Source organism: Mesorhizobium sp. M1348, from assembly GCF_040317925.1.
GTDB lineage: Bacteria > Pseudomonadota > Alphaproteobacteria > Rhizobiales > Rhizobiaceae > Mesorhizobium.
In genome coordinates this window covers 57,672-173,014 of record NZ_JAMYLH010000011.1, presented here as the reverse complement: position 1 = coordinate 173,014, position 115,343 = coordinate 57,672, and the positions used below count along the sequence as shown (strand labels likewise).

General features: G+C 62.5%; 99 protein-coding genes and 1 pseudogene (2 of these 100 cut by a window edge). 45 read left to right on the top strand and 55 right to left on the bottom strand.

Annotation, left to right across the window (positions count from 1 at the left end):
* On the top strand, positions 1-1,797 hold the 3' portion of the coding sequence (locus NKH13_RS19860) for a sensor histidine kinase (RefSeq protein WP_352913920.1). 63 nt of this gene lie to the left of the window's left edge; 1,797 of the gene's 1,860 nt are visible here — the last part of the coding sequence; its start codon lies off the left edge, out of view; the stop codon is at positions 1,795-1,797.
* A 6-nt stretch (positions 1,798-1,803) separates the two neighbouring features.
* Positions 1,804-3,159, top strand: a complete 1,356-nt coding sequence (locus NKH13_RS19855; protein WP_352913918.1) for a sigma-54-dependent transcriptional regulator — start codon at positions 1,804-1,806, stop codon at positions 3,157-3,159.
* Between the two features lie 30 nt (positions 3,160-3,189).
* Here the strand turns inward: NKH13_RS19855 and NKH13_RS19850 are convergent, their stop codons facing one another.
* Complete coding sequence (locus NKH13_RS19850) at positions 3,190-3,933, bottom strand: 2OG-Fe(II) oxygenase (protein ID WP_352913915.1); 744 nt, start codon at positions 3,931-3,933, stop codon at positions 3,190-3,192.
* A 136-nt stretch (positions 3,934-4,069) separates the two neighbouring features.
* Between NKH13_RS19850 and NKH13_RS19845 the strand changes: the two genes are divergently transcribed.
* The 10 genes from NKH13_RS19845 (at position 4,070) to NKH13_RS19800 (ending at position 16,679) form a co-directional block, all read left to right on the top strand.
* Entirely contained in the window at positions 4,070-6,160 is a 2,091-nt protein-coding gene (locus NKH13_RS19845) for a tetratricopeptide repeat protein (protein WP_352913912.1), read from the top strand.
* A 37-nt stretch (positions 6,161-6,197) separates the two neighbouring features.
* On the top strand, positions 6,198-9,398 hold the full coding sequence (locus NKH13_RS19840; protein WP_352913910.1) for a tetratricopeptide repeat protein: 3,201 nt from the start codon (positions 6,198-6,200) through the stop codon (positions 9,396-9,398).
* 175 nt (positions 9,399-9,573) lie between these two features.
* Positions 9,574-10,299, top strand: coding sequence for a 3-keto-5-aminohexanoate cleavage protein (locus NKH13_RS19835; RefSeq protein WP_352913908.1), 726 nt, complete (start codon positions 9,574-9,576; stop codon positions 10,297-10,299).
* Positions 10,300-10,507: 208 nt separating this feature from the next.
* Positions 10,508-11,551: an acyltransferase family protein gene (locus tag NKH13_RS19830; protein WP_352913906.1), complete on the top strand. Its 1,044-nt coding sequence runs from the start codon at positions 10,508-10,510 to the stop codon at positions 11,549-11,551.
* Positions 11,552-11,868: 317 nt separating this feature from the next.
* Complete coding sequence (locus NKH13_RS19825) at positions 11,869-12,372, top strand: Lrp/AsnC family transcriptional regulator (protein ID WP_352467630.1); 504 nt, start codon at positions 11,869-11,871, stop codon at positions 12,370-12,372.
* Positions 12,369-13,532: a saccharopine dehydrogenase family protein gene (locus tag NKH13_RS19820; RefSeq protein WP_352913904.1), complete on the top strand. Its 1,164-nt coding sequence runs from the start codon at positions 12,369-12,371 to the stop codon at positions 13,530-13,532. Before NKH13_RS19825 ends, NKH13_RS19820 begins: the two co-directional genes overlap by 4 nt.
* Positions 13,533-13,643: 111 nt before the next feature.
* Positions 13,644-14,432 (top strand): ABC transporter substrate-binding protein, encoded by a 789-nt coding sequence (locus NKH13_RS19815; RefSeq protein ID WP_023720608.1) that lies wholly within the window; start codon positions 13,644-13,646, stop codon positions 14,430-14,432.
* 135 nt (positions 14,433-14,567) lie between these two features.
* Positions 14,568-15,239: an amino acid ABC transporter permease gene (locus NKH13_RS19810; protein WP_352451492.1), complete on the top strand. Its 672-nt coding sequence runs from the start codon at positions 14,568-14,570 to the stop codon at positions 15,237-15,239.
* Complete coding sequence (locus NKH13_RS19805) at positions 15,236-15,910, top strand: amino acid ABC transporter permease (RefSeq protein ID WP_352913901.1); 675 nt, start codon at positions 15,236-15,238, stop codon at positions 15,908-15,910. The genes NKH13_RS19810 and NKH13_RS19805 overlap by 4 nt, the downstream gene beginning before the upstream one ends.
* A gap of 25 nt (positions 15,911-15,935) precedes the next feature.
* A complete protein-coding gene (locus tag NKH13_RS19800; protein ID WP_352913899.1) occupies positions 15,936-16,679 on the top strand; it encodes an amino acid ABC transporter ATP-binding protein in 744 nt (247 codons plus the stop codon).
* A 143-nt stretch (positions 16,680-16,822) separates the two neighbouring features.
* Here NKH13_RS19800 and NKH13_RS19795 read toward each other — a convergent pair whose 3' ends face one another.
* The 5 genes from NKH13_RS19795 to NKH13_RS19775 form a co-directional block, all read right to left on the bottom strand.
* Entirely contained in the window at positions 16,823-17,245 is a 423-nt protein-coding gene (locus NKH13_RS19795) for a hypothetical protein (protein WP_352475654.1), read from the bottom strand.
* 298 nt (positions 17,246-17,543) lie between these two features.
* Positions 17,544-18,602 carry a Gfo/Idh/MocA family protein gene (locus NKH13_RS19790; protein WP_352913896.1) on the bottom strand — a complete coding sequence of 353 codons (1,059 nt, stop codon included), beginning with the start codon at positions 18,600-18,602 and terminating at the stop codon, positions 17,544-17,546.
* A gap of 78 nt (positions 18,603-18,680) precedes the next feature.
* Positions 18,681-19,466: a ThuA domain-containing protein gene (locus NKH13_RS19785; protein WP_352913894.1), complete on the bottom strand. Its 786-nt coding sequence runs from the start codon at positions 19,464-19,466 to the stop codon at positions 18,681-18,683.
* Between the two features lie 363 nt (positions 19,467-19,829).
* Entirely contained in the window at positions 19,830-20,207 is a 378-nt protein-coding gene (locus NKH13_RS35665; protein ID WP_502908345.1) for a DUF2778 domain-containing protein, read from the bottom strand.
* 1,727 nt (positions 20,208-21,934) lie between these two features.
* Positions 21,935-22,747: a class I SAM-dependent methyltransferase gene (locus NKH13_RS19775; RefSeq protein ID WP_352718167.1), complete on the bottom strand. Its 813-nt coding sequence runs from the start codon at positions 22,745-22,747 to the stop codon at positions 21,935-21,937.
* 186 nt (positions 22,748-22,933) lie between these two features.
* Between NKH13_RS19775 and NKH13_RS19770 the strand changes: the two genes are divergently transcribed.
* The gene (locus NKH13_RS19770; RefSeq protein WP_352913888.1) at positions 22,934-23,356 is read left to right on the top strand and encodes a cupin domain-containing protein; all 423 of its coding nucleotides are present in this window, start codon (positions 22,934-22,936) and stop codon (positions 23,354-23,356) included.
* A 212-nt stretch (positions 23,357-23,568) separates the two neighbouring features.
* Here NKH13_RS19770 and NKH13_RS19765 read toward each other — a convergent pair whose 3' ends face one another.
* Both NKH13_RS19765 and NKH13_RS19760 read right to left on the bottom strand, forming a co-directional pair.
* Positions 23,569-24,165 carry a cation efflux transmembrane domain-containing protein gene (locus tag NKH13_RS19765; RefSeq protein WP_352913885.1) on the bottom strand — a complete coding sequence of 199 codons (597 nt, stop codon included), beginning with the start codon at positions 24,163-24,165 and terminating at the stop codon, positions 23,569-23,571.
* 31 nt (positions 24,166-24,196) lie between these two features.
* Complete coding sequence (locus tag NKH13_RS19760) at positions 24,197-26,395, bottom strand: heavy metal translocating P-type ATPase (RefSeq protein ID WP_352913882.1); 2,199 nt, start codon at positions 26,393-26,395, stop codon at positions 24,197-24,199.
* Between the two features lie 66 nt (positions 26,396-26,461).
* Between NKH13_RS19760 and NKH13_RS19755 the strand changes: the two genes are divergently transcribed.
* The 8 genes from NKH13_RS19755 (at position 26,462) to NKH13_RS19720 (ending at position 32,092) form a co-directional block, all read left to right on the top strand.
* On the top strand, positions 26,462-26,887 hold the full coding sequence (locus tag NKH13_RS19755; RefSeq protein ID WP_352718284.1) for a MerR family transcriptional regulator: 426 nt from the start codon (positions 26,462-26,464) through the stop codon (positions 26,885-26,887).
* Positions 26,888-26,974: 87 nt separating this feature from the next.
* Positions 26,975-27,382, top strand: a complete 408-nt coding sequence (locus NKH13_RS19750) for a hypothetical protein (protein WP_352913878.1) — start codon at positions 26,975-26,977, stop codon at positions 27,380-27,382.
* Positions 27,383-27,512: 130 nt separating this feature from the next.
* A complete protein-coding gene (locus NKH13_RS19745; RefSeq protein ID WP_352718159.1) occupies positions 27,513-28,943 on the top strand; it encodes a multicopper oxidase family protein in 1,431 nt (476 codons plus the stop codon).
* A gap of 28 nt (positions 28,944-28,971) precedes the next feature.
* Positions 28,972-29,412, top strand: a complete 441-nt coding sequence (locus NKH13_RS19740; RefSeq protein ID WP_023720628.1) for a DUF411 domain-containing protein — start codon at positions 28,972-28,974, stop codon at positions 29,410-29,412.
* Positions 29,413-29,434: 22 nt separating this feature from the next.
* Entirely contained in the window at positions 29,435-29,947 is a 513-nt protein-coding gene (locus NKH13_RS19735; protein WP_352913875.1) for a TlpA family protein disulfide reductase, read from the top strand.
* Between the two features lie 67 nt (positions 29,948-30,014).
* Positions 30,015-30,698 (top strand): SCO family protein, encoded by a 684-nt coding sequence (locus tag NKH13_RS19730; protein WP_352913873.1) that lies wholly within the window; start codon positions 30,015-30,017, stop codon positions 30,696-30,698.
* 51 nt (positions 30,699-30,749) lie between these two features.
* Positions 30,750-31,529, top strand: coding sequence for a DsbA family protein (locus tag NKH13_RS19725; protein WP_352913870.1), 780 nt, complete (start codon positions 30,750-30,752; stop codon positions 31,527-31,529).
* The gene (locus NKH13_RS19720) at positions 31,526-32,092 is read left to right on the top strand and encodes a hypothetical protein (protein WP_352913868.1); all 567 of its coding nucleotides are present in this window, start codon (positions 31,526-31,528) and stop codon (positions 32,090-32,092) included. The genes NKH13_RS19725 and NKH13_RS19720 overlap by 4 nt, the downstream gene beginning before the upstream one ends.
* Before the next feature lie 396 nt (positions 32,093-32,488).
* Here the strand turns inward: NKH13_RS19720 and NKH13_RS19715 are convergent, their stop codons facing one another.
* Genes NKH13_RS19715 through NKH13_RS19705 form a run of 3 tightly spaced genes read right to left on the bottom strand, consistent with a single transcriptional unit; the run spans position 32,489 to position 35,483 of the window.
* Complete coding sequence (locus NKH13_RS19715; RefSeq protein WP_352913866.1) at positions 32,489-33,709, bottom strand: NAD(P)/FAD-dependent oxidoreductase; 1,221 nt, start codon at positions 33,707-33,709, stop codon at positions 32,489-32,491.
* Entirely contained in the window at positions 33,706-34,419 is a 714-nt protein-coding gene (locus tag NKH13_RS19710) for a methyltransferase domain-containing protein (RefSeq protein WP_352913863.1), read from the bottom strand. Before NKH13_RS19710 ends, NKH13_RS19715 begins: the two co-directional genes overlap by 4 nt.
* Entirely contained in the window at positions 34,416-35,483 is a 1,068-nt protein-coding gene (locus NKH13_RS19705) for a type III polyketide synthase (protein WP_352913860.1), read from the bottom strand. The genes NKH13_RS19710 and NKH13_RS19705 overlap by 4 nt, the downstream gene beginning before the upstream one ends.
* A gap of 263 nt (positions 35,484-35,746) precedes the next feature.
* Here NKH13_RS19705 and cueR point away from each other — a divergent pair, with 263 nt between their 5' ends.
* Both cueR and NKH13_RS19695 read left to right on the top strand, forming a co-directional pair.
* The gene (gene cueR, locus NKH13_RS19700; protein ID WP_254819466.1) at positions 35,747-36,145 is read left to right on the top strand and encodes a Cu(I)-responsive transcriptional regulator; all 399 of its coding nucleotides are present in this window, start codon (positions 35,747-35,749) and stop codon (positions 36,143-36,145) included.
* Positions 36,142-36,699, top strand: a complete 558-nt coding sequence (locus NKH13_RS19695) for a cytochrome c (protein ID WP_352913858.1) — start codon at positions 36,142-36,144, stop codon at positions 36,697-36,699. Before cueR ends, NKH13_RS19695 begins: the two co-directional genes overlap by 4 nt.
* Before the next feature lie 5 nt (positions 36,700-36,704).
* On the opposite strand, the gene atzF is transcribed toward NKH13_RS19695, so the two are convergent.
* The 8 genes from atzF to NKH13_RS19655 are packed head-to-tail and all read right to left on the bottom strand — an operon-like array spanning position 36,705 to position 44,978.
* Positions 36,705-38,513: an allophanate hydrolase gene (gene atzF, locus NKH13_RS19690; RefSeq protein ID WP_352913855.1), complete on the bottom strand. Its 1,809-nt coding sequence runs from the start codon at positions 38,511-38,513 to the stop codon at positions 36,705-36,707.
* Complete coding sequence (locus tag NKH13_RS19685; protein ID WP_352913853.1) at positions 38,510-38,860, bottom strand: cupin domain-containing protein; 351 nt, start codon at positions 38,858-38,860, stop codon at positions 38,510-38,512. Before NKH13_RS19685 ends, atzF begins: the two co-directional genes overlap by 4 nt.
* The gene (locus NKH13_RS19680) at positions 38,853-39,521 is read right to left on the bottom strand and encodes a cysteine hydrolase family protein (protein ID WP_352913851.1); all 669 of its coding nucleotides are present in this window, start codon (positions 39,519-39,521) and stop codon (positions 38,853-38,855) included. The genes NKH13_RS19685 and NKH13_RS19680 overlap by 8 nt, the downstream gene beginning before the upstream one ends.
* Complete coding sequence (locus NKH13_RS19675; RefSeq protein WP_352913849.1) at positions 39,521-41,059, bottom strand: ABC transporter ATP-binding protein; 1,539 nt, start codon at positions 41,057-41,059, stop codon at positions 39,521-39,523. The genes NKH13_RS19680 and NKH13_RS19675 overlap by 1 nt, the downstream gene beginning before the upstream one ends.
* A 4-nt stretch (positions 41,060-41,063) precedes the next feature.
* Positions 41,064-41,765, bottom strand: coding sequence for a biuret amidohydrolase (biuH, locus tag NKH13_RS19670; RefSeq protein WP_352913847.1), 702 nt, complete (start codon positions 41,763-41,765; stop codon positions 41,064-41,066).
* Between the two features lie 14 nt (positions 41,766-41,779).
* Positions 41,780-42,706 (bottom strand): ABC transporter permease, encoded by a 927-nt coding sequence (locus tag NKH13_RS19665; RefSeq protein WP_352913845.1) that lies wholly within the window; start codon positions 42,704-42,706, stop codon positions 41,780-41,782.
* Positions 42,706-43,830, bottom strand: a complete 1,125-nt coding sequence (locus NKH13_RS19660) for an ABC transporter permease (RefSeq protein ID WP_352913842.1) — start codon at positions 43,828-43,830, stop codon at positions 42,706-42,708. Before NKH13_RS19660 ends, NKH13_RS19665 begins: the two co-directional genes overlap by 1 nt.
* A gap of 20 nt (positions 43,831-43,850) precedes the next feature.
* Positions 43,851-44,978: a BMP family ABC transporter substrate-binding protein gene (locus tag NKH13_RS19655; protein WP_352913840.1), complete on the bottom strand. Its 1,128-nt coding sequence runs from the start codon at positions 44,976-44,978 to the stop codon at positions 43,851-43,853.
* A gap of 322 nt (positions 44,979-45,300) precedes the next feature.
* Between NKH13_RS19655 and NKH13_RS19650 the strand changes: the two genes are divergently transcribed.
* A complete protein-coding gene (locus NKH13_RS19650) occupies positions 45,301-45,966 on the top strand; it encodes a GntR family transcriptional regulator (protein WP_352913981.1) in 666 nt (221 codons plus the stop codon).
* On the opposite strand, the gene doeB is transcribed toward NKH13_RS19650, so the two are convergent.
* The 10 genes from doeB to ehuR all read right to left on the bottom strand — a co-directional run bounded on the left by doeB (position 45,963) and on the right by ehuR (position 55,682).
* Positions 45,963-46,964, bottom strand: coding sequence for a N(2)-acetyl-L-2,4-diaminobutanoate deacetylase DoeB (doeB, locus tag NKH13_RS19645; protein ID WP_352913837.1), 1,002 nt, complete (start codon positions 46,962-46,964; stop codon positions 45,963-45,965). The genes NKH13_RS19650 and doeB overlap by 4 nt on opposite strands.
* A gap of 5 nt (positions 46,965-46,969) precedes the next feature.
* On the bottom strand, positions 46,970-48,148 hold the full coding sequence (gene doeA / locus NKH13_RS19640; protein WP_352913836.1) for an ectoine hydrolase DoeA: 1,179 nt from the start codon (positions 48,146-48,148) through the stop codon (positions 46,970-46,972).
* Positions 48,149-48,186: 38 nt separating this feature from the next.
* Positions 48,187-49,179: a cyclodeaminase gene (locus NKH13_RS19635; RefSeq protein WP_352913835.1), complete on the bottom strand. Its 993-nt coding sequence runs from the start codon at positions 49,177-49,179 to the stop codon at positions 48,187-48,189.
* Positions 49,176-50,168: a hydroxyectoine utilization dehydratase EutB gene (gene eutB / locus NKH13_RS19630; RefSeq protein ID WP_352913832.1), complete on the bottom strand. Its 993-nt coding sequence runs from the start codon at positions 50,166-50,168 to the stop codon at positions 49,176-49,178. Before eutB ends, NKH13_RS19635 begins: the two co-directional genes overlap by 4 nt.
* A gap of 10 nt (positions 50,169-50,178) precedes the next feature.
* Positions 50,179-50,952 carry an ectoine utilization protein EutA gene (gene eutA / locus NKH13_RS19625; protein WP_352913830.1) on the bottom strand — a complete coding sequence of 258 codons (774 nt, stop codon included), beginning with the start codon at positions 50,950-50,952 and terminating at the stop codon, positions 50,179-50,181.
* A complete protein-coding gene (gene ehuD, locus NKH13_RS19620) occupies positions 50,949-51,608 on the bottom strand; it encodes an ectoine/hydroxyectoine ABC transporter permease subunit EhuD (protein WP_352467665.1) in 660 nt (219 codons plus the stop codon). The genes eutA and ehuD overlap by 4 nt, the downstream gene beginning before the upstream one ends.
* Positions 51,609-51,624: 16 nt before the next feature.
* Positions 51,625-52,284 carry an ectoine/hydroxyectoine ABC transporter permease subunit EhuC gene (gene ehuC, locus NKH13_RS19615; RefSeq protein ID WP_292659914.1) on the bottom strand — a complete coding sequence of 220 codons (660 nt, stop codon included), beginning with the start codon at positions 52,282-52,284 and terminating at the stop codon, positions 51,625-51,627.
* 187 nt (positions 52,285-52,471) lie between these two features.
* Positions 52,472-53,323, bottom strand: coding sequence for an ectoine/hydroxyectoine ABC transporter substrate-binding protein EhuB (gene ehuB / locus NKH13_RS19610; RefSeq protein WP_352587308.1), 852 nt, complete (start codon positions 53,321-53,323; stop codon positions 52,472-52,474).
* 65 nt (positions 53,324-53,388) lie between these two features.
* Entirely contained in the window at positions 53,389-54,174 is a 786-nt protein-coding gene (ehuA, locus tag NKH13_RS19605; RefSeq protein ID WP_023677199.1) for an ectoine/hydroxyectoine ABC transporter ATP-binding protein EhuA, read from the bottom strand.
* 122 nt (positions 54,175-54,296) lie between these two features.
* The gene (gene ehuR, locus NKH13_RS19600; protein ID WP_352913825.1) at positions 54,297-55,682 is read right to left on the bottom strand and encodes a MocR-like ectoine utilization transcription factor EhuR; all 1,386 of its coding nucleotides are present in this window, start codon (positions 55,680-55,682) and stop codon (positions 54,297-54,299) included.
* Positions 55,683-55,764: 82 nt separating this feature from the next.
* Between ehuR and NKH13_RS19595 the strand changes: the two genes are divergently transcribed.
* The 4 genes from NKH13_RS19595 to NKH13_RS19580 all read left to right on the top strand — a co-directional run bounded on the left by NKH13_RS19595 (position 55,765) and on the right by NKH13_RS19580 (position 60,402).
* Positions 55,765-56,256 carry an Lrp/AsnC family transcriptional regulator gene (locus tag NKH13_RS19595; RefSeq protein ID WP_352467670.1) on the top strand — a complete coding sequence of 164 codons (492 nt, stop codon included), beginning with the start codon at positions 55,765-55,767 and terminating at the stop codon, positions 56,254-56,256.
* A 127-nt stretch (positions 56,257-56,383) separates the two neighbouring features.
* Positions 56,384-57,877 carry an NAD-dependent succinate-semialdehyde dehydrogenase gene (locus NKH13_RS19590; protein ID WP_352913823.1) on the top strand — a complete coding sequence of 498 codons (1,494 nt, stop codon included), beginning with the start codon at positions 56,384-56,386 and terminating at the stop codon, positions 57,875-57,877.
* Between the two features lie 35 nt (positions 57,878-57,912).
* On the top strand, positions 57,913-59,292 hold the full coding sequence (locus NKH13_RS19585) for an aspartate aminotransferase family protein (RefSeq protein WP_352913820.1): 1,380 nt from the start codon (positions 57,913-57,915) through the stop codon (positions 59,290-59,292).
* A gap of 9 nt (positions 59,293-59,301) precedes the next feature.
* A complete protein-coding gene (locus NKH13_RS19580; RefSeq protein ID WP_352913818.1) occupies positions 59,302-60,402 on the top strand; it encodes an alcohol dehydrogenase family protein in 1,101 nt (366 codons plus the stop codon).
* Between the two features lie 5 nt (positions 60,403-60,407).
* Here the strand turns inward: NKH13_RS19580 and NKH13_RS19575 are convergent, their stop codons facing one another.
* On the bottom strand, positions 60,408-61,784 hold the full coding sequence (locus NKH13_RS19575) for an aspartate aminotransferase family protein (RefSeq protein ID WP_352913816.1): 1,377 nt from the start codon (positions 61,782-61,784) through the stop codon (positions 60,408-60,410).
* Between the two features lie 167 nt (positions 61,785-61,951).
* Here NKH13_RS19575 and NKH13_RS19570 point away from each other — a divergent pair.
* Both NKH13_RS19570 and ftsZ read left to right on the top strand, forming a co-directional pair.
* Positions 61,952-63,069 (top strand): annotated as a pseudogene (locus tag NKH13_RS19570) (NAD(P)/FAD-dependent oxidoreductase).
* A gap of 221 nt (positions 63,070-63,290) precedes the next feature.
* On the top strand, positions 63,291-64,298 hold the full coding sequence (ftsZ, locus tag NKH13_RS19565; protein WP_023677189.1) for a cell division protein FtsZ: 1,008 nt from the start codon (positions 63,291-63,293) through the stop codon (positions 64,296-64,298).
* 43 nt (positions 64,299-64,341) lie between these two features.
* Here the strand turns inward: ftsZ and NKH13_RS19560 are convergent, their stop codons facing one another.
* The 7 genes from NKH13_RS19560 to NKH13_RS19530 form a co-directional block, all read right to left on the bottom strand.
* Complete coding sequence (locus NKH13_RS19560) at positions 64,342-65,358, bottom strand: phosphotransferase family protein (RefSeq protein ID WP_352913979.1); 1,017 nt, start codon at positions 65,356-65,358, stop codon at positions 64,342-64,344.
* 7 nt (positions 65,359-65,365) lie between these two features.
* Positions 65,366-66,607, bottom strand: coding sequence for an acyl-CoA dehydrogenase family protein (locus NKH13_RS19555; protein ID WP_352913976.1), 1,242 nt, complete (start codon positions 66,605-66,607; stop codon positions 65,366-65,368).
* A gap of 223 nt (positions 66,608-66,830) precedes the next feature.
* Complete coding sequence (locus tag NKH13_RS19550; protein WP_352913814.1) at positions 66,831-68,972, bottom strand: beta-galactosidase; 2,142 nt, start codon at positions 68,970-68,972, stop codon at positions 66,831-66,833.
* An 18-nt stretch (positions 68,973-68,990) separates the two neighbouring features.
* Complete coding sequence (locus NKH13_RS19545; RefSeq protein ID WP_352913812.1) at positions 68,991-70,130, bottom strand: ABC transporter ATP-binding protein; 1,140 nt, start codon at positions 70,128-70,130, stop codon at positions 68,991-68,993.
* A gap of 61 nt (positions 70,131-70,191) precedes the next feature.
* Positions 70,192-71,043 (bottom strand): carbohydrate ABC transporter permease, encoded by an 852-nt coding sequence (locus NKH13_RS19540; RefSeq protein WP_352913810.1) that lies wholly within the window; start codon positions 71,041-71,043, stop codon positions 70,192-70,194.
* Positions 71,043-71,927, bottom strand: coding sequence for a carbohydrate ABC transporter permease (locus tag NKH13_RS19535; protein ID WP_352913808.1), 885 nt, complete (start codon positions 71,925-71,927; stop codon positions 71,043-71,045). Before NKH13_RS19535 ends, NKH13_RS19540 begins: the two co-directional genes overlap by 1 nt.
* Before the next feature lie 70 nt (positions 71,928-71,997).
* Positions 71,998-73,269: an ABC transporter substrate-binding protein gene (locus tag NKH13_RS19530; RefSeq protein WP_352913806.1), complete on the bottom strand. Its 1,272-nt coding sequence runs from the start codon at positions 73,267-73,269 to the stop codon at positions 71,998-72,000.
* A 251-nt stretch (positions 73,270-73,520) separates the two neighbouring features.
* Between NKH13_RS19530 and NKH13_RS19525 the strand changes: the two genes are divergently transcribed.
* On the top strand, positions 73,521-74,723 hold the full coding sequence (locus NKH13_RS19525; protein WP_352913805.1) for an ROK family transcriptional regulator: 1,203 nt from the start codon (positions 73,521-73,523) through the stop codon (positions 74,721-74,723).
* Between the two features lie 60 nt (positions 74,724-74,783).
* Here NKH13_RS19525 and NKH13_RS19520 read toward each other — a convergent pair whose 3' ends face one another.
* The 6 genes from NKH13_RS19520 to NKH13_RS19495 form a co-directional block, all read right to left on the bottom strand.
* Positions 74,784-76,154 (bottom strand): alpha-glucosidase/alpha-galactosidase, encoded by a 1,371-nt coding sequence (locus NKH13_RS19520; RefSeq protein ID WP_352913803.1) that lies wholly within the window; start codon positions 76,152-76,154, stop codon positions 74,784-74,786.
* Positions 76,155-76,175: 21 nt separating this feature from the next.
* Positions 76,176-77,843, bottom strand: a complete 1,668-nt coding sequence (locus tag NKH13_RS19515) for an ABC transporter ATP-binding protein (protein ID WP_352913975.1) — start codon at positions 77,841-77,843, stop codon at positions 76,176-76,178.
* 9 nt (positions 77,844-77,852) lie between these two features.
* The gene (locus NKH13_RS19510) at positions 77,853-78,986 is read right to left on the bottom strand and encodes an ABC transporter permease (RefSeq protein ID WP_352718088.1); all 1,134 of its coding nucleotides are present in this window, start codon (positions 78,984-78,986) and stop codon (positions 77,853-77,855) included.
* A 1-nt stretch (position 78,987) separates the two neighbouring features.
* Positions 78,988-79,995: an ABC transporter permease gene (locus tag NKH13_RS19505; RefSeq protein WP_352661884.1), complete on the bottom strand. Its 1,008-nt coding sequence runs from the start codon at positions 79,993-79,995 to the stop codon at positions 78,988-78,990.
* Positions 79,996-80,100: 105 nt separating this feature from the next.
* Positions 80,101-82,185: an ABC transporter substrate-binding protein gene (locus tag NKH13_RS19500; protein ID WP_352913801.1), complete on the bottom strand. Its 2,085-nt coding sequence runs from the start codon at positions 82,183-82,185 to the stop codon at positions 80,101-80,103.
* A 122-nt stretch (positions 82,186-82,307) separates the two neighbouring features.
* Complete coding sequence (locus NKH13_RS19495) at positions 82,308-83,774, bottom strand: alpha-glucosidase/alpha-galactosidase (protein ID WP_352913800.1); 1,467 nt, start codon at positions 83,772-83,774, stop codon at positions 82,308-82,310.
* A 277-nt stretch (positions 83,775-84,051) separates the two neighbouring features.
* Between NKH13_RS19495 and NKH13_RS19490 the strand changes: the two genes are divergently transcribed.
* From NKH13_RS19490 to NKH13_RS19470, 5 genes are all read left to right on the top strand, one after another.
* Positions 84,052-84,849 (top strand): AraC family transcriptional regulator, encoded by a 798-nt coding sequence (locus tag NKH13_RS19490; RefSeq protein WP_352913972.1) that lies wholly within the window; start codon positions 84,052-84,054, stop codon positions 84,847-84,849.
* Between the two features lie 499 nt (positions 84,850-85,348).
* The gene (locus tag NKH13_RS19485) at positions 85,349-85,786 is read left to right on the top strand and encodes a CBS domain-containing protein (protein ID WP_352472517.1); all 438 of its coding nucleotides are present in this window, start codon (positions 85,349-85,351) and stop codon (positions 85,784-85,786) included.
* 114 nt (positions 85,787-85,900) lie between these two features.
* A complete protein-coding gene (locus NKH13_RS19480) occupies positions 85,901-86,827 on the top strand; it encodes an NADP-dependent oxidoreductase (RefSeq protein ID WP_352913799.1) in 927 nt (308 codons plus the stop codon).
* Positions 86,828-87,215: 388 nt separating this feature from the next.
* On the top strand, positions 87,216-88,907 hold the full coding sequence (locus NKH13_RS19475) for an FAD-dependent oxidoreductase (RefSeq protein ID WP_352913798.1): 1,692 nt from the start codon (positions 87,216-87,218) through the stop codon (positions 88,905-88,907).
* Positions 88,904-89,215 carry a UBP-type zinc finger domain-containing protein gene (locus NKH13_RS19470; protein ID WP_036238601.1) on the top strand — a complete coding sequence of 104 codons (312 nt, stop codon included), beginning with the start codon at positions 88,904-88,906 and terminating at the stop codon, positions 89,213-89,215. The genes NKH13_RS19475 and NKH13_RS19470 overlap by 4 nt, the downstream gene beginning before the upstream one ends.
* A gap of 222 nt (positions 89,216-89,437) precedes the next feature.
* Here the strand turns inward: NKH13_RS19470 and NKH13_RS19465 are convergent, their stop codons facing one another.
* From NKH13_RS19465 to NKH13_RS19455, 3 genes are all read right to left on the bottom strand, one after another.
* On the bottom strand, positions 89,438-90,376 hold the full coding sequence (locus NKH13_RS19465; protein WP_352913795.1) for a GNAT family N-acetyltransferase: 939 nt from the start codon (positions 90,374-90,376) through the stop codon (positions 89,438-89,440).
* A 227-nt stretch (positions 90,377-90,603) separates the two neighbouring features.
* The gene (locus NKH13_RS19460; protein WP_352913792.1) at positions 90,604-91,599 is read right to left on the bottom strand and encodes a sterol desaturase family protein; all 996 of its coding nucleotides are present in this window, start codon (positions 91,597-91,599) and stop codon (positions 90,604-90,606) included.
* A gap of 237 nt (positions 91,600-91,836) precedes the next feature.
* Positions 91,837-93,765, bottom strand: a complete 1,929-nt coding sequence (locus tag NKH13_RS19455; RefSeq protein WP_352913790.1) for a heparinase II/III family protein — start codon at positions 93,763-93,765, stop codon at positions 91,837-91,839.
* Between the two features lie 116 nt (positions 93,766-93,881).
* On the opposite strand from NKH13_RS19455, the gene NKH13_RS19450 reads away from it, so the two are divergent.
* Together NKH13_RS19450 and asnB are read left to right on the top strand one after the other, a co-directional pair.
* Entirely contained in the window at positions 93,882-95,123 is a 1,242-nt protein-coding gene (locus NKH13_RS19450) for a glycoside hydrolase family 5 protein (RefSeq protein ID WP_352913787.1), read from the top strand.
* Positions 95,124-95,291: 168 nt separating this feature from the next.
* Positions 95,292-97,217: an asparagine synthase (glutamine-hydrolyzing) gene (gene asnB, locus NKH13_RS19445; RefSeq protein ID WP_352913786.1), complete on the top strand. Its 1,926-nt coding sequence runs from the start codon at positions 95,292-95,294 to the stop codon at positions 97,215-97,217.
* Here the strand turns inward: asnB and NKH13_RS19440 are convergent.
* A complete protein-coding gene (locus NKH13_RS19440) occupies positions 97,191-98,309 on the bottom strand; it encodes a glycosyltransferase family 4 protein (protein WP_352913784.1) in 1,119 nt (372 codons plus the stop codon). The genes asnB and NKH13_RS19440 overlap by 27 nt on opposite strands.
* Positions 98,310-98,478: 169 nt before the next feature.
* Between NKH13_RS19440 and NKH13_RS19435 the strand changes: the two genes are divergently transcribed.
* Positions 98,479-99,918: a lipopolysaccharide biosynthesis protein gene (locus NKH13_RS19435; RefSeq protein ID WP_352913781.1), complete on the top strand. Its 1,440-nt coding sequence runs from the start codon at positions 98,479-98,481 to the stop codon at positions 99,916-99,918.
* 44 nt (positions 99,919-99,962) lie between these two features.
* On the opposite strand, the gene NKH13_RS19430 is transcribed toward NKH13_RS19435, so the two are convergent.
* The 3 genes from NKH13_RS19430 to wecB are packed head-to-tail and all read right to left on the bottom strand — an operon-like array spanning position 99,963 to position 103,241.
* Positions 99,963-100,766, bottom strand: coding sequence for a WecB/TagA/CpsF family glycosyltransferase (locus tag NKH13_RS19430; RefSeq protein ID WP_352913778.1), 804 nt, complete (start codon positions 100,764-100,766; stop codon positions 99,963-99,965).
* On the bottom strand, positions 100,763-102,094 hold the full coding sequence (gene wecC, locus NKH13_RS19425; protein WP_292653783.1) for a UDP-N-acetyl-D-mannosamine dehydrogenase: 1,332 nt from the start codon (positions 102,092-102,094) through the stop codon (positions 100,763-100,765). The genes NKH13_RS19430 and wecC overlap by 4 nt, the downstream gene beginning before the upstream one ends.
* Complete coding sequence (gene wecB, locus NKH13_RS19420; RefSeq protein WP_352467134.1) at positions 102,087-103,241, bottom strand: non-hydrolyzing UDP-N-acetylglucosamine 2-epimerase; 1,155 nt, start codon at positions 103,239-103,241, stop codon at positions 102,087-102,089. The genes wecC and wecB overlap by 8 nt, the downstream gene beginning before the upstream one ends.
* A gap of 345 nt (positions 103,242-103,586) precedes the next feature.
* Here wecB and NKH13_RS19415 point away from each other — a divergent pair, with 345 nt between their 5' ends.
* Positions 103,587-104,885, top strand: a complete 1,299-nt coding sequence (locus NKH13_RS19415) for a glucosamine inositolphosphorylceramide transferase family protein (RefSeq protein ID WP_502914257.1) — start codon at positions 103,587-103,589, stop codon at positions 104,883-104,885.
* A gap of 29 nt (positions 104,886-104,914) precedes the next feature.
* On the opposite strand, the gene NKH13_RS19410 is transcribed toward NKH13_RS19415, so the two are convergent.
* Positions 104,915-106,144, bottom strand: a complete 1,230-nt coding sequence (locus NKH13_RS19410; protein ID WP_352913968.1) for a VpsF family polysaccharide biosynthesis protein — start codon at positions 106,142-106,144, stop codon at positions 104,915-104,917.
* Positions 106,145-106,387: 243 nt separating this feature from the next.
* Between NKH13_RS19410 and NKH13_RS19405 the strand changes: the two genes are divergently transcribed.
* Entirely contained in the window at positions 106,388-107,938 is a 1,551-nt protein-coding gene (locus tag NKH13_RS19405) for a GumC family protein (protein ID WP_352913775.1), read from the top strand.
* Between the two features lie 8 nt (positions 107,939-107,946).
* On the top strand, positions 107,947-109,053 hold the full coding sequence (locus NKH13_RS19400; protein WP_352913773.1) for a glycosyltransferase: 1,107 nt from the start codon (positions 107,947-107,949) through the stop codon (positions 109,051-109,053).
* A gap of 93 nt (positions 109,054-109,146) precedes the next feature.
* On the opposite strand, the gene NKH13_RS19395 is transcribed toward NKH13_RS19400, so the two are convergent.
* Positions 109,147-110,007: an alpha/beta hydrolase gene (locus NKH13_RS19395; protein ID WP_352913771.1), complete on the bottom strand. Its 861-nt coding sequence runs from the start codon at positions 110,005-110,007 to the stop codon at positions 109,147-109,149.
* A gap of 239 nt (positions 110,008-110,246) precedes the next feature.
* On the opposite strand from NKH13_RS19395, the gene minC reads away from it, so the two are divergent.
* From minC to minE, 3 genes are read left to right on the top strand one after another with little or no spacing between them, the layout of a single operon-like run.
* Positions 110,247-110,966 (top strand): septum site-determining protein MinC, encoded by a 720-nt coding sequence (gene minC / locus NKH13_RS19390; protein WP_352718054.1) that lies wholly within the window; start codon positions 110,247-110,249, stop codon positions 110,964-110,966.
* Between the two features lie 19 nt (positions 110,967-110,985).
* On the top strand, positions 110,986-111,801 hold the full coding sequence (gene minD / locus NKH13_RS19385; protein ID WP_254819515.1) for a septum site-determining protein MinD: 816 nt from the start codon (positions 110,986-110,988) through the stop codon (positions 111,799-111,801).
* Complete coding sequence (gene minE / locus NKH13_RS19380; protein ID WP_023677151.1) at positions 111,798-112,070, top strand: cell division topological specificity factor MinE; 273 nt, start codon at positions 111,798-111,800, stop codon at positions 112,068-112,070. Before minD ends, minE begins: the two co-directional genes overlap by 4 nt.
* A gap of 181 nt (positions 112,071-112,251) precedes the next feature.
* Here the strand turns inward: minE and NKH13_RS19375 are convergent, their stop codons facing one another.
* The 3 genes from NKH13_RS19375 to NKH13_RS19365 all read right to left on the bottom strand — a co-directional run.
* Positions 112,252-113,571, bottom strand: coding sequence for an ABC transporter substrate-binding protein (locus NKH13_RS19375; protein WP_352913769.1), 1,320 nt, complete (start codon positions 113,569-113,571; stop codon positions 112,252-112,254).
* Positions 113,572-113,666: 95 nt separating this feature from the next.
* Positions 113,667-114,515: a carbohydrate ABC transporter permease gene (locus tag NKH13_RS19370; protein ID WP_352467126.1), complete on the bottom strand. Its 849-nt coding sequence runs from the start codon at positions 114,513-114,515 to the stop codon at positions 113,667-113,669.
* Positions 114,512-115,343, bottom strand: partial view of a carbohydrate ABC transporter permease gene (locus tag NKH13_RS19365; RefSeq protein ID WP_502908344.1) — the 3' portion only. The gene runs 86 nt beyond the window's last position; the window shows 832 of its 918 coding nt (coding positions 87-918); its start codon lies beyond the right edge, outside the window — the gene reads right to left on this strand; the stop codon is at positions 114,512-114,514. Before NKH13_RS19365 ends, NKH13_RS19370 begins: the two co-directional genes overlap by 4 nt.

The following is a 115,343-nucleotide window of genomic DNA, read 5'->3' as shown; positions in this document are numbered from 1 at the left end:
CGAGCCTGGCTGCTGTTTGCGGCCGTCGCCCTGCTGATCGTCACGGCAGCGCTCTACGGCGCCGGCCTTTACGGCCGCACCGCCGAGGTCGGCACCCTGGCGGCGCAGGGGCGTACCGACGCCAATCTCAAGGTCGCGCTGCTGCGCGCCGTGCTCGAAAGCCCGCGCGCCCTACCCCTGCTTTTGTCCGCAGACCAGCAAGTGCGTGATGCGCTGACGCAGAAAAACGCCGCGGCAATCGATGTGCTGAACCGCAAGCTCGAGGGGCTGGTCTCCGGCACCAAAGCGTCGGTGCTCTATGTTGTCGGCACCGACGGGCTGGCGATCGCCTCCAGCAACTGGCGCGAGCCGATCAGCTTCGTCGGCAATGACTACCGTTTTCGCGATTATTTCTCCGGCGCGATGCAGGCCGGAACCGCCGAATATTTTGCGCTCGGCAATGTCAGCAAGCGCCCCGGCCTCTACATTTCGCGTCGCGTCGGCGATGCAGGCGCACCGCTCGGCGTCGTCGTCGTCAAGATGGAGTTCGACCAGCTCGAAGCCGACTGGCGCGAGGCAAACCGCCCGGCCTATGTCAGCGACGAGAATGGCGTCGTACTGATCACCAGCGTGCCGTCCTGGCGCTTCATGACAACCGCGCCGCTGGCCGCACCTGAGCAAGCCGCGATCCGCGACAGCCAACAGTTCGGCGACGCGCCGCTTGTGCCGTTGCCGATCATGCACCCGCAGGCGCTCAGCCCGGATGTGTCCATCGTCCACGCGGTGACGCCGGGCGGCAGCGACGCAGAGTATCTCAGCCTTTCAACGCCGGTTCCTTCGACCCCATGGCGGCTCGACTATCTCGTCCCGGCTGAAGCGTCGATCGCCGCTGCCGTCCGCGAAATGCGTCTCCTTGCGCTCGGCGTCGTCGTCCCGCTGCTCGGCCTGGCCGCCTATCTGTTGTGGCGCCGGCAGTCGGCGCAGATGCGGATTGCCGCCGAACAGGCGGCGCGCACCGAGCTCGAACGCCGCGTCGTCGAACGCACCGAGGATCTGAGCCAAGCCCGCGACCGGCTGCAGGCCGAGATCACCGGCCACCGCAACACGGAGGCAAAACTCCAGGTGGTGCAGCAGGATCTGGTCCAGGCCAACCGCCTCGCCATCCTCGGCCAGGTCGCCGCCGGCGTCGCCCATGAGATCAACCAGCCGGTCGCCACCATCCGCGCCTATGCCGACAATGCCCGCACTTTCCTCGACCGCAAGCAGACCGGGCCGGCCGAGGAAAACCTCGGCGCCATCGCAGCCCTTACCGAACGCATCGGCTCAATCACCGAGGAGTTGAAGGCATTTGCCCGCAAGGGCCGCACCGCCGCCGAGCCTGTCGAATTACGTGGTGTCATCGAGGGCGCGGTCGTGCTCTTGAGGAGCCGCTTTGCCGGCCGGCTCGACGCATTGGCCATCGACCTGCCGCCGCCGAGCCTCAAGGTCATGGGCAATCGGGTGCGGCTCGAACAGGTGCTGATCAACCTCTTCCAGAACGCGCTGGAGGCGCTCGACGGCCGCGACGACGCTCATGTGCAGGTATCGGTCGAAGAGACCGCCGACGGCGTGACGGTCGCCGTGTCCGACAACGGACCGGGCATTCCGCCAGGGATCCTCAAATCGCTGTTCACGCCGTTCAACACCTCCAAGGAAAAAGGCCTTGGCCTTGGCCTCGTCATCTCGAAGGACATCGTCGCCGATTATGGCGGCCGCATCGAAGTTTCGAGCGACGACAGCGGCACCCGCTTCACCATTCATCTCCAGACAGCAGCGTAAGCCATTATGACGAACGACAATGCCGCGCCGGTGATCCTGATTGACGACGACCGCGATCTCCTCAAGGCCACCGCGCAGACGCTGGAGCTTGCCGGCTTCTCGGTCTCGGCCTTTGCGGTCGCGGCCGAGGCGCTGGCCGGGCTCGACGCCGGTTTTGCCGGCGTCGTGGTGTCCGATATCCGCATGCCTCAGATCGACGGCTTGCAGCTTTTCAACCGTGTCCTGCGGCTGGATGCGGACATTCCCGTCATCCTCGTCACCGGCCACGGCGACATCGCCATGGCCGTCAACGCGATCAAGGACGGCGCCTACGACTTCATCACAAAGCCCTTCGCCGCCGACCGGCTGGTGCAGAGCGTGCGTCGCGCGGCGGAAAAGCGCCGCCTGGTGATGGAGAACCGCGCCTTGCGCGAGGCGGCCGGAGAGGCGCAGGACGGCTTGCCGCTGATCGGCCAGACCCCGGCGATGGACAGGCTGCGCCGCACACTGCGTCAGATCGCCGACACCGATGTCGATGTGCTGGTGACCGGCGAGACCGGCTCCGGCAAGGAGGTGGTGGCAAGTCTTCTGCATCGCTGGAGCCGCCGCGCCAAGGGCAATTTCGTTGCGCTGAATTGCGGCACGCTGCCGGAGACGGTCATCGAGAGCGAGTTGTTCGGCCATGAGGCCGGCGCCTTCACCGGCGCGCAGAAGAAACGGATCGGCCGCATCGAGCATGCCAGCGGCGGCACGCTGTTCCTCGACGAGATCGAAAGCATGCCGGTCTCGACACAGGTGCAGATGCTGCGCGTGCTGGAGATGCGCGAGGTCACGCCGCTCGGCACCAATGAGGTGCGGCCAGTCGACCTGCGCGTCGTCGCCGCCGCCAAGGTCGATCTCGGCGATCCGTGCCAGCGCGGCGCTTTCCGTGAGGACCTTTACTACCGGCTCAACGTGGTGACGATCTCGATCCCGCCGCTGCGCGAGCGCCGCGAAGATGTCGCCCTGCTGTTCTTCTATTTCGCCGAGCGCGCCGCCGCCCGCTTCCACCGCCCAGTGCCGCCAGTTCCGGCCGCGGTCCATCGCCATCTCAGCGACCATGATTGGCCGGGCAATGTGCGCGAACTGGCGCATTTCGCCGAGCGGTTTGTGCTTGGATTGGAGGAAGGCGCCGAAGCACAACGCCCTGCCCCGACCCAGCCGAACACCGCAATGAAGCTGCCGGAGCGGCTGGAGCGCTACGAGGCCGACATCATCCGCGAGACGCTTGGCCGCAACGACGGCGACGTCAGGCGCACGATCGAAGCGTTGGGAATTCCGCGCAAGACCTTCTACGACAAGCTCCAGCGCCACGGCATCGTGCGCAGCGATTTTTCCAGGTAATCGCCGCCGGGCCTTGACCGGACGGCTCGGCTATTTGGCGTCGTGGAAGATGATGCCGACGGTGTGGCGCATGCCGGAGCGAAGCCGGCTGACGCCGTGCCTGAGATTGACGCGGTAATTGCCCTTGCTGCCCTGGACCGGTCGATTGTGGACCGCGAAGGCGACCGCATCGCCCTGGCGCAGCGGCACCACCTCGGCGCGGCTTTGCATGCGCGGACGTTGCTCGGTCAACACGAACTCGCCGCCGGTGAAATCCTTGCCGGGTTCGGACAACAGGATCGCCACCTGCAGCGGGAACGCCAGATCGCCATAGAGATCCTGATGCAGGCAATTGAAGTCGCCGGGAATGTATTGCAGCAGGAGCGGCGTCGGCCGCGTCTGGCCCTGCTCGTGGCATTGCTTGAGGAACGCGGCGTGTTCGTCGGGGTAGCGCTGCGCGATACCCATGCGCTCGTTCCAATCGTTGGCGACCGCAGCCAGGCGCGGATAGAGCGCGGTGCGCAAACCGCCGATCAGATGGGGCAAGGGATAGCGGAAATAGCGATACTCGCCCTTGCCGAAGCCATGCCGCGCCATGTGCACATGGCTGCGGAAATGGCTCTCGTCCGGATAGAGCCCGGCGATCTGCCGGCACTCCTGCGGCGTCAGCAGCTTTTCCATCACCGCGCAGCCATAGCCGCTCAGCTCATCGGTGAGCTTGCGCCAATCATAGGCGGCGACGCGCGCCTCCGCCGATTTCTCCGCCGCTTTCGCGCCTATCGAATGGATGGTCATGGCTTCGCCTCCTGTGGCTTCTCTGTCATTGAGATGGGTGAAACGACGCGCGCGGACCACCCGTTTCTTGCCGGGTGAACTCGTTAGCGATTGTCTCGGGGACTTCGTTGAATACAATGCAGCGGGGCTTGCCGCGATGGGGGGCGATTTGATCGGACGGGTTCGACAAAGGGACGGGGCAGTCCGGCAATTCCTCGTTTGCCTCGTCGTCATGCTGGTCTCGATGCTCCCGGCCTTGTCCGCCAGCAGCGACTGCGTCAGCGACGATGAGGTCGATCCGGCGGTGCGGATTCCCGCTTGTACGCGCATGATCGAGGATCCCACGGAGCCTGTGGCCAACCGCGCGACTGCCTACTACAAGCGCGGCGAGGCACGGGCGTCACAAGGCGACTACGACCGTGCGATCGCAGATTTGGGCCAGGCGATCGACCTCGATTCGAAATTCGCCGGCGCTTACTATGTCAGAGGCGCCACAATGGTCGAAGAGGGCGAGAATGATCGCGCCATCGCCGATTTTGGCCAGGTGATCAGCCTCGACCCGACAAACCCCGAGGCGTACAACAGCCGAGGTGTCGCCTGGGAGCACAAGGGCGACTACGACCGCGCCATTGCAGACTATGATCAGGCCATCAGCCTCGATCCGAAGCATTCCGATGCCCACAGCAACCGGGGCAACGCCTGGGCAGACAAGGGCAACTACGATCGTGCCATCGCCGACTACGACCAGGCAATCGGCCTCGATCCTAAAAATGCGGGGGCCTACAACAACCGTGGTGTTGCCTGGAAACAGAAGGGCGAATACGACCGAGCCATCGCCGACTACGAACAGGCGATCAGACTGAATGCGAAAGACGCCAAAGCCTACAGCAATCGTGGTGCTGTCTGGGTACTAAAAGGCGACTATGACCGCGCCATTGCAGACTATGATCGTGCGATCAGCCTCGACCCGAAACATGCCGACACGTATGGAGATCGTGGCATCGCTTGGGCACGCAAGGGCGACAATGACCGTGCCATTGCCGACTACGATCAGGCAATCGGCCTAGGTCTGAAAGAGGCCAGCACCTACTACAACAGAGGCCTGGCCTGGGCACGCAAGGGCGACTACGACCGCGCCATCGCGGATTATGACCAAGCGATCGGCCTCAATCCTCAGGACGCTAGTGCTTACAACAATCGAGGCGTTGCCTGGAAACACAAGGGCGATTACGACCGCGCCATCGCGGATTATGACCAAGCGATCGGCCTCGATTCCCAGGACGCCACCGCTTACAACAACCGTGGCATTGCCTGGAAGAAGAAGGGTGACGACGACCGCGCTGTCGCCGACTACACACAGGCAATCAGCCTCGACCCAAAAAACGTTGATGCCTGGTACAACCGGGGCCTCGTCTGGTCTGACAAGGGCGACTATGACGGCGCCATCGCCGACTTCAGCCAGGCGATCACGCTCGATCCTAAAGACCCAACTGCCTACGACAACAGAGGCAATGCCTGGGCACACAAGGGCGACGATGACCGTGCCATCGCCGACTACAGCCAGGCGATTATGCTCGATCCAGTACATGCCAAAGCCTTCAGGTACCGAGGCCGTATCTGGCACAAGAAGGGCGACGATGACCGCGCCCTTGCCGACTACGACAAGGCGATCAGCCTCGATCCGAAAGACGCCCGTGCTTACAATGGCCGGGGTGTTGTCTGGTCGGCAAAGGGCGACTACGCCCGCGCGACCGCCGACTACGATCGGGCAATCAGCCTCGATCCGAAATATGCCTATGCCTATTTTGGCCGCGGCATTCTCTCCTTCTATTCGAGCGCGCTGGCCAAGGCGCAAGCCGATTTCGAACACGCGGCCACGCTCAAGCCCGACGATGCCTATTTTGCGATCTGGCTGGAGGTGACCGAGCGGCGCAACGGTGCGGTGGGCCACCTGCAGGAAGCGACAGAAAAGCTCGATATGACCAAATGGCCGGCGCCAGCGGTTCGCATGCTGCTTGGAGAATTGACGCCGGCCGAGGTATCGGCGGCTGCCGACGACGCCGACCCAGCCAAGAAGCGTGGCAATTCGTGCGAGGCGAACCTGTTCATCGCCGAACTTGATCGGCTGCAACGCCATGACGACGAAGCCTTGCGGCTCTACCGGGTCGCCGCCAACGATTGCCCTGGGGACTATTACGAATACGCTGCGGCCAAGGCCGCTCTGCACGAGTTGGGCGCGGTTCCGTGAAGACAACTTCCGAGACTTTTGATGGCCGAGGAGCGAATTGACCGGACCGGTTAGAGAACGGCACAGGTTTTTCTGGCGCACGCTGGCTGGTCTCATCCTCCTGCTTGTCACGGGGCTTCCGGCGCTGGCTGCCAGCAGCGACTGCGTCAGCGATGACGAGGTCGAGGCAAGCACGCGGATCGCCGCCTGCACGCGCATGATCGAGGATGCGACAGAGCCCGTCGAAAACCGTGGTATTGCCTATTTCAAGCGCGGCAATACCCTAACGGAACGAGGCGACTATGACCGCGCCATTGCCGACTACAGCGCGTTCATCGGCATCGCCCCGACCGTCGCCAGCGGCTACTATAACCGGGGCATCAGCTGGGTCTTCAAGGGCGACTACGACAAGGGCATCGCCGATCTGGACAAGGCGATCAGCCTGGATCCGAAATATGGCGATGCCTACTACAACCGCGGCGTCGCCTGGACCTTCAAGGGCGAGAACGACCGGGCTTTGGCCGACTATGACAGGGCAATCAGCCTCAATCCCGGAGACGGCAGAAATTACCACAATCGCGGGCTGATATGGTCACGCAAAGGCGACGACGATCGCGCGATAGTCGACTTCGATCAGGCCATCAGGCTCAACCCGAATGACGTCGGTTCCCTGAATGGCCGCGCCGATGCGTTGACCAGCAAGGGCGAAGAGGAGCGCGCGCTGGCCGACTATGACAAGGTAATCAGCCTCGATCCGAAAAACGCGCATGCCTACTACCGGCGCGGCAACGCCCGGCTGACGGACGGCGATTTTAACGGCGCCATCACCGACTACGATAAGGTCGTCGCGATCGATCCGAAGGATGCTAGCGTCTACTACAACAGGGGCCTCGCCTGGTCGAACAAGGGCGACCATGACCAGGCGCTGGCCGACTTCGACATGTCCATCAGCCTCGATCCGACATTTGCACCAGCCTATTACAGCAGAGGCGTCACTTGGGCCAACCAGGGGGACCATGACCGCGCCATAGCCGATTATGGCAAGGCGATTGGCATCGATCCAAAACTCGCCGTCGCATACTACGCGCGAGGTGCGGCCCGATCCGACGCAGGTGACGCCGATGGCGGCATCGCCGACTATGGTCAGGCCATCGCGCTCGATCCGAAATATGTCGACGCCTACAACAACCGGGGAATAGCATGGTCGGCGAAGGGCGATTTCGACCGCGCCATCGCCGACTACGACCAGGCGATCAGACTCGATCCGAAACACGCCATCTCCTATTCAAACCGGGGTCTGGCCCGAGCAAACAAGGGCGACATCGATCGTGCCATCGCCGATTACAGCCAGGCGATCACCTTCGATCCGAACCTTGGCAATGCCTATTTCAACAGAGGCATCGCCTCGCTTGCAAGGGGCGATGCGGACAGTGCCATTGCCGATTACGCCCAGGCGATCAGGCTCGATCCGACAAATCCGAAAATCTACGTCAACCGTAGCGAGGCCTGGTCCAGGAAGGGGGAGGACGATCACGCCATTGAGGACTCCAACCGGGCCATCGGTCTCGATCCGAAAGGCGCGATGCCCTTCAACAACCGTGGCATGTCCTTGTGGCGAAAGGGCGAGGCCGACAAGGCCATCGCTGATTTTGACGAGGCGATCCGCCTCGATCCGAAATACGCCGCCGCATACGCCAATCGAGGTGCAGCCCTGGCGGACAGGGGCGATAGGGACCGTGCGCTGGCCGACCTCAACCAGGCGATCACCATCGACCCGGGTCGGACCGACGCCTATCTGCATCGGGGCATGATAGATACCGACAGGGGCGATTTCGACGAGGCGATGGCCAATCTCGACAAGGCGATCAGTCTTGACCCGAAAGATACCTATGCTTTCAGCGCTCGGGGTTTCGTGTGGTTCAAGAAAGGCGACAATGACCGCGCCATCGCCGACTACAACATAGCGATCGATCTCGATCCGAAGTGTGCCGAGACTTTCAACAACCGGGGGATGGCCTGGGCGCGCAAAGGCGACGTCAACCGCGCCTTCGAAGATTACGGACAAGCCATCAACCTCGATCCAAAATACTCAAGCGCCTATTACAATCGGGGCATAGCCTGGTTCGCCAAGGGGGACAATGACCGTGCCATGGCCGATTACGACCAGGCGATCAGCTCCGACCCCGGGAACATCGATGCCTACAACAACCGAGGACTGGTGTGGGCGGCAAAGGGCGAGTTCGACCGTGCCATCGCCGACTACGACCAGGCGATCGGCCTCAACGCGAAAAATACCTTTTCCTATTCCAATCGTGGAATCGCGCGTGCGGGAAGGAGCGACAATGACGGCGCCATTGCCGATTTCGACAAGGCCATCGGCCTCGATCCAAAAGATCCTTCTGCATTTTTCAACCGGGGCATAACGTGGGTTGCCAAGGGTGATGCCGAGAAGGCTATCGCCGATTTCGATAAGGCGATCAGCCTCGATCCGAAACTGACGCTCGCCTACTACAGGCGCGGCGAGGCATGGCTGGAAAAAGGCGACAACGACCGGGCGATCGCCGACTACAGCCGGACCGTCACGCTCGACCCGACAAAGGCGATCGCCTACAACGACCGAGGTTTCGCCTGGAGCAGGAAAGGCGAATACGACCTTGCCATCGCCGACTACGACCGCGCCGTCAGCCTCGATCCGAGACTTGTCAAGAGCTACCAAAACCGAGGCATCGCCTGGACGGCAAAGGACCAATACGACCGCGCTATCGCCGACTATGGCAAAGCAATCAACCTCGATCCGAAAGACGCCCCTACCTATGCCGGCCGGGGCATCCTGTATCTCTATTCCGGCGCGATGGCGAACGCGCAGGCGGATTTCGAACAGGCGGCCGCTCTCACGCCCGACAATGCCTATTTTGCCATCTGGCTTGATATTGCCGCGCGGCGCAACGGCGCGGCGAGCCATTTGAAGGAAGCGAAAAGCAAGCTCGACATGACGAAGTGGCCGGCACCGCTGGTCAGCATGCTGCTGGGTGAAAAGACGCCCGCCGAAGCGCTTTCGGATGCTGGTGCTGTGGGCCTGGCCCAGAGAACCGGACAAGTCTGCGAAACGAATTTCTACACGGCCGAGCTTAGCCGGCTCCAGGGGCATAGCGAGGAAGCCTTACGGCTTTACCGGCTCGCCGCTAGCGATTGTCCCAGGGATTTTGTCGAATACCGAGCCGCCATGAGTGCGCTGCACGATCTGGGCGTGCCGCCATAACTCTGCAAACGACCGTCTCTTTTGCCGAGAAGATCGTTGGCGAACAAGGCGATAGAGACGCACCCTGCCCGACTGATCCAGGCCGGCCATCCGTCATGAGCCTTCGCCACTGCCGATTCCAGTCTCCGCCGCCCCGCGCTAGACTGGCAGCAACCGCAACCGGACTGCCCCTAGCATGATCGTCCAGACCTGCATCAATGGTGCGCGCAGCGCCGATTTCCACCCGCGACTGCCGCTTGATCCCGAAGCCATGGCGCGCAACGGTGCGACCTGCGTCGCCGCCGGTGCCGCCGAACTGCATGTTCATGCCCGCGGGCTGGACGGCCGCGAAAGTCTTGCGCCGGTGACGATGGACCAGACTGTGCTAGCGCTTCGTCGCGCCTGCCCTGGAACGCTGATCGGCGTGTCGACCGGCGCCTGGATCGAAAATGACGACGAGCGGACGCTGGCCGCGATCGCCGGCTGGAGCGAGCTGCCCGACTATGCCTCGGTCAATCTCAGCGAAGACGCCGCGCCCGCCGTGATGGAGCGTCTGCGCCAGCGCGGCATTGGCATCGAGGCCGGGCTCGCCTCGGTCGCCGATGCCGAGCTTCTGGTGAGCCTCGACCATGGCAACCGCGTGCTGCGCATCCTGATCGAAATCTCCGAGCAGGAGCCGGACGCTGCACTGGAGATCAGCGATGATATCGCCGCCGTGCTCGACGGCGCCGGGATGCGCCGGGCGATCCTGCTGCACGGCGCCGACGCCACGGTCTGGCCTTTCGTGCACCGGGCGGCGGTGCGTGGCTGGTCGACGCGTGTCGGACTGGAAGACGGCAAGGAGCTTCCTGATGGAACGGTAGCATCCGGTAACGCCGCGCTGACAGCGGCAGCCGTCGCTATCTTCGAGACCCGTCGTTAGCGCGGGGAAACGGCCAATCTTCTCCTCTTCACAGGAAGATGCCAAATTTTGGCAACGAGGCAGGCCAAAGTCGGCGAACTCAAGTGTGGCGGCACGCTAACGTCAGTAAAACTTATATAAAACTTTATGTATTAATGAAACCAGCAATTAATCAGCACATCAACGATCGCATGTGTTAATGCTCCCCCGCACCGGGGACCATTTTTTGATGAACATCATCCCAGAGAATGATCGCGCTGCGCCGCGTCGGGTTCAACAATATACATCGATACAGGTCCTGCGCGGGCTAGCAGCCCTCATGGTTGTTATCTATCATCTTCCGGCCGCACTGGGCATGCTCGATCTGCGTATTCCCGTTCTAAACAGTGGCGTCGATCTGTTTTTCGTCATCAGTGGTTTTGTCATGGTTCTCTCGACGGAGAACAGACGTCGCGATCACCGTGCTTTTTTGATGCAGAGGTTCACGCGCGTCGTTCCGTTCTATTGGGTCATGACCTTCCTCATGGTCGCCGCACTTTGGTTGTTTGCCGGTCGTGCAGTGTCTCTTGAGCAGATCAGCAATAGCCTGCTTTTCATACCCTATCTCGATACGGTCACAGGCTATGTCCAACCGGTGCTTGGGGTGGGTTGGACGCTCAATCTAGAAATCCTGTTTTACATTCTGTTCGCGGCGACTATGCGTTTTGGCAGGTTGACGCAAATGGCCGCGGTCGGCGTTGTCTTTGCAATCGCCGTGGCGGCGCGCATCATCTTCAAACCCGCCGCCGACACTGTGCTGTTTTTCTATACCACGCCAATCCTGTTTGAGTTCCTTGCCGGCATGGCTCTCGGCCACCTGGTCGGCAGACTGGCGCGTTTGCCTGCCGTCCCGGGTGTCTCGGCAATCGTGTTCGCCATCGTGTCCATGCTGGTGATGGTACTTGGCTTCAACTTGCCGCGAACCCTCGCTCAGGGAATCCCGGCGTTGATCCTTGTCGCGGGTTGCATCAGCCTGGAAAGCTACTTCCGGCTTTTTGCTCCTCGCGTGCTGGCAAGGTTGGGTGATGCTTCCTACTCTCTCTATCTGACCCATCCTATCGTGCTGCTTGCGACCGCTCCTGTCGTTGCAAGCGTCAGCGTATCACCATGGCTTGCAGGCATGGTTATTGTCGCAGCCTGCATTGCCGTCTCCCTGGCCAGCTACGGTTTTGTTGAAAAGCCGCTTTTGGCCATTTCGCGGATGAGCCTTTCCGCCCGTCAGGTGAAGGCATGAATTGCGGCTGCGCCCCGCAGAACGACGCTGTCCCGCCAACCTTAAACCGGCGGCGCTGAACCTTCAAAAGATCCGGAAACAAAAAACCCGCCTCGGGCGGACGGGTCGTTGGAGCCAATTGGCACCATACCCAAATTAGTAGCATAGCTGCCGGCACAAAGCAAGAACAAAATGTGGCGCCTGCGACGAAACTGCCGACAGGCACAGAACCATGGCGGATGACATGGCTCTTGCCGTTGTTAAAAATCTCTCATAAGGTATTTTCATATTCGAAAGAAAATCCAATCGTTTCTTTCCCTTTATGAAAGCGTGAGCGTTTGCGGGAACATCTCGATCAGACCGACCGGCGACTGGTCAAGCTGCTGTCGCAGGATGCGCAGCTTGGCGTCAACCGCCTTGCCGAGAAGATGGCGATCTCGGTGCCGACGGTGCGCATGCGGCTGCGCAATCTGCTCGACCGCAACCTGCTCAAGATCGTCGGGCTGCTCAACCTGACCGAACGCCCCGAGCTGATCTCGGCGATCGTCGGTATCAACGCGCAAGGGCGCGGCCGGGCGCGAGAACTGGCGCAGCGCATCTCGGAATTGCCTTTCGTGAATTCGGCCGCCGTCGTCACCGGGCGCTTCGACATCATCGTCGACGTAACCGTGGCCGGCGATGTCGCCGATCTCTACCGCGTCACCAGCGAGCTGATCCCCGGCGCCGGCGAGCCGGGCGAAGTCGTGCGCAGCGAGACCTTCGTCGTCATGGCGTCCTGCAACAAATGGGTCAGCCTGCCGGAAGGCTGCTGGTCGGACGATACGCGGAAGGAAATGGCATGAAGATCGCGGTTCTCGGCGGCCTCGGCCTGCAAGGCCGGGCGGCGATCGCTGACCTCGTTGCCAGCGACGGCGTCGAGCAAGTGGTCTGCGTCGACACTGCAACCGACGGCGCTGCGCGGCTTGGCGGCCTTACCGACCTTGCCCGGGTGCGTTTTGTCGTGCCGGAGGGCGCGATCGGTCCGGTGCTGGCCGATGTGATGAAGGACATCGACGCGGTCATCGACCTGTTGCCGCAGCCGCTGATGCGCGAGGCGGTGCAGGCGGCGATCGCGACGCGCACGCCGCTGGTCACCACCAATTACGGCAAGACCATCGCCGATCTGGCGCTAGAGGCCGAAAAGGCTGGCGTGTCGATCGTGACCGAATGCGGGCTCGACCCCGGCATCGACCTTGTGCTCTACGCGCGCGCCGCAAGCCAGTTCGACACCATCACCGCGATCGATTCCTACTGCGGCGGCATTCCCGAGCCGAAGGCGGTGGTCGAGCCGCTGCGCTACAAGGTGAGCTGGAATTTCGACATGGTTCTGGTCAGCCAGAACCGCGACAGCGTGCTGGTCGAGGACGGCAAACGGGTCGATGTGCCGGCCGCCCGCCAGCACGACAATCGTTTCATCCACGACATCGAGATCGCCGGGCTGGGCAGGCTGGAAGCCTTCCCCAATGGCGACGCGCCGCATTATGCCGGCATGCTCGCCGCCGCCAAGGGGCTGCAGCGCTCCGGCCGCTATTCGCTGCGCTGGCCGGGCTGGTCGGCGTTCTGGGCGCCGCTGAAGCAGCTCGGCTTCCTGTCCGAGGACAAGGTGCCCGGCACCGGCGTCAGCCCACGCGAATTTCTCGGCCGGCTGCTTGGCCCGCAACTGCAATATGGCGCCGATGAGAAGGACCTTTGCGTCATGCGCAACGTCTTTGTCGGCAGCGAAGGCGGCCGCCGCAAGACGGTGACCTCGGAGCTGGTCATCGAACGCGACCTCGCCTCCGGCCTGTTCGGCATGAGCCTCGGCGTCGGCTATCCCGCCAGCATCGTGGCGCAGATGCTGGCACGGCGCGAGATCGCCGCGCCCGGCCTGCTCAATCCGCTGCTGCATGTGCCCGATGGCCGCTTCCTCGATGAACTGGCAAGGCGCGGCATCAAGGTCGCCGAAACGGTGAGCTGGGACTGAAGGATTTTCGAACGGTGGTCGCCGCCGGCAACGGCGCTGCCGCTCAAAAAGCACCTCGATGGGGTGAAACAACAAGTGGAACAACAAACGACAACAAGGAGGAATGCCCAAATGAAGATTGCCAAGCTTTTCATCGCCGGACTTGCGCTCGCCGGCCTCACCGCCGCCGCCAGTGCCGGAACCCTCGACGAGATCACCAAGCGCGGCGAGTTGCGCGTTGCGGTGCAGACGCAAGGACCGCCCTTCTCGCTGGTCGGCGCCGCCGGCGAGCGCACCGGCAGTTCGGTCGAACTCGCCGAACTGATGGCCAAGGAAATGGGCGTCAAGATCACCTTCCTCGACTTCGACTGGGATGGCCTGATCCCGGCGCTGCTGTCGGGCAAGGCCGATCTTCTGGTCGCCGACATGACGCCGACACTGGCGCGTGGCATGAAGGTCGCCTTCACCAAGCCTTACATGTACACGGGCAGCACCGTCTTCACCAAGGCTGGGACCGCCTTCAAATCCACCGAGGACTGCAAGGCCAAGGGCACCAAGATCGCGGTGCTGCTCGGCGCCACCGGCGAGAAGGAAGCCAAGGCCGCCTTCCCCGATGCCGACATCAAGAGCTACAAGGGCGGCGGCCCGCTGCTGCTCGACGCAGTCAACAACGGCCAGGCCGATTGCGGCGTCAACGACGTCTCGGCGGTCAAGGGCCAGTCGACCGCTTATCCGGCCGGCAGCTTCATCATCATGCCGGACATGCTGTCGAAGGAGCCGCTGGCCTTCGCCACGCGCTATGACGAGCAGGACCTGCTGACCTGGATGAACCTGTTCCTCGACCAGGTCAGCCTAGACGGCCGCCTGCAGAAGAACCTCGACTACTGGGTCAATTCCGACGCCTGGAAGAAGGATCACTGAGTAGAGGGAATAGTGAATAGTGAATAGTGAATAGTGAATAGTGAGTAGGGATCAGTAAGCGCTATTCGCTATTCGCTATTCGCTATTCGCTACTCACTACTCACCATTCACCATTCACCATTCACCGCCCCACCCATGCTCGAAAACTTCAGCTTCCGCACCATCGTCGAATATCTGCCCCTGTTCGGGCAGGGCCTCGTCACGACGGTGTGGCTGTCTGTCCTCTCCTTTGCCGGCGCGCTCGCCGTCGGCATCGTGCTCGCCGCAATGAACCTGCAGCGCGGCCGGCTGTTCCGCGTCCCGGCCAAGGCCTATATCGACGCGGTGCGCGCCACGCCGCTGCTGGCGCAGCTTTATTTCCTCTATTTCGGCCTGCCGCGGCTCGGCTTCGTCCTGCCCGAGTTCGTCGTCGGCATCCTGGCCCTGTCGCTGAACAGCGGCGCCTATGTCGCCGAGATCATCCGCGCCGGCATCCTGTCGATCCCGCGCGGCCAGGTCGAGGCCGGCGTCGCTTCGGGCATGACCTATGTCCAGCGCATGCGCCTAGTCATCCTGCCGCAGGCGTTCAAGGTGACGATCCCGCCGCTGCTCGGCCAGGCGATCGTGCTGGTCAAGGATTCCGCGCTGTTGTCGCTGATCTCGGTCGCCGAACTGACGCGCGCCGGACAATTGCTCGCCTCCGACCGCTTCATGCCGGCCGAAGGTTTCATCACCATCGCCGCCTTCTACCTGCTGCTCTATTACGGGCTGAAGGGGCTGGCGGCGCTCTCCGGGCGCTGGCTCGGCCTGGCGGGGGCACGGACATGATCTGGCAGCAGCTGCAAAGCATCGCCGGCAGCTATCCCCTCGCGCTGCGCGGCCTCGGCATGACCGTGGTGCTGTCGCTGATCAGCCTGGTGCTAGGCACGCTGCTCGGCTTCGGCCTCGGCATCCTGCGCACCGGCGGCAACCGGCTGATCAGCGGCGCGATCGGCGCCTGGGTCGACCTGATCCGCGGTACGCCGTTCCTGGTGCAGATCTTCCTGATCTTCTTCATCCTGCCGGAGCTCGGCATCGAGCTCGACGCCTTCACCGCCGGCATTATCGCGCTGACCAATCTGGCCGCCTGCTTCATCTGCGAGATCGTCGTCGCCGGCATCCGCTCGGTGCCGCATGGCCAGGTCGAGGCGGCGCTGGCGTCGGGCCTGTCGCGCTGGCAGCGCATGCGCCAGGTGGTGCTGCCGCAGGCGATGCGCATCGTGCTGCCGCCGCTGGTCGGGCAATATGTGCTGCTGATCAAGGATTCCTCGGTGGTCTCGGCGATCGGGCTCACCGACCTCACCCGCGTCGGCTGGCTGGTGGTGCAGCGTGTGCCGAACGGCCTGCTGGTCTTCTTCCTCGTCGGCCTCGGCTATTTCATCGTCTGCTACCCCCTGATCATGCTGGCCCGCCGGCTGGAGCAACGCATGGGCGCGGCGCATGGCGAGGTGCAGTTGTGACATCGAACCCCAAGGGTCCGGCAATATGACCAAAACCGGCATGATCGAATTTCGCGGCGTCAACAAATGGTTCGGCCAGCTCAACGTGCTCAGGGATATCACGCTGAGCGTCGAGCCGCGCGAAGTGGTCGTCGTCTGCGGCCCGAGCGGTTCGGGCAAGAGCACCCTGATCCGCTGCATCAACGGGCTGGAGACGATCCGCGACGGCGACCTTATGGTCGACGGCCAGCGCCTCGGCGACCCCGCCACCAACATGACACGGCTGCGCACCGAGATCGGCTTCGTCTTCCAGTCGTTCAACCTCTACCCGCACAAGACGGCGCTCGAGAACGTCACGCTGGCGCCGATCCATGTCCGCAAGATCCCACGCACCGAGGCCGAAAAGGCCGGGCGCGAGCTGCTCGCCAAGGTCGGCCTCGCCGACAAGGTCGATGCCTATCCGGCGCAACTCTCAGGCGGCCAACAGCAGCGCGTGGCGATCGCGCGCTGCCTCGGCATGCGCCCCAAGATCATGCTGTTCGACGAGCCGACCTCGGCGCTCGATCCCGAGATGATCTCGGAAGTCCTCGACGTCATGGTCGCGGTGGCCGAGGAAGGCATGACCATGATGGTGGTGACGCACGAGATGGGCTTTGCGCGCAAGGTCGCCCAGCGCGTCGTGTTCATGGACGCCGGCGCCATCGTCGAAAGCGGCACGCCGGACGAGTTCTTCTCCAACCCCAAGACCGATCGCAGCCGCGCCTTTCTCAGCAAGATCCTGCGGCATTAGGGCTCAAACTCAATCAGTTGGCTGCCGCCGATGGCCCGAGATGGGTGGAAAGCGGCCCTTCGCTGGACGTTCCCTAATACGACAGATGCGCGCCGGGCTTCCTCTTAGGGCGGCCATTGCCGCACTTCCACCAGCCGCTTCCCTTATGCGGGCATCAAATCGATGACCCGCATGATCGCGACCGCACTGCTCGTGTTCTGGGTGCCTTCTGTCGTAGCGCCATTAGCGCAGGCCCAAACATCGCCCTTCTTGACTGTGAACTTTTGTTTGTTGTGAACGACCGAAAGTTCTCCCTCAGTCATGTGGCAGAGCATGTCGTTCTTCATCATGTTGTCAGTCGTCTTCGCTCCGGGCTGAATGACAACATCGCGCAGCTTCACCGTTGCATAGGCTGGTATGACCGACTTGCGCTCACCAAGCGCTACAACTCTGACGCCGGGTGAGACCTCCTTGCCCTCATCGGGGCCGTAAGTCTGGGCGGCTGCTGGTGTCCCCCAAGCGATCAGAGGCGTTGCGGCCAGTGTAAGGCCGAGTGCAATTGTGGATCTACGATTGACGGCTTCCATTGTTTCCTCCCTGTTCAAAAGTTGGTCGGAAAGGTAGGCCAACAATCAACGATGGGCCGTTGCGGCGAAGAGTCAACTGACCTTCCGAGTTAGTTCAGTCTCGCTCGCGGCTAGCGAGTTTCACAAACCACTCGGGTCGCCGAGACGGAGAGGGGGAATTGCGCTGACCATGTCATTGCGTGCGACCTTGTCCCGACATCAAAGACATTTCGTTCTTGCGAAGGCCCTCGCTGCCAAAGACCCCTCTCCGGCCGCTTTGCGGCCACCTCTCCCTCGCCCCGCCGCGAGGAACCCAGGCCTATTGCGCATCCGCGTGCGTGCTCAATTCGGCCCGCTTCTCATCCGAGACGACGGCGAGGTCGAGGACCTTCTGCAATTCGGCCGCGTGGCGAAATGACGGTTCGGCCTGGACGCCGTTGCGCACTGCATCAACGAAGCGCCGGTAGTTGGTCGCCACCGTTCCGGCATCCAGAACCTGCCATTTGGCGTTCTCGACGTCTTCGCCGATGCAGGTTTTCAGCTCCGAGCCGGTCAGATTGTGCACGACTTCGATGCCGCCCTTGTCGCCGTAGATGCGCAGGCGGAGTTCGTTCAAATGGCCGGTCGCCCAGCGGCTGGCATGGACAACGCCGAAGGCGCCATTGCTGAAATCCAGCGACATGGTGAAACTGTCATTGGCGTCGAGCCCGTACTCGCCGATCCGGTTGCCGGGCGCCTTGTCGAAGGATCTCAGCCGGCAGAACACATGGTCGATGTCGAGCGCCGCGCCATAGCTGGCGAAATCGAGGATATGGAGGCCGACGTCGCCCAGCACGCCATTGGAGCCGTGGCCGCGCGACAGCCGCCACAGCCATTTCGGATCGGTGCGCCAGTCGCCCCAGAACTTGGACACCAGCCAGCTCTGCAGATAGGACGCCTCGACATGCCTGACCGTGCCGATCTCGCCGGCCAGCACCATGGCGCGCGCTCTCTGCAACGGCGCGACATTGCGATAGGTCAGGTTGACCATGTTGATGATGCCGGCCCGCTCGGCGGCATCGGCCATTTCACTGGCCCTCTGGTAATTTTCGGCCAGCGGTTTCTCGCACAGCACCGGCTTGCCCGCCGCGATCAGCATCATGGTGGTCGGATGGTGGATGCGATCGGGCGTCACGTTCGCCACCGCGTCGAACTTGCCCCATGCCAGCGCCTCGTCCAGCGACGCGAACCGGTTGGGGATACCGTAGATGTCCGAAAACTTGTCGACACGCGTACGGTCGAGATCGACGGCGCCGATCAGTTCGACGCCCTCGATCTTGCCGAACTGCCTGGCATGCTCCTCCGCCATCCAGCCGGTACCGAGTATCAACAGACGCATGATTCTTTATCCTTAGGACAGGGCTTTATCTTCTTGTTTGATCATGGATTTCCCGAACCAACGGTTCGGGATCGTAGCCTAGCGAAAGCCGGCTTCGCCCGCGGAATGAAGTTTTCCGCCGCGCTCGACGATCGGCTCGAGCGCCTTTTCCACCGGCACGTTCGGCGCATCGAGAATGGCCGGATTGGAGCCTTGCGGGTTATGCGCCCATTTCACCGCATTGCGCAGCACCTTCTGGACATTGGCGTCGTGATAGGTCGGATAGGTCTCGTGGCCGGGCCTGAAATAGAAGATGTTGCCGGCGCCGCGGCGATAGGTCAGCCCCGACCGGAACACTTCGCCGCCCTGGAACCAGGAGATGAAGACGGTTTCGAGCGGTTCCGGCACGGCGAACTGCTCGCCATACATCTCCTCGTTCTCGAGCTCGAAATACTCGCCGATCCCGGCAGCAATCGGATGGTTGGGACTGGTCACCCAGAGCCGTTCGCGCTCGCCCGCCTCGCGCCATTTCAGCGTGCAGGGCGTGCCCATCAGCTTCTTGAAAATCTTCGAGAAATGGCCGGAATGGAGAACGATCAGCCCCATGCCCTCCCAGACGCGGCGCGCCACGCGCTCGACCACTTCGTCGGCGACGGTGCCATGGTCCTTGTGCCCCCACCACAGCAAGACATCGGTCTCGGCCAGACGGTCGGCCGGCAGCCCATGCTCCTTCTGCTCCAGCGTCGCCCACGACACCGAAATCTCCGGGTCAAGCTTCAGCGCATTGGCAATCGTCGCATGCATGCCCTCGGGATAGATGCCCGCGACCACCTCGTTGGTCCGCTCATGAATATTCTCGCCCCAGACGACAGCGCGTATTGTCATGATGTCCTCTTGATTGTTTGAAGCTGGAGCCGCCCCCACGGGTCAGTCATAATATCCTCGGCCGGGAATGAAAACCGTCTCGCGGCCGGCTGCTGACAATCTGTTGGAAATCGGGCGGGAAAGTCCACGCGGCAAAACCAGCGATGCCGGCGGGACAGCGCCCCCCTCTGTCCTGCCGGACATCTCCCCCACTTGTGGGGAGATTGGCTGTTATCCGCGATTTCGCCAATCGCCAGCGTTGCAGGATGACGGCAGACAAACGCGAAGTCCGATCTCCCCCTTGTGGGGGAGATGTCCGGCAGGACAGAGGGGGGCGCGAAGGATCGCGACAAAACGGCTTTCGTAGTGCGTCGCCGCAACCGTCTAAGCGCCGCGGCCCTCTTGGGCGACGCGTGTCAGCGGCTTCGACAGCCGCGGCACCACGACGAGGCGCTTGATCTTGCCTTTCTTGTAGGCGGCGAGGAAGCGGGCATAGTCCTTGAAGACGACACAGCCATTGGATTCGGCGCGGCCGCCGCGCAGCATGTAGGTGTGGGCGAGCAGGCCGTCGCGGCCATATTTGTTGCTGCCGCTGGTAGGGGTGAGACGCAGTGCCTCGACGCCGTGGAAGCGCGATTCCCGCAGCGTCAGATTGTAGGTGTCGGGCGGCGTCGGACCGACATTCTTCTTATGAACGTAGCGCGGCTGGTCGACCATCGAACCGTATCCCGAATGTGCCTCCAGCCGCGAACCGTCGGGCATATAGACAGTCTTGGCCGAGATGTCGTAGACGGCGACGCCGCTGCCCATGCCGGGCGTGGTGAACAGGTTCCTGAAGGCCCCGCCGAGACTGCCGGAAGGCATGTCGGGCTTGGCATAGGCCAGCATGTCGCCGCCCTGCGTCTTCGACCGTTTGCCCGGCTTGCCCGACACCGCCGGCACTGCCGCTTGTGACGAATTGCGAGGCGACAGGCTGCCGGGTTGCGTCTCGGCCGGCGGAGCGTCGGCCGTCTGCACCTTGTTCGCCCTGGCTGCCTGGGTCTTGGATGCCTGGGCCTTGGATGCCTGGGGCGGCTCCGTTTTTGCTGCCTGGGCCTTTGAGGCCTGATCCTTGGGCGCCCGGTCTTTCGGCGCTTGGGCCTGCGGCGCCTCGGCCGGCTGATCGATGACCGCCCGCGGACGCAGCGTCGGCAGCGGAATGCTGTCGGGCATGTCGTCTTGCGGCGGCAGCGAGGCCAACTGGACCTCAGGTTCTTGCGGCTCTTGTGAAACTGCGGGCTCGCTTGCCGCGACGGCTGCCGGGAGCACGTCGATCATCTGCTCCGGCAATGTATTGGCCAACGCCAGCGCCAGGCGCGACGAACGTTCGATCTCCGCCACCGCCGGCCCGAAGCGCACCGATGCCGGGCCGTTCGGGTCGGGAATGCGTACCGGCTCGGCGAACCGGGCGCCGGCCGGCAGGCTTGCGAGCATGACGGGTGAGCCGGAGGAGGCACGGGCAAAGGCGGCGGCAAGCTTTTGCGGCGACAGCGCGGCTTTGGCCACCACGTCGTCGAAGCTTGGATGCCGCGATGCGTCGGCGATATGCGGCACGGTATTGCGCTTGAGACGCGCCGATTTTCCCCGGTGAACGAAGTTCGATGCCGACCGCAGGCAGTTCGCATCGCACCCATGCTGCAGCAGCTGGGCCGACAGCGCTGCGTTTGCCGCGGCCCATGTCGGGGCCTGCGCCTTTGCAAGGCTGCGGCGAGGATCGGCGAGCGCGATGGTGCGCGGCGCGAGCAGGCTTTGCGGAAGACCGTTGGAAGCGGCGGTGAGCGAGGTGCCCATCGAATAGAGGCCGGCCAAGGTCGCCACCGACCATAAAGCAATGGCTGCGCCGACGGCCGGAACCGCGACCCAGCGCAGGCCGGGCCTCATCGAAGTCAATCCAATTGCAGGACTGTCACCCCGGGTTTTCGCACTTACAAACGCCATTCAACCACTCTCAATCGGCCGATGCCGGCTAGCGGATTTCGCAGCCGTGACATTCACAGTTCGCCTGGTGCCCCCAGCACACTTCGCGTCTGTTGCCGATTGATTCAAAAGATGGACAAAGTTGGTTAACCAATCCCTCTACCGACCGCCGATTGGGCGACGGTCACACCGAAAACGCCCTCCAAAACCTGCATAGTTGGCAAAACTGCCCTCCAATGATGACTTTGCTGCCCGTTTTTGTCGGCCGAGTCAAGAAAGCGAAATGACTAGACCTTGCTGGGCGGAGTCGGCCGTGGCTGCCAAAGTGAAGCCAGGCCGACCAGAATCGCGTGGCCGGCAGCCGCCGCCATCAAGCCCCGGCGATCGGTCAAACCGGCGATTATCGACTTGGCATTTGTCGACCTGCCACTCGGGCGAATGAACGGTTAACGTCTGAGAATTCGGGACAGCGGCAAGATGTTTGCCGCACAGCAGCTGAATGTCGCCAAGTGCTGGAGCGGGATATCCAACACCTAGACCACAGCCACCACTATGTGAGCCTGGATTTTGGCAGCAACCTCGCCGCTGCCATGCCTGTCTGCAATGGCGGCTGCGGCATAGTCGGTTGCAGCGTCCAGTTTTCCCGCCTCTCTGGCCTCGATTTCGTTGCGAAGGAGAGTGCCCTGGCAATAAGCAACGGCTGGAAGGCGCGGCGAGGAGGCACGGCTTTGTTCGGCCCTCGTCTCGATCACCACACCGGAAAACCCTGCGTCCTCCAGCTCGCTACGGATCAGTGCCGTATCGTGGTAGCCATGCGGCGTGCGTGCCAGAAAGCGCGGCGGATCGTTCGGAAAAATCCTCGCCAGAGCATTCGTCACATCGTCCGCGAATACATTCTCTTCGATGCGATCCCATACGCTGAATAGAAAATGTCCTCCGGGTTTCAGGACTCGCCGGGCTTCGCGGTAGGCAGATGAGCGGTTGGGAAAGAACATCGCGCCGAACTGACAACAAACGAGATCGAAGGCCGCATTTTCGAACGGTAGCGCCAGAGCATCAGCCTGACGCCATTTGATGCGATCGTCGGGAGCTTGCCGCGAAGCGGCGTAGTCGAGCATCGGCTGGTTGAGGTCGGTTACGACATAGCTTGCATCGGGGGACAGCTTTGGCGCCAATGCGCGGGTGACAACCCCGGTGCCCGCGGCGGTTTCCAGAACGGCGCTTGGCGACAAGGACGCTGCTCGTTGTGCAAGATCAGCGGCGAACGGCTCGAAAATCAACGGCACCATATAGCGGTCGTAGTTTTCCGGAATCGAGCCAGCGAACACCTTGTCCGTTTCCAACATTGCTATCCCCCGTCGCCCGTTTGATGCTCGTTAGCATAGCATGGAATGTTTGTGTTTCGGTCGCATTCGACCGCGAGGCGGTTCGCTCCCGGAAGCTCCCAAACGCCGTGCTGCAATTAACTGCAAATGTGCTAATATATTGTGGCCATGCGCATTGGTGCGTGGCCAATATAATGGGAGGATGCGATGAAAACCATAAATCGCAGATCTGCGATTGCGCTCGGCGTGACAGCGGCCGCGGTAACGCCTTTGTTCACGCTGGCGGCTGCTGCAAAGGTCAAGAAATACGGCCCGAAGGAAGGCAAGGAAATAGCCCCCGGCGTCAGGGTGGTTGAGGTCGGCACCGGCAATTCCGACATCCCCGCCTACAAGAGCATCTCAATCGTCGATGTGGTCTTTCAGCCGGGAGCAGCCGCTCCTGCAATGGTAATGGACAACGACATGGTGTGCACCATTACCGCCGGTGAATTCACGATCAAGAAAGCCGACAAGGAATTCAAGCTCAAGGAAGGTGACATGTATACCTGCTCCAAGGGTAAGACCGAAGCGGCAGCCAACACGAGCAAGGTGGTCGGCATCCACCGTATCGCCGTCTTGATACCTGCCTAGCGCATGCCAACGAAAGCCGGCCCGCGTCCTCGTCGGAGACGCGGGCCTTTTTGATGATGTTCGTGGCGGTTTCTCCCTCGGTCCGCTTTGCAAGTGTGCGTTTATATTAGAGATCACGCAGTTTCTGGATCACTGCAGGCCGGTCTGCGCCCCTGCATTGGCGCCCCTGCATCGCCGCATTCGCAAGCCGGCAGCGCGCTGAGCGTTTGGATTCACGAAATGGCCCGGTGCTCTTCCCGAGCGGCCTCCCAGACCTCGCGCGCCGCATCTGCATTCAGTGCCGCGATTCCCAGGCCGACGATCAGATCCGGCCATGCCGAGCGCCATAGGAAGGCCGTCACCGACCCGGCCAGTATGATCGCGATGTTGGCGACGGCGTCGTTGCGGGCCGAGAGGAATGCCGCCCTGGTAAGACTGCCGCTGTGGTGGCGGTAGCGCGCCAGCATGTAGGCGCATGACAGGTTGACCGCCAAGGCGCCCAACCCCGCCAGCGTCAGGGCCGTTGGCTGCGGCGGCACCGGCATGTTGAACTTTTCCCACGCGGTCCACAGCGTCGCCAGGCCCGGCACCAGAAGGATAAGCGCCAGCGCCATGCCGACCCGCGAGCGGGCACGCAGCGACCATCCCATGGCGAGCAGTATGAGGAGATTGACCGAGGCATCTTCCAGAAAATCGACGCTATCGGCGAACAGCGACACCGAGCCGATCGCCAGCGCCACGGCGAATTCGATGCCGAAATAACCAAGGTTCAGCAGCGCGACGACAAGCACCACCCGGCGAAGGCCGTCCGACGTAATAGCTTGCTGCATGGCCTGTCCTGATGTGGTGGCGTTGACGCTCTTACCAGCTGCTCTTCCAGCGCAACAGCCGCATGGCATTGGCTGTCACCAGGACCGTCGCCCCGGTGTCGGCGAGAATGGCCGGCCACAGGCCGGTGATACCGGCGATCGTCGTCACCAGGAACACCGCCTTCAGCCCCAATGCCATTGTAATGTTCTGTTTGATGTTTGCTATGGTTGCTTGGGACAGCCTGATCATGGCGGCGACGTCGCCGACGCGTCCATGCAGCACCGCTGCGTCAGCCGTTTCAAGAGCCACATCGGTGCCGCCACCCATGGCGATGCCGAGATCGGCCGCCGCAAGTGCCGGCGCATCGTTGATGCCATCTCCGACCTTGGCGACCCTGAGCCCCTGCCCCTTCAACTCGACAACGATGCGCTGCTTGTCTTCCGGCAACAATCCGGCGAGCACCTCGATGCCGAGTTGCTTGCCGATGGCAGCGGCGGTGCGCTTGTTGTCACCGGTCAACATGACTGTTTTGATACCAGCGTCAGTCAGCGCCTTCAGCCCGGCGAACGCGTCCGGCCGGGGTTCGTCGCGCATGGCGATGAAGCCGGCAAGAGCGTCGTCGATTAGCAGCACCGACACCGATTTTCCTTCATCGTTCAGTGCCGTGATGCGTGCGGCCAGGTCGGCTGGCAGCGGCGCCTTTTCGCCGGCAGCGGCCGGCGAGCCCAGAAACAGGCTCTTGCCGCCGACGCGACCGACGACGCCCTTGCCGCCAATCGCCCTGGCCTCGACAGCAGGTGGCACCGGAACCTTGTCAGCATTGGCCCTTTGCAGAATGGCCTGGGCCATCGGATGGCTGGAACCGGTCTCGAGCGCTGCCGCCAGGGAAAGGATCTCGCGTTCACTGGCGCCGACTGTAACCACGTCGGTGACCTGCGGCTTGCCGAGCGTCAGCGTGCCGGTCTTGTCGAGCGCCACGGCAGTGATGGTGCCGAGCCCTTCCAGCACCGCGCCGCCCTTCATCAGCAGGCCGCGCCGGGCGCCCGCCGAAAGCGACGCCGCAATTGCCGCCGGCACAGAAATGACCAGCGCGCACGGACAGCCGATGAGCAGCAGCGCCAGACCTTTGTAAATCCATTCGTTCCAATCGCCGCCAACGAGCAGCGGTGGCGTGATCGCCACGAGCGCCGCGACGGCGACCACGCCGGGCATGTACCAGCGCGAGAAACGGTCGATGAAGCGCTCGGTGGGCGCCTTGCTTTCCTGCGCCTCCTCGACCAGCTTGACGACCCGTGCAATCGTGTTGTCGGCGGCGGCCGCCGTCACCTTGACGCGCAGCACGCCGTCGCCGTTGATAGTGCCGGCAAAAACCGTGTCGCCAACTACTTTACGAACCGGGACGCTTTCACCCGACACAGGCGATTCATCAATGGCGCTGTCACCCTCGGTGATCTCGCCATCAGCCGGAATCCGATCACCGGGCCGCACCAGAATGATGTCCCCTACGGACAGACTTTCGGCCGGCACCTCGCGGCTCGTCCCATCCACTTCGACTAGCGCCGTCTTGGGAACCAGTGTGGTGAGCGCCTGGATGCTAGAACGTGCCTTCCCAGCGGCCACCCCTTCCAGTAATTCGCCGATTAGGAACAGGAGGACCACCGTCGCCGCTTCCTCGCCGGCGCCGATGATTACGGCGCCGGCGGCCGCCACGGTCATCAGCATTTCGATTGTGAACGGAATGCCGGCGACTGCGGCCATGACCGCTCGGCGCGCGATCGGCACCAGGCCGAGCAGCATGGCGGCGATGAAGGCCCATGGGCCGGTCGCGGGCCAGGCGTCATGAACCGCGAAAGCCACCGCCAGTGCGACGCCGCTGGCGATGGTCAGGCGGCCCTTGGCGCTGTTCCACCATGGCCCCGACATCGGCGCATCATTGTTGCCATGCAATCCCGCTAATTTCTTGTCGTGACTGTGCGTTCTGTGGTCATGGTCGGCCAATTGATCGGAGGCCGGCGCTCCAGACTTGGCGGTCAGCGGAGCAACAGCGTAGCCGAGGCCGGTGACTTTCCTCGCGATCGCGTCAAGATTGCTTTCGGGAGTATGAATGACCGTCAGAGTGCCTACCGAAACGGATACGCTAACATCCTGCACACCAGGCATCCGCCGCACGAGGGTATCGATTTTGCTGGCACAGCTGGCGCAATCCATGCCTTCCACGCGGTAGCGGGTCTGTTGTTTGGTCGCAGCCATGGTGAACCTCTTGCGTCTTCGATCGCGACGCTACATCCTCTAGTGACTAGAGGAGCAAGCGAAAAAATGTCAGCAGGTGTGACCATCGGTGAAGCAGCCCGACGCAGCGGCGTGAAGGTTCCAACCATCCGCTACTATGAGCAGATCGATTTGCTTCCAGCGCCTGCCCGCAGCGAAGCCAATCGCCGGCATTATGAAGCGGCCGACTTGCGCCGGCTCGCCTTCATCAGACACGCGCGCGAGCTTGGGTTCGAGATCGAGGCTATCAGGACGCTGCTGACGTTGCAGGATAATCCCAATCAGCCATGTGGAACCGCCGACGCCATCGCCCAAGCCCGTCTGGCCGAGGTCGTCCAGCGAATACGCAGCCTTACCGCATTGAAGATTGAGCTGGAGCTGATGGTTGAGGGCTGCCGGCAAGGGAAAGTCTGCGAATGCCGTGTTATCGAGGTGCTGTCAGACCACGATCAATGGGAGGGTCCTCACCATTGATTTGCCGGACCAGAACTCGCACCAGCGCCGATGTCGCGGCATGCGGAGCTTGCAAAAGCCGCACTTTGCAGTCAACCTGAGCGGATGATGGCACGCCTGTCGCCAAAACGCCTCCTGGTCATGCTGCTCGCGTTCCTCGTGACCGCCGGGTTCAGCCTGTCCGCCGCTCAGGCTGCCGTCATGTCGGCGAGGATGGCGATCGACAGCCGCATGATCATGGCCACAGATACCGGCACCACCGACGCCGATATGGCCAAGATGGCCGATGCCAAGGGCGGCGACTGCAACGCGTGCCTCAAGAACTCGGCCGACAATGACAAATCGATGCAATGTGCGCCGACCTGCGTCGCACCGGTTCTGGCGGTGCTGCCGGAAGCTCTCCCCATGACGGGACTGCTGCGGCCCGAGCTGCCGCCGGCGCTTCCCGCCGCGTTCCTGCACGGGCGAAGTCTACTGCCCGAGCCATTCCCTCCAAGACCCAGCGCTCTCGTCTGACGCCGTTTCTGCCGTTCCGCGGCTGATTGGCGGCGTTTGATCGCCCGGTTGCGCGTACTGCGCAACGGGCGCGGCAGCAATGCAATCGATGTCGCGATGTTCGCCGTCGGTTACCGCAAGGGTCACAAGGGTGAATTCCGTTTCAAGTCCGTTCATAACGCGCCGCAAATTCCTGTTTGCGGCGGCGAGCATTGCCGCCTCCGCAGCGATCCGCCCTGCACTGGCGCTGGCTACCGGCGAACACCGGATCAGGGTGGCGCCAGGCCAGGCACGGCTCACCGGCCCCGATGGTCCGCGCACTCCGGTATGGGCCTATGATGGCACGGTCCCAGGCCCGACACTGCGCTTGCGCCAGGGGCAGCCCGCTCGCATCATCGTCGAGAACGGACTGGACGAGGACACCACGGTTCACTGGCATGGCATCCGCTTGGCAAACGCCATGGATGGCGTGCCGGGATTGACCCAACCGCCGATCAGGCCGGGCGAAAATTTCGTGTACGAGTTCACCCCGCCCGATGCCGGCACCTTCTGGTACCATCCGCATGCCGACAGCCTCGTGCAGCTCGGCCGCGGGCTGGCCGGCGTACTCATCGTCGAGGAAGCCGAACCGGTCGCGGTCGACCGCGAGCTTCTATGGCTGCTGCAGGACTGGCGGCTCACCAAGGATGGGCAAATCGCTGCCGGCTTCGGCAACATGATGGATGCGGCGATGTCGGGCCGTGTCGGCAATGTCGTCACCGTCAACGGTGCACCGCCGGCCGACCTGACCGTGAAGGCCGGCGAGCGCGTCAGGTTGCGGCTGGCCAATGCGTCACTCGCTCGCATCATGGCTTTGCGTTTCGAAGGCCACCGTCCGATCATCGTCGCCATCGACGGCCAGCCCTGCGACCCGCATGAGCCGGAGGGCGGACGCTTGGTGCTTGCGCCCGCCATGCGCATTGATGTCGTACTCGACCTGCAGGGCGACCCAGGCAGCCGGCATGCGGTGATCGACGATTACTACGATGGCCTCGCCTACACCCTGACCACGCTCGCCTATGACGCCGGAGCGCTGCGCGACCATCCTCTCGATGCGCCGCTTCGCCTGCCGGCCAATCCGCTGCCGGCCCCCGACCTGGCCAAGGCCGAACGGCATGAAATCGTCCTGCAGGGTGGCATGATGGGCGGCGGCAAGCTGGCCGGCGTCGGCGGCATGATGGGCATGGCGATGCCCGGCATGAACGGCGCCGCCTGGGCAATCAACGGCATGTCGATGACCGGCGACGGCCACGCTGGAATGGCGCCGCAGTTCACGCTGTCGCGCGGCGCCACCTGCCGTCTCACCATCCGCAACGAAACCGCCTGGTGGCATCCCATGCACGTCCACGGCTTCAGCCTGTCGGTGCTTTCGCGCAACGGCTCGCCGGTACCGCACCGGCAATGGCAGGACACGGTGCTGCTCGCCCCCAAGGACACGATCGAATGCGCCTTCGTTGCCGACAATCCCGGTGACTGGATGCTGCACTGCCATGTCGCCGATCACCAGATGGCCGGCCTGATGACAGTGTTCCGCGTGACCTGAAAGCTTTATCCAACCAAGGAGAACTGCAATGAAACTGACCTACCGCCTAGCCGCACTGTCCCTGCTGATCGCAACGCCGCTGCCCGCCTTCGCCGCCACGATCAACGCCGTGATGTACAAGAACCCGCAATGCAGCTGCTGCGAATCCTATGCCAACTATCTCGAGCACAACGGCTTCAAGGTCGACATCAAGCCGGTCAACAATCTCTCTCAGATCAGCAGCGATGCCGGCGTGCCGGCCGACCTCGAAGGCTGCCACACGCTGATGGTCGACGGCTATGTCGTCGATGGCCTGGTGCCGGTCGAGATCGTCAAGAAGCTTTTGACCGAACGCCCGGCCATCACCGGCATAACGCTGGCCGGCATGCCGACGGGCGCTCCAGGCATGGGTGGTGAGAAGCAAGGCCCCTTTGTCGTCTACGCCTTCACCAAGGACGGCAAGGCACCCACCGTCTACGCGACCGAGTGAGGCTGTTGTGAGCAAACTGGCCATGGTCCTGATTGGCATGCTGCTGGCATTTTCGCTGCCGGTATCAGCCGCTGAGCCGCCGCAGAACTTTGTCGTTCACGAGGCGCCTGTCCCCGTGCCGGAAATCAGCTTCAAGGACGGCAATGGCAAGCCGAAAACGCTTGCGGATTTCCACGGCAAGGTCGTGCTGCTCAACGTCTGGGCGACATGGTGCGCGCCCTGCCGCAAGGAGATGCCGACGCTCGATCGGCTGCAGGCCAAACTCGGCGGTCCGGATTTCGAGGTCGTCGCGCTGTCCATGGACCGTGCCGGTCCTGAGATTGTGAAGAAGTTCTTTGCCGAGATCGGCATCAAGCACCTCGCCCTCAACATCGATGCCTCGGGCAAGGCCATGTTCGCCATCGGCTCCGTCGGTCTTCCGGCAACCCTGCTGATCAATCGCGATGGCAAGGAGATCGGCCGGCTGATTGGGCCGGCCGAATGGGACGCGCCCGACATGGTCGACTTCATCCGCAGCCGCATCGCCGCCGAGTGAGAAAGGAACAGATATGTCCGGGTTGAAGGCTCGCTGCGTCGCAACGGCTTTGAACGAGTGGAGGTGTTTGCTGCTGGGCGTAATTGCCATTGCGGCGCTGGCCGTGGGCTTTTCGTATCAGGCCCAAGCCCACTCACTCGACGAAATCGACGCCATGCTTGAGGGCGACGAGAAATATTTCCAGACGATCGACAAGCCGGCACCTGATTTCACGCTGCGCACCGCCGATGGGCGTGTCGTGCGAACGGCAGACCTGCGCGGCAAGGTGGTCGTCCTCCACTTCATCTACACATCGTGCCCGGATGTGTGCCCCCTGCACGCCGAGAAGATCGCCGAAGTCCAGAAAATGGTGAACGGCACGCCGATGAAGGGCCAGGTCACCTTTGTGACCATCACCACCGACCCTGCCAGGGACACGCCGGACGTGCTCAGCAAATACGGGCCGGCGCACGGGCTCGACCCCGTCAATTGGCTGTTCCTGACCACGACGGCGGATCAGCCGGAAGATGCGACCCGCAGACTGGCGGAGGCCTTCGGCCACAAGTTCACGCTGACGGATGATGGTTATCAGATGCACGGCACCGTCACCCATGTGATCGACAAGGAGGGCCGCTGGCGGGCGAATTTCCATGGCCTGAATTTCGCTGCGGTCAATCTCGTCACCTTCGTCAATGCGCTCACCAACAATGTCGAGCGCCCGCACCATGAGCCGGAAACGGGATGGTGGGCGAAGATCAAGGGCATATTCTGAGGCACCATTCACATGCCGGCGGTCCGGCGAAACAGAGGGAAGGAGAACCCTGTGATCCACAAGTCCAATCCATTGCCCGGAGCCATCGGCAAAATGGCCCGTGCCTTCGTCCTGGCCGGTGCGACGGTCTGGCTCGCGCTCGGTCTCCACGACCAGGCGATCGCCGCCGTCGAGATGTCCCAGGACCAGTTCGACCAGCGCATCCACGACTATATCCTCGCGCATCCCGAGGTCGTCATGGAGGCGCTGCAGAGCCTCGATGCCCGCCAGCGCGAGGCTGCGGCAAAAGAGGCGAAAGCCGCCCTGGTGGCGAAGGCCGACGATATCTTCCGGGACCCGGCGAGCCCAGTCGGCGGCAACGCCGAAGGCGACGTCACCATGGTCGAGTTCTTTGACTACAACTGCCCCTATTGCCGGCAGGTTGCGCCGATCATGGCGCAAGCCGTGGCCGACGATCCGCAGCTCAAGATCGTCTACAAGGAATTCCCGATCCTCAGCACGGATTCCGTATTTGCTTCCAAGGCGGCTCTCGCCGCAATGCGCCAGGGCAAATACATGGCATTCCACAAGGCCTTGTATGCGGTGAAGACGCGGGTGACCGAAGCGGTCGTGCTGAAGGTGGCTGCCGACGTCGGGCTCGACGTGGCTAAACTGAAGACCGACATGCAGCGGCCCGATATCCAGGCGTCGATCGACCGGAATACGCAACTGGCCCAGGCGCTGAAGATCAGCGGAACGCCAAGCTTCGTCGTTGGCGAGCAGATTTTCCCCGGCGCGACCGACCTCGCAACGATGAAGAAACTGATCGAGCAGGCGAGGAAAAGCAAATGAGCCGGATATGCTATCCAACCCGCCGGACGGTTGTTCTGGGCAGCGCCTTTGGCGTCGCTGCGGTCGTCGGCTTGCTCAAGGGGCCGGATTTGGCGATCGCCGCGGAGGATTCCGATCTGGTGCGCCGTTTCAAATATCTCAGCCAGAACGGCAACAGCACGTGTTCGGCCAAGTTCACGAAGTCGATTGCGACCATGCCGGCGATGTCGCGGATCACGGGCTCGTGCTGCAGCCCTATGGAGACGAAGCGCTATGCCGAGCAGGTGAGCGGCCTGGCCAGGTACCGCGAGATCGCGATGATTCCAAGCGATCCGTACGATATTCCGGCCGGCATCGCACAGAAGATGATGCCCTACTACGATGTGAAACTCTCCGGCGACGAGCAGCAGGCCTATGACTATGCGATGGCTAATTCCAACGAGAAAGGCCCTTGCTGCTGCCAATGCTGGCGCTGGAAAGTGTATGGCGGATTGGCGAAGTTCCTGATCCGCGAGCACGGTTTCACCGGCAAGCAGGTCGTCGACGTCTGGGATCTCTCGGACGGCTGCGGCGGAGGTATGTGAGACGGCAAGGACAGGACACTTCCGGTTAGCGGGACAAGGCGACGGGCGGCCGATCGGTTTCCTGGTCGTCTTGACCGAATTCCACGGCGAGCTAATTGCCTTCGCAGTCGCCGATGCTTACCGACGAAGGCGGGCCTTCACTGACCGTAAAGGTGATTGCAATGATGAATGGTCCAATGGGTACGTGGATGATGGGCGGCATGGCGCTCGTCTGGGTCCTGGTGTTCGTCGCCCTCTTGCTCGCGATTGCAGCGCTGGTCAAATACCTGCGAACCTGAAGCCCGTAGGGCGCCTACGACCATACGGTAGCAAATTCCCAACAGAAGGGCCCATGTTGCCGCCGGTTGCCGCCGTGGCATGTAAGGCGACCAGGGCAGCACGACGCCCCACCCCTCGTCAGGCAAAGCCGGGAACCGGCTTGGTCTTGCCGCTCAGTTGCGCGCCCAGTGTCAGTGCCTGCGGGAAATTCCGGACGATCGCCGCCATCACGGTAGCGCTGCCCGGGCGAAGGGCAATTCCGGCGAGGGCCGCGGCAGCGTAGACCCGTGTCGAGAACAGTCTTTTCCAGGCCGCCTCATAGCGTCTGGCGGCGGCCTCGCGCCCTGCCCGGCCACTTGGCGCGGATGCGAGTTCGCAGGCCAGCAGCCAGCCGGACTGCAGCGCCATCGAGATGCCCTCGGCGATGACAGGATGAGACTCTCCGGCTGCGTTGCCGACGCGGAAGATGTCCCCTTCGTAGCAGGAGCGAATTCCCGGCCGGATCGGACCTGCGGCAAGCCACGGACCGTCGAGAAGCGCCGGTTCCAGGGCGTCTCTCACGCCCCGGCATGAGTCCACGAGATGGCGGGAGACCGCATCGGCGGCCGACACATGGCTCCGGTGTTTGGGGCCATGTTGTTTGCGTAACCGCGCGAGCATATCGCGGCGGATGCAGCACGAGATCGACAACCGGCCATGATCCGCCGAGACCATGCCGCCATAGCCGCCGGGGAAGGCCAGCAGAGGCATTAAATCCGGCACGAGCGACGACCCGGTGAAATGCGCCTTGAAGCCGAGCAGGTCCGACGGGCGATTGGCCTTTGCGGGCTGGCTGGGCAGTGGTCCCGGGTCCCAGGAGCCGTGTGCGGCGACAATCACCGGCGCACGCAACATCGCCGTTTCGTCCCCGGCTTGAATTCGCACCCTTTGCATCTCGCCATCCCGCTCGATAGCGACGGCGCGGCAGGGCTGAAAGATTTCGACACCCGCCGAGCGTGCCGCCAGCAAAAGCAGGGAATCGAGAATGTCCCGGCCGAGCGCCCGGCCGAAGCCATCTTTTGCACGTGGCCCAGCTCCTGCACGTGGCATTGCCGCCTCGACGCAGGTCTCGCCGGAAAACAAGCCGACGCGGCGGATTTCGGGGCCGGCATTGGCACGCCAGGCGTCGCCGATCTCCAGCCGGTCGAGAAGCGCAAGATTGCTTGCCGAGATATATTCGCCGCAGACCTTGCGGCGCGGGAACTCGGTCTTTTCCACAATTGCCACCGCCCATCCGCGCCGGGCCAGCGTGAGCGCGACGGAGGTGCCCGCCGGGCCGGCACCGATGACGATCGCGTCATGAGTCGACAATCGCGTCATGAGTCGCTGCCGGCACTGGCGCCGACGAAGATATGGGAGAAGAGGCCGGCGCGCCGCTCCTCGACCGGCTTGCCGCTGGCCGCAAGCCAGAGGCCGGAAAGCTCGCTACCGCGAAAGCCGGCACGCACGCTTTGCGCCGCGTCGTTCCGTGTGACGTCGTTGGCGCCGATTGCCGGGAGAAGATGGGTCGCGGTCAGCGCCAGTTTCGCCCGCAACGGCTCTGTCGCCAGGAGCAACGGGGCTTTCGGCCTAATCAGCGAAAACAGATGCATGAGCTGTGCATCATCGAGGTGATGCAGGAACAGATTGACGGTGACGGCGTCGAACCGTGCGCCCTCGATCTTTTCTGCCCAGTCGAAGACATCGGCGGTGACGCCTTCGGCCTTCCATCCCAACCTGTCAAAATCACCGCGCAATTGCGCAGTGACGAGGTCGACGCGGTCGAGCATTACCAGTTCGACCCCAGGCCAATGCCTGGCCATGCGCCGCGCCACCGCGAGCATGAAGGAGCCATCGCCGGCGCCGATCTCCAGGATGCGGCGTGGCGATTTTGGCACAAACCTCTTCAGCAACGACGTCATGATCGGCACCTGAAACATCAGCATGTTGATGCGCCGAAGGTCGCGACGCGCGGTCAGCGCTCGCGGATCGTCGGCCGCAAGTCCGTCGAGGATTTCCGGCGCAAGCTGCCGATGCTCCAGGCCGCTCATGACACCGTTCGAAAGAGCATGGTTTCGGCCGTCAATCCCGGCCCGAACGACATGCCGCAGCCGAGCAGGCCGGGTGGCGCCTTCAGCATCTCTTTCATCACGAACATGACGGTCGCAGACGACATGTTCCCATACCGGCGCAACACCTCGCGCGATGGTTCCAGCGCGGTGGGTTCCAGTTTCAAGGCCCTTTCGACGGCGTCGAGAACCGAACGTCCACCCGGGTGCACGGCCCATAGGTCGATCGCCTCGGTCGGCCGGCTGCCGAGGATGGCGGCCTGGTTGTTCCGCAACGCTTCATGAATCGCCGCCGGCACCTGGCCGGAAAGAACCATTTCGAAGCCGTGGTCGCGAATATTCCAGCGCATCAGATCCCGCCGCTCCCTCGCCACTAGACAGTGAAAGCTGTCGAGCTCGATGCCGGCTGGCTCGGCGGTGACGAGCGTGGCCGCACAGCCATCGCCCCAGAGGCAGAACGACAGCAGCTTTTCCAACTCGGTGGTTTGGCGCAGATGCATCGTGCAGAGTTCGATATTGACCAGCAGGACCTTGGCTTGCGGGTCCGAGCGGACGATGTGGTGCGCCAGCTTGAGACCGTTGATCGCCGCGTAGCAACCCATGAAGCCGATCATCGTGCGTTCAACCGTATCCGGCAGCCCGCAACGCGCAACCAGCTCGAGGTCGATGCCCGGCGCCGAAAAACCGGTGCAGGTGGTGACGATGAGATGGGTGATGCGGGAAGCGTCGTCGCCAAGCTGCAATCCGTCGATGCCCTTTTGCGCCAGAACAGGTGCGGCATCGTCGAACATAGCCATTCTCATGGCGGTTCCGGGAAAGGCGCCCCGGATGAAGGTCCCGGCCAGGTCGGCAGACGGTCCTTCAGGGTCGGACGCCGGCGCAAAGCAGGAATAGCGGTGCTCGATGCCGGCAAGATCGGCCATGCGTTCGAAGAGTCTCCGGCGATTGGCCGCGAGCATGGAGGCCGCGAAACGCAGGTAGAATTGATGGACCTCGTGCTCCGGCACCGCCGTCGCGATCCGGTTGATATACGCTTTGACCGGCATATTCTGTCTCCTCGGCGTATGCACGGTGTAGCGTGCCGCCGGAGGGTCCTTGCTCATCGGCACCCGGTGTCGGACGCCGGGTTTTGAGCGCTGTTCGATAAACGTTTTCGAAAGCTGATTTCTTCCCGAAGGTTCAGTATGGCTGTTGGCAGGCAAACGGTTGGAGCCGACGGGCGGTTGCATCGGGCATCCAAAATCGCCACATCATGTTGACCTTCCATCTACTGGAAGGTCTATTTCCCCCACAAAGGAGATTTTCCACCATGAACATCGGCGTCGCATCCGAGAAATCCGGCCTGCCGGCCAAGACGATCCGTTACTATGAGGATATTGGGCTCTTGCACCCGGCCCGGACAGACAATGGCTATCGCGATTACTCGACGGCCGATATTCACCGGCTGCGGTTCCTGCAGCGCTCGCGAAGCCTGGGGTTTTCGGTCGACGAATGCCGCCAGCTGCTGTCGCTGTACCAAGACAGGGAACGTGACAGCGCCGACGTGAAGGCGATCGCGAAAGCCAAACTGGTGGAGATCGACAGGAAGATCGCCGAACTGGTCGGATTGCGCGGCTTGCTCCACCATCTGGTCAGTCACTGCCACGGTGACGAGCGGCCGGATTGCCCGATCATCGACGAGTTGGCGGGACAAGGCGTGGCCCAGTGAGGCTCGCAGCCGCTGTAACGGTGCTGTCGCTTGCCTGCGTCTCTGTCGTGCTCGCTGCCGCCCATTCGAGCCGTGATGCGGTCATCGAGGCTCGCCAGGCCTCGATGAAGGAAATGGCCGCGGCGGCAAAGGCGATCGCCGGGATGTTCGACGGCAAGCAGGCCTATGACGCCGCGGCTTTCAAGGCGGCGGCCGAGACAATCCGCGCCCGCACCGGCCCTGCCTTGATTGCCGAATTCCCCAGTGCGACGTTGGGTGCACCTTCAGGCGCCAAGCCGGATATCGACCCCGCCCGCGCGGAGTTCGAAGGGCTGGCTCGCCACATCGGAACGCTGGCCGGCGCCCTGGCTTCCGACGCCGAGCGGGCACCACCGCATATCACCGACGACATGAGAATGGGTTCCGGCCTGGCGATGGGCGGCGGCAGCCTGCTTGGCAAGCGGCCGGGGCTCGCGGAAGCCGATCCTGCCAAATTGCCGGCGGAGCACCTCCTGCATCTCATCTTGCAGGATTGCTCGAGCTGCCACTCGAAGTTCCGGCAAAAGGTCGAGTGATAGCGTCAGCTCCGCTGCAGCTGAGCCGAAATAAAATTGCGCCAGCCGCCGAAATGCGAAATCTCCTCTGCATTGGTAAGGCCGGCACTTTCGACGAGGAAGCCTTTCGGCGAAGTTCCGTCGTCGAGCAGAAGCGTCCCGATGCCGAGCGGCGGCGGGATCGCGGCAACAAAGCGGCCGAAGGCTTGCGGCGACAGCCGCCAGACTTCAACCTCGATCGCTGCCCCCTTGCCATTGCAGATCCGCTCGAGCCCCGGCCGCGGCACCGACTGGCCGGCGAGCGCGTAAAGCCGATAGAGCGGCGCCGTTCTCGCAGCCCGGGCGAAAATCGCGCCGAGCTGCTGCAACTGGCCGTTCAGCGCCATCCCCGATAGATGCGCGCCGACCACGGCCAGTTCGATCGTGCCTTCGTCCACGTCCACGCGAGGATCGCCACGCTGCGGCAGCGGCCAGCCTGTAGCGCCCAGCGCAAGGCCGCTTGCCGCATGGATATCGCGAGCAAGCGAGGCCGTCAGGTGGTCCTTGCCCGCCGCGGCAAGCAAGGTGACGCTCATCGGCAGACCGTCGCTGCGGGTTCCGCTCGGCACGGCGATGCCGCACATGTCGAGCAGGTTGACGAAATTGGTGTAGGTGCCGAGCCGGCTGTTGGTGACGATGGGGTTAGCCAACACCGCTTCAACCGTGTAATGCGTCGGCGCGGTCGGCACACAGAGAAGATCGACCGAGGCGATGACCGGCGCAAGCTTGGCCTTATAGCCTTGCAAGGCATAGAGCCCCTTAAAAGCGTCCGCTGCGGAAAGTTTTCGCGCACCGCCGATGATCTGCCGCGTCACCGGATGCATGGCGGCCTCGTTGGCATCCATGAAGTCCCTGATCGCGGCGTAACGCTCGGCTACCCAGGCGCCTTCGTAAAGCAGATTGGCCGTGGCGTAGAAATCGCCGAAGGGGATTTCGACCAGCCTGCAGCCCAGCGTCTCCAGCGAGGCAAGAGCGGCCTCGAAACCCGCCTGCATCGCCTGGTCGCCGAAGAAGGTCCAGTCGGCCCTGGCCGGCACGCCGACAGTCAGCACCGGCGGGCGCGCGGCAAAGGCCTGGACACCGAGGTCGCGCGAATAGGGATCGGCGTCGTCCCTTGCCGCCGCGACCTCGAACACGCTGTAAGCGTCGTCGACGGTGAGCGCGAAGACCGAGACGCAGTCGAGTGTCCGGCAGGCCGGCACGACGCCGGCGGCTGATAGCGCGCCGACGCTTGGCTTGAGCCCGACGATGTTGTTGAGGCCGGCGGGAATGCGCCCCGAACCGGCGGTGTCGGTGCCGAGCGCGAACGAGACGATGCCACGCGCCGTCGCCACGGCCGAGCCGCACGATGAGCCGCCAGGCACCAGTTTCGGGTCGATCGCATTCCTCGGGATTGGATAGGGCGTGCGCACGCCGACCAGGCCGGTGGCGAACTGGTCGAGATTGGTCTTGCCGACGACCAGTGCGCCGGCGGCCTTGAGCCGCGCGACGACGGTGGCGTCTTTCGCCGGCAAGTAGGCATATTCCGCGCAAGCCGCCGTCGTCGGCATGCCGGCAACATCGATGTTGTCCTTGACCGCGAATGGCACGCCCCACAGCGGCTTTGCCACCGGATCGAATGGGCCGAGCCTTTCCGCTTCGGCGAGCATCTCCGCCCTGCTCGCGAGATGGATGAAGATGCCCGGGTCATCGGCCGCCGCAAGCCGCGCATGGACCGCGTCGATCATCTCGCCGATGCTGACGCCGGCCTGATAGGCAGCGTGCAAGCTCGCTATATCGAAGCGGATGTCGCTCATTCGGCCTCGCCCAGAATGACTACCGGCAGGTTCCACTGGATGAGCACGACGCAGCCGTCTTTTGTCCACACCGAATGCTCGGTTCCGACCGGGTTCAGGATCACGCTGCCCGCGGCATAATCGCCGTTCTCGTCGCTCTGCGTGCCTTCCAGCACGATGATCGTTTCCAGCCCGGCGTGGCGGTGACGCGGCACGCTGGCGCCCGGCCGGTAGTTCAGGATCGCGACCGACGGTTCTGTCGGTCCGCCCTTGAGCAGCCAGTGCGCCGTAATGCCATCGCGGAAATGCTCGAACGGCAGATCGCGCCAGCCACCATTGAGGAGGCCGGCAAAGGCAAGGTTAGGCATTGGCAATCCCCTCGAGCACCTGATCGGTCGTTGCCGTCCAGCCAACGATGGCGCCCTGCGCCCTGATCATCGCCAGCGCGGCCGCCTTGAACTCCGGAAAATAGCTCTCCGTCGCATCCTCGGCGAGCAGGCATTCATAACCGCGGTCGTTGGCCTCGCGCATCGTCGTCTGCACGCAGACCTCCGTCGTCACTCCGGCAAAGACCAGTTGCTGTGCGCCGAGCCGCTTCAGGTCATCGCCGAAGCTGGTGGCATAGAACGCGCCCTTGCCCGGTTTTTCGATGACGATCTCGCCAGGCAATGGTGCGAGTTCATCGAGGATCGCCGTTCCCGGTTCGCCGACGATCAGCACACGGCCCATTGGACCGACATCGCCGATCCTAATCGACGGATTGCCGCGATTGCGCTTGGCCGGCGGCAGGTCCGAAAAATCTGCCTTGTGGCACTCCATCGTGTGGATGACCGGCAGGCCGGCGGCGCGAAATCCCTCGATCAGCCTTTTCACCGTCGGCACGATCGCCGTGATCCGGCTGACGTCATTGCCGAGGCTGGCGCCGAAGCCGCCGGGTTCGGCGAAATCACGCTGCATGTCGATGACGACCAGCGCCGTCGCCTCAGGCCTGAAGGCAAACGGAAACGGCAGCGCCTCAATCTCCGCCATCAGTGATGTCCCGCCATGTGCTCGCCGATCGTCTGCACGCTCGCCTGCGCGATCGGCGTCTCGTAGACCAGCGCGCCGTCCGACATGACGAAGATGCGGTCCGAGAGCTCGAGCAGTTCATCGAGGTCCTCCGACATAAGGAGCACTGCGGCGCCGGCATTGCGCGCCTTCATGATGCGGGCGCGTATTTCGGCGACGGCGGAGAAGTCGAGGCCGAAGCAGGGATTCGACACGATGAGCAAGTCGACGTCGCCGGTCAGTTCCCGCGCCAGCACCGCGCGCTGCACATTGCCGCCCGACAGCGACGAAATCGGCGAAGCGAGCGAGGCCGTCTTGACCTTGAACTGTTCGACCAGACGGGCCGCGTAGACCCTGATCGCGCTCATCCTGATCCAGTTGACCGGCTTGCCGGCCTCGTTGAGGTCGAAGGTGCGGAAGGCCATGTTTTCCGCCACCGTCATCTTCGGTGCGCAGGCATTGCGCAACGGCTCCTCCGGAATGAAGCGGACATTGAGCGTGCGCCCCTCGCCACGGCTGGCGCCATAGGGCGAGCCTTTCACCAGAACGTCGCCGCCATTGCGCGCCCGCTGTCCGGCAAGGACTTCGAGAAACTCCTTCTGGCCGTTGCCGGAGATGCCGGCGACGCCGACGATCTCGCCGGACTTCACGTCGAGCTCGCTGATGTCGATTGTTTTCAGGCCGGTTCGGTCGGGTGCCCTCAGCGATTTTACCGTCAGGACCTGCCTGGCGCCGGCCGGCACCGGGGCGCGGCTGTCGAGCGCTGCAATCGGTTGGTCGCCGATCATCATCGCCGCCATTTGCTTGTGGGAAAGTTCGGAGACCTTCCCGGTTCCGGTCAGCCTGCCCTTGCGCAGCACTGTGATGTCGTCGGCAAAGGCCGTCACCTCGTGGAATTTATGCGAGATCATTAGCGCGGTGAGGTCGCCGGTCCTGGTCATGTCGCGCACCAGCCCAAGCACTTCCTGTGCCTCGCCGGGGGTGAGCACCGAAGTCGGCTCGTCGAGCACCAGGAAACTGCGGCCGAGATAGAGCTGCTTGATGATTTCGAGCTTCTGCTTCTCGCCGGCCGCAAGTTCCGCCACCTTGACGTCGAGCGGCAGCTTGAACGGCATACGCTGCATGAATTGCGCAAGCGCGGCGCGCTCCTTGCGCCAGTCGATGACGCCAGGCACCTTCTCGCGCGAAATGACCAGGTTCTCCGCACCCGTCAGCGACGGGACGAGCGTGAAATGCTGGTAGACCATGCCGAGCCCGAGCGCCGAGGCGTCCTTCGGACTGGCGATCGCGACCTCGCGGCCGTCGACCAGCATGTCGCCGGAAGTCGGCTGGTAAAAACCCATCATGCATTTGACCAGCGTCGACTTGCCGGCACCGTTTTCGCCGAGCAGCGCATGGAACGATCCCGCCGGCACCTTGATCGAGACGTCGTCCAGCGCGGTGAAGGCGCCGAAGCGCATGGTCATGCCGATGGTCTCGACGCCGACGGCCTTCTTGCCGATGCTCCCGCTCAAGATCATGTCCTCACGGCAGTTGCGCGACGAAGGACGCCGAGCTCGACACCGCGCCGAACACCCCGCCCTGCATCTTGATCATCTTGATTGCAGCGAGATGGTTGCCGTAGTCGGTCGCGCCGCAGCAATCCTCCAGCATCACGCATTCGAAGCCGCGATCATTGGCCTCGCGCATCGTCGTGTGGACGCAGACATCGGTGGTGATGCCGGTCAGCACGATGTTTTCGATGCCGCGCTGGCGCAGGATCAGCTCCAGATCGGTGGCGCAGAACGATCCCTTGCCCGGCTTGTCGATGATCGGTTCGCCCGCCGCCGGATAGAGGTCGGGGATGATGTCCCAGCCGGGTTCGCCGCGCACCAGGATGCGCCCGCAAGGTCCGGGGTCGCCGATGCCGGCATTGATGCGGCGCGAGCGCCAGCGCTTGTTGGCCGGCAGGTCGGCGAGATCGGGCCGGTGGCCCTCGCGCGTGTGAATGATGGTGTAGCCCTTGGCACGCATGGCTGCGAGCACCGACTTGATCGGCTCGATCGGCGCCCGTACCAGCGAAAGATCGTAGCCCATATGATCGACATAGCCGCCCGGCCCGCAGAAATCGGTCTGCATGTCGATGATGATCAGCGCCGTATTGTCCGGCCGCAGCTCGCCATTGTAGGGCCATGGATAGGGATCGGCGTCGATGTAGCGCTGGGTGATCTCGGCTCTGGCGTTCATCGGAAAAACTCCAGTCATTTGGTGATCGACAACTCGCCCGGCGCGCCGGCAAGTGTGCGGCTCGGCGACGAGGTGGCAATCATGATGATGAGCGTGAGGATGTAAGGTGCGGCGTAGAAGAGATAGTAGCCCTGGGTCACCCCGACCGATTGCAGTGCCGGGCCTAGCGCGCCGGCACCGCCGAACAATAGTGCCGCGGCAAAGCAGCCGAGCGGGTTCCAGCGCGCGAAGATGACCAGCGCCACCGCCATCAGGCCCTGCCCCGACGAGATGCGTTCGGTCCAGCTGCCGGGATAATAGAGCGACAGATAGGCGCCGCCGATGCCGGCGAGCGCGCCGCCGACACCTGTCGCAAGCAGGCGCACGGTGTTCGGATTGAGGCCCATGGCGCGCGCCGCATCGGAGCTGTCGCCGACGACGCGCACGATCAGGCCGGCGCGGGTGTTGCGGAACGCCCACCACAGGAACAGCGCAAGTGCGGCACCAATCAGGAACAGCACGTTGACGTTGAGCGCCGCCTGCACCTGCGGAATGTTCGACCAGCCACCGAAGGCGATGGCCGGCAGGTCTGACGCCGAGGGCTGGATGAACGGCTTGCCGAAGAAGAAGGCGAGACCCGAGCCGAACAGCATCAGCGCGATACCGATGGCGATGTCGTTAACGCCACGGAATTTGCAGATCCAGCCATGGAACAGCCCGAAGCAAAGACCGGCACCGGCGGCGGCCAGCAGGCCGAGCCATGGCGAGCCGGTCACCACTGCTACCGCATAGGCGGTCATTGCGCCGAAGACCAGCGTGCCTTCGAGGCCGAGATTGATGCGGCCGGAACGTTCGGTAATGGCTTCGCCCAGCGACACGAAGATGAACGGCGTCGAAACGCGGATGGCGCCGCCGAGAATGGCGAGCGGCACGCCCCACAGGCCGATCTCGGTCGCGTCCATCAGGAGCCCCTCTTCCACAGATCGGGATTGAAGACCTTGAAGCGGCCGTAAAAGGTTTCGCTGAACAGGATGACGACGAAGAGCATGCCTTGCAGCACCAGCACGGTGGCGTCGGGCAGGTCCATGCGGCGCTGGATCAGTCCGCCGGAAGCGCCGATGCCGCCGAGCAGGAAAGCGACCGGAATGATGGCGAGCGGATTGTGGCGGGCGAGGAAGGCGACGAGGATGCCGGTATAGCCGTAGCCGGCGGCGAGCGAGGCGTTGGCGCTGCCTTGCACGGCGCCGACCTCCAGCATGCCGGCCAGCCCGGCAAAGCCGCCGGCCAGCCCGGTGAAGCCGACGATCAGCGGCCCGACGGCAAGCCCTTGCACCTGGGCCGCCCTGACATTGCCGCCGGCGATGCGGGCGGCAAACCCCCAGCGCGTCTTTTCGATCAGCAGCCAGGACAGGACGCAGGCGAGAATACCGACGACGAGGCCCCAGTGCACGTCCATGCCTGGAATGTTGCCGATGCGGTAGGCATCCCCCAGCGGCTCGGTCGAGGGTTTGTTGAGTGAGGCCGGATCGCGCAGCGGCCCTTCGACAAGATGGTTCATCAGCGCGATGGCGATATAGGCCATCAGCAGGCTGGAGATGGTTTCGTTGACGGCGCGGTAGTGGCGGAGTGCGCCGACGGCACCGATCCAGATGCCGCCGGCGACCACGCCCGCCGCGCCCATCAGCAGGATGACCAGAAAAGCCGGCGCGCCATTCGCCGCGACGCCGATGGCGGCGGCGGCAACGCCGCCCATCACGATCGCGCCTTCGCCGCCGATCACGACGAGCCCGAGCCGTGCCGGCAGCGCCACGCAGAGCGCTGCCAGTAAAAGCGGTGCTGCCCGCGACAGCGAGTTCTGGATCGAGAACCACGAGCCGAAGCCGCCGCGCCACATCGTCTCGTAGAGTTGCACCGGCGATTTGCCGACCAGCGCGATGAACACGCTGAACAGCGCCATGCCGACGATCAGCGCCGCGAGCGGTATGACGAAGGCTTCCGCGCGCCGCGCCGCCCATTCGAGCGCTGCCGGATAATTCCTGGCGCCAAACAGCGCCGGTGCGCCCGCAGTGCTGACCGTGTCTGCCATGGCCCCGTCTCCGATCCGGTTCAGGCGGTCGAACCGACGACGCCCTCGACTAGGTAGTCCATGCTTTCGAGTTCGAGCGCGGTCTCGACGAAGGCCTGGCCCTCGGTCGCGACGACGACGCCCTTGTTGCTCTTCAACGGACCCTTGATGACCGAAAAGCCGCCTTTCATCATTTCGGCCAGCTTGCCGTCGAACTGCTTGCGGGCGGCATCGCCGACGGCGGGGCCGAGCGGGCTCATCTTTACGAAGCCGTCGGCCAGGCCACCGCGCGTGAAATTGGGCAGCGGCGTGCCGGCCACCAGGTCGTCGACGAACATCTTGTAGACCTTGGCCCAGTTCCATTCCGCGCCGGTCAGGTATTTTTCCGGTGCCAGCGGGCTCTGGTTGGCATGATAGCCGCAGACGAAGGCGCCGCGCCCGGCCGCCGTCTCGACCACCACCTTGGGGCTGTCGACATGACAGGTGATGACGTCGGCACCCTGGTCGACCAGCGCATTGGTGGCCTCCGCCTCCTTGACCGCCAGCGACCACTCGCCGGTGAAGATCACCTGGCAGGAGATTGTCGGGTCGACCGAGCGCGCGCCGAGCAGGAAGGAATTGATGTTGAGCAGCACCTGCGGGATCGGCTTTGCCGCGACGAAGCCAAGCTTCTTGGTCTTGCTGGTGTGGCCGGCGACGACGCCGTTCAGATACTGGCCCATGCCGATATAGCCGAAATAGGAACCGGCATTCATCGGATGCTTGTCCTTGTTCCACATGCCGCCGCAATGGCGGAACTGCACGTCGGGGAATTTCGCGCACATGGCCAGCATGTGCGGATCGAAATAGCCGAACGAGGTCGGGAAGATCAGCGACGCACCGTCGAGATTGATCATCGATTCCATCGTCTTTTGGACGTCGACCGTCTCCGGCACGTTCTCCTCTTCGACGACGGAAATGCCTTCGATCCCCTTCAGCGTGGCGGCGCCTTCGGCATGCGCCTGGTTGTAGCCGTAATCGTCCTTTGGCCCGACATAGATGAAGCCGACGGTGGCCGTCGCGGCGAAGGCCCTGCTGATCGGAAACGATGCGGACGCAAGGCCGAGCGCCGCTCCGGCGGCGGAGGTCTTGAGCAGGTCGCGGCGGCTAAGCATGAATCTCTCGGACATTGAATGCTCCCTCTGTGGGGCCTTTGGGGCCGGTTAACACCTCAATGAAAGAAGTGTATGCAATCAGCGTGCCAGTTTCAGGAATTGGATTTATTCAGCAATATCAATGAGTGTGCCGATGTGAGCTGCACAAAGCCGGAGCAATTGCATACACTTTTTGCCTCCAAAATCGTCAATTTGACATGAAGGCTAAAACATAGGCATACAGAGCTGCGGAGGAATCGAAGCCGGTGAGTGGCTTACGGCTCTAGCGAAATGACTGGACGGAGGAGACGTGTCTGGAAAGCGCAATTTGATCAGGTCGGGCACGACCGTCGATCAGATGGTGAGGGCGATCAGCGACCGGATCGTCACCGGGTTCCTGCGTCCCGGCGAAAAACTCGACGAAGCCTCGCTCGCTGCCCGCTTCGATGTCTCACGTACGCCGATCAGAGAAGCGCTCAGCCGGCTCAGCGCCATGGGGCTGGTCGAAAGGCGGCCGAACCGCGGCGCCACCGTCGCCGTGGTGACGCAGGAGCACCTCGCCTCGATGTTCGAGAGCATGGCCGAGCTCGAAGCGATCTGCGCGCGCTTCTCGGCCGAGCGCATGACGGCCGGCGAACGCCGCACGCTGGAGGCCGAGCATCAGGCCTCGGCGCGCTTTGTCCAACTCGGTGCCGAAGAAGAGTATGAGCTTTTCAACACCGAGTTCCACACCCGGCTCTATCGCGGCGCCCACAGCAAGCACATTTATGAACTGACCGTCATGACCCGTGGCCGCCTGGCGCCGTTTCGGCGCGCGCAATTCATGCTGCCCGGGCGGCTGGCCCAGTCCTGGCAGGAGCATGACGCCATCGTTACTGCAATCATGCGCGGCGACAGTGCGGCTGCCGGAACAGCCGCCAAGGATCATGTCTCGATCGTCAGCGAGGCGAGCGCCGTCTTTGCCATCGGCGACCGCCCCAAAGGCAAGACCGAGCCGTTTCCGACATCGGCCCCTAACCCTTAAGGGACCAGCACGGCCACCACGGCGGCACAGTCACCGGCCTTGACCAGCCCCGGAAAATGCCGCGCCGCCAACAGACCGGACATTTTGGCCCTGATCTCCTGCGGAGCGCCGCCGGTGCGGCCTATGGAATGGATGCGCGCCAGCACCTGGTTCTCTGCCACCGGCTCGCCGAGATCGATCATCGTTTCGATCATCCCGTCGTCCTCGGCGAACGAGAAGCAATCGCCCGACGGCATGTCGAGCCAGCGGGTCGGCTGCATCGCGATCGCGCCGGCGACGATGCCGGAATGGCGCAGCACATTGAGCACGCCCCGACGCGCGATCCGCACGGTTTCCGCGCGCGAAGTTCCGCCGCCCCCGAGCTCGGTGGTGATGAACAGCTTGCCCATCTCTTCGGCGGCGGTGTCGAACATGCCGACCGCGTCGATCTCCAGCATCTTCATCGACCAGGGCGCCGAGAACGCTTCCACGGCAGCGAACCCCTTCTCCTCCAATATTTTGTCGGGCCGGATGTGGGCGGCGCAGAACGGCACGAAGTCGAGCGTCTTGCCGCCGGAGTGGAAATCGAGCGCGATGTCGGTGCGTGGCAGAAGTTCGCGCTGGAAATAATCGGCGATCTTCTCGGTCACCGTGCCGTCGGGCCGGCCGGGAAAGCTGCGGTTGAGATTGCCCTTGTCAATCGGCGAGGTGCGCGTGCCGGCGCGGAACGCCGGATAGTTCATCGCCGGCACGATGATCACCGTACCGCTGACGTCTTTCGGCTCGAGCGTGCGGGCGAGATCGTAGAGCGCCAGCGGCCCCTCATATTCGTCGCCATGATTGCCGCCGGTGAGCAATGCGCTCGGCCCGTTGCCGTTACGGATGACGCAAATCGGGATCATCACCGAGCCCCAAGCGGAATCGTCGCGGCTGTAAGGCAGGCGCAGGAAACCGTGCTGCGTGCCGTCGCGCTCGAAATCGATGGTCGGCGTGATCGGTGACGGGCGAAGGCTGGACATCGGGCTCAACTCTTCACCACCAGCTTGCGCGGCACATTGGCCAGGCACTCGACGCCAGTCTCGGTGATCAGGATGGATTCGGTGATTTCCAGCCCCATCGTCTCCAGCCACAGGCCGGTCATGAAATGGAAGGTCATGCCGGGCTTCAACTCGGTGCGGTCGCCGGGACGCAGGCTCATCGTGCGTTCGCCCCAATCCGGCGGATAGCTAAGCCCGATCGGATAGCCGGTGCGGTTGTCCTTGACGATGCCGTATTTCTTCAGAACCGCGAAGAAGGCATTGGCGATGTCCTCGCATGTGTTGCCGGGTTTGGCGGCGGCAAGCCCCGCCTCCATGCCTTCCAGCGTCGCCTTTTCGGCGTCGAGGAACTCCTGCGTCGGTTTGCCGAGGAAAACGGTGCGCGACAGGGGGCAGTGATAGCGGTTGTAGCAGCCGGCGATCTCGAAAAAGGTGCCCTCGCCCGACTTCATCGGCCGGTCGTCCCAGGTCAGATGCGGCGCCGATGCATCGGCGCCCGACGGCAGTAGCGGCACGATCGCCGGATAGTCGCCGCCGATGCCGTCGACGCCGCGCGTGCCGACATCATAGATCTCGGCGACCAGGTCGCATTTGCGCATGCCGACTTCGATCTTGTCGACGATGCGCTGGTGCATTGCCTCGACGATGCGGGCGGCTTTGCGCATGTAATCGATTTCGGTCGGGCTCTTCACCGCGCGCTGCCAGTTGACCAGTGCGGTGGCATCGACGAAGCGGGCATTGGGCAGATGCTTCTGCAGCGATGCGAATGCAGCGGCCGAGAACCAGTAATTGTCCATCTCGACGCCGATGCTGAGCTTGCCCCAGCCGCGATCGGAGAGCACGCTGGACAGAAAATCCATCGGATGGCGCTCGGTCGACTGCACGTAGTGGTCGGCATAGCCGACGATGTTGTCGTGCGCGAGATAGGCGGTGCGCTTGGCGCCGTTGGCGTCCTGGCCGCGGCCGTACCACACCGGCTCGCCCGACGGCGGCACGATGACAGCCTGATGCACATAGAACGACCAGCCGTCATAGCCGGTCAGCCAGGCCATGTTGGACGGATCGCTGACGACGAGCAGATCGACGCCCTTGGCCTCCATCGCCTTCCGCGTCTTGGCGAGGCGCTCCGCAAATTCGCCGCGCGAGAATTTCAAATTGGGCTGCATTGTTCTTGGTCCTCGTATGTTGGGCCTTGCGGCCGGTATCAGCTTTCGAAAATCGTACCGGTCTTGGCTGCACGCGCGCGGTCGCGGGCGAGCGTGGCGATCGCCGTGTCCTGCACGCCGGTGCCGGTCAGATCGGCAATGGTGATGTCGCTGGCCGAACGCCGGCCATGCCTTTCGCCGGCGATGATGTGGCCAAGCTCGGTGATCTCGGCATCGGCCGCCATCACGCCCGCCGCGATGGCATGGTGCAGTTCGCCCAGCCGCCGCGTCTGCTTGGCGCTATCGGCGACGTAGAGATCGGCCATGCGCAGGATCGCCGGCGCGATCTCGTTCTTGTGCTCGGCATCCGAGCCCATCGCGGTGATGTGCTGGCCGGCGGAGACGAAGCCGGCCTTGATCAGCGGTTCGGTCGCGGGTGTCGTGGTGACGATAATGTCGGCATCGGCGGCTGCTTTTGCCGCGTCTGGCTCGGCGTGAACGGCGATGCCCAGTCTTTCGGACAATGCGTCCGCCGCGGCTTCGGCCTTGGCGGCATCCCTTGCCCAGATGCGGGCTTCTGTGATTGGCCGCACCAGCATCAGCGCCTCGAGCTGCAGTCCGGCCTGAACACCGGCGCCGAAGATCGCGGCAACGGAGGAGCCCGGACGCGACAGATGTTTGGCGGCGACCGCGCCGGCGGCGGCCGTGCGGATGTCGGTGAGATAGCCATTGTCGAGCAGCAGCGCCTCGACCAGCCCGGTTTTGGACGACAGCAGCACCATCATGCCGTTGACGCTGGGCAGGCCGAGCTTGGGATTGTCGAAGAAACCTGGGCTGATTTTGATCGCAAAACCGTCGATGCCCGGCACATAGGCGGTCTTGACGTCGACCTCGCCGCGATGCTCTGGGATATCGAGCCGCAGGATTGGCGGCATTGCCACCGGCAAGGTAGCGAGCGCGCGAAACGCGTTCTCGACGCAGGCGACGGCATCGAGATCGAGCTTCACGATCTTGCGCAATTCACTTTCGGTGAGGATCGTCATCCGGCTCATGCTGCGCTCTCCGCAATTGCTTCGCCGCAGATGATCTTGCGGTGCAGTGTCATTTCGATGTTGCGACCGGACAGAACGAGCACCGTCGGGCCATTCGCTTTGACCTTGCCGGCAAGCACGGCCGCGATGCCGACCGCGCCGGCGCCTTCGACGATCTCGCGCTCCTGCTCATAGGCATGGCGGATGCCGGTGGCGATCTCGTCCTCGCTGAGCAGGATCACATCGTCGAGCAAGTCGCGGCACATGGAAAAGGTCAGCCGGTTGTCGAGGCCTATGCCGCCGCCGAGGGAATCGGCCAGCGTCGGCAGTTCCTCAACCAACACCGGATGCCCGGCGTCGAGGCTCGCCTTCATCGCGGCACCGCGCGCCATCGAAACGCCGACGACCCTCGTCGCCGGGCTGACGCCCTTCACGGCAGCAGCGACGCCAGCCGCCAGCCCACCACCGGAAAGCGGCACCAGCACCAAAGCGGCGTCCGGAACCTGCTCGATGATCTCCAGCCCGAGCGTGCCTTGCCCCGCGACGATGGCGGGGTGGTCGAAAGGCGGCAGCATAATCAGCCCGTCTTCCGCGACCAGCCGTTCGACCTCCCGCTGCGCATCGTCCTGGCTGTTGCCGACGATGCGGATCTCGGCGCCGAGCCGGCGGATTTCGTCGAGCTTGTTCTGCGGCACCAGCCGCGACATGCAGATCGTCGCGTGGATGCCTTGCAGTCGAGCAGCATAGGCAAGCGCCCGGCCGTGGTTGCCGGTCGAGGCAGCGACGACGCCACGCGCCCTCTCCTCTTCTGTCAGCGAAGCGATAGCGTTCGAGGCACCACGCAACTTGAAGGCGCCGGTGGTCTGCCGATGTTCGAGCTTGAGATAAACAGGAGCGTCCAAGTGCTGGGAAAGACTCCGGGACGTGACGGTCGGCGTGCGCTCGACCTTGCCTGCGATGCGCTCGCGCGCGGCGTGGATGTCGGAGAGGCTCACCTTGGAAGCGGTCATGGCTCATCAATCAGTTCAGCGGCAGCGTCATCAGACGGCCGAATTCAGGGCGCGACATCTCATCTCCGCAGAGCCGCAGGCAATTCCAGGCCGTCGCCTGGTTGCTGGTGACGACGGGGCGGCCGATGGCCTCTTCCATGCCGACAACTGCCGCCGCCGACCGCAGCGCCGTACAGGACACGAACAGCGCGTCGGCCTGCGGGGCCGTCATCTCACGGGCCAGATCGACCAAGGATTTCGGTGCAATCCGCGCCATCTCGCGGTCGTCCTCGAAGCCGAGGCAAATGAAGCTGACGATTTCGAATCCATGCTCGGTGAAATAGGCCGCCATCGGCCGGCTGGTCTCGACCGTATAGGGAGTGAGGATGCTGATCGCCCTGGCGCCTAGCGCCTTCAGGCCGCGCACCCCGGCCATCGGCGGCGTGACCACCGGCACGCCGGGCTTGGCGGCCTGCACCGCGGCCTCGATTTCGGCATCGCCGATCACGACGGAAGCCGAGGTGCAGGAATAGCAGATCGCATCGAGCGGCTCGTCGGGGAGGATCAGGGCCGCACCCGCCGTCAGTGACGGCTGCATCTTGCGCAAATTCTCCGGCGTCGTCGGGTTAGCGTAGGGAATACGCGCGACATAGATGCCGATACGATCGCTTGCCACCATGCGGTGAAAATCCGGTTCGCTCGTATGGTCGGTGGCAAGGATGATCAGGCCGACCCGCTTTTCCAGCGGACGCGCATCGAGCGGCGGCCGGGCCGAGTGCAGGCGGATATCGGGTGCAGCGCTCATCGTTCGATCCGCCCATAACGGTGTTCCAGCCAGCGCAGCAGCACCACCGAGAACAGGCTGATGGCGAGGAAGAAGGCGCCGACCAAGGTGATCGGTTCGATATACCGGTAATAGGTATTGGCGACGCTCTTGGCCTGGTTCATCAGTTCCAGCACGGTGATCGCCGACAGCAACGGCGTCTCTTTGAACATGGCGATGAAATAATTGGCAAGCGCCGGGATCATCGGCGGAATTGCCTGCGGAATGATGATGTGCGTCCAGGTTTGCGTGGCGTTCAGGTTGCAGGCCTTGGCCGCTTCCCATTGGCCGCGCGGCACATTGTCGATGCCGGCGCGGTAGACCTCGGCTGTGTAGGTGCCGTAGTGCAGCCCGAGACCGATGACGCCCGCCACCAGCGGCGGCAACAGGACGCCGAAATCCGGCAGCACGTAGAAGATGAAATAGAGCTGCACCAACAGTGGCGTGCCACGGATGAACTCTGCAAGAAAGCCGACCGTGCGCGACAACGCCCTGTTCGGTGACCGGCGCGCCAACGCGATGCCTAGCCCAACGATGGCCGCCAGCACCGAGCCGAGCAGCGTCGCCAGGATGGTGATCTTCACCCCCTCGATCAGCGTCGGCAGGATCTGCCGGACAAAATCCCAATCCCATTCCATTATCAGGCCCGATCCATCATACGCGCACCCCGTCCAGGCCACGCGCCATGCGGCGTTCCAGCGACCGCACGCCCCATGAGATGAGCAGCGCCAGTGCGAAATAGATGACGAGGATGGTGCTGAACGGCACCAGCGTGTTGCCGGTCTGCGAACGCACCACCTGCGCCTGGAAGGTCAGGTCGGCGAGCGAAATCAGCGAAACGACGGCGGTGGCCTTGAGCAGCTCGATGGCGTTGTTGCCGAAGGTCGGCAGCATCACCAGAAGCGCCTGCGGCAGGATGATGTGGCGCATGGCTTGCCAGCGGCCGAGATTGAGCGCGGTGCAGGCCTCATATTGTTCGCGGCCGATAGACTTGATGGCGCCGCGCACCACTTCCGCTGCATAGGCGCCGACATTGAGGCCCAGCGCCAGCACGCCGGCCTGCAGCGGCGTCAGAGAAATGCCGGCAAAAGGCAGCACGAAATAGGCCCAGAACAGCTGCACGAAGATCGAGGTGCCGCGGAAGAACTCGATATAGGCGGTGGCCAGCGCGCGTAGCACGAAAAACCGCGACAGCCGCCCCAGCCCGGCGAGAAAGGCCATGACCAAGGCCAGCACCGACCCCATCAACGTCAATTCGATGGTGACAAGCGCTCCTTGCAAAATCAAGCCGAAATAGCCGGACCATTGGGTCATTGGTCGAAAGGGCTCCGCATTGAATATTTGGCGAGGCGATCACTTCAGCGTCCTTCTCCCCGTTCACGGGGAGAAGATGCCGGCAGGCAGATGAGGGGCAGAGCCAATCTGTCAGAAACTGGCGTCGCCCCTCATCCGGCCCTTTGGGCCACCTTCTCCCCATCAACGGGGAGAAGGAAGAACGCGCCTACTTCGCCGAGCAGAGCTTGTCGCGGCTCGTCGACATCGCCGCCGCCGCCGAGAAGCCGTAAGGCTCGATGATCTTGGCGAACTCGCCGGACTTCTTCAGTTTCGCCAATTCGACATCATAGGCGTCGCGCAGCGCTTCGTCGCCCTTCTTGAAGGCCGCGCCGTCGCAATAGACCGGCGCACCGACCACCGGCGCGATGACTTCGAGGTTCGGATCATTGGCCTTCTTGACCAGGTCGTTGATCGACAGCACGGGCAGCGAATAGGCATCGATGCGGCCGTCCTGCAGCATCTTCAGGCCGCTCTGGCCGTCCGGCACGACGATGACGCGCTCGCGCGGCACACCTGCGGTGAGCGCCAGCTTTTCCTCTGTGCCGCCACCCGGTGCGCCGATCGTCGCGCTGGTGTCCTTGGCGACATCCTCGTAGCTCTTGAAGCCCTTCGGGTTGCCCTTCTTCACCAGCATCGCCTCGGCGTCGCACAGCACCGGTTCCGAATAGGCGACCGCAGCACAACGTTCCGGCTTCATGAACAGGCCGGCGGTGACGACGTCGAAACGGCCGGCCTGCAAGCCGGGGATCATGGCGCCATATTCCGAGATCGAGGCGACGATATCGTTGACGCCAAGGCGCTTGAAGATCTCACGGGCAACGTCAGGCGCCGCACCCGAAACCTTGCCGTCGGCAGCGACCGCCGTATAGGGCGGCTCGTTGGCGATGGCGACGCGGGCAAAGCCTTGCGCCTTGAGCTCTTCGAGCTTGCTGTCATCGGCCGAGCCGGCCGTCGAGGCAGCCAGCACCGCCGTCAGGGCAATACCGGCGACGCCGGCCAAAATGGCAAATTTCTTCATTGTTCCCAACTCCTTGTTTGTCTGTCTTCTTGGCTTGCTTGAGGCGTCGCCGCCTCGCATGGCAGTCAGACCCGATGTCCGGCCGCAATGATCTTCTTCAGGAAACCTTGCGTGCGCTCCTGTTTGGGATGGCGGAAAATCTCGTCGGGCTTGCCCTCCTCGACTATTCTGCCGCGATCGAAGAACAGCACCCGGTCGGCGAAGTCATGGGCGAAACCCATCTCGTGGGTGACCAGCAGCATGGTCATGTCGGTCTCGGCGGCGAGCTTGCGCATGACGTTGAGCACCTCGTCGACGAGTTCCGGGTCGAGCGCCGAGGTGACCTCGTCGAACAGCATGATCTTCGGCGACAGCGCCAGCGCCCGGGCAATCGCGACACGCTGCTTCTGTCCGCCGGAAAGCTGCGCCGGCATCGCTTTGGCCTTGTCGACCATGCCGACCATGTCGAGCAGCTCCATCGCCCGCTTCTCGGCGGCGGCCCGCGGCACGCCTTTGGTCAGCATCGGTGCGAGCGTCACATTGTCGATGACGCATTTGTGCGGAAACAAATTGAACAGTTGGAAGACCATGCCGATCTTCTGGCGCATTTTTGCCAAATGCCGTTCATCGGCCGTCAGCAGCCGGCCGTTACGCTCCATGTGGTACAGCTGTTCGCCGTCGACCTGGATGTGGCCACTGTCGATACGCTCTAGCGTCATCAGGATGCGCAGGATCGTCGTTTTTCCCGAACCCGACGGGCCGATCAGCGCCAGCTTCTCGCCGGGCATGACCTGCATCGAGAGGCCATCCAGCACCTTGAAGGTGCCGAAGCTTTTCGAAATGCCGTCGATCTTGATGATGGGCGCCGACAATGAATTTCCCGTGCTGGAGAAGCTGTGCCTTTAACGATGCGGATCGCGGCAAATCATGTCAATCAAGAAAATAATATCATGACAATATTTCGGACTCCGCACAATTCCCCGCCAATTGTTGCCTAGATCGCAAGCAGGAGATGCTCGGGATCGCCGAGCAGAAGCTTGGTGACAACGCCGAGACCGGCACGCAGTTCCCCCTCCGTGGTCGAGCCAAGCGAAATCCGCACAGCTGGATGCCAAGGCGTCTGCGAAATGCGAAACGACGTGCCGGGCGCGATCGCCACGCCCTGCAGGCGGGCCTGGGAAACAAAGCTTTCCTCGCCGCGATCATCGGGCAGCCGCAGCCAGACATGCAGCCCGTCGCGATGAGCCCGATAGTCCACTCCGGCGAGCACCTCGGCGGCGATGTCCAGACGCCGCCGCAAAGCCACGCGCTGCCATCGAACGAGTTCCATCGCGGTGCCGTCGGTCACCCATTTGGTGGCGATCTCGGCCACCAGCGGCGTCGCCATCCAGTTCGAGACGAGGTGGCGGTTGGCAACCGCGGCGACATAACGATCGGGCGCCGCGAGATAGCCGATGCGCAGGCCCGGCACCACGATCTTGGTGAAGGAGGTGACGTAGAGCGTGCGCTCGGGTGCAAGCGCCGCGACCGGCGGCGGCCGGTCCTCGACCAACGGGCCGAGGACGTCGTTTTCGATAATGGCGATATCATGCCTGCGCGCAACGGCGGCAATCTGTTCGCGCCGGGCGGCGTCCATCAGCGTCGCCGTAGGGTTGATCACCGAGGGCTGCACGAACACGGCGCGGATGTCCGACAGCCGGCAGGCCTCGTCGAGCGCTTCCGGGATCAGCCCATTGTCGTCGATCGGCAAACCCTCAAGGTTGAAACCGAGATAACGCGCCAGCGGGATCAGCGTGTGGTGGCCGATCGCCTCGGTGGCGACGGTCGAACCGGGCGGCGCCACGCTCATCAGCGCTACCGTGATGCCGGCCGTAGCGCCGTTGGTCAGGCTGATGTTCTGCGGCGACACGTCGAGGCCGCAGAGGCGTAGCCACTCGACACCCACAGCGCGGTGGCGCGGGAACACCATGTTCGGCCTGAACGACAGCGCCGCGCTCGACGGCAGGTTTTCGGCGAGCCAGCCCAGCGCCTGCCTCAGACGGTCCAGATGCATCGGTTCGCAGACCGGCTTCAGGATGGAGAGGTCGATGACCTCGCCCAGCCGCTCCGGCAGATAGGGCGGCTCCGGCTCGCGGCGCTGTGTCTGCACGAAGCTGCCGCGGCCGACCTCGCCGGACACCAGCCCGCGGCGGATCAGCTCCTCATAGGCGCGGCTGACCGTCTGCACTGAAAGTTTCAGATCGTCGGCCAGTTGCCGGTGCGTCGGCAACCGAGCGCCATTCGCCAGGCGCCCGTCATGGATGGCCCGCGCGAACTGGTCGGCGAGCGATTGATAGGCCGGCCGCCGGATAAGAGCGGGATCTGGTCGCCAAAATGTCATGACTTATTAGAGATCGAAATCAGTGCAATTGACAATCGAAATAATGCGCCATCATGGTGTCCGGCACTGGAAGTGGACGATCATGGCTGCAGCGAAACTCGATCCGATCGACCTGAAAATCCTCGACGCCATCCAGCGCGACGGGCGCATCACCAAGCTGGCGCTGGCCGAGAAGGTCGGCCTGTCGCCGACGCCTTGCTGGATGCGGCTGCGCAAGCTCGAAAAGGCCGGCATCGTCTCGGGCTACCATGCCAGGATCGCCATGCGCGCCATCGCGCCGGTCGCCACCGTGCTGATGGAGGTGACGCTTGCCAGCCACCGCCAGGCCGATTTCGACCGTTTCGAGCGCGTCATCCGCGACATCCGCGAGATCGTCGCCTGCTGGTCTGTCGGCGGCGGCGTCGATTACCTGCTGAAAGTCATGGCGCGCGACATCGACGCCTATCAGCGGCTGGTCGACACTCTGCTCGAGCGCGAGATCGGCATCGACCGCTATTTCACCTATATCGTCACCAAGACGGTGAAGGAGGAGAGTGTGCTGCCAGTGGCGGATCTGTTGCCGGCATCTTCCTGATACCGGAGAGATCGTCTGGCTGGGCAGGGCAATAGAGACAATCTCTCTACGTGCAGGCACGCAAACAGCCTCTCTGTTTGCGCGGCAGAGATAGTCTTGCGGCATCACCCGAACCGGGAGCCCGATGATGTCCGCACATTTTGCCCGCTCGCACCGCCATGAAGCGCTTGATCGCCTTGCCGACCGACGGCTGCTGCGCGAGCTCGCCTATGTCGACGGCCACTGGACGGCAAGCGAGACCGCGGAGAGTTTCGAGGTGACCGATCCGGCCACCGGATCCACCGTCGCTTTTGTTGCCGCGCTCGATGCCCGGCAGACGACATTGGCGATCGATGCGGCATCGCGCGCCTTTCCTGCCTGGCGCGCATTGCTGCCGCAGGAACGGTCGAAAATCTTGCGCAAATGGTTCGATCTGATCGTCGCCGCCAAAAATGACCTGGCTCTGCTGATGACGCTCGAACAAGGCAAGCCGCTGAAGGAATCGCTCGGCGAGATCGACTATGCCGCCTCTTTTGTCGAATGGTATGCCGAGGAGGCCAAACGCCTCAACGCCGAAAGCGTCACCAGTCATCTGCCAAACGCTGAGATGATGGTGCGGCGCGAACCGCTTGGTGTCGTCGGCGTCGTCACGCCGTGGAATTTTCCAGCTGCGATGCTGACCCGCAAGGCGGCGGCCGCCCTCGCCGCCGGCTGCACCATCGTCGCGCACCCCTCGTCGGAAACGCCGCTGTCGGCACTGGCCCTAGCCGAGCTTGGCGAGCGCGCTGGCGTGCCGGCTGGCGTCTTCAACGTTCTCACCGGCAAGGCTTCGACCATCGTTGGGCGGATGTGCGAAGATCCGCGCGTCCGCGCCATGAGCTTCACCGGCTCGACCGAGATCGGCAGGTTGATCGCCGCGCAGAGTGCGCCGACGATGAAGCGTCTGGTGATGGAACTCGGCGGTCATGCGCCGCTGATCGTCTTCGCCGACGCAGATCTCGACAAGGCTGTGGCCATTGCGGTCGACGCCAAATTCGCGACCTCCGGCCAGGACTGCCTCGCCGCCAACCGCATCTATGTCCAGCGTCCGATATACGATCGGTTCTGCGCTGCTTTCGCCAGACGCGTCGAGGCATTGCGGGCCGGCAATGGCCTCGCTGACGGCACTGAAATCGGACCCTTGATGCACGAACGCGCGGTCAAGAAGGTCGAGGAGCAGGTGGCCGATGCGCTCGCCAAAGGCGCGCGTTGCCTGACCGGCGGCAGGCGTCATCCGGCCGGGCCGCTGTTTTACCAGCCTACCCTGCTGGCCGATGTTGACGATGACGCCCTGATCATGCGCGAGGAGACCTTCGGTCCGGTCGCCGCCGTGACGCCCTTCGACAGCGAAGACGAAGTCGTCGCCCGCGCCAATGCGACAGAATACGGCCTCGTCGCCTATGTCGTCACTGAAAACGGTGGCCGCCAATTGCGCATCGGCCGGGCACTCGACTATGGCATGGTCGCCATCAACCGCGTCAAGATCACCGGCGCGCCGGTCCCGTTCGGCGGCGTCAAGCAGTCCGGCATCGGCCGCGAGGGCTCGCGTCACGGGCTCGAAGCCTTTACCGATCTCAAATATCTCTGCCTCGATGTTGCGTAAGCCGCGCCCGACACATTTTCCTCAGGAGTAGAAAAATGCTCGACCAGTCAAACGAACTCGCCGCCTGGGATCGCGATCACTTCTTCCATCCCTCGACCCATATGGGAACGCATGCGCGTGGCGAGAGCCCGACGCGTGTGATCGCCGGTGGCGAAGGCGTCATCATCTGGGACAATAACGGCCGCAAGAGCATCGATGCCTTCGCCGGGCTCTATTGCGTCAATGTCGGCTATGGACGCCAGAAGATCGCCGACGCGATCGCCGCACAGGCCAAGAACCTCGCTTATTATCATGCCTATGTCGGGCACGGCACCGAGGCGTCGATCACGCTTTCCAAGATGATCATCGACCGCGCGCCGCAAGGCATGTCGAGGGTCTATTTCGGCCTCTCCGGTTCCGATGCCAACGAAACCAACATCAAGCTGATCTGGTACTACAACAACGTGCTCGGCCGGCCGGAGAAGAAGAAGATCATCTCGCGCTGGCGCGGCTATCACGGCTCCGGCATCATGACCGGATCGCTGACCGGCCTCGACCTGTTCCACAACGCCTTCGACCTGCCGCGTGCGCCGGTCCTGCACACCGAGGCGCCCTACTATTTCCGCCGCGCCGACCGCTCGCTGAGCGAAGAGCAGTTTTCGCAATACTGCGCCGACAAGCTCGAGGAGATGATCCTCGCCGAAGGGCCGGAAACGGTCGCAGCCTTCATCGGCGAGCCTATCCTCGGCACCGGTGGCATCGTGCCGCCGCCAGCCGGCTATTGGGAAAAGATCCAGGCGGTGCTGAAGAAGTACGACGTGCTTTTGATCGCCGATGAAGTGGTCACCGGCTTCGGCCGATTGGGTACCATGTTCGGCTCCGACCACTACGGCATCAAGCCCGACCTGATCACCATCGCCAAGGGCTTGACCTCGGCCTATGCGCCGCTCTCCGGCGTCATCGTCTCAGACAAGGTCTGGCAGGTGCTGGTGCAGGGTTCCGACAAGCTCGGCTCGCTCGGCCATGGCTGGACCTATTCGGCGCATCCGATCTGCGTGGCCGCCGGCGTCGCCAACCTGGAACTGATCGACGAGATGGACCTGGTGCGGAACGCTGGCGAGACCGGCGCCTATTTCCGCGCCGAGCTGACGAAAGCCGTCGGTGGCCACAAAAACGTCGGCGAGGTACGCGGCGACGGCATGCTGGCGGCAATCGAGTTCGTCGCCGACCGGGACGACCGCGTCTTCTTCGACGCGTCGCAAAAGATCGGACCGCAGATCGCGACCGCGCTTGCGGCAAGCGGCGTCATCGGCCGCGCCATGCCGCAGGGCGACATTCTCGGTTTCGCGCCGCCGCTCTGCCTGACGCGGGAAGAGGCCGACATCGTCGTCTCCAAGACGGCCGATGCGGTGAAGAGCGTGTTTGCCAACATCTGAAGAACCGACATGAATGCCATGACCAAGACCATCCCCGCCACCATGGCCGCCGTGCAGTTGATCGGTCACGGCGGACCGGAAAAGCTCGTCTACCGCACCGACGTCAAAGTACCTTCGCCCGCTCTGGGCGAGGTGCTGGTCAAGGTCACCGCTTGCGGCATGAACAACACCGATGTCTGGGTGCGCCAGGGCGCCTATGGCACTGAGGAGGATGCCGCGGCCGTGTCGACCTGGCGCCGCCAAGGCAACACGCTGACCTTCCCGCGCATCCAGGGCACCGACACGGTCGGCAACATCGTTGCCGTCGGCGACGGCGTGTCGCCGGCCCGCATCGGCGAGCGGGTGATGGTCGATTTCTCCATCTATAATCGTGACGACGATTCATTGGCCGACATCGACTATATGGGCCATGGCCGCGACGGCGGCTATGCCGAATACCAGACAGTGCCTGCCGAGAACGCCCGTATCGTCGACACCGACCTGACCGACGTCGAACTTGCCACATTCTGCTGCGCCTATCTCACCGGCGAGCAGATGTTGGAACGCGCCGCATTGAAGGCCGGCGAGCGCGTGCTGGTCACCGGCGCGTCGGGCGGCGTCGGCTCCGGCATCGTGCAGTTGGCGCGGGCGCGCGGAGCCATCCCCTATGCCGTCGTCGGCAAGGGCAAGGAACAGGCGGTGCTCGACGTCGGCGCCGAAGCGGTTATCACCCGTGGCGTGGCTGACCTGCCGGCTGCGGTAAACGAGGCGACTGGCGGCCAGCCGATCGACGTGGTTGCCGACCTCGTCGGCGGCGCGATCTTCAATGACCTCTTGCGCATCCTCAGGCCCGAAGGCCGCTACACCACCGCCGGCGCGATTGCCGGGCCGGTCGTGCAGCTCGATCTGCGCACCATGTATCTGAAGCAGCTGCAATTGCATGGCTCCAGCCAGGGCACGCGACACGATTTCCGCCGCATCGTCCGCTACATCGAGGAGAAGAAGATCCGGCCGCTGGTCGGCGGCGTCTACAAGCTATCCGATTTCCACCGCGCCCAGGCGGATTTCATCGCCAAGGATTTCGTCGGCAAGCTGGTGGTCGTGCCGGATGCGGTCGGCGTCGCTAAATAGCGCGATCAGCTCTGCGATCGGACCTGCTTGGCGGCAGCCTCGAGCGACCGTTCAAACGCGTCGATCACCTGGTCGACCTGCGGCTCGGTGATGATCAGCGGCGGGCAGAAAGCCAGCGCATCGCCCATATTGCGCGAGATGACGCCGTTCTGTTGCATGAAGCCGTTGACGAGCCCGCCCAAGGCACCAACCGTGCCCCACGGCGCCCTGTTCGCCTTGTCGCCGACCAGCTCGACCGCTGCGATCAGGCCGATGCCGCGCACCTCGCCGACAAGCGGATGCGAAGCGAGCGTGCGCAGCCGCTTCTGCATATGCGCGCCGACCGCACGCGCATTGCCGACAAGGTCGCGCTCCTCGATCAGCTTCAGGTTCTCGATCGCGACCGCAGCTGCAACGGGATGGCCGCCGCCGGTGAAGCCGTGGCCGAACGTGCCGATACGATTGCTTTCGTCGGCGATCGGCGCGAATACCTTGTCGTTGATCAGCAAGGCCGAGATCGGCAAATAGGACGAAGAGATCTGTTTCGACAGCACCATGATGTCGGGCCTGATGCCGAAGATCTGCGAGCCGAACATCTCGCCTGTTCTGCCGAAGCCGCAGATCACCTCGTCGGCGACGAGCAGGATGTCGTATCTCGACAGCACCGCCTGTATCTTCTCCCAGTAGCCGGCCGGCGGAACGATGACGCCGCCGGCACCCATGATCGGTTCGCCGAAGAAGGCGGCGATCGTTTCCGGTCCTTCGGCGAGGATCAGCTTTTCCAGCTCGTCGGCGAGCCGTGTCGAAAACTGCTCTTCGTGTTCACCCGGCAGCGCCTCGCGCCAATGGTGTGGCGTCGAGGTGTGCAGTACATTGGCGATCGGCAGATCGAACGAAATGTGGTTGTTGGGCAGTCCGGTCAGGCTCGCCGAGGCGATGGTGACGCCGTGATAACCCTTCTTGCGGCTGATGATCTTCTTGCGTGCCGGCTGGCCGAGCGCATTCGATCGGTACCAGATCATCTTCATGGCCGTATCGTTGGCCTCGGAGCCGGAATTGGTGAAATACGCCTTGCTCATCGGCACCGGCGCCATCTGCACCAGTCTCTCGGCGAGATCGATCAGCGGCGAATGCGATTTGGAGCCGAAATCGTGATAGTAAGGCAGCTTCGACATTTGCCGTACCGCCGCATCGACCAGCCGCTTCTCCGAAAAACCGACCGCGACGCTCCAAAGCCCGGCCATCGCCTCGATATAACGGTTGCCGGCAAGGTCCTCGACATAGATGCCGTCGCCCTTCTCGATGACGAGCGGTCCCGACTCCTGATGCTTGCGGGCATTCGTATAGCCATGCATGTGAAAGCTTATGTCGCGGGCTTCGGGAGAATTCGGTCGTGCGTCCATGATGGCTCCTGTGCTGCACGCGGAAACAGTCCTGCCGCCGGTCCGCCTCGGCAGGTCCCCGTGCATTATGCCGTTTGATGCATCTTTCTCGAACGGTATAGTGTCAAGCGCTTTCGACAGGGCCAGCGGATGGATGGACGCATGCAGAACTTCGGCTTGACCTGACCGTGGACCATGTCGACTGCATTGTCGCGGCGCCGGCGTTGTTGGCCTGGCGATCGCGCGAGAGATGGCGCAGCGCGGCATCGATACGCTGGTCCTGGAAGCCGAGAGCGCTATCGGCACCGGGATAAGTTCGCGCAATTCCGAGGTCATCCATGCCGGCCTCCACTATCCGGTTGGATCGGTGAAGGCCCGGCTCTGCGTGGCGGGCCGGGAAAAGCTCTATCGCTATTGCGAGGAGCGGGCGATCCCACACGCGCGCTGCGGCAAGCTCATCGTTGCCACAAAAGCCGAACAGGAGCCGGTGCTCGCCTCAATCCGGGCCAATGCGCGCGCTTGCGGCGCCGGCGACCTGGTGCCCTTGAGCGAAGCCGAGGCGCATGCGCTGGAGCCCAGCCTTAAGTGTACGGCGGCGTTGCTGTCGCCCGCCACCGGGATCATCGACAGCCATGCTCTGATGCTTGCCTTGCTGGCTGATGCCGAGGCGCACGGGGCGGCACTTAGTCTCAACACCCGCATCGCCTCCGGCCGCATCGAAGCGGGCCGCGTCGTGCTCGAGACGGTGGACGCTACCGGCGGCGAGCGCTTCGAGATCGCCACTCCGCGCTTCGTCAATGCCGCCGGGCTTGGCGCCGCAGCACTTGCCGGGTCGCTTGAAGGGCTCGACCAGCAATTCGTGCCAAAGCTCCATTATGCCAAGGGCAACTATTTTTCGGTGGCCGGCCGGGCGCCCTTCTCGCGATTGGTCTATCCGGTGCCCGAACCCGGCGGGCTCGGTGTTCATCTGACGCTCGATCTCGACGGCGTCACCCGCTTCGGGCCGGACGTCGAATGGACCGATCAACTCGACTATCGCGTCGATCCAGCTCGTGGCGAGCGCTTCTACAGCGAGATCCGCAAATACTGGCCGGACCTGGACGATGGCAGCCTGCAGCCCGCCTATAGCGGTATCCGGCCGAAACTCTCCGGTCCCGGTGAGGCCAATGCCGACTTCGTCATCCAGGACGCAGCGGTGCACGGCGTGGATAGCCTGGTCAACCTGTTCGGCATCGAAAGCCCCGGCCTGACCTCCTGCCTGACGATTGCCGACCATGTCGCGCAGTGCCTCGCGACGAAGTTGTAGTGTGCGGCGCCCCGCGCCACGATCTGCACTGTATCAAGGCGCATTGCGTGAACTTTCAGACGCAAGTCGCCTATGAGGCACATCGCGCACTTGCAGCCCGCTCCGCGCTCTGATTCCCTGCATTCTGGGCTGTCCTGATTCGCACTGCCCGGTTCAGAGTTTTCGCAGTGCGCCCGGGACAAGCTTCCAGCGACCACTCGGCGTATCCAGGGAGAACGGCAATGAACACCGCGACGAGGCCGGTAATCTCGGAGATGAGGCCCAAGATCACCGTCGTCGGGGTCGGCGGCGGCGGCGGCAACGCCGTCAACAACATGATCGCCGAAGGCCTGCAGGGCGCGGAATTCATCGTCGCCAACACCGATGCCCAGGCCCTTGCCATGTCGAAGGCAACGAGGCTGATCCAGTTGGGCGCTCATATCACCGAAGGTCTCGGCGCCGGGTCCCTGCCCGAGGTCGGCCGTGCCGCGGCCGTGGAATCCATCGACGAGATCATGGATCACCTTGCTGGAACGCATATGTGCTTCGTGACCGCCGGCATGGGAGGCGGAACCGGCACCGGTGCCGCGCCTGTCATAGCGCAGGCAGCGCGGGCAGCCGGAATACTGACCGTCGCCGTCGTTACCAAGCCATTCGTCTTCGAAGGCAGGCGCCGCATGTACGCTGCCGATGAGGGCATCGAGCGCCTGCGCGAAAGCGCCGATACCGTCATCGTCATCCCCAACCAGAACCTGTTCAGGATCGCCGACGCCAGAACCACGTTCGCCGACGCCTTCGCCATGGCCGACCGGGTTCTCTATGCGGGCGTCGGCTGCATCACCGATCTGATCGTCAAGGAAGGCCTGATCAATCTCGACTTCGCCGATGTAAAGTCGGTGATGCGCGACATGGGCCGCGCCATGATGGGTACAGGCGAGGCTGCCGGAGAAGGCCGCGCCAAGAAGGCGGCGGAAGCGGCAATCGCCAACCCGCTGCTCGACGAAGCTTCGATGATGGGCGCCAAGGGCGTCCTTGTCTCGATATCGGGCGGCATGGACATGACGCTGTTCGAGGTCGACGAAGCCGCTACCCGCATCCGCGAGGAGGTCGACAACGATGCCGACATCATCGTCGGCGCCATCTTCGACAAGGCACTCGCCGGAAAATTCAGGGTATCGGTCGTGGCGACCGGTTTGCGGCGTGGCCTGGAGATTCCACTGCTTGCCGAACCGGAAGTTCGCATGAACTGAACGCGTATCGCTGCAAGTCGCTCTGCCGACTGCCAGCCTTACATCACCAGGGCCGCGCGCCGTCGATGACCTCCATGGCGCGCGCAGCAAAACGGCCGGCCAGCGGTGCCACATTCGCCGCATCGGCCGCAACCGCGCTGCCGGCCAACACGCGGTCGGCGATGCCGACGAAGATCACCGCAAAGCGGAACATGGCAAACACCAGATGGAACCGCTGCAGCGGCGCCGTCGGCACGGCGTGGGCGAAGTAATGATCGAGGAATTCGCGCTGTGTCGGAATGCCGAGCGCCGCCTGATCGAGGCCGAGGATGCCGCCATATTCGTCTGATGAGGAGTGCCAGGGCATCGAGCAAAAGCCGAGATCGGCAAGCGGATGGCCGAGCGTCGACAATTCCCAGTCGAGAATGCCGATCACTTCGGGCCGCTCGGGATGGAAGATGAGATTGCCGAGACGGAAATCGCCATGGGCGATCGAGACGTGGCCGTCGTCTGGCGGAAGATTTCGCGGCAGCCATTCGGCTACGGCTTCGAGCGCGGTGATGCGCTCGCTCGGCGATTCCCGCAACTGTCTGGTCCAGCGCGCGATCTGTCGTTCAAAATAGTTCCCGGGACGGCCATAATCGCCGAGCCCGACCTCTTCCGGCCGGACTGCGTGCAGCTTTGCCAGCGCCTCGGCCATGCCGAAATAGATGCCGCGCCGCTCGTCCCGCGCCAGTCCCGGCAACGAGCCATCGTGGAACACCCGGCCGTCGAGCCGCTGCATCAGATAGAACGGCGTGCCCAGCGGCTCGTCGCCGTCGTGAAAGAGCACCGGCCGCGGCAGGGGCACGTCTGTTTCCGCTAGTGCTTCGATCGCCCTGTATTCGCGATCGATGGCATGAGCGCCGCGCAGGATCGGTCCCGGGGGCTTCTTGCGCAGCACCATGCGGCGGCCGCCATAGTCGACGAAATAGGTCGGGTTGGATTGGCCGCCGACGATCCGCTCAAGCGACATCTGGCCATCGCCAAAATGCGCTCTCAGAAAGTCCTCCAGGCGTACTGGATCGAAATCCATCCTCATTGCCGGCTCAGCGGTTCCCGCCGCGACCTGTTTCGTCTTGCGTGCCGGCTTCGACATGCCAGCGCCAGAAGCCTGCACCCTCCTCGTTGAGAAAACGGTTGAGCACCATCTTGTGGACCTCGTCGGCGCCGTCGACCAGGCGAGCCTGGCGGGCATAGCGGTAGATCCATTCGAGTACAGTGTCCTTCGAATAGCCGCGGGCGCCGTTGATCTGGATCGCCACGTCGGCGGCGTCATGCAGCACATTGGCGACCTGGATCTTGGCCATGGAAACCTCCTTGCGGGCAAAGCCACCGCGATCGAGCTCCCAGGCCGCCTTCATCACCAGCAGCCGCCCGATCTCGATGCGCATGGCAAGGTCGCCGAGCATCAGCTGGATACTCTCGCGGTCGGCCAAAAGCTGCCCGAAACCGCTACGCTCGGCGGCATAGGCGCGCGCGATTTCAATGCAGCGCTTGGCAAGGCCAAGCCAGCGCATGCAATGGGTGAGCCGCGCCGGACCGAGCCGGACCTGGGTAACCATGAGGCCGCTGCCTTCGCCGGCAAGCACATCCTCGACCGGGACTTCAAGCCCGTCGAATTCCAGCTCGCAATGGCCGCCATGTTCTTCCGGTCCCATGATCTCGATGCGCCGCAGGATCCGCCAGCCCGGCTGGTCCTTGTGGAACAGCAAGGCCGAAAGGCCGTGACGCGGATCGTCCGAAGTGCGCGCTATGAGAATGAAGTGGCTCGCCTCTTGCGCCCCGGTGATGAACCATTTGCGGCCTTTGACGACATACCTGTCGCCGCGCCGTTCGGCTCTGGTCAGGATCATCGACGGGTCGGAGCCGCCCCCCGGATGCGGTTCCGTCATTGCAAAAGCCGAGCGCACCTTGCCCTCGACGATCGGTTTCAGCCATCTTTGCTTCTGCTCCGGCGTCCCCAGCCGTTCCAGCACCATCATGTTGCCATCGTCGGGGGCCGCAGAATTGAACACGACCGGACCGAAGATCGAGCGGTTCATCTCTTCATAGCAGACGGCCATATCCATCTTCGAGAGGCCGGCCCCGCCGGTCTCGGGTTTCAGCTGCAGGCACCACAGGCCGGCTGCTTTCGCCTTGCCCCGCAGCGTTTCGAGCAGCGGCAGTGCGACATTGCCATGGCCGTCATAGGAAGCCTTGTCTGCCTCGAGCGACAGTATCTCGCGCTCGACGAAGTCGGCGATCCGGCTGCGGAAGGCCTCGGTGCGGACGGAAATGTCGAAATTCATGGCGCTCACAAGGATGAAACGAGATGCCGCCATCGGCTCCGATGGTCGCGCCGGTAGTGTAGCTGCCGTCGTTGACTGGGAGCAACAGCGGTGCGCCGGCCGTTCCTTGCGCACGTCAAAGCGCCGGTTCGATATGGATCGATGCCGGCGTGCTGCCGATGCCGGTCGAATTCCAGGATCAAAGAGTACTCAGGTTTCGTATAGCTAACGTCCGCGACAATGCTCAGATCAATTCGATGACAGCGCAGCCATAGCCGTCCAGCGCCAACACTCCGGAGACAGGCACTTCGCTATCGAGCAGGTTGCTGCCGGAGGGAACGCCGGTTACCGCAACGGGCGTGTCTTTGATGTTTTGCACGAACAACAGCCGGCGTCCGCAATTCTCGCGCATCGTGACCTCGACGCCGTCCGGCAGATCCGGAACCAGAGGCTCCACATTCGCATCCACGAAAGTGCGCGTAGCGAGTTGAGCTGTCAGCTCCGGGGTTAGATAAGTGCCGACATAGAGCACACGGCCCTTGCCGACGGCGCGGGAGGTAATTGCAGGCGTTCCTGCCGCGTAGCGGTTCGACCAAACCCCTACAATTTCGACTTCCGGTTCGACTGCGAGGCTCTCATAGAAATAACCGGCATCGAACTCGTGGTTTCCGACGGTGAAACGACGGATACGGCGGCTGGATTCGGCCGGTCTGTCGGGAGGAATGACGAGCCCGCCGGAGCGCGACATGGTATTGAACAGGCCATTGGCCCCAGGTGCCGCCAGCCGCCCGAAATCCTCGACGCGAACGCCGGTCAACTTCGACAGCGACCGGCCCGGCGCTGTCTCGCGGATGACGTGGTTGTTTTCGTCGCGGGTTCCCGTGCGCGCGCCGATGATGACGGTACCGCCATTTTCGGCAAAGACTTGCAGCCGCTCGGTCCAGCTGTCCTTCCAGATCACCCAATGCGGCACGTAGAACACCTTGAGCTTCGACAGATCGTCTTCCGGGTGGATGAAGCCGCAGGCGATGCCGCGGTCATAGCAATACTGATGCAGCAAGGTTGCGTCGTCCTGCGGGCTTGGCAGGCCGATGGGGAAGGTCTTGTGGGCTTCCTGATTGTCAAAGTCCGAGCCGGCGATGCCGACATCCATCCGCACATAGGTGCCGAGGATCTTGTCTTTCAGTGCCGTCATCTCGGTGGCGAACTGCCTGGCTTCGTCATAGCGGCGGCGAGCGACATCATCGTGGTCGATGATGCCCATCCAGTATATCTCCGCACCGAAATGCGCGGGGCGCCAGCGGAAGAACATGATACCATCGGCGCCACGTGCAACCGACGACATCGCCATGCGTCGCATTTCGCCCGGCTCCGGCGTCAGCGTGCAGAAGCCCGGCTGGGCGCCAAAGCCCGACTGTTGTTCCGGCACTATGTAGTTGCCGGAAAATCCCCTGCAGATGTCGAGATGCAGCGCCTGGATCTTGGCGTGGTTGCCTAGGCGAAAGAACTCGTCATAGAGGAACGGATAGATGTCGTAGCCGACGAAGTCGAGATCGGTGGAGAATTGGCCGCGAAAGTCGATGTCACGCAATCCGCCGAGATTGTGGAAGATGAACCAACTGGCGTTCGCTTCTCTCAGGATCTCGACCTGGTCGTGCTGGAACCGTGCTGTCGAAAAGGCGAGAAAGCGGTGGTAGTCCTGGAGGTGACCGGGACCGGGAAAGGACGGTGAGAATTCCAGCGGGAAGACAATTTCGCTGAAATCGCTGTAAGCCGTCGCCCAGAAGTCGCCACCCCAGGCGAAATTCAGCCTATCTATCGTCTGGTAGGTTTCCTGGAGATAAGCCTGGAATTCCTTCAATGCCGACGGCGAATAGGATTCCGGCATGCTGGTGTTGAGCTCGTTGTCGGTCTGCCAGCCAATGACATTTGCGTTGTCGCGGTAGTGGTCCGCCATCGCCTTGGTGATCTTGCGGCTATAGTCGCGAAACACCGGGCTGCTGGTGTCGGCATACTGGCGTGAGCCGTGGCTCATCGACCGGCCATTTCCATCACGCCGCAGGATTTCCGGATGTTTTGCCGTCAGCCAGCGCGGCGGGGTGGCGGTCGGCGTGCACAAGATCGTGTTGACGCCGTGACGCGCGAGGCCCTCGATTGCCCGGTCGAACAGATCGAAATCGAAGGTGCCTTCACGCGGTTCGAAAATGTGCCAGGCGAATTCGCCGAGGCGGGCGACGTTGAAGCCGGCCTCAGCCATGCGCCGGGCGTCGTTGTCCCAGTAACTCTCGTCCACATGTTCGGGGTAGTGCGGCGCGCCGACCAGAAAGCGGTCGGTCTGGATCGTGCGCCAGACCGACAGGGCGCGGCCTTTTGAAGTCTTGTTCACGAAGGATACTCCTGCAGATCAGTCGGTGATGGTGGATTTGCGGGCACTGATCGTCCGCTCATCGACAGAGGAAAAGAGATAGACGTCACGCGGCTCGACCTTGAAGCCGACGGTCGCATCCGCAGCGACGGCACTTGCATGGCCGATCTGGACGGTGACGTTGCCGCTGCCGCTTTCGGAACTGACGCATTGCAGCGGGCCGGCGTCGGCATAGAGGATGGTCTCGCGGCCGAGATGCTCGACCAGCCGTGCCCGTCCGGCAAAACTCGCCGTCTCTTCCGCGGCCAAGCTGATGCTCTCCGGCCGGATCCCCATCGTCACCCTATCCCCGACCTGCACGGATGCAGCTTCCGTCAATTCGACAGTCAAGGGAGAAAGACCGGCGGTCGACAGCGTGGCGGCGCCGCCGGAGACAGCGGCGACCGTCACTTCGAAAAAATTCATCCGGGGTGCGCCGAGGAAGCCGGCGACGAAGAGATTGGCCGGATTACGATAGAGTTCGAGCGGAGCGCCCACCTGCTCGACCGAGCCGCGATTGAGCACGACGATACGGCTTGCCATTGTCATCGCCTCGGTCTGGTCGTGCGTGACATAGACCATGGTGGCGCCGAGCCTGGCATGCAGATCGGAAAGCTCGACGCGCATCTGCGTGCGCAAAGCTGCGTCGAGGTTGGACAATGGTTCGTCGAACAGGAACACGTCGGGCGAGCGGGTTATCGCACGGCCGATGGCCGCACGCTGACGCTGGCCGCCGGAAAGCTGTTCCGGCCGCTTGTCGAGCTGGTCGGCAATGCGAAGGATCTTGGCGGCTCGCAGCACGGCGGCGTCGATCTCGGCCTTGGGGCGATGCGCCATGCGCAGGCCGAAACCCATGTTCTCGGCGACCGTCATATGCGGGTAAAGCGCATAGGACTGGAAGACCATGGCAATGCCGCGCTCACCCGGCTCGGTGGTGGTGACATCACGGCCGTTGATGAGAATCTTACCGGTCGAGACGGTTTCAAGCCCGGCGATGATCTTCAACAGCGTTGACTTGCCACAGCCGGACGGCCCGACGGTGACAATGAACTCGCCCTGTTCGACGCTGAGATCGATGCCGCGCAGCGCATGGTAGCTGCCATAATTCTTTTGTATCTGCCGGAGTTCAAGACTGGTCATGGAGCCCTGCTTGCGAAATCAGTTTCGGATCGGGTGGGCGACGCCTTGAAGCCATGGTCGCTCATCCCTTGACCGCTCCCATGGTGAGGCCGGTGATGAAGTGCTTCTGCATTAGGAAGAACATGGCAACCGGCGGCAAAGCCACGACGATGGTGCCAGCCGAGATCAGGTTCCAGGCCGAGACCCATTCGCCGCGCAGATTGGCGAGGCCGGCGGTGACCGGTTTGACAGTATCGCTGATGGTGAGCACGACCGCCCAGAAATAATCGTTCCAGATAAAGGTGAAGAGCAGGATGGCCAGCGCCGCGAGAGCCGGCCGCACCAATGGGACCACGACATGTACCAATGTCTGAAACGGCGTCGCGCCCTCGGCCCTGGCGGCCTGAAACAGTTCTCCCGGCAAGGCGGCGATGAAGTTGCGCATGAACAGTGTCGCAAACCCGGTCTGGAAGGCGACGTGGAAGATGATCAGGGCCGCCATCGTGTCGTAGAGGTTGAGCCGCACCATGAGATCGCGCACCGGGATCATCATGATCTGGTGCGGCAGGAAGTTTCCGCCGACGAACAGGGCGAAGACGAGCATGTTGCCGCGAAACCGATAACGGGCGAGCACGAACCCGGCGAGCGTGCTCAAGATGAGAACGCCCATCACCGAGGGGATGGTGATGGTCAGGCTGTTGAGGAAGTAGCGGGCCATTGGCGTCTGGGTGAAGACCGCCGTGTAGTTGTCGACCAGGCCGAATTGCGTCGGCCAGCCCCACAGATTGCCGCCCATGACATCCTGCGTAGAGCGGAACGAGGTGAGAATGATGGCAAAGAGCGGTGCCAGCCAGACAATCAGGATGCCGGTCACCAGCACGACATAGAGGCGACGCCGCCAAATAGCCGTTTCGGGAAACGGGCGAGGAAACATCAGCCGCCCCTTTCATCGGCGCGGATCATCCGCGTCAGGTACCAGGCGATGAAGACCGCCATGATCACGAACAGCACCGAAGCAATGGCCGCGCCATAGCCGAAGCGGTAGGAAAAGATGGACTGCTCGAACATCTGATAGGCAAGCACCTCGGACGAACCGAAGGGGCCGCCGCTGGTCATCACCGAGACCATGTCGAAGGAACGCAGTGCGCCGACGACGGTGACGGCGATGGCGATAAAGGTGACCTGTGTCAGCTGCGGCAATACGATGTGGCGCAGCATGTTCCAGCCGCTGGCGCCGTCGACCCGCCCGGCGCCGATCAGGTCCTCGCTGAGATTGTTGAGGCCGGCGAGATAGAGCACCATGCAGAAGGCGATCTGCGGCCACAAAGCTGCGATCACGACGGCGAAAGTGACGAAGTTTTCATCCGACAGCACTGCCGGGGCGGTCGCGCCGAAGGTGCGGAAGACCAGGGCGAGAAGCCCGAATTCCGGCGTATAGACCCAGGTGAAGACAACGCCGACGGCAACCGAAGCCAGCACCAGCGGAATGAAGAACAGCGATTTGAGCAGGCGCATGCCGCGGATTTTCTGGTTGACGAGCAGCGCGATGACGAGGCCGAGCGGCGGCGCCAGCATGAACATCACCAGCCAGATCAGATTGTTCTTCAGCGAAACATAGAACTGCGGATCGGCAAACAATTCGCGGTAGTTGCCAAGGCCGATCCAGACCATCGGGCTGAAGCCGTCCCATTCGTGCAGGCTGATCCATAGGCTCTCGACCGCAGAGGCCAGAATGACGACGGAAAACAGCAAAGCGGCGGGCAGGATCAGAAGTGTCGGTGTCAGCCACCAGCGATGGCGGCGCCAAAGCTTCGTCATTTTGGGAGACCTCATTCACCGGAACGCATCGGGGAGCGGGCAAGACCCCGCTCCCCTCCGCTGGGAGGCGCTAGACCTTGAAGATCCGGCGACGGGTTCCCTCGAGACGCTGAAGAATGGCATCCCGGCGCTCCGGCTTGGCCATGAATTCCTGGAAGCCGACCAGACCCGCCTGGGCCATGTCGGGATCGGTGTCACGGTCGTAATATTGCGACGTGCCGGCCACCGTCTTGAGGCTTTCCACAGCTGCGTTGACCAGCGGGTCCTTGCTGGCCGGAAGGTCGTTGCGCGGCGGAACGTTGCCGCCAGGTTCCAGATAAGGGCCGAAATTTTCCGGCTGATAGAAGAAGGCGAGGAACTCGCGGGCACCCGCCTTGTTCTTGGCGTTGGCCGGGATGTGGACCGAATTGACCGAGAATTCTTCGTAGCGGTCGAGGGCGCCGTCAATCTTCGGGAAAGGCGCGAATGTCAGCTGCTCGAGATCCTGCTCAGGGAAAGTAGCCTTCACGAAGGCGCCGAGGTTCATCATGCCGGCCTTCTTCTGGGCGAGGAAGGCGCCGGCCTCCTGCCAGCCGAACGACGTCTGATCCGGCGTGAAGAAACCCTGCTTGATCAGTTCTTCCCAGTGGTCGAAAACAGCCTTCAGCGCCGGGTCGGTATAAGCCATCTTGCCGTTCATCAAGGCAAAGTGCTTGTCGAGACCGTTGATCCGCAGGTTCATCTGGTCGAACCATCCGGCCGCCGGCCAGAGTTCCTTGGTGCCGATGCTGACCGGAATAACGCCGGCAGCCTTGGATTTCTGGCCGTAAGCCAGGAATTCGTCCCAGGTCGCCGGTACCGTCAGTCCGTGCTCGGCAAAGACGTCCTTGCGATAGAACATGCCCCACATCGTGCCGCCGGTCGGCAGGCCATACTGCTTGCCGTCGACCGTGACCGCACCGGTCGTGGCACCCAGCACGTCCTTATATTTCTGCTTCTCGAACAGATCCGAAATATCGTCGAACAGGCCGCGGGTGACGAAAGCGCGCATGCGGTTTCCGGAGAACCAGAAGCAGACATCCGGCGCGCCGGCGACAAGGTAGTTGCGGATCGCGGTCTTGTGGGCCTCGTGATCCATATTGTTGATCACAACCTTGGTGCCGGACTGCTTCTCGAAGTCGGCCGCGATGCGCCGCAAAATCCGCAGGGCATCGGCATTGTTTTCGTCTGAAATGATGGTGACTTCACTCGACTGGCTGAGTGCCGGCATCGGGAAGCCCGCGAGGGCTCCAGCGGAAATGCCCCCAGCTCCCTTCAGGAAATTGCGCCGCGTCGACGGCTTTTCAATCCACTTGAACGTCATTGTTACTCCTCCCGTGTTGTCAATTCTCTACTGGCACTCTGGCCGGCGCGGTTGTTCTTCTTCAACGGCGCGGATCGGCAGCTCACCTCCCGGGCAAGAGAATATGCTTGCCCGCCCCTTCAGAGCGCGGTGACATTGCTAACCGGATTAATTTCGCTGACCCCGGTTCGGGTGTTGAACAGTCGGACAAACTTATGCATATGTTTTCTCGAGAGGCAATAATTAATTTACAAAATTAAGAAAGCGGATCCGTGAAGCTCAAGGGTGACCCGAGCACGACTCGGGCGATGAACCGCAGACTGATCCTCAATCTCTTGCGGCAGGAAGGAGCGCGCAGCCGGGCCGACATAGCGTCAGTTACCGGCCTCAGTCCGGCAGCGGTCACCTTCGTCGTGGCCGACCTCATCGAGGAGGGCCTGCTGATCGAAGGCAAGACAGTCGTGGGCTCGGCTGGGCGCCGCCCTATTCCGGTGGATATCAACTATGCCAACGGCCTTGCCATAGGTTTCAAGCTGATGGTCGGATCGGTCGAATGCGTGGTCACCGATCTTGCGACCAATCCGTTGGGCTCTCTGCGCGTCAAGCTCTCGGACAGCGATCCCGACCATATCATAGCGACCTTGGCCAAGGCGGTACCGGAGCTGATTTCGATTGTCGATCGGCCCGCTGCCAAGCTTGCCGGGATCGGCGTTTCAATGCCTGGCGTCATAGACAACCAGAAGGCTGTGTGTATCCGCAGCAATCGCTACAACTGGGACAACGTTCCCCTTGGCCCGATGCTGGCCGAACTGGTAGACGTCCCCGTGTGGCTTGAGGACGACACCAATGCCTATGCCATTGCCCAGCAACTCTTCGGCCTGGGACGCCAGCACCGCAATATGGCTGTGCTGGCGATCGGCGTCGGAATCGGCTGCGCGCTCGTCTTCGATGGCAAACTCTATCGCGGCGCGAACGGTGCCGCCGGCAAGTTCGGCCACAGCTCTTATGAGGAGAACGGCCGCCTTTGCGAGTGCGGAAAACGCGGCTGCTTGATGGCCTATTACGCCGAGCCGGCGATCCTGCGCACCTGGCGCGAAGCCACGGGGCACGACGAAGCGGATAGCAAAGTCAGCCTTATGGCAGCCTTGGCAGACCGCGAACCGCGAGCCGTCGCCATTCTCGAACAAGCCGGACATGGCATCGGCCGGCATCTCGCCAATCTTGTCAACATCACCGACCCGGAGGTCATTGTCGTCGGCGGTGAAGCCGTGTCGTTTGGCGATGCGCTGTTTGGCCCAATGCGGCTGACGCTTGGGAAAAATACCTTTCGCGCGGCACCACCAATGCTGCTGGACTGGGAGGACAATTCCTGGGCAAGGGGAGCGGCTGCACTGGTGACGCAGAAGCTCTTTGATTTCGAAACATCGGCCGGCAACGCCGCGCCGCTTTCAAAGCAGGTCCTATGGTCGGCATAGAGCGATGAACTGGGCAGCCCTGCCCTGCTCGACAATGAACAGCCGAGTGGGATTGGCGCCTCAGGCCGCCCGAACGCTGCGCGCTCCGCGCGCCCAGGCCGGCAGCCAATCGCCATGCGCAACCAGCAAATCATCGACCAGCGACCATATCTGGTCGAGGTCGAGCTCGGCCGCCGTGTGCGGGTCCATCATCGCCGCGTGATAGATGTGCTCGCGGTTCTCGGTCATCAGCGCCTGGACCGTCAGCTCCTGGACGTTGATATTGGTGCGGATCAGCGCGGTGAGTTGCACCGGCAGGTCGCCGATGAACGTGGGTTGAATGCCCGAGGCGTCGACGAGGCATGGCACCTCGGCGGCGCAATTATATGGCAATGACGTGATGCAGCCATTGTTGCGGACGTTGCCGTAGATCACCGACGGCTCGCCGGTCCAGACCGAGTTCATGATCGAGGACGCATATTCCTTCGACTGCTCCACTTCGATCTTGTCAGCCGAGCGATAGGCTTCCGCTTGCCCCTTCCAGCGTTCGATCTGCTCGATGCAGCGCTTCGGGTATTCGTCGAGCGGGATACCGAATTTCTCGATCAGATCTTCGCGCCCGTCCTTGATGAAATAGGGCGTGTATTCCGCGAAATGTTCGGAGCTCTCGGTGACGAAGTAACCGAGGCGCTTCAGCATCTCGTAGCGCACCTTGTTCGGGCAGCGCGGGTTCCACCCCGGCTTCGGCGCCCGCCCTTCGCTGTAGGCGCGCAGCAGATCCGGATAGAGATTGCGGTAGGAGCCGTCCGGCTGGCGATGCTCGAACTTCAGGTAGAAGGCCATGTGATTGATGCCGGCCGAGCGGTAGCGAATTTCCTCGTAGGGAATGTCGAGGTCATGCGCCAGCTCCATCGCCGTGCCTTGCACCGAATGGCAAAGGCCGACCTGCTTGATGTCGGGGTATTTTTCCGCGATCGCCCAAGTGTTGATCGCCATCGGGTTGACATATTGCAGCATGATCGCCTGCGGGCAGATGGCGCGCATGTCTTCGCAGATCTTCCAGAGATGCGGCACGGTTCTCAGGCCCCGCATGATGCCGCCGACGCCGAGCGTATCGGCGATGGTCTGGCGCAGCCCGTATTTCTTCGGAACTTCGAAGTCGGTGACCGTGCAGGGCTCGTAGCCGCCGATCTGGAAGGCGACGACGACGAAATCGGCGTCCGCCAGCGCCTTGCGCTGGTCCGAATAGGTTTCGGCTTTGGCCTTTACGCCAAGCGTCGAGATCAACTTGCCGACGACGATTGCGCTTTCCTCGAGCCGTTGCGGATTGATGTCCATGAGCGCGATCGTCGCGCCGGATAAAGCCGGACGCTGCAATATGTCGCCGACGATGTTCCTCATGAACACCGTCGAGCCAGCTCCGATGAAAGCGACCTTGGGATTTCTTGCCACAACGACCTCCGGCATAAGCAATCAGGCTACCTCGAAAGCGGCTTTGACCAGCCGTTCGGTGTAAGCGGTTTTGGGATGGGACAGGACTTCGTCGACCGGCCCCTCTTCGACGATCCGGCCGTGCTGCATGACGATGACGCGATGGCACAGCGCCCGCACGACCTTGAGGTCGTGCGAGATGAAGATGTAGCTCAGGCCCCGTTCGCGCTGCAGCTTGCGCAGCAGTTCGATGATCTGCGCCTGGACCGAGAGATCCAGCGCCGATGTCGGCTCGTCGAGCACGATGAATTCGGGTTCGAGCGCGACGGTGCGGGCAATCGCAATACGCTGGCGCTGGCCGCCGGAAAACTCGTGCGGGAAGCGCGACAGGATATCGCCGGGCATGCCGGCGCTGATCAGCGCCTCGCGCACCCGCTCGATCCGATCGTTCCTGGTGGTGCCGATGCGGTTGACGACCAGCCCTTCCTCGATGATCTGGCCGATCGTCATGCGCGGGTTGAGCGACGAGAACGGATCCTGGAAGACGACCTGCATGCGCGACCGCAACGGCCGCATCTGCCCCCGCGAACAGCCATGGATCGGCTGGCCATCGAAATAGATCTCGCCGCTGTCCGTGGTGTTGAGCCTGAGCAACGCCTCGCCGAAGGTGGTTTTGCCCGATCCGGATTCGCCGACGAGACCCAGCGTCTCGTGCCGCCGAAGTGTCAGGCTGAGGCTGTCGACGGCGACGAGTTCGCGCAGGTCCGGCCTCATGAACGTGCCATGCCGCAGCATGAAGGAGACGCGCACATCCTTGGCTTCAAGAATGACGTCGGCGCCTTCCGGCAACGGATTTGCCTGGCCGCGCGGCTCGGAGGCAAGCAGGTGACAGGTGTAGGGATGCTGCGGATTGGCAAACAGCTTCTCCGTCACATTGTGCTCGCGCATCTCCCCATGCTGCATGACGTAGACATAGTCGGAGAACTGCCGCACCACCGTCAGGTCGTGCGTGATCAGGATCACCGCCATGCGCAGTTTCTTCTGCAGGTTTCGGATGAGATTGAGGATCTGCGCCTGAACCGTGACGTCGAGCGCCGTCGTCGGCTCATCGGCGATCAGCACATCCGGATCGTTGGCCAGTGCCATGGCGATCATCACACGCTGGCGTTGGCCGCCGGAAAGCTGGTGCGGGTATTGCTTCAGCCGCGCCTGGGGTTCAGGAATCTGCACCTGCTGCAGCAGCTCGAGCGCTCTTGCTTCGGCCTGCCTGCGGCTCATCTTGCGATGCACCCGTATCGCCTCGACGATCTGGCTGCCGATCGTGTAGATCGGGTTGAGCGAACTCATCGGCTCCTGGAAGATCATCGAGATGCGGTCGCCGCGCAGTTTGCGCCGGGCACGCTCGGAAAATTTCAGGATGTTCGCGCCGTTGTATTCGACGGTCGATTTCGGCGACACCACCGCGCGCTTCGACAACAGCCCCATGACGGTGCGCGCCGTCACCGACTTGCCCGATCCGGACTCGCCGACAATGGCGATCGTCTCGCCGCGATAGAGCTGGAACGAGATGTCCTTGACGGCTTCGACCATGCCGTGTTCGACCTTGAAATCGACGGCGATGTTGCGGGCATCGATGACCGGGTTTTCCGAACGGCCGTCATGGTCGAGCCGGACAGGCGGTGCGAAGGATTTGACGAGCGCGTGTTGCATCATGTCACGTCAATACGGATCGACCGCATCGCGCAGTCCATCGCCAAGCGCGTTGAACGCGAAGACGGTGACAAGCACGAAGCCGACCGGCGAGAGGATCCAGGGATAAGTGCCGATGACCGAATAGGTCGCGGTGTCTTGCAGCATCAGGCCCCAGGAGATCAGCGGCGGCTTCACCGCGAAGCCGAGAAAACCAAGGAAGGATTCGAGCAGGACCACGCTGGGGATTGCCAACGTGACCGCAACGATGACGTGGCTCATCACGTTTGGAAAAATATGTTGCATGATGATGCGGCCGTCCGTGGCGCCGACCGCCATCGCCGCACGAACGTAGTCGATCCGCGCCAGTGCCAGGGTCTTGCCGCGCACCTCGCGCGACATCTGCGCCCAGCCGAGTGCCGACATGACAACGATCACGAAGGCCAGAAAGACATTCGTCGGCGCCGTCACCGGAACGAGTGACGTCAGCGCCAGATAAAGCGGCAATTGCGGAAATGCGAGCACCAGTTCGACGAAGCGCTGGACCCAGACATCGAATGTGCCGCCGAAATAGCCCGACACCATGCCGACCGTCGTGCCGATCACGGTGACGATGAAGACCACGGTCAATGCGATCATCAACGAGATGCGCGAACCATAGATCGCACGAGCCAGCACATCGCGGCCGAATTTGTCGGTGCCAAGGAAATGCACCGGCTGGCCGTCGGTCGAGCCGAAGAAGTGCCGGTTCGCGGGAAGCAGGCCGAGCAGTCTGTACTCCGCTCCCTTGACGAAGAAGCCGAGCAGCCGCGGATGGTCGTAGTCCGGCCCGACGACGGGTTGGAAGGTAACCGGGTCGAGGTCTTCCGAATCCGCCAGGGCATAGACGCGTGGCTGGAAGACGAAGTTGCCGTCTCTGTCATGGAAGCTCATCATCTGCGGCGGGGCAAAGCCGACATCGGTCACCTTGGGATCCATCGGTGCGAAGAAGTCGGCAAACACCGCCAGCAGCACCAGAAACGCGACCAGGATGAGCCCGGCCATGCCGGTCCAGGACCGTTTCAGGCGGCGCCAGACGAGCGCGATGTAGCTCTCATTGCCGCGCGGCTTGACCTTGGCCGGTTGCTCGGCAAGTGGCGGCAGCGAGGGCTCGAAAGCAAGCATCTCAGGACCCTGCATATTGGCGCACACGCGGGTCGAGCATAACGAGCAGCATGTCGGCGATGATGTTGCCGACGATCAGCGTCGCCGACAGCACCATCATGAAGGTCGCCGTGACATAGACGTCACCGACCGCCATCGAACCAACGATCGCCGGGCCGACGGTCGGCAGGGCAAAGATGATCGCCGTCTCGATCTCGCCGGTCAGCATATAGGGCAGCACCACGCCCTGATACATGACCAGCGGATGCAGCGCATTGGGCACCGCATGGCGCATGACGACCGCACCGCCGCTAAGGCCCTTGGCGCGAGCGGTTTCGACATATTGCGCATTCAGCGTGTCGAGCAGATTGCCGCGCATCACCCGCATGTTGTAGGCGAGCCCGCCGAAGGTGGCGATGGCGACAACCGGCCAGACATGCCGGACCAGATCGACGAACTTCGCCCAGGACCACGGCGCCCCGCCAAATTGCGGCGAAAAGAAGCTGCCGATCTCGGAGACGTTGAACTGGAAGACCAGCAGATAGACGATGATCAGCGCCATCAGGAAGCGCGGTACCGTCATTCCGAGGAAGGAAATCGCTGACAGCGTACTGTCGATCCAGCTGTACTGCCTGGTCGCCGCCCAGATACCAAAGCCGATGCCCAGCACCGAAGCCAAGAGGTGGCAGACAAGCGCAAGCAGCAGCGTGCGCGGCAGCCGCTCGCCTACCACGTCGGCGACGGGCTTGTTGTAATACAGGCTGTGGCCGAAATCGCCCCGGGTGACGATGCCGGCGATCCAGTTCAGGTATTGGAGCGGAACCGGCTTATCGAGGCCATGCTCCACGCTGTAAGCCTTCGCCTGGGCATCGGCCTCGGCAAAGGAGGCTCCACCCTGGTTGATGAGCTGCAAGCGAATGTAATCGGCATAGTTACCCGGCGGTGCCTGGATGATCGCGAAGGTAACCACGCTCAAAATGGCGAGAACCGGTATTGCGGATGCTATGCGCATAAGCAGAAATCGCAGCATCGACCGTTTTTCTCCTCGCTCAGGTTCTCAGTTATCCCTCACCGCTGGCTTTGTCCCGGCCGCGCCAGCAGCGCGGCCGGGAATTTTCAAGTCAGGGGAGGAAACTCAGTTCGTCGGACCCTTGTCCCCGGGCTTTCCGGGAAGCTGCTCGGGAAACAGTTCATATTTCTGCTGCTTGTCGGCGGCCACCCAGACCCGCTCGCGGACGATCGAATCCTCGGCCCAGTTGAACATGAAGATCGGCGTTCCCTGCGGGATATTGGAGAAACGTTTGTTGATGATCAGCGCGCCGGGATATTCGGTGAGCCCGACGGTATAGACGTGTTCCGTCGAGATCTTCTGGAACTGCTTCATCAGGCTGGCGCGCTGGTCATTGTCCTGCGCCGAGACGAACTTGTTGACGATGTCGACAAGGTCCTTCTCGAACGGCATCAGATCAACCTGGCCGTTTTCCGGAGCGCGGTGGTTCCAGCTGGTGCGTGGACCGACCGGCGCCAGTTGCTCGGTGTTCTGCACTACCGAGGTGAGCTCCGTTTCGTTGCGCCTTACCAGCCAGTCGAAGCGACCGGAGTAATTAGCCTGATCGCGCTGGGTACCGTTCAACCCGTTCAGGACAACGCGAAGACCTAGCTTCTCCATCTGGCCGACGATGCCCTCCGCGAGGCTCTTGTCGGTGGTGTAATCGTTGTTGACGAGCATCACGATCTCGACATTCTTGCCGCCGGCGGTGCCGGCAGGAAAATTGACGAACCCGTCGCCGTCGGTGTCCTTCAGGCCTGCCTTGGCGAGTTCCGCCTTGGCGCCTTCGAGATCGAAGGGGTAGTAGACCGTCGACTTCCGGTCGTAGAAGCTCGTACCCGAGGAGAAGCCGCCCGGATAGATGGCAGTGAACGGACCCTTGACCAGCGAGTCGCCGAGCGCCTTGCGGTCGAGCGCCATGGTGACGCCCTTGCGGAAATCCTCGTTGCGGTTCAGCTCGCGTACCGCCTGTCCGCGCTCGTCGGGGTTGCCCCAGCCATTGGCTGAGAAATTCATGCGCAGATTATAGCCGATCAGCCGCGGGCCGAAGGCAAGCCGTGCCGGCGCGTCCTTTTGCGCCGCTCGCTTCAGCGAGGCGACGAAGTTCTCCGGCTGCTCCAGATTGGAGAAGTCGCCCGCCCCCGACACCGCCTGAACGTCGCGGTCGGCCCAGGTCGACAGCTTGTAATGCAGCTCGTTGAGATACGGCAGCTGGTTGCCCTTCTCGTCGACCTTCCAATAGTACGGATTGCGGCGCATGACGATGATGTCGTCGGGGCGGTATGCCACCGGCACCCAGGCACCCATCACCGGCATGTTCATATATTCCGGCGGGAAGGCGTTCTTGAACTGCTCGTAGGTGTTCTTCGAATATTTCGGATGCTGCGGCTTGAGGATATGCGACGGGCCCGGACAGAAGGTGCCGTAAGCCATGGCGTAGAGATATTGCTTCGGAAAGGCGTCCTTGAAGGTCCACTCGACGGTATAGTCGTCGATTTTCTTCAACGTCGTGCCGACGCCGAAGGTCTCCTGCGTCGCGCCGTTCAGCGGCGACACATTAGGGTCGATCACCTCGTCGTCCCAGTAGAACATCACATCGTCGGCGTTGAACGGAACGCCGTCCGACCATTTCGCGCCCGCGACCAGATGCATCGTCAGCGTGTGGCCGTCCTTCGACCAGTCCCAACTCCTGGCGAGGTTAGGCAGCGGCTCCGTGTCCTTGGCCTCGACCTGGAAAAGCGGTGCGGTGCGCGTCAGGCATTCGGAAAGGCCGATGTCGATGCCGCCCCAGCCCTGCGTCTGGCCGGCGCCATAGTTCCAGCCCTCCGGCCGGCCGCCGATGACATGGCGCATGGTGTCACCGTAGACACCGACGCCGTCCGGCATATTGCCGGTCTTGAAGACCAGCGGCTCCTTAGGCAGCCGGTCCTTGACCGGCGGCAGCTTGCCTGCCTTGACGTATTTGTCGGTGACCCAATCGGGTTCGTGGTATTCTGGAAGTGCCTTGAACTCCAGGATCGAGTCGCGCGCGACGTGTTTGATCTTTCCCTCGGCGGGAAATTGCGCGGGCACCGGCGGCACCGTCGGCTCGGATGCATATGCGCTCAGCGCCGAGGCCGAGACGCTAAGCGCCAGCCCGGCGAGAATGCCAATGTTTCGAAAGTTCCTCATCGTCTCTCCTCCCTGTTGTTCAGGAGCGCGTTGACGCCGCTCCATTTCTCCTCGAACGATATGCAGACGGTGCGGCGCCGAAAATCCCTCCGAAACTTTACCGCAATCCGTCCTGATGAAATTCAGACGGCCTGCTTGAGAGCCGATTTTTCCGCACGCAATTCCTCGATCGAACGGACGTCGCGTCGCGCCGCACCGGCCCATTCGCGGGTCTTGACCCTGGATTTCGAAAGCCGCTCCTTCGCGGCCGGCACCGCATCGGCATATTGCGGCAGCCAGCAGGACTGGGCGACGACCATCTCGTCCACCATTTGCCAAACCTCTTCCGGCGTCGAAACCGCGCCGACCAGCGGGTCGTGCAGGACCGCGAGCTTCAGCAGGTCGATATCGCCGGAGATTGCCGCATGAACCGACATGCGCTGGACGTTGATCGAGGAAATGCAAGTGGCAGCGCAGGCCTCCGGCAGCGTGATGCCTGCCGCCATGTTGATACCGAAGCGGTCGACGAAGCCGGGCGACTCGACAATCGCGTCCTGCGGCAGGGTGGTGATGATGCCGTTGTTCTTGACGTTGAAGTGGCCGCGATAAACGCGGTTCGTCTCCAGCGCTTCGAGAATGTGGCTGGCATGCTCGTTGGAGCGTTTGGCGGGGTCTATCGGCCTGGCGGCGGATTCGAGAAATTGTGGGAATTCGGTTTCGAACCAGTTGCGCGTTTCGGTCGAATAACGAAGGTAGCCGCCGGTCTCGCCGTGGATCCAGTCGGACATGTCGATCCAGCGGGTGATTTCGTCCGGCCGCTTGCGATACCATGGCAGGTATTCGGAAAGATGGCCGTTGCTTTCGGTCGAATAGACGCCGAAGCGCTTCAGGACGTCGATGCGCAGCTTTTCCTGCTGCGAATAGACCGGATGCGCCTCGAAGGCGGCAACCAGCTCGTCCTTGCCGATCTTGCGGCCGTTGAGACGCAGGTCGATGAACCAGGTCTGGTGATTGATGCCGGAGCAGATGTAGTCGAGCTCGGTGCGCGACTTGGCGCCGAGCACTTCGGCGATCTGGTCGGCGCCATGCTGGACGCCGTGGCAGAGGCCGACAGTATCGACCTTGCCATATTCGATCGCCGCCCAGGTGTTCATGGCCATTGGGTTGGCGTAGTTCAGGAATTTCGCCCCAGGCTCGGCGACTTCGAGGATGTCCTTGCAGAAATCGAGGATTACCGGAATGTTGCGCTGGCCGTAGAGGATGCCGCCGGCGCAGATCGTGTCGCCGACGCATTGGTCGATGCCATACTTCAGCGGAATGCGGATGTCGTCGGCATAGGCTTCGAGACCGCCGACGCGAACGCAGCTGATGACGTAGCGGGCACCCTCGAGGGCAGCACGGCGGTCGGTCGTTGCCGTAACCTTGGTCGGCAGCCTGTTGAATTCGACGACCCTGTCGAGGATCGACTTGATCATCTGAAGGTTGCGCTCGCTGAGATCGGTCAGCGCGAATTCGACATCCCTGAATTCAGGAACGCACAAAATGTCGGTAAAGAGCTTCTTGGTGAAGCCGACGCTTCCGGCACCGATGATAGCGATCTTGAAACTCATCAGTCTCACCTCGACCTGATCGAATGCTAGGGCAAAGGCGGCGAAAAGAGGCCCGGCCCGCCTGCCGTGGCATGCAGGCTGGAATCCGGCACTTCCTCCCGTCCGCTCTTTGACCGCGGTTTCTTTTGCTTTTCTCGAGGGATTATGCGCCTAATTCAGCACGCGACCAGAGAAGGATTATGCTTTTAGGGGTAATTTTGTGCTGCGGAACTTGATCGACGCCGGGCCGGCGGGCAGGACGGTATCGCTGCCGCGCGGCCGCCAGCGCCTGCACACCATGCCGACAAGCACCGGCTATGAAGTTCGCGAGAACGAGGTCTACGACTGGGATGGGCGCAGGCGCGGCCAGACGCCGTTTACCGTGCTCCAGCACACGATCAGCGGCACCGGCCGATTGCGCTACGAGAACCGGAACTACCGCCTGCAAAAGGGCGATACGTTGCTGGTTCTCGTGCCGCACAACCACCGTTACTGGCTGGCCAGGGGCGAACGCTGGGAATTCTTCTGGATATCGATGAACGGCGAGGAGGCACTGCGCATCCACAAGTCGATCCTTGCCGCCGTCGGTCCCGTGCTACGGCTGAAGCCCTCGACGATCGATCATCTGGCCGATTGCAGCGTGCGCCTGATCACGGGCGCGGTCTCGCCCGGAGCCGCCTCGGCCGTCGCCTATGAAGCAGCCATGGCGCTCTACGACGATGTCTTCGGCTCGCATGCCGTCACCGACGACAAGAGCGCCATGCAGCCGGTCATCGATCACATCAAGGCCAACCTCGACAGGCCGCTCCGCGTTGCCGATCTCGCCGAGATCAGCGGCCTGAGCCGTGCGCATTTCTCGCGCTGCTTCGCCGAGAGCGAGGGACTTCCACCCGCCGAATTCGTACTGCAGCAGCGACTGCAGCGCGCGGCGAAGTTGCTGACGAAGGCCGATTTCCTGCCGGTCAAGGAGGTCGCCATCATGTGCGGCTTCGGGGATGCCAATTATTTTTCGAAGGTCTTCCGCCGCCTCTACGGCGTCAACCCGACGCAATTCCGCACCAACGGAATGTATGCCAGCCTGGGAACCGCCCGATAGGTTGGCATCGCTTGGCATCGGATGTGGGAACGCTTTTGCTTCCCCTTGGTTTAGGACAGGAGAGCCTGCTCGCCGCTGCCGCAACCCGCTCTTGGCGGAGATCAGGCCACAGATGTCACGGGAGTGATCGATGAACAATCCCGATCCGAACAACCCGAATCCACTGCCGGACAATCCCAATCCGGAGCCGGCCCGGCCGCCTGCCCCGCCGGAGACTCCGCCGGCAGAACCTCCAGGCGTACCCCCGCCCTCGCCGGATCCAATTCCAACGCCGGACCAGGAGCCAATCGGAATTCCTCCTGGCACGCCTTCCGAAATTCCTTCGGAACCGACCTTTCCCGGGCCGACCGCCTGAAGGGCGGTCGGTATGGAGGATGGCAAGGGGTGATTTTGGCGAAGCGCTCGAAACGGGTCTTGCCATGGAACGTTTTGCGCTGGCGCTCATTCACCCTTCCATCATGGAAACCGGCGGCGGGCCCTGCAACCAATGGAGGTTAAAATGAAAGTCGGCAACTGCATGACAAAGGACGTCGAGATCGCCAGTCCGCAGCAAACCCTGCGCGATGCGGCAGAAATGATGGGTCGCCTCGATGCCGGCGCAATGCCGGTGGGCGAGAACGACCGGCTTGTCGGCATGGTAACCGATCGCGACATCGCAATCCGCGGCGTCGCCCAAGGCAAGACACCTGACGCCAAGGTACGGGAAGTGATGAGCACCGAGGTCAGGTATTGCTTCGAAGACGAAGACGCGGAGGATGTTCTGCGCAACATGGCTGACCTGAAAGTGCGCCGGTTGCCGGTGCTAAACCGCGACAAGCGCCTGGTCGGCATCGTTTCGCTGGGCGACCTCGCCACCAACAGCGAGACGGCGACAGCAGGTGAAGCGCTAAGCGGCATCTCGCAACCCGGCGGCGAGCATTCGCAAACGATACACTGACCCCGCACGACCGGCCGGCCTTTGCTACGACCGAACCGCCGGGTGGATAGACGCCGGCCTGCCGGCGAAACTGTTCAGAGGCGAACTGGACTGCAACCCGATGAGGAGCAAGCCATGATTACTATGAAGGCCGTCCGTATCCACGATTTTGGTGGACCGGAGGTTCTTTCGCTGGACGACGTTCCCTTGCCTCAACCGCGCGACGATGAGGTCACGCTCAAGGTCTGCGCGGCAAGCGTCAATCCAGTCGACTACAAGGTTCGCGAAGGCTCGTCAGGCGCAGATCTGCCCGTCACGCTCGGCCGCGACGTATCCGGCGTGGTGGAACTGTGCGGCACGCGGGCCCATACGCTGAAGAAGGGCGATCCGCTTTATGCCATGCTCGGCAACGACCGCGGCGGCAACGCCGAATATGTCGTCGTCAAAGCGACGGAGGCGGCGGCAAAGCCGCAACGCTTAAGCCACGTCGAAGCCGCTGCCGTGCCGCTTGCGGGCCTTACCGCGTGGCAAGGCCTTTTCGACCACGGCGGCCTCAAATCCGGGCAGCGGGTCCTCATCCATGGCGGCGCCGGCGGCGTCGGTCATCTGGCGGTGCAGTTTGCAAAGGCTGCGGGTGCCTTCGTCGCGACGACCGTGTCCGCGCAAGATTTCGATTTCGTCCGCGCGCTTGGCGCTGACCAGGCGGTCGACTACAAGAACCAGCGCTTCGAGGAGGTCGTCGAAGACGTCGACCTGATCTTCGACCTGATCGCGGGCGAAACGCAGGACCGCTCCTGGGACGTGCTCAAGCCCGGTGGGACGCTCGCCTCAACCCTTTCTGAACCGTCGGCGGAAAAGGCCCGCCTGCATCGGGCCCGCGGCGTTTCCTATATGACCAAGCCGAACGCGGCGCAGCTTGCCGAGATCAGCCGCCTCATCGACGCCGGGAAGGTCAGGCCGTTCGTGCAGGCAATCTATCCTCTCGAGGAAGTCGCCAAGGCCGAGGAACGGCTTGAGAGGCAGCATACGCGCGGCAAGATCGTGCTTCAGGTAGCCGCCTGAGCAGAGAAGTTGGCTTTGTCGAGCTTTGGCACCTCGCCGAAGAACCGGCTGCAGGCAAATTTGCGGAGTGCTCGGACCCGGCCCGTTTCCTGCTGTTCAGAAGCCCGGCGGCCGAGAGTTTGACACAGGACGGCGCGCCGGGCCTGGCCGGCTTAGGCAGGCGCCGGCCGCAACAGCATGCGCCGGGTTTGCCGGATTACGCAAATCAAACAAATCAAGGAGATGCAACGGAGTGTGAGGTCCGTCGCGACGCCGTCGCACGGGCCGTCCGTCGCGGATCCCGAAGCGAAGGGCACAATTTTTGCCGACAGGTGGGCTCGGTTTGTACCGGCCCGTGAGCCGCAAAAAACCGCTTCAAACTGTCGGACGCCGGCGATAGGTTCGGACCATGTCTAAATCCGCCAATCCGATCTCCATTGCCCGTCGCGATCAGATGTTTCCAGCGCTGACTGAGGCGGACCTGGACCGCATGGGCCGTTTCGGCGAAGCCGTGTCCTATGCCACAGGCGAACAGATCGTCAAAGCCGGCGAGCTGGCGCCCGGTCTGATCGTGGTCCTGTCCGGCAAGGTGGATATCATCCAGGGCGGCAGCTTCGGCCGGCGCGAAACAATCGTCACGCACGGTGCAGGCAATTTCGTCGGCGAGTTGGCGCAGCTTTCAGCCCGACCCTCACTGGTGGATGTGGAGGCGGTCGAGCCGGTCGACGCGCTCGTCATCCCCTCGCAAAGGCTGCGGGACCTGATGGTGCAGGAAGCAAACCTCGGCGAGCGCATCATGCGGGCGCTGATCCTGCGTCGTGTCGGCCTGCTCGAGAGCGGCACAGCCGGACCGATCATTGTCGGACCGGTCGACAGCGGCGACGTGTTGCGGCTGCAAGGTTTTCTGGCCCGCAGCGGTCAGCCGCATCGGGTTCTCGATTCGGCTACCGATTCTTGCGCCAAGACGCTGATCGAACGCTTCCATGTCGATATCCACCATTTGCCGATCGTGCTCTGTCCGAACGGCAAGCTGCTGCTCAATCCCGGAGAGAACGAGCTTGCCCGCTGCATCGGCCTGGTGAGGCCGATCGACGCCGGCAAGCTGTACGACGTGGCCATTGTCGGCGCCGGACCGGCCGGCCTCGCGGCGGCCGTCTACGCGGCTTCCGAAGGGTTGTCGACGATCGTGCTCGATTGCCGTGCCTTTGGTGGACAGGCGGGCGCCTCCTCGCGCATCGAGAACTATCTCGGTTTCCCGACCGGCATTTCGGGGATGGCGCTGATGGCGCGCGCCTACAATCAGGCGCAGAAATTCGGCGTCGAGATGGTGATACCGGACGAGGCGAAGCTGCTGGGCAGTGCAAGCGACACGTCCGGCGCCCATTACACGCTCGCCGTCGGCGACCGGGAGACCGTGCGGGCGCGGTCGGTGGTGATAGCCAGCGGAGCGCGCTATCGCCGCCTCGATATGGCTAACCTTGCGCAATTCGAGGGTACCTCCGTGCATTATTGGGCTTCGCCGATCGAAGCGCGGCTTTGCGCCGGGCAAGAGGTAGCCCTGGTCGGCGCCGGCAATTCGGCTGGTCAGGCTGCTGTCTATCTGTCGGCGCATGTGAAGAAGGTATGGCTGCTGGCGCGCGGCAGCAGCCTCGATGCGAGCATGTCGCGTTATCTGGTGCAGCGCGTCAGGGCACAGCCGAACATCGAAGTGCTGGCTGAGACGCAGATCACGGCGCTGGAAGGCGACGACGCCAATCTTGGCAAAGTGCGCTGGCGCAACCGCGACACCGAGACAGCACGTCCGATCCGCCACCTCTTCCTGTTCATCGGCGCCGACCCGAACACCGACTGGCTGGCGCAATGCGGCGTGGCGTTGGACGCGAAGGGCTTCGTTCGCACCGGGCCTGACATTGGCCAGGAACGTGGTGCACTGGAGACGAACCGCGGCGGCGTGTTCGCCATCGGCGACGTGCGCTCCGGCTCGATCAAGCGCGTCGCCGCTGCCGTCGGCGAAGGCGCCCAAGTGGTTGCGGCGCTGCATGCATATCTGGCGCGAAACGGCAGTCTCGCCGTGGCGCCACAACTGGTCAGGAGCGTATGATGGCAGACGAATGCAGGCACGCCGGGGACATTCGCGACGTGACACCGAGCGCGCTCGGCTGCGAGGAATGCCTGAAGAGCGGTTCGCAGTGGGTGCATCTGCGGCTCTGCCGCACATGCGGCCATGTCGGCTGCTGCGACGACTCGCCCAACCGTCATGCCACCAAGCATTTTCGGGCAACCGGCCATCCTGTCATCGAAGGCTACGATCCGCCGGAAGGTTGGGGATGGTGCTACATCGACGAAATCTTCCTCGACCTCGGCGACCGCACCACGCCGCAAAACGGACCCATACCGCGCTTCATTTGAGCTTTTTGCGAGCGGGCCGCTACAGCAATTCCAGGAAAAGTGTGAACGGTTTTCGTCCGGAATTGCATCAAAACAAAAGATAGAGCTGTTCGGCGTTTCCGTGAAACGATGAACCGTTCTGATGCATGTCGCGCAAAAGTGTGCAGCGGTTTAGCGATAACGACATGGATAAAAACGAGAATCTAAAGCGCGTCGCATGAGGCCGATCGAACGCGACGCGCTTTAGTCCAAGGCTGCTTCGGCTTGAGCGGGCGTATCGCGTCCCTCTGGTGGTGCCGATGAACGCTCGCGCATATGCCTGACGGTCTGAAGGACACGATCGGCAAGAGATGCAAGCGCACCCTGTGCCGTGCGCGTCCCGATGACGGATTCCAGCGTAACCGCCTGCGTTGAGAATTTGTGTTTGAACGACTCTGCGCCACAGAGGAAATCGACAATGCTCAAGCCGTGATCGATCGACCACTGTACGTAATCCATCAACAGGATCACACCCGGCGACGCCCGGCCGAAATCCGGATCGAACGTCGTCACGAAGGCCATCATCACATCGTGCTGGACGAAGTTGATCGACACCGCGACCATCACGCCATTGCATTCGAGGACGAAGATATGCAGCACGCCGGCGCGCGCCAGCGCATCGACGAGCGCGGCGAGTACTGGCACGCCCTCTTCGAAGAGGTCTGACTCACGCATGCGCTCGGTCAGCCATTTCCGTTTCAAGGCCGCGAGGCGCTCCAGTACCGGTTGCAGCGGCTCGTCGGGCGCAAGCAGGCGAAATCTCACCTCTCCGGTTTCTTGCAGCGCTTTGATGCCGCGCCGATAGTTCTGGCGCGTCTTTTTCGACTGATCCGCCAACCATGCCGCTCCGCTTTCCCATTGTCCGGCAACGCGATAGCTGACTTCCGTTCGGTGAAAGGGACGAAGCCTGATGCCGCTGGAAGCTCCCGGCGTGAAAATTTTGCGGGCCGCCGCATCCGGCGAGAGACGATTGATCAAGGCAAGATCGAAGCCACCGGCATCGCAGAGTTGGGTCCATAGCTCCTGCAGCGCCGACAACGAGCATTCCGGGGCAACGAGAATATCCCCATAGTCGGTATAGCTGCCGGCCGCCCATTCGAGAAACCGTAGCCCCCTGCGCCTGCCGATCGCCAGCGGAACCACGGCAACGAGTTTCTCGCCCTTCCAGACCAGGCCGATCCGCAACGCGCGCTGGTCACGTCGTTGTACGGTGCTCCACCATGCCGAAATCCAGGCATGGCTTTGAAAGATCAGCCCGTCGGTGCGATGCCAAAGCTCCATCCAAGCGGCTTCGACCGCAGCCAGGCGATCCGCCGAACGGACGATTTCCAGGCGCTCCGCGCCTAGGACGTCGATGGAAACGGCGGTGTTCATGAAGGAGAACTGTCCTGTGGCTGCGCGACCACATTGGGCCGCCTGTGAAACAGTCGCATGACATGCCTTGCCATCTTCTTGAGCGGCAGGATGTAGAGCCCAAAGAGCGACTGGTAATCGCGCACATCGCGATCGATCAGGCCAAATTTCAGGTCTTCATCCGGCTCCGGGACAAATTGCGTTCCGAACAGACGATCCCAGAACGAAAAAAGCAGGCCGAAATTCTTATCGTAGTGACGAGGGTCGATGCTGTGATGCACCTGGTGCCAGTGCGGACACAGGATGATGTTGTTCAACGGGCCGAACGAGATCTTGAGATGCGTATGGCGAACAAAGTCCATCATCAGGATGTTGCGGATGACGTAGACGTTGATGCCGAAGATAGCGACCTCTACCGGATCGAGTGCGATCAGGCTCCAGATACCGAAGCAGATGCCCGGGATGACGCCATCCCACATACGGTTCATCAGATCGTCCAGCGGATGAACCCGGTCCTTGGTGATCCCCACCATCACCTCGGCCGAATGATGCACCTTGTGCAATTCCCACAGGAACGGGAAGCGGTGCTGGGCGACGTGGTACAGGTAGTATGAAATGTCATAGGCGACCAGCATGGTTGCGGTGAAGATGACAATCGTCACCGGTCCCGCCGGGCCGGCGAGAAGCGGCGCGTGGATGTTAAAGAGCCAGCCGATTGCCTCGCGTGTGCCATAGCCCACCACGACGACGAAGGTGACGCCGGCAGGAATGAGCAGGAAAGGCATCATCGCCCGTTTCGTAATCCAGAACAGGGCGTCGGCTCGCGCCGACGGGTGCAGGATGACTTCCGGCGGGAAGGCGAAGTCGAAAAAGTCCCTGAGGGATTTATGTTCGACAGTTCGCCAGTAGGCGATCACCGCGCTGCCCAGTGCGGTGAGGAGAAGCAGGCCGAGCGTGGTCAGATTGACGTTCGAAAGCTTTTCCACAATCGCTCTGGCAAATTCGGAAAACATCGTTGCAGCGGCTCCTGGTCGTAAGAAGGCAGTCTGGGGTCGTAAGAAGGCGATCTGGCGAATAGCAAAGCACAAAATTCCCGCCAAACTCGCTACGCCGCCTGCAACCAGTGGCTGTTGCGGGCACGGCGGGCAAAGCAGGCTGGATGGTGCGAGACTAGCAGATCAACGGTAACGAAACCGCTAAATGTCCAAACGTAATTAATGTCGAATACGGCTGGAACTCGCCCGGCAACTCTACGTTGGCGCCGGTTTTTTCCGTTGCGGCGGGTGAATTGGGGCAAGATGGATATCGATCCCGGCTTCGCCCACTTCGCCGTGCCAAGCGAGCCGTTCGGCTTGCTGCCTGGTGCCAAAACGCAGTGAAACCCAACCGCCTTGCCCCGGCATGTCACCGCCGGCGCCGATGTCGAGCGCAGCATCGGGAAAGCGGATGGCCAACAGCGCCTCGTCGCCGCGCAACACCGTGACCGTATCTTCGTGCCGGTCGGCATGGAGGCCGGCGGCCAGTTGGAAGACGATCTCGGACTGGCGCGTGCCGACGAGCAGTTGGTCGGTGATGAGGATGCCATCGGCCTGGCGCGCCAAAGTGCGCTGATGCACGACGCCGAAGCGGCTTCTATAGCCGTCATGCCGGGCGCTCAGCCTCCAGTGCGTTCCCGGCTCGCTCTCCACCAGCGCTGCGACTGCCTTGTGCGACCAGTTGAAATTCCCAGCGATGGTGCTTTGGCTTTTACCCTCGATGTTCAGCGTGTTGTGCGCCGGTGTGGAGCGGAACCAGTCGCGCCACGCGCCTCCCGAACCGTAGAGCCAGGTGCCGGGATCGACCAGCACCGGCTCACCGTCGATGCACAGGGTAAGCGACAGCGCGTCGGCATGGCCGTGCGCTGCTATCGAGAGATAGCCAAGCGGTCCATGATCGAACGTCAGTTCGACATTGCGGCCATTCATTGCTCCGCGCCAGACTGAGAGCCCGCCTTGCGCGAATGTCTGCAAGCCATGCACCGCGGGCGCCGGGCCCGACGGCGCACCAAAGAAAAGCGAACGAAAATCGTCCGGCTCCGGCGTGTTGCCCGGCGTCCCCAGTAAGCCGTGGATGGCGGCCGCGACGGATCGGATATAGTTCGGCTCGTCGCCCAGCTTCAGCACATGGCCCTCATCGTCGTCGCCGAAGCGGGCGGCTTTCTGTGGCAGCCAGCCGACGAAATTGGCGAAGGCGCCCAGACGCGCTTCGACAGCCGAGGGAAACGGCGTTCCCGCCTGGCGTGCCGCGGCGGCGCACAGCAAGATGAGTTCGGCGCTGAAGGCTGCATAGGTCGGCGTTTGCTCGGCACCGGCGCCGTCGGCAAGAATCTGCTTGTGCGTCTCATTCAGGAGGGCGCTGCGGGCAATTTCGGTTTCGGCTCCGAGCGCCAGGCCGACCAGATATTCGCCAGCCAATTCCGCGACGAGATGGTTGTTGGCGGAGGAATATCGGGATGGAAATCGCGGCAGCCAATAGGCGCTTGCCGCGAGTATTTCTCCGGCTTTCCGCAGTGTCGCCGGGTCAAGCCGGTCGCGGACGAGGTCCAGGGTGACGATCAGGCTGATGGCTCGCAGTGCTACTTCGATGCCGGAAGCCCAGCCAATGCCTCGGAACGGCGGATTGGCGGAATGCCAACTGCCGATCGCCAACTCGATGGCACTCCGGGACCGATTATCCTCGCTGAGGAGCAGGTGGGCAGCCAGTGCTGGCAATTGCTGCAGCCGGTTGATCTCCCAGACATATTTTATATCACCAAGGTCGCCGCCATGGCGAAAATCGATGTCGAAAGTATGAGCCTCGGGGCCAGGCCAAAGCCTGCCGGTCACCGGATCAAGACGCCAAAGCTCAGCAGGAAACAAAAGATCGGGCTCGCGCTTTGGCCATGTCCGCCCGAGTGCCGAAAAACGGCCCTGAAGCATCTCTTGCGCGGCCGCCGCTAGGGCTTGCCGTTGAGCGTCGGTCGCTGCCAGCGCAGCATGACGAAATCCGGGCAGCACCGGGTGCAACTGCGGCGATGGATAGCGCTCCCACCCATCATCGCGGCGGCGCGACGCGATCCTTCGACGTTGCTCCACCAGCCGGTGCAACACCTCGGCCGGTCCCATGCTGCGCAATCGGTTGATGTACCAGCCGATTCTCATGCACGCCCCGTCAACGTTTCGGTCCTTGTATACCATGCCGTCGAAAAGCTGCGGGCCGGCAATCTTCTTTCCCGTTCGTTGCGGTTAATATCTCCCGCGAGCATGCGGAGGGAGCGATGGGAAAAGCAGTGTATGTTGTTGCCTGGGTGCTCGCCTTGCTTGTGGCGGCCGACGCAGCGCCCATCCCTCTCAAGCGCGGCGTTGGCGTGCATCAGTGGCTCAACTGGTCGCCGGTGGAGAAAGACGGAACCTACGTTTGGCCGCCCTATCGCAGCGAAAAGGAGTGGCTTGCGGAAAGCAGGCCGCTCACCGACTGGCCGTCCGGGGAGGTGTTTGCCCACATCCGATCGATGGGCTTCGACTTCGTCCGGCTGAGCGTCGATCCCGGCCCGCTGCTTGCCAGCGAGGGCGCCAAGCGGCAGCAGGCGCTGGACATACTTGCCGCCGCCGTCGAGCGGATCACGTCGACCGGCCTCAAGGTGGTTTTCGACCTGCATGGCGTCACTCAGGTTCCCGACTACAGCATGGAGATGATCTATGGCGGCGCCGACAGCGAGGGCGTTGCCCGCTATCGTCAAATGGTTGTGGCGGTCGCCGCCATGCTGGTCAAGATAGGCACCGACAGAGTCGCCCTCGAACCTTACAACGAACCCGCATACTACCCATGCGATGCGAGCGGCAGCGATGACTGGCAGCGGATCATGGCAGGGACCGTCCACGACATTCGAGCGGTCAGCAGCGAACTTACCATCGTTGCAACCGGCGCCTGCGGCGGCAGCATTGCCGGATTGGTCAACCTCAGCCCCGGCTTTGATGACCCAAACCTCTATTACAGCTTCCATATGTATGAGCCGCACAGCTTCACCCACCAGCGGCCCGATGACACAATCAGCTTTGCTTCGGGACTTCCCTGGCCGGCCGACAGCAGTACACCCGAAGTGGTGACCGAAACCCTTAGAGCGCGGATGGAAGCTGCCGGCTTGAGCAGGGTCGAGCAGATGATGAACATGGCCACCGCGCGCCAAGCAATCGCGAAATATTTCGAGCAGAACTGGGGCCAGAGCCAACTGGAGGCGAGCTTTCGCCAGGCTGTCGACTGGGCTGAAGGCCATGGCATTCCCAGCCGGCGGCTCTTCATGGGCGAATTCGGCGCTATCCTCATGTCAGCGGACGGCCGCATGGGCGCCTTTGAGGCCGACCGTTCGCGCTATCTCAAGGCAGTGCGCCGAGAGGCCGAACGCTTTGCGATCCCATGGTCTGTCTGGGAGTTCTCCAATCCCTATGGGATGAGCCTCATCCGGCCCGATGGCCCCCCGGTACCCGACCCGGAGATGCTGCAGGCATTGGGCCTGCCATAGTTGCCGTCACTCCCCCTCACCAGCGAACAACCGGTGGCAACCCCTGGCCGCCAGGCTTGATCGAGGAACGGCCCGTAGCAGCCTTTCTCCCGGTTGGGTTGTATTGGCACGAAGTGTTTAACACATTTGTTGTACTGAAGTGAGGAATGCGCGCGCCTAGGGGGGACAATGTGTGGAATTGCCGGATGGATCGGTCGAAGGGCCGAAAATCCACAAGAGCGGGCCGCCAGAATGTCAAATGCATTGCGGCATCGCGGTCCCGATGCCGAAGGCACCGAGATATTGGACCTGAATACTGGCGAGGAACAATTGGCATTGGTCCATCGCCGCCTGGCGATCATTGACTTGGCGCCCGAGTCGAATCAGCCGATGCAGATTGAGGACGGCCGTCTCAAAATAATTTTCAACGGTGAGATATATAACTACATCGAGCTGCGCCAGGAACTGATCGGCCTTGGCCATCATTTTCGAACGCGCTCCGACACCGAGGTGCTGCTCCGAGCCTACGATCAGTGGCACTTGTCCATGTTCGACCGGCTGAGCGGCATGTTCGCCTTTGCCCTCTGGGATGCTCAGAGGCAGGAATTGATCCTCGGCCGGGATCCCTTCGGGGAAAAGCCGCTTTACCTCATGCAAAGCGAAAAATTGCTGCTGTTTGCCTCGGAGATCAACGCATTATTGTCGTCGCAGCAAGATGCGCAGCAACTCGATCTGGATGCCGTGCACGAGTATCTGAACTGGCGTTATGTGCCGGGACCACGCACGCTTTTTAAACAGATCCGCAAGCTCAATCCCGGCAGCTATGCTGTCTGGTCGCAAGGGGTAGTCAAGGAAACGCGCTACTATACGCCTCCGGACCAGGCGACCCTGACCGAGCGGATCGACGGAAAAGCCGCCAAGCGGCGATTTCTGGAACTGCTCGACCATTCCGTCGAGATCAGGATGCGCAGCGATGCACCTTTTGGGGCCTTTCTCTCCGGAGGACTCGACTCCTCGGCTATCGTCGCGCTGATGGCCAGGCATAGCGCCACGCCCATTCGCACGTTTTCTGTCGGGTTCGACGACGCAGCCTATAGCGAACTTGCATTCGCCCGGCGCGTTGCCGATCATTTCAGGACCGATCATTGCGAACTTGTCATCCAGCCAGGCGATCTGATGGATCACCTGCCAGCGATGGTTCGCCAACGCGGGGCACCTGTTTCGCAAAGCAGCGATATTCCAATTTACCTGATGTCGGAGCGAGCCTCCCAGGACGTCAAGATGGTGCTCACCGGAGAAGGAGCCGACGAGATTCTCGGCGGCTACCCCAAGCATCGCGCGGAATCACTGGCCGGTATCTACCAGTCGCTTGTTCCAGCCTCGCTGCACGATAACGTCCTTTCCCCTTTGGTACGCGCCATGCCGGGCGCGTCGGCCAAGGTCGATACGTTTGCCCGCACCGCGGGCGAAAGGGACTTTGCCGCTCGGATGGTCTCCTGGTTTGGAGCCGTTTCGGCGCGGCAGCGCGCTTGCCTGATCGGTGAGTCCGTAAATCGCCGTTATGAGCGCAACGACTTTCCGTTCTCGTCAAGCGCTGCGGCCTCCCATCTTCGCCGCGTGCTGTTTTTCGATCAGACATCGTGGCTGCCCGACAATCTCCTGGAACGAGGCGACCACATGATGATGGCCGGTTCAATCGAAGGAAGAATGCCGTTCCTCGATCGCGATCTGGTTTCGTTCGTCAGCAAATTGCCCGATCGCTACAGGCTGGGTTGGTTGCACAGCAAGCAGATCCTGCGCGACATCATGGCCAATATCCTTCCCGAGGAAATTCTCAGCCGCCGCAAGGTCGGGTTCAAGGTACCGGTCGCCGAATGGTTTCGCGGATCGATGAGGAACTACGTGCATGACCATCTTTGCTCGCCTCACTCCGTTATTCGCAGCTATCTGAGTCCGAAACAGCTCGATCAAATCGTCTCGGAACACACCACGCGTGCCGCCGACCACGAAAAACTGATATGGGCGCTGTTGAATTTGGAGATATTCCACCGCGAATTCAGGCTCGAAGCGCCGCCGCGATCGTCGGCCTCAGCGCTTGACCGGTTGACGGCTTGACGCGGCCGACCGCCAGACATCGCAGATTGCGCCGACAAATGGGGCGAGCTCAAGCCGTTCCCGATGCACGGCCATGGCACCGGCACCAAGCCTTGCCCTTAGTGCTGGGTTCTCCACGAGGCGGCTCAACGCGTCGGTCAACGCTGTAATATCGCCTGGCGGCACCAGCAGCCCGGATTGCCCGTCGGTGATTATGTCTTCGACCGCGCCAACCGGGGTCGCCACCACCGCCAAACCGGCTGCCATGCCTTCGATAACCGACATCGGCAGATTTTCGGCGAACGAGGGAAGAACCAGAATATCGGCCGAAGAGATCAGCGATGCGACATCGTCAGGTCCCACCCAGCCCGGAAAGGCGATCCGGTCTGCAATCCCCAGCGCGGCTGACTTTGTCCGTGCCGCCTCGACTTCGCCATCGCCGGCAATCGTCGCGCGCCAATTCTTGACAGGGCTCATGCGGTGCAGCGCCTCCAGCAATTGCGGTACGCCCTTGCGGTCGCCGATGCGACCGAGGAACAGGATATGCACATGGTCGCCGCCGCCGACATGCGCCAGCAACGGGACTTCGGTCGCATTGGGCACGATCACGATATTGCCGGCAGCGCCCGGCGCCCGGTCGGCGACGAAATCGCGCCAAAGCCTGCCCAAAACGATCACCCGATCGGCATGCTCGAACAGAGCTTTGATACGGCGGCTTATGAAACCACGGTCGGCTTTCCAGAATGTCTGATACTGCGCCCCGTGCAAATGCAGGACATAGGGTATCGACAGCAGCCGTGCGCAGGCGGCGATCACCATCTTGCGGTAGGTGCTACCGGAAACTGAGATGTTGATATGAATGACATCGGCGCGTCCAGCCAGACGCGCTTTAAGCATCCGTAAGCAAAAGCCGAGCATATAGAAGACCGAAAGTCCGACATGGCCCGGGCCACGGCTGGCAAGGAAGCACACATCGATGTCCGCAATTTCTTGCCGTTCGAACTCTTGTTTCAGCGCCCCCATGATGCGGTCGATGCCGCCCTGCCCCGAAACGCCCGACGGCGTCGCGACCAGGACATGTATTTTTCGATCGGATATGAGGCGCTGCAACATGATGGTACTCTAAATAACACAGACCGGGTAACTGCAAAGCAAACGTTCCCGATAAGGTTTACGGCAAATCTTTTAGTTCAAACTGAATCTGTTCACCCTTCGCCGTCATCGCGCTGGATTTTCCGCCAGTCGGCGGCTAGTCGGAGGTGAGTTTTCCAGGGACACGCCCTTGCTGCTCCGTTCCACCCTCATTTATGCTCCGGCGATCCTGCTGACGCGAATTTCGGCGCTGCTCCTGCTGGTCGTAGTGACGCGTTTGATCGACCAGACCGAGTATGGCCTGCTCACCCTAGTGGTGACCGTCGGTGAAATGACCGACATTGCCGTCACCAACTGGCTGCGCATCGCCTTGCTCAGGCTGGGCGGCAAGGGCGAGGTCAGCCGCGGCAGCCTGATGCTGGCAGGGCAGGTGTTGCTTGCGACCACGACCCTGGCGCTGGTCATATCGGTAGGCGCGTCGGCAGTGGTCGTGCCGGAACGCTGGGTCGAGTTCGCGATCGCGGTCTGCGGCTATCTGGTCGCCGGATCCATCAGCCGCTTCGCGTTGACGGTGCTGCAGATGCAGCAGCGCCATTCGGTCTATTCGATCCTAGAAGCCCTGCGTGCCCTGCTGCAACTCGCGCTGCCGATCGGCGCCATTCTTGTCTTCCAGGATAGCTTTCTGACGGTTTCGCTCGGCTCGAGCCTCGGCGCCTTGATTGCCGGCATCGTGGCGGGGATCATGGCATACCGACGGGTCGTTGCCGGTCCGCCGCGCTTCACCCACAGGGACTTCTTTGCGCTCGGTGTGCCGCTGGTCATCATGGCGCTGGTGGGCTTCGGGCTCAACAGCGCGGAGCGTCTGTTCCTCAAGATCTATTACGATGCCAGCGCTGTAGCGATCTTCGCCGCAGCCTATGCCCTGGCCCGCCAGCCGATCGACATGGTCGCCAACGCCATCAACATGGGCGCCTTTCCCGAGGTGGTCAGCCGGTTCGACGAGGATGGGCCCGCGGCGTCGGGCCGGCTGCTGTCGCAACTGATGGCGCTGATGATGCGGCTTTGCCTGCCGATTGCAGCGATGCTGGTCGCGCTCAGCAGCGATATCACCGAGCTCATGCTGCCCTCGCAATATCACGGCCGCTTCGGCCTGCTGTTTCCGATCATTGCCTTTAGCGTGCTGTGTGCCAACCTCACCAGCTTCGTTTATGGCGTCGTGGTGCACGCGCACAAGCGGCCGTGGCTGCTGATCATCGCCAATCTCTTCGGCTCGGTGGCAACAATCACATTGTCCCTGCTGTTGATCCCCCCGATGGCCGAGATCGGCGCCGCTTTGGCGCTAGCGGGCGGCTCGGTGGTGGGCTCCATAACCTGCATTATCATCAGCGAGCGGCTCACGCCGGTGCCGGTGCCGTGGCGCGACATCGGTGTTTCGGTGATCATCTCGCTCAGCACGGGGGTGGCCGCCAAGCTTGCCAGCATGGTGGCCGGCGACGTGCCTGCGATCTTCTCGCTTGTCGCTGGCGGCACCGCCGGCGCTGCGGTTTTCTTCGGGCTGACCTCGTTGTTCCACCCTGTGGAAGCGACGCAATTCGTCGCCCAGCTGCGGGCGCGGCTACGGATCGCGTAAAGCGAAGTCCAGGCCAACGCCTCTATTGTTGGGAAAACGCGAACCTATAAACCGGCGTTTCGGCGCCAGCGACGCTCCCAGAACTCCCGGCACAGCAGCCCGGCGTAGGCAGTGTTGGTGTCGTAGTAGCGGCGCCACAAGCGTTGCGGCTCCTGGACCACGCGGAACAGCCACTCCAGGCCCGCCGCTTGTATCAGCTTCGGCGCACGGGCAACCTTGCCGCCATAGACGTCGAAACTGCCGCCCACGCCCATCACGAAGCTTGAGGCGAGTTCATCGCGGTAGCGTTTGAGAAAGCGTTCCTTGCGCGGTGTCGGCATGGCCACCAGCAGGCAGTCGGCGTCCGAGGCGTTGATCGCCGCGACGATCCCGGCCTCGTCCTCCGGCTTGAAATAACCGTTGCGCATTCCCGCTATGCTGAGGCTCGGATGGTCTTTGGCAAGTCTCGCTGCAACCGCGTCGAGAACGTGCTGTTCGGCCCCCAGCAGATACGGCCTGAACCCACGCTTCGCGCAGAGGCTCAGCAGATTGATCATGATGTCGACGCCCGCCACCCGCTCGGGCAGCGCGACGCCGCACAGACGTGCGCCCCAAAGCACGCCGATGCCGTCGACGTTGACCACGTCCGCCCCTGCCACGTCCTCGCGCAGTTCGGCATTCTGGCGCATGGTCACCAGCTTGGCGACGTTCACGACCACATGATGCAGCGGCCGCCGCAGGGTCATCGCCTCGTCGGCGATGGCCAGCGTCTCTGCCATGGTCAGCGCATGGATAGGTGCGCCAAGGAACTCCCGGCGCCGTGACGCCAACAGGGAATGCTGCGCCCATGCCGGGGCGTGCGCGTTCATGCGGCCTGCTCCCTTGCAAGCGTCACTTGTGCGACCTCTGGTTTCTTGCCTTCGATGCGGGCGTCCGGCTTGCGTGCCTTGCGCCAGGTCCACAGCCCCCTCGTATCGACGAGCTTCTTGTCCTTGAGCGCTTCGGGGTCGACCAGATTGAATTGTCGATGGTCGACCAGGAGGACGACGATGTCGGATTTGTCGATGGCCGAAAGCGCGTCGGTGAACACGATGCCCCTGCCCTCGAGCTCATGCGGCAGCGAATTTGTGTTGGGTTCAGCCGCAATGATCTTCACATTGGGGATATCGGACAGGAGTTTCACCACCTCGACGGCCGGGCTCTCACGCAAATCGTCGATGTTGGCTTTGAAGCTGAGGCCAAGACAGGCGATCGTCTGTTTGCGGGAGGGGTCGAGCAAGGCCTCGATATCCCTGACCACCGACATGGGCCGCTCGGAATTGATCCGGCGTGCCGAAGCCATCAGCCGCGTGCTGTTGGGTGCGGCGTCGATGATAAAATATGGATCGACCGCAATGCAGTGACCGCCAACGCCCGGGCTCGGCTGGAGGATGTTCACGCGAGGGTGTCGATTGGCGAGATCGATCACTTCCCATACATTGAGCGACAGGTCCTGACACACTGCGGCAAGCTCGTTGGCAAAGGCGATGTTGACGTCGCGGAACGCGTTCTCGGTCAGTTTCACCAACTCAGCACTTTCGGCCGTTGTCATGAACAGGTCGCCGGTGACGAAGGTCGAATAGAGTGCCGCGGTCCGCTCCGACGATTTGCGGGACAATCCGCCGATCGAGCGATCGTTGTTGATCAGCTCGGTCAGCACCTTTCCCGGCAGCACGCGCTCGGGCGAATAGGCAACCAGCACATCGGCGTCTTCGCCATGCTGGACCGGAAATTTGAGATCGGGCCGCAGCTCGGCAAGCAGCCCGGTCATGATACGCGTGGTTCCGACCGGCGATGTCGATTCCAACACCACAAGGTCTCCCCGCTTCAGCACTGGGGCGATGCTTCGTGCCGCCGCGAGCACGTAGGTCACGTCCGGCTTATGGTCGTGGGTCATCGGGGTCGGCACGGCGATGATATAGGCGTCCGCCGGCTGCGGCGTGCTGTAGGCCATGAGCTTGCCGTTAGCCACGACCTTCTGGATCAGGCCGTCAAGGTCCGGCTCGACGATGTGGATTTCGCCGCGGTTGACCTTCTCGACCACCGCTCCGTTGACATCGACGCCAATGACGTTGAGCCCGCGGCTGGCGAAAATGGCGCAGGTCGGCAGGCCGATATAGCCCATACCGATTACGGAAACGGTTTTGATTTCAGCCATGATGCAGCAGTTCCTCAACAATCCGGTTACTGGCCCGGCCATCGCCATATGGGTTGTGTCGTTCCGCCATGCCGCGATAGGCAGCCTGATCGTCGAGCAGGCGATTGGCGTTGAACAGGATTTTCTCGACATCGGTCCCGACAAGACGGGCGGTGCCGGCCACGATCCCCTCGGGTCGCTCGGTATTTTCGCGCATCACCAGCACCGGCTTGCCGAGCGAAGGCGCTTCTTCCTGCACGCCGCCGCTATCGGTAAGCACCAGATAGCTCTGCTTCTGCAGGTACAGAAACGGCAGATAATCCTGCGGCTCGACCAGATGGATGTTCGGCACGCCTTCCAGCTCTGCGTTGACCACCGAGCTCACATTGGGGTTTGGATGGACAGGGTAGACGATCTGCACGTCTCCGCGCGCCGCCAATCCCGTCAACGCCGTACAGATGCGCTGGATGCCGCCATCGAAATTCTCGCGGCGATGGCCGGTGACGAGGATCATTTTCTTGGAAGGGTCGAGGAAGGGGAAGCGGGCAGCGAGCTTCGCGTTCATCAGCCTGTCGGCATCGATCGCGCTTGAAAAATGCAACAGCGTGTCGATCACCGTGTTGCCGGTCACGAAGATGGTGCTTTCGGCCTTTCCTTCGGCGATGAGATTGTCGCGCGCCTGAACGGTCGGCGCAAAATGCCAGGTGGCGATGTTGCCGGCAATCTTGCGGTTCAGTTCTTCAGGAAACGGCGAGTTGATGTTGTGGCTGCGCAATCCTGCTTCGACATGAGCGACCGGGATACGCTTGTAGAAGGCAGCCAGAGCCGCGGCCATCGCCGTGGTGGTGTCGCCCTGTACCATGACGATATCGGGCTTCGCCTTGTCCAGCACCTCGGCCATGCCCAGGAGCACGCGCGAGGTCACGTCGAACAGCGACTGGCCGGGTTGCATGATGTTGAGATCGTGATGCACAGGCAGGCCGGTCAGCTCGACAACCTGGTCGACCATTTCACGATGCTGGGCGGTAATGCATATTTCGGTGATGAAGCCTGGATGAGCAAGGGCGGCACGCGCCACTGGAAAGCATTTGAGTGCCTCCGGCCTCGTGCCGAACACGATCAGCAGTTTCTGCCTGGACGGCAGTTTTGGACGTGAAAGGACGTTCATCGCTGATCCTGGTCGCCTGCAGCCCTCGGGACATGCCGACTATTGCCCGCAAGAGCCATAATAGCGCCGGACAGCGCCTTCGTGATCTCAATTCTTAATATATGATTAACAACCAAGGCTGCGTTCTCCCGGATTAACTCTTATGAAAGGTTGGGCTGACAAGTAGTCTATGGTAATAGTCTTGAAAAAGAATATATTGGATTGACTAATATTTTAATCATCGGCCACGCCAACGCATCCCGGCGCTGGGAAAATGAGCTTCTGGCGCGGTTGAGTGCGGCTGGACATGCGGTTTCGAGTAGGCGCGCGCCGACGCCTGAACCCAATTCGCGCGGGATGGATAATGTGCTGGCGCTCGAGGGCCGGCGCTTCGGCCCCTCACTGGCAAGCCGTTCCGGGCCGTTGCCGTCCGGCGATACCAGCCCAGTCGATCTTATAGTCGATCTCACCGCTACCGCCGCACGACGGGGTACGCCTGTCCTGACGCTCGAATTTTGCGGCCACAGCAGCTTTGCCGCGGGCATGACCGAGATGCTGGCGAGCAGGCGGTTGCCTGAACTCACCGCGCGCCTCGACGGCGTTGCCGTCGCCAGGGCACGGCCGATGATCAGCGACCGGTTGTGGCTGTCCCGCGGCAGCAACGACCTGCTCGCCGGCGCCATCTCCCTGATTGCCCAATGTGTCGCCCGCTTCTCCACGGGCAAACTTGCGCCGATTGCCGAGAGCCCGGCGCCGCCCCTGCAGAAAGGCGGATTTATCAGGCATTATCTGCCCTTTTTCGGCAAGGGATTGCTCGACCGCGCCGTGCAAAAACTGCGACGTGGTCGGCGTCCCTTCTATTGGCAGGTTGCTTACCGGCTGATCGACGGTCCAGGCGTCGCCGAAACCGGACAGCTGGATGGCAAGCCGTTCACCGTGCTTGCCGATGACGGGCAGCGATTCTACGCCGATCCGTTCGTTCTCGAGCGCGACGGCCGCCACTTTCTTTTTGTCGAGGAGTTCCCCTACGCCATCGGCCGCGGCGTGATTTCTGTCGCCGAACTTGGCACCGACGGCACTTTCGGCGTGCCGAAAATGGTGCTGGAGGAAGCGCATCACCTGTCATATCCGCAGGTGTTCGCTCACTCCGGCGAGATTTTCATGATCCCTGAAAGCGCTACGGCGCGAGAACTGGTGCTCTACCGTGCCGTGCAGTTTCCGGATCGCTGGGTACGCGATACGGTGCTGATGACGGACAGGGATTTCAACGACGCCACGCTGCTCGAATCCGACGGCCGCTTCTGGCTGTTGGGGACTGAGCGGTTCGGTCACGGCAGCGCATCCGACACGATGGCCGTCTATTCCGCTCCGGCGCTGCGTGGGCCCTGGGCTGCGCACGCGCTCAATCCGGTCGCCGTCGATCACTCGGCCACTCGGCCCGGCGGCGCCTTTATCCGCCAGGACGGCTCGCTGCTGCTGCCGGTGCAAAACGGCTCGAGAGCCTATGGCGGCGGCCTGGGCTTGATGCGACTGGATCGGCTTGATGATTTCGACGTCCGTTTCGAACTGCCCCACCCAATCGATCCCGGGACGGCATGGGCTCGGGCGGGCATTCACACGCTCAACCGCGCGGGACGTGTCGAGGTCGTGGACAGCGCCAGCTGACCGGATTTGAGGCCCGTGCTTAACGGATCTCAGCCGGCTTCAGGTTGGAATGCAGCGAGCGAAGACATGCTCTCCGGCTGGTTTCTGTAGGGCTGGTTCCTGTAGGCAAGCAGCAACACCACGATGATCGTCATATCCGGCGTTTTTGACGAAAGCGCGTTATTTGACAGCGCGGCAAGCAAGAACGTTAAAGTGCCGATCCATGCCGGCAGCGGCGCCCCGCGCAGCAGCCGGAAGACGAACCAGAAGATCAGCGCTGTAAACAGCAGGGCTATGGGCAGGCCGAAGAGCAAGATAATTACCACCGGCGCGCTTTCGATGTAGGGCAGATGCAGCTTCTGCCGGACGATCGCCAGCAGGTCGTCAACGTTCATGCCGAACAGGATGTCGTTCCAGCTGACCAGTCCGAATACCTGGTAAATCGTCACCCGGGCCATGAAGTTTTCGTCGAAGATGGTGTTGCTGAACCGATTCAGCAGACCACCCGCAAACAGTACTGCCACGAGCACCGCGCCACCCGTGACGGTGAACATCAGTACGACAGATTTGGCCTGCCGCTCGTATTTGAGCGATAGGCCCGGCCAGGGCACGAACAGCAGCAGAATGACGATTTCCGCCGTGGCGAGCATCAGCGCAGCGCGAGCGCCTGACGCAGCGCAACCGATGAACAACAGGAAGATCGCCATGACCCGCACCCAGATGCGCCAGTGCGTCAGCGGCACGAATCCGATGGTTGTGGCGCAGAGCGCGCCCAGTGCCAGCGGATGGGCCGACAGGCCAGTTGGCCTGAATTGCAGTTCGTTCAAGCCATAGGGCAACAACCGATGTTGAGTCACCGCCTCGATGGTGCCGATGACAGCGCTCAGGATCGCCATTCCAAGCACGACGTCTCCCAACGCCCGCCGCACCTCTGCATTCAATGCCAGCATCAACAGGCCTGTGGCGCCGGCTACCAGATAGGTATCGATGATGAAGCCGGAGGAGCCCGCACGGCCGGTAACGAACAGATAGGGCACCAGCACGAACATCAGCACCGAATAGCGGATCAACGCCTTGAATATTCCAATTTCGTCGCCGTGCAGCAGAAACGGCCGGCTGAAAAGAACGATAGGAAGCAGCAGGATGATCGCATAGGTGCCGAAATGCAGCTTTTCGTAGAACGAGCCTCCCTGGGCCGTATAGTCGACGACCATGTTCATCACCTGCGGCGACACCGTAAAGCGAAGCAGGAGCGCGAACGCCGCGCATAGGAAAAACAGCAGCGAAAGCGCGTTCTGACGGCGCGCTCGGCTGGACGATAATCGTTCCGAAGCGGCAGCGGGATAGCTCATGGCCCATCCAAATGGCGATATTCGAACGGCATTCTGGGCAACGAAATCCCTTCAACGTCCGCCGGACGGACCGGGTGTATGAACAGTAAAATGGGCCAACTTGGAAAATAAGATGTTAACGATGTTTCTGTAGAGCAGGCCAAGCGTAATGATTTAACAAGGGTTGTCACCATGTCTGCCGGTTCCGGCACACCCCCTATCTCCGCGACGGCCTCCAACAACAGTGCATTCGAGCGTATCGCCAGTGCACGGCGCAGGGCATTGCTGCAACAGCATGGCCCAGTCGCGGCGCTAAGCTCCGCGCCGGTGGCGCCGCAACCTCCAGAGCCTGTCGCAACGGTGACCCTGGACAAGATCGGCGATTTCCTCGAGCTCGATTTTCGACGCCTGTTCGTCTGGCTACGGGCCGGCCTCGCCCTGGCGTTCATGCTGGCGGTAATCGGCGGCATTGTCGGCGGCGCCTATGCATTGCTGAGCAAGCAGCGTTACACCGTCACGACGGAGGTCCTCATCAACCCATCCAATTTGCAGGTTGTAGAGAACGACCTCTACTCACAACCGGGCCAGGTCGATAGCCAGCTGCTCAGCACGCGCAGCAAGCAGCGCATCCTGACCTCGGGCAACGTGCTTTCCCGTGTGGTGGACGAACTGAATCTGACTCACGATCCGGAATTTTTCGATCCGGACCGGGGCACATCCTCGTCGGGCGCTGTGGCGAAGCCCGACCCGAGGCTTATCGCCTTGAAGAACCTGGCGGACCGGGTAGACGCCATCGCGGACCCGACCTCGTTTGTCACAACCCTCTCGGTATCTGCGGAAACCACCGCTAAGGCGATCCTGATCTCGCAGGCCATAGTCAAAAACTTCCAGGAAGAACTGGCCAAGGCCGAAGCTGCCGGCGCCAGCCGTGCCGCGGCTGCCCTTGACAGCCGGCTTGGCCAACTCAAGAGCGACGTGCAGACTGCCGAAGAGAAGGTCGAGAGCTACAAGCGCAGCCACGATCTGTCGTCCAGTAATGGCCAGCTCGTCAGTTCGCAGACGCTGACACAGCTCAATGGCGAAATCGTCGATGCGCAATCGCGCGTGATCGCCGCACAGGCAAGCTACGACGCCCTGGTTGCCTCCGGCATCAATGGAGCCAATCCCGACCCCACGGTTTCGGAAGCGCTCGCGGCGCTGCGCGACAGATCCAACAGCCTGCGGCAGCAGATCGATTCACAGTCGATGACCTTCGGCCCGCGTCATCCGACGATTGTCAGGCTCAGGACGGAGCTCGAGACCGTCAACTCGCAACTCCGGGCCGAGTTCTCTCGCACCGTCGGCACGGCAAAGGCCAGCCTGGACAAGGCCAGGGCCTCGCTGGCCTCTCTCAACGCCAGGATGAACGATCTGAAGAGCAACGTTTTCACCGACAGCGAGTCCGAAGTCGCCCTGCGTGAACTTGAACGCGATGCCGCCTCGAAGAGAGCCGTCTATGAGAGCTTCCTGTCACGTGCGCGCCAAATCAGCGAGCGCGAGCAGATCGACACCACAAACGTACAGGTGATTTCGACCGCGGTGCCGCCGCCAGGGCGCTCATGGCCACCGCGCCCTGCCCTGGTGGCAGGCGCCGGAGCGTTCGGAGGCTTTGCCCTGGGCATGCTACTGGCCATCGGCATGGGCATCATCCGCGACATGCGCCGGCCGCCGAACCGATCAGGCCTTGCCGCCAGCCGAGCCTGAAGCAAGGCATGGTGAAGCGCATCGTTTTTCACATTGCCAGCCTGAGGGGCGGCGGCGCCGAGCGTGTCTTCGTCCTGATGGCAAATGAACTGGCGTCGCGTGGCCACGAGGTCACGCTTTTTACCTGGAACGCGGAAGGCCCTAACGCCGCGCTGCGCTCCGCTGCCGTCCATCTGGTCGACTTCGGCCTTCTCTTGCGCGGCGAGGGTTACGCCAAGTCAGCGACGCTGAAAGGCATCGTGCGAAGCGCAAATTTGTTCCGCCGCCTTGATCCTGATGCGGTCTATAGCGCCCCGGAATTCGCCAATCTGGTGATCGCGCTGTCACTCATGTTGGCCAGAAGCCGGGCAAAATTCTTTCCAAGCTTCCACGCCGCCGCCTCGCTGCCTGCCAGCGGCCTCGGCGCGAGGCTGGCGATCTGGCTTTACGCGCTGGTTGCAGCGCGTGCAACCAAAGCCATCGCCGTTTCGGCGGGTGTCGGCCGTGACATCATCGCGCGCGGCTTCCCCGAATCCAAGGTCGTCGTCATCAACAACCCGCTGCCGCCGGCTGAAGCACCGCAGGGGACTTCCTATGCCTGGCAGGCAGCGTTGGCGGCGATGGGCGATGGCCCGGTCATTGCCACCGCCGGGCGCCTGGTGCCGGTCAAGGACCACCGGACTTTGCTGCGGGCCTTCGCTGCCCTGCGCGCCGGCCGCCCTGCCCGGCTTGTCATCTTCGGCGAAGGTCCGCTGGCTGCCGAATTGCACGCCTATGCCGAGCAGATCGGCATTGGCCAGGACGTACTCTTTGCCGGCTACGTCAACGATCCCGCAGCCTGTTATGCCGCAGCCGATCTGTTCGTCCTTACATCCACCAGCGAAGGCTTTGGCAACGTCTTGGTCGAGGCCATGGCTGCTAGTGTCCCCGTAATCTCCACCGATGCTCCGCATGGCCCGCGCGAGATACTCGGTGACGGCCGTTTCGGCACCTTGGTGCCGGTCGGTGACGCCGCAGCCCTGACGGAGGCGATGGCCGAGATGCTGGACCACCCCACCCCTGCTGCCGTGCTGAAAAGCAGGGCGGCGGATTTCACAGTCGACAAGATTGGCGATCAGTACGAAACCTTGCTCTAGTTGTCGCGCGCGGCAGCAGGGTCGCGGTTGGATGCGATCGACGTGGTCGGGCTTTGATTGCCGTAATCTCTTCACGGGCTGGGGCGCAACGATTCATCGTGAGGCGTTCCGTCGTTCCTTGAGTTGTTGGGCGAGGAAATCCTTGACCGAATCGAGAACCGCGTCCCGTTCATGAGATACGCCTGGCAGCAAATCGAAGCGCACGCGCGCACCCGCTGCCTCGAACGATCGACACAATGCCATGAGGCGTTCCGGCCGTGTTCGCCCCGCATCGTTAGCACCCGGCATCCAATGGGCGCTGCCTTGGACATGAGTGATTTCCCAAGTCTCCAGGTCGGCGTCGCCGACGATCATCTGGAAAGGCACTTTTGCCAGCGCTGTGGCATCGAAGGTGATGCCGAACTTCTCCGGCAGATCACGAATGCCCACCCACCAGTCACGCGTCGGATCGAGCAAGGTCACCGAGCCTGGCGCGCCGATTGAGGCCGCCCAGAGCCTGTCGGGATGCAGGATAGCAAAACGATGCGTGAAATGCCCGCCGCCGGAAAATCCGAACATGGCAAAGCGGCTCCAATCCTGACTGTATTTGGCGCTGACCTCCTCAACCATGGCGAGCAGCACCTGATCGTAGCGTATGTTGCCCTCGAGCATATATTTGTACCCGCTGCGGGCATCATCCCCGAGAACGCCGATTGGAAACAGCGGACACAAAACGGCGCAGCCGTTCCAGCGTCCGAACTCGGAAAACGCGTCGCGGAATCCAAGAAAAGAGGTGCGGCCGGTGCCATGGATGGCGACCATCAGATCGACTTTGGCCCCTTCCCCAACCGCGGGAGGCACATACAGGCAGTAGTGAAAGCGCGGGTCTAATTTGGAAGCAAAGATGGCCGTCCCGCCAAGATCATAGGTAGCACGACCGCGATCCGCGACCGACTTCTTGGCAATGGTAGTCAATTCGACGACTCCTTAGTAGGCTCGGCGTTCATGGCAATCGTATACCGGTCGGCCGACCTAGTGAACTGGAGACGCCTCCAGGCAGCCACGAGGAGAACCTCGTCGTGCATCGGAAGCAAGGCGCCGGCGGGGCGATCGGAGGCAAAAAGAATGCCTCCCCCAACGCCTCGGGAAGCCGCCATTAACTTTTCGTTAACCATGCCGGGCTAGCCTTAACCAATCAGTAAGGACTCGCCTCTGTGACCTGCGTCGCTCCCATCCAAAACAAGTCCATACGCTTTCGAGCGCGCTCGTTTGTAGCCTTCACCCTCACCCCTGAGGCCCCTTTAGGGGAATGGCTGCAAAGCCTCGATCACTGGACCGAAAACTCTCCCGGCTTCTTTGCCGGCCGTCCGGTCGTGCTCGATCTGACTATGCTCAAGCCCGAGGTGGGCGAGATGCGGGATCTGGTCTCCCAGCTCGCAGAGCGCGGGATTCGCATCTACGCGATCGAGGCCGATGGCAACGTTGCTCTCGACGCCGATCTGCCGCCGCTCCTCGTTGGCGCCAAGGAGGCCACCGCTGACGCGCTTTACGTGCAGCCGGACCCGAAGGCCGCCACTGAGGCCAAGACGGAAGAGCCGCAGGCGCCGAACTCATTGATGATCAAGGCACCGATCCGCTCCGGCCAGTCGATCTTTCATCCCGATGGCGATGTGGTCATTGTCGGCTCCGTCAGTTCCGGATCCGAGATCATCGCCGGAGGATCGATTCACGTCTACGGCACGCTGCGTGGACGTGCGTTCGCCGGCGCCACGGGAAATTCCGCGGCTCGCATCTTTTGCCGGAAAAACGAAGCCGAACTTCTGGCGGTGGACGGCTGGTACCGCACCGCCGAGGAGATGGACGCCTCCTCGCGAGGAAGGCCGGTACAGGCCTTTCTCGAGGACGGCGCACTTTGCGTCGCACCGCTCAACTAACAACATTGGAGGCACAAATATGGGCAAGGTAGTGGTTGTCACATCCGGCAAAGGGGGTGTCGGCAAGACGACCTCGACGGCCGCTCTCGGCGCCGCGGTCGCGAAAACCGGCAAGCGGGTGGCCCTCGTCGATTTCGACGTCGGCCTGCGCAACCTCGATCTGATCATGGGCGCCGAGCGGCGCGTTGTTTTCGATATCGTCAACGTCATTCAGGGAACCGCCAAGCTCTCGCAGGCGCTGATCCGTGACAAGCGACTCGAAACGCTGTTCTTGCTGCCGGCCTCGCAAACGCGCGACAAGGACGCTCTCACCGAGGAAGGCGTCGCCGATGTCATCGACAAGCTGCGCTCGGTTTTCGACTACGTCTTCTGCGACAGCCCCGCCGGCATAGAGCGGGGCGCGCAACTTGCCATGCGCTTTGCCGACGAGGCGGTAATCGTCACCAATCCGGAAGTGAGCTCGGTCCGCGATTCCGATCGCATCATCGGCCTGCTCGACTCCAGGACGATGAAAGCCGAGCAAGGTGAATCGATTGCCAAACACGTGCTCGTCACGCGCTACGATGCTGCGCGCGCCGCCCGCGGCGAGATGCTCAGCATCGATGACGTGCTCGAGATCCTGTCGACGCCCTTGCTGGGAATAATTCCCGAGAGCCAGGACGTGCTGCGCGCATCCAATGTGGGCGCGCCGGTTACGCTCAGCGAAAACACCAACCCCGCCGCACGCGCCTATATCGACGCGGCAAGAAGACTCGAGGGCGAGGACCTGCCGGTCATTCTGCCTTTCGAGCGGAGGGGCCTCCTCGACCGGCTGTTGGGAAGGAGGGCAGCATGAACCTGCTCGATATCTTCAAGCGCCGCGGCAGCGCGCCCGTGGCGCGCGAGCGCTTGCAACTGCTGTTGGCTTACGAGCGTCGAAGCCGCAACCAGCCCGATCTCGTCTCCGTGCTGCGCGAGGAGATCATGGCGGTGATCGCCCGGCATGTTCAGGTCGATCAGGATTTCCTGCAGGTGAGCATGGATCACGGCGAAACGACTTCGAGATTGGAGATCGACATCCAGATCCCCAACAAGGTCGCAATGCCCATGGCCGCGGCGTTCTAGCGGAATCCTTCAGTCAGGGCTTGCGTCGGCTGCTGCCGAGGTTGCGGCATGGTGGTTGGCGTGTTTGACCGGTCGCCACCGCCAAGTCGCGCAACTCGAGGATAATAACCACTGCCTCACCAAAACCCCGCGGCCGTTTCCAGCCGCGGGGCGCCTTGGGAGGGCCTTTCGAAACCCGTGGTCAGATGTTGGCGAGCAATTCGTTGACGCGACTTTCCATGTCGGCAAGGGCGGTGTCGACGTCCTTCTGGCCGCTGATTGCTGCACTCATCTCTTCGCCGATGATGTCCTGGATCGCAAACTGACGCTGTACGGCGGACGGCAGCGGCTTGCCGAGGTCGGCGACCGCAGAGATCGTGTTGCGATGCGGCAGGGCCTTGAAGGCGTCCGAGGTGATGACGGCCTTATAGGCCGGCAGGTGACCGGTGCGCGACCACTCAAAGTCGTTGTCGGCGAAGAACTTCAGGAATTTGCCGATCGCCGCGATCTGTTCAGGCGTGCGGTCTTTCTGCGAAACGGCCCAGGTGTGGCCGTCGGCATATTGCGCGTGGGCGCCGCCAAACAGCTGCGGATACGGATAGACCGCATAGCCGCCCTTATTGAGCGCCGTACCCTTGGTCTCGGACTGGGCGTTGTAATCGCCGACCACCCAGGTGCCGTTAAGGTGGACACCACCCTCGCCGGCAAGGAAGGCGTTGATCGAGCCGCCATAATCGAGATCCTTGGTGGTGTAGCCCTTCTCGAAGATCGCCTTGTACATCTCGACGACCTTCTTGGCTTCCGGCGTATTCAACTTCACATGCTTCGGATCCGCAAAGAAATCGGAATCCTGCTGGAAAAGATAAGTGTAGAGGTTGCGTGTGTAGAGTGCGGTCTCATTGGCCAGGTTCTGGACGAAATAAGGCTTGCCCGTCTTCTGCTTGAACTGTTCGGCCTGGGCGAGCAGTTCCTCGGGCGACTTTGGAAAAATCGGCGTGCCATCGGCATTGACGAGGCCGGCTTGTTTGAAAAGATCCATGTTGACGTGATAGAGCATCGTCCAGCTGTCGATCGGCAGGCCATAGATCTTGCTGTCTTTGGTGGCGCCATTGCGCGCCGCGTCGGTGAAGGCGTCGGGTGTCAGGCCGACTGACTTCAAGAGATCGTCGAGCGGCATCAACAGGCCCTTCGACTGATAATCCGACAGTACGGATTCATGGATCGTGACGATGTCCGGAGCGTCGCCTGAAGCGAACTGCGCGGTCAGCTGATCATAGCCGGGCCATTCCACGGTGGTGACGTTGACATGGACATCGGGATTGTCGGCGTTGAACTTGTTGATCAGCGAGGTGATGATGCCGCATTCGCCAACGGCCTTGGTGGGATCGGTGTTGGTGCCGAAATCGGCATCGCAGGCGCCGAAAAAGCGCTGCACGCTCAGTTCCGTGGCCGCGAAGCTTGGAGCTGCGAGCATCATTGCGCCCGCAGAGACTGCGGCAAACAGGATTTTCTTCAGTTTCATATCAGTTCCTCCTACTGAGTTTCCGCCGCTCCACCCTGGATTGGCTTTCGTGCTTCAATTGCTGCGCATTCCCCCCGGCCGTCAGGCAATCTTCGTTATCTCACCGCAGCGCCGGAGACCGCCGTGACGATGTATTTCTGGAAGAACAGGTAGACGATCAGGATCGGTGCACCGGCAAACACCGCCTGCGCCATCAGGAAGCCGATGCCTTCGGACTGGGCGAAGTTGGTCTGGGTCGAGGCCATGCCGACCGTCAGCGTGAACATGTCCTTCCTCGTCGCCGAAATCAGGGGCCAGAAATAATCGTTCCATGCGCCGAGAAAGGTAAAGATGCCGAGCGTTGCCTGCGCAGGCAGCGTGAGCGGCAGAAGCACCTTCCAGAAAATCCTGAGCCGGCTGGCGTTATCGAGCATGGCGGCTTCGTCCAGCTCCTTCGGGATGGCTTTGAAATACTGGGTCATCAGGAAGACGCCGAACGGAGCCGAAAGGCCCGGCAGAATGAGCCCTTGATAGGTGTTGTGGAACTTCAGCATGCTGAAGATCTGATGACGGGCGACGAGCACGGCCTGTTCCGGGACCGCCAGGCCGAAGAGCACAATCACGAACAGCACGTCTCGGCCGGGGAAATTCAGCCGTGCAAAGCCGTAGCCGGCGAGCGACGACAGGATCAACGTGCCGAGCGTCAATCCGCCCGAGACGATGATGCTGTTGCGCACCCAGATGAACACCGACGAGGTGCCGACGGTGTTGATGTAGTTCTTCAGCGTATAGGGCGCGTGAAACACCGAATTCGGATCGGCCATCAGCTCCGTATTGTCCTTGAGCGACAGGCCGATCACCCACAGAACCGGCGCGATCATGACGATCGAAAGCAGGATGACGAGGGCTAATAGCACATGGTCGCCAAATGCCCGTCCCTTGATGGAAGTGGCTGGAGCGCTCATGCTTGGTCTCCCCTGCTGCGTGTCACCAGGTACTGGGCCATGGCCGCGATCAGGATGAGGATGAACAGGATTTCCGATGCCGCGGCACCCAGGCCGAGATCCCAGCGACGGAATGCGGTATCGTAGATGTAGAGCACGATCGGCTTGGTCAGGTTGTTCGGACCGCCGCGCGTCATCAGCCAGGCTTGGCCGAACAGCTGGAATTGCAGCACGATCTGGATGATGATCACCAGGATGAAGGTCCGCTTGATCGACGGCAGCGTGATCGAGCGTAGCGTCTGCCAGCGATTGGCATTGTCCAGGGCTGCCGCCTCGTAAATATCCTGCGGAATCTGCTGGAGCGCCGAGAGAAAGAGCATCATCGGCAGGCCGATGCACCACCAGATGGTGGCAATGGCGATGCCGATCATGGCCAGGCTGGGATCGGAAATGAAGGCCGGGGCCGTTGCGCCGAACCATCCGTAGATCGTCGACAACAGGCCGACATTCGGAATGAAGACGATGCGCCAGATCAGCGTGACGATGGTGACCGACAGCACCGAGGAGGAAAAGAACAGCGTCCGCAAAACCGCGGCAGTGCGCGTGCGGCGGTTGAGGCAAAGCGCCAGGAAAAGGCCGATCAGCGCCAGCGTCGGCACCGTCAGAAGCACGAAGTAGAAGGTGTTCCAGATCGATTGCAGGAAGACCTTGTCGTGATACAGCCTGGCGTAATTGCCGAGACCGACAAAATTTCCGGACGAGAACGTGTCGGCCTTGTGGAAACTCAGCCACATCCCCCAGAGCAGCGGGAAGAGCAGCAGCGTGGTGAAGAAGAACAAGAATGGCGCA

What these genes read in the sequence shown, in the direction of transcription:
- NKH13_RS19855 (WP_352913918.1), top strand. Translation starts at nt 1,804, where the DNA reads ATGACGAACGACAATGCCGCGCCGGTGATCCTGATTGACGACGACCGC.
- NKH13_RS19850 (WP_352913915.1), bottom strand. Translation starts at nt 3,933, where the DNA reads ATGACCATCCATTCGATAGGCGCGAAAGCGGCGGAGAAATCGGCGGAG.
- NKH13_RS19845 (WP_352913912.1), top strand. Translation starts at nt 4,070, where the DNA reads ATGGGGGGCGATTTGATCGGACGGGTTCGACAAAGGGACGGGGCAGTC.
- NKH13_RS19835 (WP_352913908.1), top strand. Translation starts at nt 9,574, where the DNA reads ATGATCGTCCAGACCTGCATCAATGGTGCGCGCAGCGCCGATTTCCAC.
- NKH13_RS19830 (WP_352913906.1), top strand. Translation starts at nt 10,508, where the DNA reads ATGAACATCATCCCAGAGAATGATCGCGCTGCGCCGCGTCGGGTTCAA.
- NKH13_RS19820 (WP_352913904.1), top strand. Translation starts at nt 12,369, where the DNA reads ATGAAGATCGCGGTTCTCGGCGGCCTCGGCCTGCAAGGCCGGGCGGCG.
- NKH13_RS19815 (WP_023720608.1), top strand. Translation starts at nt 13,644, where the DNA reads ATGAAGATTGCCAAGCTTTTCATCGCCGGACTTGCGCTCGCCGGCCTC.
- NKH13_RS19810 (WP_352451492.1), top strand. Translation starts at nt 14,568, where the DNA reads ATGCTCGAAAACTTCAGCTTCCGCACCATCGTCGAATATCTGCCCCTG.
- NKH13_RS19805 (WP_352913901.1), top strand. Translation starts at nt 15,236, where the DNA reads ATGATCTGGCAGCAGCTGCAAAGCATCGCCGGCAGCTATCCCCTCGCG.
- NKH13_RS19800 (WP_352913899.1), top strand. Translation starts at nt 15,936, where the DNA reads ATGACCAAAACCGGCATGATCGAATTTCGCGGCGTCAACAAATGGTTC.
- NKH13_RS19795 (WP_352475654.1), bottom strand. Translation starts at nt 17,245, where the DNA reads ATGGAAGCCGTCAATCGTAGATCCACAATTGCACTCGGCCTTACACTG.
- NKH13_RS19790 (WP_352913896.1), bottom strand. Translation starts at nt 18,602, where the DNA reads ATGCGTCTGTTGATACTCGGTACCGGCTGGATGGCGGAGGAGCATGCC.
- NKH13_RS19785 (WP_352913894.1), bottom strand. Translation starts at nt 19,466, where the DNA reads ATGACAATACGCGCTGTCGTCTGGGGCGAGAATATTCATGAGCGGACC.
- NKH13_RS35665 (WP_502908345.1), bottom strand. Translation starts at nt 20,207, where the DNA reads ATGCCCGACGGTTCGCGGCTGGAGGCACATTCGGGATACGGTTCGATG.
- NKH13_RS19775 (WP_352718167.1), bottom strand. Translation starts at nt 22,747, where the DNA reads ATGTTGGAAACGGACAAGGTGTTCGCTGGCTCGATTCCGGAAAACTAC.
- NKH13_RS19770 (WP_352913888.1), top strand. Translation starts at nt 22,934, where the DNA reads ATGAAAACCATAAATCGCAGATCTGCGATTGCGCTCGGCGTGACAGCG.
- NKH13_RS19765 (WP_352913885.1), bottom strand. Translation starts at nt 24,165, where the DNA reads ATGCAGCAAGCTATTACGTCGGACGGCCTTCGCCGGGTGGTGCTTGTC.
- NKH13_RS19760 (WP_352913882.1), bottom strand. Translation starts at nt 26,395, where the DNA reads ATGGCTGCGACCAAACAACAGACCCGCTACCGCGTGGAAGGCATGGAT.
- NKH13_RS19755 (WP_352718284.1), top strand. Translation starts at nt 26,462, where the DNA reads ATGTCAGCAGGTGTGACCATCGGTGAAGCAGCCCGACGCAGCGGCGTG.
- NKH13_RS19750 (WP_352913878.1), top strand. Translation starts at nt 26,975, where the DNA reads ATGGCACGCCTGTCGCCAAAACGCCTCCTGGTCATGCTGCTCGCGTTC.
- NKH13_RS19740 (WP_023720628.1), top strand. Translation starts at nt 28,972, where the DNA reads ATGAAACTGACCTACCGCCTAGCCGCACTGTCCCTGCTGATCGCAACG.
- NKH13_RS19735 (WP_352913875.1), top strand. Translation starts at nt 29,435, where the DNA reads ATGGTCCTGATTGGCATGCTGCTGGCATTTTCGCTGCCGGTATCAGCC.
- NKH13_RS19720 (WP_352913868.1), top strand. Translation starts at nt 31,526, where the DNA reads ATGAGCCGGATATGCTATCCAACCCGCCGGACGGTTGTTCTGGGCAGC.
- NKH13_RS19715 (WP_352913866.1), bottom strand. Translation starts at nt 33,709, where the DNA reads ATGACGCGATTGTCGACTCATGACGCGATCGTCATCGGTGCCGGCCCG.
- NKH13_RS19710 (WP_352913863.1), bottom strand. Translation starts at nt 34,419, where the DNA reads ATGAGCGGCCTGGAGCATCGGCAGCTTGCGCCGGAAATCCTCGACGGA.
- NKH13_RS19705 (WP_352913860.1), bottom strand. Translation starts at nt 35,483, where the DNA reads ATGCCGGTCAAAGCGTATATCAACCGGATCGCGACGGCGGTGCCGGAG.
- cueR (WP_254819466.1), top strand. Translation starts at nt 35,747, where the DNA reads ATGAACATCGGCGTCGCATCCGAGAAATCCGGCCTGCCGGCCAAGACG.
- atzF (WP_352913855.1), bottom strand. Translation starts at nt 38,513, where the DNA reads ATGAGCGACATCCGCTTCGATATAGCGAGCTTGCACGCTGCCTATCAG.
- NKH13_RS19685 (WP_352913853.1), bottom strand. Translation starts at nt 38,860, where the DNA reads ATGCCTAACCTTGCCTTTGCCGGCCTCCTCAATGGTGGCTGGCGCGAT.
- NKH13_RS19680 (WP_352913851.1), bottom strand. Translation starts at nt 39,521, where the DNA reads ATGGCGGAGATTGAGGCGCTGCCGTTTCCGTTTGCCTTCAGGCCTGAG.
- NKH13_RS19675 (WP_352913849.1), bottom strand. Translation starts at nt 41,059, where the DNA reads ATGATCTTGAGCGGGAGCATCGGCAAGAAGGCCGTCGGCGTCGAGACC.
- biuH (WP_352913847.1), bottom strand. Translation starts at nt 41,765, where the DNA reads ATGAACGCCAGAGCCGAGATCACCCAGCGCTACATCGACGCCGATCCC.
- NKH13_RS19665 (WP_352913845.1), bottom strand. Translation starts at nt 42,706, where the DNA reads ATGGACGCGACCGAGATCGGCCTGTGGGGCGTGCCGCTCGCCATTCTC.
- NKH13_RS19660 (WP_352913842.1), bottom strand. Translation starts at nt 43,830, where the DNA reads ATGGCAGACACGGTCAGCACTGCGGGCGCACCGGCGCTGTTTGGCGCC.
- NKH13_RS19655 (WP_352913840.1), bottom strand. Translation starts at nt 44,978, where the DNA reads ATGTCCGAGAGATTCATGCTTAGCCGCCGCGACCTGCTCAAGACCTCC.
- NKH13_RS19650 (WP_352913981.1), top strand. Translation starts at nt 45,301, where the DNA reads ATGGTGAGGGCGATCAGCGACCGGATCGTCACCGGGTTCCTGCGTCCC.
- doeB (WP_352913837.1), bottom strand. Translation starts at nt 46,964, where the DNA reads ATGTCCAGCCTTCGCCCGTCACCGATCACGCCGACCATCGATTTCGAG.
- doeA (WP_352913836.1), bottom strand. Translation starts at nt 48,148, where the DNA reads ATGCAGCCCAATTTGAAATTCTCGCGCGGCGAATTTGCGGAGCGCCTC.
- NKH13_RS19635 (WP_352913835.1), bottom strand. Translation starts at nt 49,179, where the DNA reads ATGAGCCGGATGACGATCCTCACCGAAAGTGAATTGCGCAAGATCGTG.
- eutB (WP_352913832.1), bottom strand. Translation starts at nt 50,168, where the DNA reads ATGACCGCTTCCAAGGTGAGCCTCTCCGACATCCACGCCGCGCGCGAG.
- eutA (WP_352913830.1), bottom strand. Translation starts at nt 50,952, where the DNA reads ATGAGCGCTGCACCCGATATCCGCCTGCACTCGGCCCGGCCGCCGCTC.
- ehuD (WP_352467665.1), bottom strand. Translation starts at nt 51,608, where the DNA reads ATGGAATGGGATTGGGATTTTGTCCGGCAGATCCTGCCGACGCTGATC.
- ehuC (WP_292659914.1), bottom strand. Translation starts at nt 52,284, where the DNA reads ATGACCCAATGGTCCGGCTATTTCGGCTTGATTTTGCAAGGAGCGCTT.
- ehuB (WP_352587308.1), bottom strand. Translation starts at nt 53,323, where the DNA reads ATGAAGAAATTTGCCATTTTGGCCGGCGTCGCCGGTATTGCCCTGACG.
- ehuR (WP_352913825.1), bottom strand. Translation starts at nt 55,682, where the DNA reads ATGACATTTTGGCGACCAGATCCCGCTCTTATCCGGCGGCCGGCCTAT.
- NKH13_RS19595 (WP_352467670.1), top strand. Translation starts at nt 55,765, where the DNA reads ATGGCTGCAGCGAAACTCGATCCGATCGACCTGAAAATCCTCGACGCC.
- NKH13_RS19590 (WP_352913823.1), top strand. Translation starts at nt 56,384, where the DNA reads ATGTCCGCACATTTTGCCCGCTCGCACCGCCATGAAGCGCTTGATCGC.
- NKH13_RS19585 (WP_352913820.1), top strand. Translation starts at nt 57,913, where the DNA reads ATGCTCGACCAGTCAAACGAACTCGCCGCCTGGGATCGCGATCACTTC.
- NKH13_RS19580 (WP_352913818.1), top strand. Translation starts at nt 59,302, where the DNA reads ATGAATGCCATGACCAAGACCATCCCCGCCACCATGGCCGCCGTGCAG.
- NKH13_RS19575 (WP_352913816.1), bottom strand. Translation starts at nt 61,784, where the DNA reads ATGGACGCACGACCGAATTCTCCCGAAGCCCGCGACATAAGCTTTCAC.
- ftsZ (WP_023677189.1), top strand. Translation starts at nt 63,291, where the DNA reads ATGAACACCGCGACGAGGCCGGTAATCTCGGAGATGAGGCCCAAGATC.
- NKH13_RS19560 (WP_352913979.1), bottom strand. Translation starts at nt 65,358, where the DNA reads ATGAGGATGGATTTCGATCCAGTACGCCTGGAGGACTTTCTGAGAGCG.
- NKH13_RS19555 (WP_352913976.1), bottom strand. Translation starts at nt 66,607, where the DNA reads ATGAATTTCGACATTTCCGTCCGCACCGAGGCCTTCCGCAGCCGGATC.
- NKH13_RS19545 (WP_352913812.1), bottom strand. Translation starts at nt 70,130, where the DNA reads ATGACCAGTCTTGAACTCCGGCAGATACAAAAGAATTATGGCAGCTAC.
- NKH13_RS19540 (WP_352913810.1), bottom strand. Translation starts at nt 71,043, where the DNA reads ATGTTTCCTCGCCCGTTTCCCGAAACGGCTATTTGGCGGCGTCGCCTC.
- NKH13_RS19535 (WP_352913808.1), bottom strand. Translation starts at nt 71,927, where the DNA reads ATGACGAAGCTTTGGCGCCGCCATCGCTGGTGGCTGACACCGACACTT.
- NKH13_RS19530 (WP_352913806.1), bottom strand. Translation starts at nt 73,269, where the DNA reads ATGACGTTCAAGTGGATTGAAAAGCCGTCGACGCGGCGCAATTTCCTG.
- NKH13_RS19515 (WP_352913975.1), bottom strand. Translation starts at nt 77,843, where the DNA reads ATGCAACACGCGCTCGTCAAATCCTTCGCACCGCCTGTCCGGCTCGAC.
- NKH13_RS19510 (WP_352718088.1), bottom strand. Translation starts at nt 78,986, where the DNA reads ATGCTTGCTTTCGAGCCCTCGCTGCCGCCACTTGCCGAGCAACCGGCC.
- NKH13_RS19505 (WP_352661884.1), bottom strand. Translation starts at nt 79,995, where the DNA reads ATGCTGCGATTTCTGCTTATGCGCATAGCATCCGCAATACCGGTTCTC.
- NKH13_RS19500 (WP_352913801.1), bottom strand. Translation starts at nt 82,185, where the DNA reads ATGAGGAACTTTCGAAACATTGGCATTCTCGCCGGGCTGGCGCTTAGC.
- NKH13_RS19495 (WP_352913800.1), bottom strand. Translation starts at nt 83,774, where the DNA reads ATGAGTTTCAAGATCGCTATCATCGGTGCCGGAAGCGTCGGCTTCACC.
- NKH13_RS19490 (WP_352913972.1), top strand. Translation starts at nt 84,052, where the DNA reads ATGCCGACAAGCACCGGCTATGAAGTTCGCGAGAACGAGGTCTACGAC.
- NKH13_RS19485 (WP_352472517.1), top strand. Translation starts at nt 85,349, where the DNA reads ATGAAAGTCGGCAACTGCATGACAAAGGACGTCGAGATCGCCAGTCCG.
- NKH13_RS19480 (WP_352913799.1), top strand. Translation starts at nt 85,901, where the DNA reads ATGATTACTATGAAGGCCGTCCGTATCCACGATTTTGGTGGACCGGAG.
- NKH13_RS19475 (WP_352913798.1), top strand. Translation starts at nt 87,216, where the DNA reads ATGTCTAAATCCGCCAATCCGATCTCCATTGCCCGTCGCGATCAGATG.
- NKH13_RS19470 (WP_036238601.1), top strand. Translation starts at nt 88,904, where the DNA reads ATGATGGCAGACGAATGCAGGCACGCCGGGGACATTCGCGACGTGACA.
- NKH13_RS19460 (WP_352913792.1), bottom strand. Translation starts at nt 91,599, where the DNA reads ATGTTTTCCGAATTTGCCAGAGCGATTGTGGAAAAGCTTTCGAACGTC.
- NKH13_RS19455 (WP_352913790.1), bottom strand. Translation starts at nt 93,765, where the DNA reads ATGAGAATCGGCTGGTACATCAACCGATTGCGCAGCATGGGACCGGCC.
- NKH13_RS19450 (WP_352913787.1), top strand. Translation starts at nt 93,882, where the DNA reads ATGGGAAAAGCAGTGTATGTTGTTGCCTGGGTGCTCGCCTTGCTTGTG.
- asnB (WP_352913786.1), top strand. Translation starts at nt 95,292, where the DNA reads ATGTGTGGAATTGCCGGATGGATCGGTCGAAGGGCCGAAAATCCACAA.
- NKH13_RS19440 (WP_352913784.1), bottom strand. Translation starts at nt 98,309, where the DNA reads ATGTTGCAGCGCCTCATATCCGATCGAAAAATACATGTCCTGGTCGCG.
- NKH13_RS19430 (WP_352913778.1), bottom strand. Translation starts at nt 100,766, where the DNA reads ATGAACGCGCACGCCCCGGCATGGGCGCAGCATTCCCTGTTGGCGTCA.
- wecC (WP_292653783.1), bottom strand. Translation starts at nt 102,094, where the DNA reads ATGGCTGAAATCAAAACCGTTTCCGTAATCGGTATGGGCTATATCGGC.
- wecB (WP_352467134.1), bottom strand. Translation starts at nt 103,241, where the DNA reads ATGAACGTCCTTTCACGTCCAAAACTGCCGTCCAGGCAGAAACTGCTG.
- NKH13_RS19405 (WP_352913775.1), top strand. Translation starts at nt 106,388, where the DNA reads ATGTCTGCCGGTTCCGGCACACCCCCTATCTCCGCGACGGCCTCCAAC.
- NKH13_RS19400 (WP_352913773.1), top strand. Translation starts at nt 107,947, where the DNA reads ATGGTGAAGCGCATCGTTTTTCACATTGCCAGCCTGAGGGGCGGCGGC.
- minD (WP_254819515.1), top strand. Translation starts at nt 110,986, where the DNA reads ATGGGCAAGGTAGTGGTTGTCACATCCGGCAAAGGGGGTGTCGGCAAG.
- minE (WP_023677151.1), top strand. Translation starts at nt 111,798, where the DNA reads ATGAACCTGCTCGATATCTTCAAGCGCCGCGGCAGCGCGCCCGTGGCG.
- NKH13_RS19375 (WP_352913769.1), bottom strand. Translation starts at nt 113,571, where the DNA reads ATGAAACTGAAGAAAATCCTGTTTGCCGCAGTCTCTGCGGGCGCAATG.
- NKH13_RS19370 (WP_352467126.1), bottom strand. Translation starts at nt 114,515, where the DNA reads ATGAGCGCTCCAGCCACTTCCATCAAGGGACGGGCATTTGGCGACCAT.